Raw genomic sequence first — 92,148 nt, forward strand, 5'->3', positions numbered from 1 at the left:
CCATGTCTTCTGCTGGCTCAACATCGTGATCGCTCAGATCAACCCCTGTCCATGCTGCACCAGTACCTAACCAGATCGGTTTAATGCCTGCTTTGTACATTTCGCGATATCGGGCGACGCAGCTGGCGGCGCTGTTATTGGTTGTCTGCAGTATTAATCGAGGTCCGAAGTTGGCGGCAAGGTGCTGTTCTAGGCTGGCGGCGTTTCGATGTGACGTGCAAAGCACCAGGGTTCCGCCTTTGGCTTTCGCTGCTGCATCGGCAATGATCGCTGCAGCTTCTTCTGCCCATTGGTCAGAATCGTCAGGCGGTATTGCTGTTCTGCATTCATGCAGTCTTACCGGAGCTTTCACCCAATCTGGATGGACGGAGGGTAGGTATGCAGCCCGAGCAGGTGGTACGGAGAGCTTCCAACGGATCAGCTTCGAGTCGCTGCCGTCTGAGTAGAGCGTAGCGGAGATCAGGGCGGCACTGCGACACTGATCCCACATGAACTCCATGGATGCTTGGAGATTTGATCGGCCAACCATCAGACTCGGATGGTTTCTGACAGGGGATAGTTCCACCTGCAGACGCATCCCGACTTTCGAGGAGCTATTGCACGCTTTAATCGCAACATTGAGCACTGATCGACTGCCGGGGGAGAGCTTCTTTTGATTGATGGCCGAGAGCGCAATGCCTGTTTCCTTCAGCGCGGCAGCTAGCTCGGACTCTTCGGTGGCCAAGCCAGAAAAGCGCTTTCCTTCATTTCCTTGGATAAGGCGTTTGCAAATCTCCTCTAGCGCGGCAACGGCTAACAGCGCAGGTTTCTTGCCTAATGTCACTTCGCTTTTGATCAGGCGTTGCAGTGATCTGAGGTGGATTGCGTTGGTGTTGATGCCGACCATCGCATCTTCGAACAAATGCGCTTCATCAACCAACAGGGCACCAATCTTGACAGGGATGCATAGCGGTCCCAGGTGGTTGTCATCTGCCTCATTATCGCTTTGGGTTTGCAGCAATTGAAAATGGGATGCCAGAGAGTGATGAGAGCAGAGGACTATAGCTGCTTCTGTATTGCCCCTGCATAGCGCGAGGAACTGCTTTTCGGCCTCGCACTCTTCTATGTCATTATCTTCACGCAGAGCTACAGCGTTGATTGGTAAGTTCTCAGCCAGGTATATGGCATCTTCGAGCAGCCAGCATAACTGAGTACCTGTGATCTTACTCGCTGCGATAGCGTTGGGGGAGATCGGCTTGCCTCCGGTGTTGATCCAGTCGATGAGCTCATGAGCGTCATTGTCTTGGGCCCACCCAAGGGCAGCAGCAGGGGATATGAGAGCCTGACGCTCCAAGACTAGTCGAATGCCCGCCTCGTTTGCCTCTGGAATAGCAGATAGGTCCGCAATGAGTCGCCAGATCCGTGTCATTGGGGCGCTTATCACTATGCGCCCAGCACTTCTAGCGGCCTCTGCTGCGAGAGCAGAAATCAGTCGCCCTTTACCAGTGCCGGTTGCGGCTTCGACGAAGACCACCTTTCCTCCAGACATTTGCTGGTGAGCCCTTCGCATCAGAGGGCGCAGAATTTCGTGCACAAGGGATTCCCCGGCAAGCCGGGCTGGTTCTGGCTTTCTAATATCGTCTGTCGATCCAAATTTCTCGATATGGACCGCCTCGATCAGGCCGGCAGAGTAGTCCGCAGGGCTCAGTTTTGCCTGGTTTGCGCCTTGCTTAATTCTCTTGCCAAGTCCCGGAGGCATGCTGACGGTAAAGGAGGTCAGCTTATGGCTAGGTAGCAGCACTGGTGCAAGCTCTAGCTCTATGGCGAGGGTTAGGAGTTTTCTTGCCCAAGCACTGCGGTTGGTGTCAGGTGGGTTGAGTGCGCCAAGTCGAATGGTTATCAAGTTATACCTCTCATGTCTTCTAGCTTGCGCATGCAAATTAGTGTGTGTTTTTTCAAAAAAATGGCGGCGGCCGTACAGCTCTTTTTGGTCACCTTAGAGGGTTATACAACATTTCGATTTGGCCCGAAGTAAAGCTCAGCCGGTGAGCTACGTACTCGCCCCAGGCAAACCCTAGGCTGGAAATTCCCTTTCGAGGTGCTGGTTGAATACCTCCAGCTGCAGGCCACTAACCAGCTGGGTTCAATTCACTGATGTTGCACTTGGAACTTGAGGCGGCCCTTCCGATCTGCTTAGCAGGGTCACAATAGGTGTCCACTTAATAAATAGGTGGACACTATCGCCAGTGGTCAGCTGAAGCTCAAGATGGGTTCGCCGGACGATTACCTTACAGATCAGCATCTACAGGGTGGAGCCAACGCTGCGGGCAACACGTAATGTTATTGAGAGTATGCTCAATCACTCGAAACCACGATTAGAGGACACCTACAACAAGAACCGGCATCAGGAGGAGCAGAAACTTATCTGGCATGAGTGGGCCTATGTAGTTACTACAGCACTGCTTGGATCCAATAGTGAATCCCCTGAATCAATCGCGCCCCGCGCTGCAGAATTAGCGGGCCAAAAAATGACGTCTTATTCGGCTGCACATTCCATCGTAATGGCCACTTTGGTTAACGCGTTAGCCGCTTGGCTAAAGGAAAAAAACATAAGTAAAGCGGAAGCAGCTCGAGTGCTGGGCATTAGTGCCCAGCGCTTAGAGCAGATAGAGAAAGGGCTATCGAAAAGTTTCACGTTCGAGTCTCTTTCATACATGCTCGCTAAGGCAGGAAAGCAGGTAACAGTCAGCATTAGAGACATATAACCATCTTTTAGGTTTTTAGGCGCCAGTAATCTGATTCTCAGCCTATAGAATCTTCTTCATGTCGAAATCTCATTGTGTTCATAGTGCCGAATATGGCAAGCCGGGCACCGCTGCAGAGTGTTCGTGCTCAGGCTTTCCGCCAAAACCCGCACAGCCTGATAGTCGAGCACCTGCCCAGCATCCGCCAACGCCTACAGAGTCAGGCGGCTTTCATCTTCGGCAGCCCCATCAAGAGGCCTGTTAATTTGGCAGCAGCCAAGTTGATGACTGTCCGCCAATAAAAGCCATGAGCCAACTCCATTGCTGAGCCACTGGCTTCCGAGGCTAGTCACGCTGCCCCTCACCATCGTGATGGTCACCAAGAGTGTGCCGAACCAGTGGATGCCGGGCTAACCGGCGGGGGTGCATTCGGCAGGCAGGCTGACGGCGTGGGCAACCGCGCCTCTCTCGGCTCATACCTATTTGTCCCTAATTAGGGACAAATACCCCCCAAATCATACAGTCAACGCTCCTTATCCTAGAGGTAATTTGTCCATATATATGGACAAATGGGGGTACTCCCGTCTACGCGATGGAGCGCAGATGACATGGCGAGTCCGCCAACAACCGGCTGATTCGCCGATGGCTTTTTGTATAGACTCATACCCCATTTGTCCCTAATTAGGGACAAATACCCCTGCTGCAAACAGCAATCGATGCCGCCTGGCTCAGAGGTGATTTTCCATATATAGGGACAAATAGGGGGGTATTTGTCCCTAGAGGTGATAAACCGCCAATTTCGCGGCGATTTTACATAGGGACAAATACCCCCCTATTTTTCCATAGATAGAGAATGGCAAAATGGGTCCATACCTGAAGGCTTACGCGAATAGCCCTGCTGCAAAATACCCACTGAAAAATGGCGGCATCGCGCCCGCCCCAAACTCGCCCCAGATTCAATTTTTCCTGAGAAAACGCTCAAGGGTGCCAGAGGGCAGAAAAAATCACTCCACGGGCCTAATTTCGCTATTTTAGATAGCACCGTACCCCTGGCTCACAGACAAATATTCCCTGTTTTTCTTCGAGAGGCTGAAAACTAGCTGCCAGCCACTTGCTTGGAAAAATTCACAGACCATGCAAATCGGTCGAATTTACGTGCTGATGTAACCGCCGAGGAAAGGTCGAACCCTCTGGTTGCTTGAGAGCAGGCCCCAAGAAGCCTCGCAGAAAAACGGGTCATATTCTCACAGCGACATGCTGAGCTAGCGGCACCCTTGACGTCACCGCTATCAAAGTCCAACTGACAAGCGCTTTTTAATAAAGCGCCCTAAATGGAAAAAACTTTTCTTTTTCAACCACAGGTGACCAGCGCAGTAAAACTCTAGAAAAAACTCCCGCTGTCGCAAGACCCACTGAGGATTAACAACCCTAACGCGTGCCACCAAGCAGCACCTCGATAAAGAAAGACAAAAACTAATAACCCTCAAACTAGGATACGAATCACACCCACATGCAAAACAGAATGTACCGTAGGAAACATATACTTTCCCAAACCATCCGAACGCAAAACTGAAACCCAACATCACTTGCATCACAAAGCAACTCGCACCTCGCTCAACCCGCTATCTTTTCTGACCATTAAAATCGCCCGCCAATCCATAACCAAATTAATCTGAAACGCATTTTCTCTCAAGAGAGCGAGAGCCCAAAAGGCAACACCAACAAAGCGAAAGTTCAAAACACTCTCTCGCCTCTGCGCTCAAAACATTACACACTAGCGACGCCTTTTAAAAAGGAACAACCCAAGGCATTAGATAGCAAACTTTCCAAATCGTCATCCCCTGCACGATACACCATACTCTAACTACGATTACGCAATCACCATCAGCAGGGAGCCAAGCAAGCCTCCGGCACTAGTTACAGCATCTCGTCACACATCAGGAATGTAAGCGTATGCTCCACGTATTTTGATCAGCCTTTTCTGGCCTTCAACACACTTCGCCTCACGTTTATCATTTGCGGCATAAGCTCTGATGGACTTGCCCCCCTAGTTACAAGTTTAGGAAGGCAAGTTTTTTTTGTGAATCAGCGTGCGCGAAAAACTCTCAGTGTACTTTTCAGTTTACGAACCCAATCGTCCTCTTCACGCCGTCTCGCTTCAATCCGACCTCTTCCACCAGCGCGTCGGCAAAGCCAAGGCCATCGCTGAATGGCTTAAAACGCGCGCGCCGGGCCACGGCAGCAAAGTCGCCCGGGGCCAGATTGTTCAACCCGACAACCTTGTTCAGCCCTAACTGCTGCGGGTCCTTCAGTTTCAATTCAAGGATATGCGACTGGAACAACTCAACGATCTGCTCAGCACGCAAGGCTTTGAAGTTAACCTTGAGGTCGAAACGCCGCAGTGCTGCCTCATCCAGGTCATTCATCAGGTTGGTCGAAGCGATGAACAGGCCGTCGAAGGCTTCCATCTGCGTAAGCATTTCATTGACGCCGGTAACTTCCCAGGTGTGCTTAGCCTTGCTGCGATCCTGCAGAAAGCTGTCGACCTCGTCGAGCACCAGCACTGCACCGGTCTCTTGAGCCTGGCTGAAGGCCGCGGCTAAATTCTGCTCCGTTTGACCAACCAAAGGACCGATCAGGTCTGAGCAGCGCTTGACCAGCACCGGCTTGGAGAGGCTGTCAGCCAGCCAATGGGCGAAAGCTGTTTTGCCGGTGCCAGGCCGGCCGTAGAAACACAGGCGCGCCTGCGGGCAGCGCCTAAGCCCGGCAAGCAGGTCATCAAGGGCAATATCGGTATTAACCAGGGCAGGTGAATATAGCCCCGGTAGACGGGAGGATTTATCGCCGCTCCGCTCCAGGGGAGCATGGCCTTGAGCCTTGAGCGTGGCATCCAGAATGCGCTCAAGCACTTGGTTTTGCCGTCGCCCCGCACGCGGCTGACTCATGCGCGCCACTTCATAGGCCCGCTTGAACACTGCTGGTGACAGCGCATCGTGACTAGTCAGCTTGCCCAGCATGTCCTGCCCCAATCGCCCGGCGCCTAAATTGAGCAGAATCTGTTCGCGAGACTGCCGAGCCGGGTTGGTCGCCTCGATGATCAGGTCGAAACGACGGATATAGGCCGAGTCCAACTCACGGATGTCGTTGCTCAGCCAGAAACAGGGTTGATTGTTCTCCTCCAGAACGCGGTTGACCCAGCTCTTGTACAGTCGCCGGGAGCTGTTGCCGTGCTCATGAAAGATATCCTCAATCTCATCAAGCAGCACCAGCGCCTGACTACCGCGTAGCACGTGCATTGCCGAGCGTAGAGCGCATAGACGCTGATGCCCAGGAATTGGATCGCCATCGCGATCACTGACCGCGATCTCGTAGAGTTCGCTTCCCAGCTCGCTGGCAAGCAGGCGGCATAGCTCGGTCTTTCCTGTACCCGGTGGACCGTAGATCAACACGTTTACGCCAACCCTGCTCTGCGCCTGACTCTTGCGTAAAAAACGGAGCGCAATGTCAATTTCCTGCTCAAGATGGGGGTAACTGGCGGCGCTCAGTAGGCCAGGCTCGCTGATCCGAAACGAATGCCGAAACAAGTCTTCGGTAGCGCCGCGGTGATGACAGAGTTGATCAAGCAGATCGGGGCTACTGAAGGACAGGCGGTCACAGAGGTGGAAGTCGCCGACCGCGTAGTCGACCTCCAATAAGCCGCTGGCAAACAGCGGCGCCCCCTTGCCCATAGCTATTTGAATATCTCCAGGCGGCAGTTGCAGCAGCAGCGCAAGGGTGTGCACCAAGCGGCGATTATCAAAGCCGCCAAAAAGGGTAATACAGCGGTGCAGCAAGGAATCGCTGTGCATCAGTGCGCACAACCCAAGCACCTGACAAGCAGCACTGTTAAGCCCTAGCATCCGCGCCAGCGCCTGGAGGTTTATGCCGAGGGGCTCGGGATAAGCAAGCTTGTGCCCAGCTTCGGCAAAACAGCGAGCATTGCGGCGCAACTGCTGTTGCAAGTGCTGGCGGTCATAGGTGTCTACTTCGACAAATTCTCCCAGTCCAAGGCTGCGAGCTACCTCAACGTCAGCAATGCCACGATGCTGCAGCAACTGGCGGTGCCCCTGCATATAGATCATCAGACGAAATGCAAAATGCATCGACAGCGTCGAGACATCGGGTTGAGGTGTCATGGGCAGTTCGAGGTCAAGCGGAAGAAACTGGGAAAAAGCTTTCATAGCATTTACCGCATTAGCTCCTGGTAGCGACAACAGCCATCATGACACCAGAGCGCGACAACTGATGTCGCATAGCGTTGGTCGCTTATAGCGCCACTGATGAGCAGAGGTTCCGATGCCTAAACATAGGCATACAACACCTTGAGCGGCCTGCAGCAGCAAACCATCAGCGAATGGACGCACAAAGCGCTGGAGTATCCTAGTATCAGTAACGATAGGCGCCTGACATGCAAGAGCCGTAATACGCAACGGAAACCAGCTCACCGAAGGTCGATATAATCCGTGACCGATTCCAACCGCCCTGTTCGTCCTCCGACAGCACTAGAGCTCTGGCGCCCTCCAGGCTCATTGGCCCAGCTCAACGCGCAACCGCCGCCATCATTCCGTCATGTCCACACCTGCAGAATCGAAGGCCGATCTAGAGGGAATATCGGTATTGTAAAAATTTACCCGAACGCGACTTGCTCACTGACTGTGTAATTCGCGCCAGAGAATTCCAGGCCCGCTGAGGACGTTAAGTAGAGGCAATGTTTGGGCTACTTCCCCTAGGTCACCGGCACAGACAGCCAGATCAAGAGCCAGGCTCCCTGCGGTGTAAAGGCAAACAGGGATCCGTAGCGGCGGGCTCATTTCCGCCCGCAATTTCCCAACGAAGTAACAGCGATGGCTCCAGCGATTTCTGGCTCCCACACGTTATGCTAACGCTCGTCAGTCGCCGATGATCGTAGCTATGACCATGACAACAACCAACACGGATACAGAAGCATTTTGGAATATCGTGCTTGGACATCAGCAGCTAAGCGAAGGGGAGCGGATCCAGCGAATCGAGCGCGGGATCGACGCTACCCTCGTGGGCGCGATCAGTCGGTCACTTCAACTGACCAAGCAGGAAACTGCTGATATGGCGAACACGCGTCCGGCGACACTAGCTCGTTTAGAGCGCGACGGCGGGCGACTTAATAGCGGCGGCTCTGAGCGAATTGATCGACTCTTAGTGGTTGCCCAACACGCGTTTGAGGTGCTTGAGACCCAAGACGCGGCCATCAAATGGCTTTCATCAAGCAACTTCTCTCTGGGCGGCGAGTCTCCGGCAATGCATTGCTGCACTGGGCTAGGTGGTCGCCAGGTTAGGCGCCTGCTAAATGCAATAGAGTGGGGAGTTCAGGCGTAACTACTTAGTTCCGACAATAAAATTCGCCATCCATAGAAAATGGTCGGTTTTGCTGACCACTATTGAAAACTATCAACCAATTTAAAAACTTGAAATTCCAATACCGTCAAGATAATCTCTAAACCATGAGTTTTCAGGCTCATTCTAGTAGCTGGCTAGACCAGAAAACAGCAATTAAATTATTAGTAACCGAATAGAGTTGAAACGTGCAGTCTCCAACCGCTCGCGCGTTTAATCATTACGACCGGCAAAACTGCTGAGACCAACGCCGCAAAAAATATCGGCTCCTCAAATTGGGACCTGGCACCAGGCCACCCAGAACATAGCCGCACTCGCCACCACACCGATTGCGTGCCCCCAAGGGTGCGCTCGAATACCTGCGAGAACGCCGGACAGCTGGCTGGAAAAAACTGCAACCAACAACCAGCAGACAGACAAAGCCAGCGAAAAAACTGCAATGAACTGCACCACTAAAAATACAGATTGGTCCGGCTCCAGCTGTGCATCCAACCACAACACGAACAGTAATGCAGCTGCAAACGCAACCTGCATGAACGCATAGAAAAAACTACTAAATGAGCTGCGCAGATCATTAGGCATGAGGCTCAACACTCCGTTGAAAAACAAGCGTCAAAACTACCAGAACCCCGAAAAACTCAAAATATTTCCGTATCCTATTTATACGACTGGAGTTTCATATGCGTACAACCTATTACACACTGCAGCAGGTCATCGCCCGGACCTCACTGTCATCCAGCACGATATACCGGTGGGAAAAACTCGGCATTTTTCCGCAGCGTACAAAACTGGGACCTCGACGTGTTGCCTGGCGCAGCGATCAGATTGAGGACTGGATGACTGCCTCGATAGAGTAAGCCCCTCTCTCCCCTACCCTTAACATCGTAGGGTAGGGGTAATTCATTTTATGGGAGCCAGAGGACGGAGGGTTGACTATGGCAAAACGCCGTATACCACGCCCTAGCAGCCAGCGCCTCGGAAGAGATAGGCCGCTATGCGTTGTCAGGGATTTTTGGAGCTAAGCATACGCTCTCTCAGGCACCGGACAATTCATTTGTCTCCAAGACACAAGCCGCTTACCAACACTGTCTTTTCAAATGCCGACTAAACGGCAGTTGGAGCCTCCCCTACTGCAGTCAGCATACACGCTCCGGACCGCAGAGCAGCGGTCGAAACACTGTTGCGCTGGCCCCCGTTATAGCCGGAGCGTCCAACGGGAGCAGCTACTCAGGGCCTTACATCCAAGCTTCTTCGTTTACCTGGAGTCGAGCATAATAAATAATCGCTACAGCCGGAATAAGTGCTGAATAACCAGGTTTAATTGCCGTCTTCAAGTCGATCACCAGTCTACTCGCCTTTCTATGCGCTTCTATCAAAGTGCCGATCTTACTATTCGAGGCTAGCAAAAGCCTGACTCCAGGCAGTGCCAGCGATGACGATGGCTCTCGCGGCTGGAAACTAGAAGTCAACGTAAGGCGCTTGGAAAGGTCATCGACCGCTTCTAGGTAAGTAATTTGAGACACTCGTTTCATCTGAGAGGCAGTCGCGCTTGCCAGTGGATGCCCATTAGAAAAATAATTGCGAAAGAAATAGCTTACCAGCCTCTCCTCGTACTCAACAACTCTCGCACAACCGTACAAATTCGACGTCATACCGAAATGATCAGCGAGCATTTCTAGCACTTGTGAATAACGCAGCCCGTTACCTCTTACAAGATTTATTAGGCAATTCCCCGCGACCAACTGAAACTCTCGAGCAAACGCTAGCGCCTTATCAGGCTCACACTCATTAAACGATGCCCATGCACTGGTTTTAAGATACTTAACTGCAGCATCAAGCAAGCGTGATTCGGATTTTTTTAGCACTTGATAAAGTACACAATCGCTTTTTGAGAAATCTTCTTCTGGCGGAGGTACCAGTCCGCCTGCCGGCCAAGACAAGGCAGAAAATTTAGATGCCTCCATAACCTCCCGGAGCTTTGGCCAGTAATCAGAATGCCCAAAACCATGCATATGCACATTCTCGAAGAGGCCAACCTCATTACGTCCAATACAAGTTTCGCCAACATTCATTAAAAGTACACGATCACTTTTTGAGTATGCATTGATTAAGCGCCCACTCACACAGCAAAGCATCGCGGCAGCCTCGGAAGTAGAAACCTCAACCGCTGCAGCCATCAGCAATACATCTCCAATTTTAAAATATTGCCCAACTGCCCCTTCCTTCAAAGCAGTAGCGAGAACTCGGCCACCCAGCGAATGACCAATGAGGTTTACTTGTTCTACCTGAGGGTGATGCTTTAAAAGGTAACTTTCAAGTTGCTCCACAAAGACACGACCCATTTCCTCTGCCCTCAACCGGATTCGCAAAAAATGGGCTGCGCGATCTACACTTAATGCTGCCAAGCCCAATCTAGCGTCAAACCGAGCCGCTACTGCGAGGTACCTTTTACTTCGGCGATCTAGCCGGGAATAATGGCCTGAGGGCCAAAATGCAAGAATGTTGAGTTCCTCGTTAAGCTCTAGAGGGATGCTGCGGAGTAGTGCTTGACGATCCGTTAGGTCATGCCCGGCTGAATAGCCGTGAAGGAAGATGTTAGCTTCTGTTTTGTCTACCTTACGTAGCGGCGTAAATTGGAATGAGTTGGCAGAGGTTGAAGAGGTCTTGGCTCCCACTTTTTCTCCAGTCTTAATTTTTGATGCTGCTGCCTTTTGAGATGGACAAGTGCCAATACGTCACGCCCTCGACAGCGCGCGAAGCGCCCGGACAAGGGCTCATTCCGCCGGTTCGATTCCAGCGCTAAAAACCGTAACCAACTTAATCGGAAATCCAGCTACAAGCCGCGAAAACCCGAAGGGTTGAGTGACTACCGATCTAAACTGTAGGCGCGCCGGCGTTGACGTTCAGCGTGAGCTGATCACGAAAATCCATTTACACAACACTCCTTTTTCGCACCTGCACCGACAGTGTGGTTTCAGCTCTGCGACGCGGCCCAAAAGCACTGAGGCGCGAATACTAAGTGCTTTCTCCGAAAATGTATGGCAAATCGCCAACACTGCACAACTGCCCTATCATGGGAGAACCAAGGGATGTCATCAAGCCATTAGGACATTCCGTTGCAGATTGACAGAGCAAGCCCCAAAGGGAATATTCTGTCTCGGTTATGTCGAAAAGGATCTTCGCCGCAATGCCCGACGCACTCACCCCTGACCAAATTGAATTTGCCAACTTTCTAGCAACGCTTTGGGACTCCCCCAGTGAGGGCCTGGCACTGCCACCGTGCTTTCCGGGGTCCTCTGAGGGGCTCCTGCACGCCTACCCCATAAGCAGACATAGAAACTGGAAGTCATGGCGCCAAGCGCAGCCCCGAGGCACGAAGCATTGGTGGTGTCAGTCTTTGAGTGATGCCGCCAGGAGCTACGCCTGGTCGTCGAACGAGAATGAGCAAGACTTTCTTGCGCTGGCAGCGGCGCTGCAGCATGCGCTTGATTGCGGTGACGACAAGCTCGCGTTAGACGCCTGTCTGGCAATATTCCGCTGGGGTGGCGTAGCAAGAACGCCAAAGGACACTTCCAGAAGATGGGTTACCGAGCAAGCAAGCAATGGCATGCTGTGCTCTAGCATCCGATCAGCGGTGGATCTGCTGGATCCAGCCCAAGGCCAGGCGCTGTCTGCATTTGACGGCAAGCGCCTGCTGATGAATTCAGCGATGACCAAGGTTTATGCTGCTGCTGCGCCAAGTAAAGTCATTATTTACGACGGCCGCGTGGGCGCGGCGTTAGCCCTACTGGCACGATACTGGCTGGAGAAACAGGGAAGCACATCAGTGCCTGTATCCCTAGCGTTTCGGAGTGCAAACGGCCAAGGCGGGCTAATGAGAAATCCATCCAAAGGAAGCCTGAAGTTTTCGAGCCTCTACGGCGGAAAGAATGGCGCTAAGCGCTGGGCGGAACTATCCCGGTTGGCTGCGGCGACTTTCCTTAAGATGCAAACCCTTAACAAGTCGATACCCGACATCGGCGAGGTCGAAAAGGCCATGTTTATGATCGGTTATAGAACCGAATATTCCCCCCCAAACACAGAAAAAACCAGCCAACAAGGACGCCCCATGCCCGAGAATAGCCAATGCCCTGAGGCTCGCGCCCAAGCTCAAAAGATCCTCCAAGAGGTGTGGCCAAAAATCGCACAGGGCGAGTACAGAACACCTGCTCAAAAGCGACAATTCAAGCTCGTTACCCGAGACGCCAACAGCGTTGAAGCTAACTTTGAGAAATCGTCACTAACGATCAGGCGCGACAGCTTTGTAGCGGCCCTTGCGTACCTGTTGGAACACGGCCACGGTCCTGGCAACCGTTGTGTGATTGGGGCGAACAACGTGCCCGCCAAAGCGAGCGAGCTTTGCAGACAATCAAGACAAACAGCACAGGGAACCTACGGCCCCTGCAACATCCGTTACATACTCCCAGTCTTACAGGGCGTAGGGGTAGTCGAAACTTATGAAGGCCGGCCAGCGACTGTTTGGCTGGCACGCTAAGCCTTTTCGCTGAGGGCGGTGTTGTTGACTCGTAATGCGCGCAACGCTACGAGTCGACACTCCAGCGCCCCCCCTGCCACCCGGTGAAAGCTGAGCCAGTCGAGATTGGGCAGCAGCATCTACTTCTAGGGCTCATAATTAGAAAGGTCTTAGAGCTGCTTAATCGCTGGCGAGTAAACTACAGGACCGCAGAATTGCAGCCGCCAAGAAGTTGAGCCGCAGCGGAAAATGCTCATCAAGGTGGCTAACTAGATCGCACAGATCGAGTAACCCTGCATCTAGCTCATTTTAGCCCCACACCTGCTGCAGTCGCCGCCACAATAAAGCCAACCCCGGAAAACATCGCGATGGCTGGCATACAGGTTCGCTGCCAGTAAAGCACCAGAAACACCAGGCACACCGGGAAAAACAGCACACAACCAATCCCCCACAAAATGCTTTGGGCAAAAGCCAGCACATAGAACCATATAATACCAACTGCAAACAACGCGAAGCCGACGTAAACTAGGTAATCCATGAACTCCATGTAAATTCCTTTAAATCAAAAAGACAGCTCATCACTTGGTGCGGAGATACTCGGTCGCCCAGTAGCGCAGGGCTGGAGAGGTCGCAGGATGGGATGACAGAACCTGAATGAACCGGCGCACCTTCTCAATGGTTTTGGCATGTTTGGCACGCGCCAATACGTCCGCAGGCGTTGTAAAGTAGGGACAACTGTCAATCCGTGTTTGGATTTTATTGCCGGCAGCAGTCCAGATGATGCTAGCCGCGTACGCTGGGTTCCAGACGCTTCTGCGAGTTTCTGGCTCGATAGCATCGGCGTAGATATTCTCCAGGTAGCGCGCAGCCATGCGGATTTTGTTACCGCCGGTAATGCTGCTTTTGAACAACTCCGCCTCTACTAACACAGGCGGGCGCTCATGCGTATCCGGTACCGGGGCGCCCCCAGCTCCGCTGGCTTGCAACACGGCCCTGGCCTCAAACTGCAGTTCTGCCTCAAACAACACTTGCTCCGCAACCGGGAGGGCAGACTGCCAGTGCGCCTCAAACCAAGTTGTGACCTCCACAGCATCGACCAATACAGCAGCTTCGTGCCAACCAGCACCTGGTTCGGCGCCAATGCCCAAACCATTGGCCGAAAAATTGGCGGAGCCGACCAATGCCTGAGAAGCTCCGATAAAAACCTTAGCATGCAGGCCCGGCAAATAGCGTACCTCGACGTTAGGGCAAGTCAGTAACATCCTGATAACCGCAGGGTTGGTACCACCCTCAGTTAGGTTGCAAATGATCCGATAGCGTTTGGACGGATCGACCAGCTCGTCTGCCCCAGCCCCCCAGAAGGCAACCGCCACCCGCAAGGGGTCGCTCTCAGGCTGACTTTGCGTCAGGCGCCGAACCTCGGCCAGAATGGCAGGCTTTGCCCCCATAAACATTAGCTTCGCTCCAAAATTATTCTGCCCCAGCGGTTTTTAGCCCCGCCATCTCACGAGCCCGTATACCCAAATCCTGCCAGTTTTCCGGATGGCAACTGAACAACAAAATTTGATGCCGTTGAGCAGCATCAAATAGAACGCGCTTCATCTGAGCTAATCGCTGGGTATCGCTATGCACCAACGCGTCGTCAAGAATGATCAGCGTGGGTTTCCCCGCTTCCTGCAACATGTCGGCGTAGGCCAAACGGCTGATTAACCCCATTTGCTCCCTTGCCCCAAAGCTCAGAGCTCCCAGAGCCTCATGAAATGCATCACCGCGGGAGCCACGAGCTAGCTGAACAGGTTTCAAGTGCTCATCGACAACCAGCGAGGCCTGGGGAAACAGTAGCTGCAGATAGTGATTGAGGTGTTTCTGCAGCGGTGCCTGCAAGCGCTGAGTTAACTCTTGGCGCTTTTCCTGAAGCAAGCGTTGCAGCAATGAAAGCGCATCCGCTCTGCGCTCGAGTTCATCCAGTCGCCCCCGAGCGGCTTGCAGCGTGGTTTGGACTTCGGCGCTCTGCTCTTCAAGCCCCTCAGCCCCCATCACTTCAAGACGCACCCTGAGATCTTGAATTTCCCTATCGCGCTGACGGCTGGCGTGTTCCGCGGCGTCTGCACTCAACTCCAGCCGCTTGATGTCCTGCTCCAAAATATCCGGACGGGCTGCTTGAATTTCCTGGCTACGCTGTTCCAGCGACTGCTCCAGACGCCGCTGCTCAAGTTTCAACATACCCAATTGCTGAAGCAGTTGTTCTTCTCGGGCTCTGGTTGCGGGGTCATCCACCTCGCGTTGTAACCGCTCACACTCGCCGCTGAGGTGTTGTACCTGCTGCGCAAGGACTGCTACCTCACGGCGCTGATCAGCCAAGGCTACCTCAAGGCTGCTCAACCGCTCTGTCGCAACGCTAAGCTGCTCCTGCGCCAAGTCGACAGTGGTGACGCTGTCACTTGCAGAGGGCATCTGGTCAAGCTGGTTTTGCGCGTGCTCTGCACGCTCCCGCAGGGATTGCACTGTTTGCGCCAATGCGTCGGTGCCATCGGGTGCCAGCTGTGCAATAGCCTTCTGCAGACTACCGATTTCGCCCTCTAGCCTCTGCGCCAGCACCGCGTTGTCTTCAGCCTGCTGAAGATCGGCGGCTCCGAGCCGGTCCAGCAGGGCAAGGCGCTCCTGCTCGTATTGCCGCTGACGCTCAGCAGTAACCGCGAGGTCGGTGCCGCCCGGGTAAATTTCCAGCCGGCCAACGCCTTCAATTTCCAATATGCCCGGAACAGACAAAAGCTGCTCCGACGCGCCCTCGATAGCTACGCCGTTAAGTTTCGCAACCTGCCCTTCATGGAATTGATAGCGCAACCTAGTAGCCGCTGTTTGCTGCCGAATCTGTAATCGATCCAGTTCTTGCGCTACCACCTTTAACTGCTTCAGCGCGGCCGGTTCAACAACCAGGGCTGCCAGCTGCGCGCGTTGCTGCGCCAAGCTCGCGGCCTCGGACTTCGCCTGCTCCAGCTTTTGCTCGGCATCATGCAAGGCGCTCTTAAGCAGCTGCAGGGCAGATTGCCGTTCACACCGCTGTTCTTGCAGTCGGGCCAGTCTGAGCTGCTCCCCCGCGGCCTGGCTTTGACTTTGCGCTTGCTGCAAACGCTGCAACAGAGATGGCTCAAGAGCCTGCTTTTCTGCCAGCGACTGAGTGGCGCCACTCAACTCACGCTGGCGCTCGGCAAGCAGCGCCTGGCGCTGCGAACCCTGCTGCAGGCTTTCACTATATAGTCGCTGGCTCTCTTGATTCTGCTGCAACTCACGGTGTTCTCGATCCTGTTCGCTCTGCATAGCCTTGATTGCCTCAAGCTGCTGCATTGCCGCCTTGGCATCGGCCCTGAAGATCAACCAAGGTTTGCTGTCATCCTGCTTTTGAGCAATCAGGAGTTCCCCTAGACGATCAACCTGCAAGCGGTAGCTATCAACTTTATCTAGCAGCTCAGCATGATGGCTTTCCAGCTCCGCGACATGCTTGATCGCCTTGGCTAGCTCGCCGGTTGGCTTGTCGGTGGACGCGGTCCTGAGCTTGCTACGCTCCTCCCGCACTCGCTCAAATACGGCATCGCCGATGGAGCTGGTGAGTTCGCTTACATTCCTGCCAAGGGCCGACTGTAAATGCGCCTCGGCGCTATCTACCGCGTCGTTAATCTCCTGCCCCTGCCCCTGCTCTACCCACAAGAGGCCTGGAATTCCCCAATGCTTAGGCTTGCTGGCACCGCTGCCTGCGAATTCGTAGCCCAACAGAGTACTGAGCTGATCTTCTGCTTCCTCACCACTGCAAGATCGACCTCCGATCTGCAGGTCGCATCGCTTTTGCCGCAGAAAGCGTTTGTTGAGCTTCCAATGCTCGTCTTGCCATTCAAATTCGATCGCCACTTCAGGCGCTGCCGAGGAGTCACCCCAGGGTCTCAGATCCTCAACACTGCTGGACTTATATCGTTCGAAAAACGCGGCTCGAATTGCGCGTACCAAGGTGCTTTTGCCAGACTCATTAGGGCCGACGAACAGATTGATCCCCGGTCCAAGGTCACGGACTTCAAGCGGCTGGCGAAACTGCCGCAACTGCTCAACACGTATGGATTGAACCTTCATGCCTGCACCTCCGCGTCCTTGCTCAGCAAGCTGGCCAGCAGCACGAGGGCATCCTTGGCGACTGGGGAATCACCCTCGAGGTCGCGTAGCTCGGCAATAACGTCACCCAGGTAACCGTCTGCGCTCAACGCGGCTATATCTTCGTCTGTGGGCTCAAGACGCAAGTCTTTAACATCACAGTCGACGCTACGACAGCGAGCCTGCGCGACCGCGAGCGCACGCTGCAAACGAGCCTGACCGGCGAGATCGGTTTGCCCTGAAACTTTCAGACTGAGCACTGAATTGGGCTCCAGCTCTTGAAGGCGCTCGATCAGCACATCCAAGTCGCTGGCGACTTCGAGCTGAGCACTCCATTGGAGCCAGATAAACTGCCCTACCTGCCTTGTAGACAGCACCGAAGGCTCGCCCGAGGCCGGCAAGTCAACCAATACAACCTGACCAGCCCCATTGTCCTTGAAGCGATCGGGCTCCGGAGTGCCGCTGTAAACCGTGCGCTGGTCGACCTGCTTGAATCCGTGCCAGTCGCCCAAAGCCAAATAGTCAAGATGCGCGGTTGCCGCGCGGTCAGCAGCAATCGGGTTGTGGGAGTCGACATCCTCATGCAGCAAGCCCTGCACGCTGCCATGGGCCAACCCGACTCGTAGAAGCCCTGCTGGTGTCTGCGCGCTGTCAAACCAGGCAGTCAGATCATCGTATGTCTGACGCTGGGTCAATGGCGCGCCCAAAACAGCAATGCCTTGTTCTTCCAGTACCAGCACACCCGGTTCTTTGATTACATGAACATTGGCTGGGATGGCACCGATGCGCTCAGCACGATCCCAAACGCTTTCAGCCAGAGCTGCATCATGATTTCCGGGCAACATAATCCAAGGGCCGGTGAAGGCGGATGTAGCATTGAACAAACGCCGAATGGTCAGTTCGCTGACGCCCTGCGCATCAAAAACATCCCCAGCCACAAGCACCGCATCAACGTTTTCAACCGCCGCCAGCGCTGCAATTTTTTCAACCGTGGACGTCCGCGCTGCCGCCAATACCACAGCATCTTCCACCTCGAATCTGCTGTACTGCCGACCGATCTGCCAATCAGCGGTGTGTAAAATCCTCGCCATGGGTCCCTTGTTCTCCTACTTCGGGTGGGCGCCAGCCGGGCTAAACCCTACTGGCTATCTGGCCAAGCATGAACCCTATGCAACAACCGTCGGGACGTCCAGATTGGCTATTCGTACAGGTAAAGTTTTGGGACAGGAGCTGACGCATGACTACTGACCAAACAGAGCCTAGCCCAACGTCGAGCAGCAACTTCATTATGAGGGGGCATCTATCGCTTACGGCACTTGCAATTCGGATCTCATTGCCAAGCAACATTATTTGACTTTTCTTATCGATCGTATATGAAGGTAACTTGGTAGTAAGATCACAACACGCTGGCATGGCCTTTGACCCGAACGATTTCAGACATCTAAAGTCCGCCACTCCTGACGAAACCTAGGAGGACATTCCATGGGCAACATCCCAGATGGTTTTTTACCCAACGGTGCCGACCTTCGGTTGCCGATGGTTTTCGCAGCTAGGAATGCGGTCCGCGTTCGCGATTGGGCTGACGGTAGCCTCTGGACAGCGACAGTGAAGGCGTACCGCGAAGGTGAGCCATCTAGGATTTTCGACGACGTCGTCTTTTTCTCAAAAGGCTCGCTAGCTGGAATAATTGGCATCGAGTCTGAAAGCGGTTATCCGACTGTCCTGCCTCATGAGGTCGCCATCCGACAGCAGGAATTTATTGCTTATCTACGCAAAGAGCGGCAGCGAAAAGTTATCAGCTTGGGCCTGATGGCACGCTGCTTTGAGGGTTGGGAGTACAGCACCGAGGCGGCAGCTACAGCCAGTTTCATGGCACTGTGCACGGGACTAACTGATATAGCGATCGGCTTCCACGACGATCACGGCGAGTACAAAATTTTTCGCGTGGATGCCGGTGACACAGTTAACGATTGGCTGGATATAGCTCGCAGGGTCCCTCCTTTTGAGTTGCTGGACTGAACTGCTGCTCGTGAGCTTCTTTGCTATCCAGAGTTTTGCTTGCACGTCAAAGGCGGTGGACCGACCTCGGTGTTAGTGAAGCACAGCGTGATAAGCTGGCAGGACACCCATCCGTCACACTAGGAATGCTCTCGATGGACAAGCCGCCTCAAACTAATGGCGATATTCACTGCACAGTATGCGACAGCAACACGCGGGCACAGGGCTATGGCCAGCAGTACGGCACCTTGTAGGCTATTTGGGGATACGGCTCACAGCATGATGGCGAGCGGTACCTGGTACGCTTGTGTGAGGCCTGTTTTTTCGGTGTGCTGGCCTACCTACGTCAGGAACGATGTATCCACACCCTGTACGATGACGAACAGGCCGCGGACGACCAGCTATTGGGCCAGGTTTCCCGCGACGATTTTTTGTGGCAAGTCTTAACGTAATTTAAACGCCATAGATATGATGATGCGTATTCATCTGCTACCCGATCTCCACAACAACCCCTGCTAGGTGAATCGCCCCGGATTCCCTAGACACTTTCCAGGCTCAGTAAATGTCGCTTCTCAAACTCTACCGGCGATGGCTTATCGGCTAAACGATGTCCTCGCTTGGCTTTTTCCGGTGAAATGGTCAACGCACGAAACCTTCTGGCCATCCATTTATAAAGATCGTTCCATCAGTTCTCAGGCGAACTTCAAGCATACGTTCGACGTCACCATCACTTTCAATCCGTGCGTCGTAACGCTCTGTCAGGTAGTGAAATTGTTGATTTTTGGAGCCTACCCAACGGCGATTTTGCTCCGGAAAACTCTCCTCATACGGACCATCTACCAACACATCTGTGTAGCGAAGCAGTTGATCAACCCCTGGCAACTGCATCACATCAAGCTCGTTTTTTGTATATCCACTAAACACCATCACTGACAGCCCCAAAGACTGCGCTCCTTGCGCAATGACAGCCAAGCCTTTTGCTTGCAACATTGGCTCGCCACCGAGAAAGGTCACCCCGTCAAGATCATGCGCATGGTGTACGTTCTCCAGCCACTCGAGAACTGATGAAGCCGAGACAAGTTCACGCTCAACCAGTTGCAGATAAGAGGGGTTGCAACAGCCACGGCAACGCTTGTTGCAGCCTTGCACCCACAATGCAGCTCTTCGCCCCGGCCCTTCGGCTTCGGTGCAAGATAGGCGAGACGCTATATTCAGCCAATACACAAATTCACTCCAGCTCGAATAACAACTTGCCCCCGGCAATATGAACTTCAATTACCTTGCCCCGAATCTGATCAGGGACGGCCATATGTAAAAATAGAAAATCGGCCAATGGGTCAATCAGCTTATTGGTCAGTGCGTTGGGGACGCCGCGGCCACCCGTCCCGCGATCCACATCTCTAATCAGCAAGGCCAGTATCTCGGCTTCCTTAACCAGCCTCAAGTCCGCCCCCCCCCATTTATCCTTCAGCCCTTTGCGCAATGGTTCCAACTTGGCGCGGGCGATATCAATCAAGAAGCTATCGTCACGCATGAAGTTGAAAGGAATGATGTTGGCTTCGCCAATGCGCCCTAGCAATTCTGGGCGTTTTAATTCGTGCACAAAATGCTGTCGCACCTTTTGGATGAATTCATTTCGCACATCCTGGCTTTCATGGCTCACTTCGGCTGCGCCAATATTCGAGGTGAAGACGATGACGGTATCCGAAAACAACACCGTTTCGCCCTTGCCATCCGTCAAACGCCCGTCTTCCAGAATTTGCAAAAACTTATCAAGGATGCGCGGGTGCGCCTTCTCGATTTCATCAAATAGAAGCAGGGAAAATGGTTTTTGCTTCACCGCATTGGTCAGCTGCCCGCCAGCTTCGTAGCCCACATAACCTGGCGGTGCACCCACCAACCGCTGGTCAGCATGCTCGTGATTGAACTCGGACATATCGAAGCGAAGGCAGGCCTCTTCGTCGCCGAAGAGAAATTCGGCAATGGACTTCGCCAGTTCAGTTTTACCGACGCCCGTAGGGCCGACAAAAAACAACACGCCCTTAGGAGTGCGTTGCCTGTGTGAGTGTTGAAGTCCCGAAAGTCCTGTGAAGGCGCGCACAAGGATGCGCCGCACCGATTCAATGGCTTCCCCTTGACCTTTGACGCGCCGCCCCAGGGTTTCGACAATGGTCTGAAGCTTTTTGTGATCCAATTGCTCCCAAGGACTGTGCCTGCGGCCGTGGCGATATAGGTTGAGCAGAGACAAGGCACTTGAGACTTCAGTCTCCTGTCGTGAAAGTCGTGCGAGATTGTGAATGTCGCGGATACTCTGGCCTTCCAAACCATCCACGAAGTCAGCCAACTCTCGTCCGCCTTGCTGCAAAGGGGGCTGCAGCCGAAACACTTCTTTCAAACCCAGTACGGCAGACTCGCGAATCTGCCTTGTCGGTAAGGGAATTGATATTTCCCTGAACAAGGGGTTGTTCAGGTAGATGGATGGCGGCAACACATTCAAGCCCCCACACAGCAGCACCAGCAGCGATTGCGGTTGACCAATACTTTGAGCATTACGAACCACTGCGGCATCACGGGTGGCCTGTCCCAGCCGTAGCAGCCATCCGCGCTCGTTCTCACTCAACGAATTGACGCTGCCAAACAAATATTGAGTCCAGTCCAGCACAAAAGCGACAGGCTTTTCGGCGTGCGGTTGCCGCAGCCATTGCGCAGCAACAGTCAGTAAGTCATCCGCGCTGGCCGTGATGCCGTTGGATGCGGGGCTCGCCACAGGTATAGGCGATAAATCCCCCATGTCATAGGCATTCCCCTCAGATGTGCTTTCTCTTGCGGCAGGTGGTGTAACTGAGCTTTGCAACTCACCCCAAGTCCTCGCATCAACACCGCTGACACCGTTGACGCGGTTCCAACAAACTACATGCTGATACCCACGCTGGCGCAGCAGGTTCATCACCGCGGTAGGTAACGCTGTCCATTGCCCTGGTGCTTCGGGGTCGGATGTTAAATCACCCGTATTACCGTGCAATATCAATCCGCGTCGTATGCCGCATTCGCGGCGAAAGTCCTCCTGCCACGGCAACAAGGCTGAACTCATTTGCTTCTCTCCTGTGTTGCATCAGGGTACGGGCGAGCATCCTCATCTTGGTCGTCGGGATTGACCCAAATCACGCGTTTGTCACTCAGACTGATACCGTAAGCATCTTGTAGCGTTGCCATGACGGGGGCGACATCCTTCTCGCACGTTTTGCCTTTGTACTGATGAAACTTATAGCTGAGATGACCGCTCAAGTTGACTCTGAAATCTGCCTGCGCACCAGCAGGGCGGCGGGCGCGAATCAGCACTTGATCTTCCTTTTCCGATACAAGATGCTCTGGCCTATCCACAACAAAACCAGCTTGTTGTAATGACTGATACACCGCCCGCACAACCTCACGGCGCTGGCTTTCGTCTACGGCAGCTTCATCTTGCTCTTGCACCAGTTGGTTCAAGGCTTCAGCCTGCTCTGCAGGAGCCAGTCCTATTGCATGAGCCAACGCCTCGCGCAACTTGGCAGCGCGTTCGCCACCGTCCTTAATCGCTTCCTGCTCCAACTGCTCTCTTTGCAGCGTCAGTACGTCAGTCACGGCCTCGCGCTGTACACGATTTTTCATTTCTTGCAACTGTCGCTCAGCGTCCACTTCATACCGTTGCCGAACTTCGCGCAAGGCGGCTGAAATTTGCGCCGAGGTCACTTTGTCGGCTGCATTGCCAAGTAGTCGCTCCCGTAGTTGCTGCAACTCGGCAAACGCGGCGTTGAGTGCAACAGGTGTGCTCCAGCCGCTCAAGCCCTCACGCCACGCTGTCTCAAGCTCTGCCCTCAGCTGCAGCTGTCGTTCGACCTCAGCTTGCTGCGCTTTGCGAAATGCCTCAGCCGAGGCTAGCTCCGCCTCTTGACGGGAACGACGCTGCTCACGCGCAAAGCGTGGCAATCCATGGATCCGTGCTCCTAGGGAACGGCTCATATCCCTGGCAGCAAACGGGTCAGACTCCAGCAGCGCCTCCATGCGCCGAAGCTCAGAGCTCAGCTCACGAAACTCTGCTGGAATTACATCATCGAGCCGTTGGCTGGCGACATCATTCAATACGCTGCGGTAACGCTCAAGGAACGGACGCGTTGTCTCGCGCACACGCTGTCTATCAAGCTCTTGTTTACGTTGCCGATGAATTTGGTAGCGATATTCGTCTGCCCTACTCATGGTTTCATTTCCTTTGTTTTTTTCTTTTATCCCGGATTCGTGGCTGTGTGCTTGGCGTAGCAGCAGTGGGCACAATGCGCGAACGCGCAAATGAGCTTGAATCTTGCGTGTTCAGGCCAAGCGACTGCGCCTTGTTGCGTAAGTTGATGTCATTACTCACAAACACCACGTCATTTAGCCGAAAGAATAACGCCGTTGAGAGAATGCCATGGTCAGGCTGCCTGGCATCCCATTCAGGAGGCAGTAAGGCTGCGTGGTCTGTTTCATGGCGGAGACGGGACGAGTGTGCATCCAAGTGGCGAATGGCCGCGCGCGCCTTGACCGCACGAGTCTCATCTTCACTGCTCTTCAACCCATCCAACTCGCCCAGCACACGGCGCGGCACCACCAAAGTATCGCTGGTGCTCTGACCTTTCAAAAGTTCAGGATGCTCCATCAGAGCGCAGGTATCCAAGACGGCGATGCGTTGCCCAATCTCGATGGGGGCCAACTGCTCCTGCGCCATAACGTTCCAGCTTTCCACCATGTCATTCAACGCATCCCAGAGGGGCAGCGATACCTTTAGACTGTGAAAACTCAGGGCAGCTTTGCGCCAAGTGCGAACAGCATCCAACGCATGAGGGGTCAAGGTGCGCACATACATTTGGCCATTACCAGCCGCTTTCAATGCCTGTTCGCCAATACTCCGATAAACGTCCTGAACGGCTTTCTGAATATCTTGCATCGGCTGCTGTATTGCGTGCGGGCCATACAGCTTCAAATCTTTTCGCTCCAATGCGTGTTCCAGCCACACTCGCCGCAATTCGATGGAGAGCAATTCTTCTGGAATCGCAGTGGTGGAAGGCAAGGCAGATCGCAGTTTTGCCAATGACTCCAAGGCGCGAATGGGCGCCGCATGAAGCAGTAGCGCGGCTTGCAGAGGCGCAGCCTTGTCAGCAGGCAGCATCTGAGCCACCTGAGTCAAAAGAGAAGCGATTTCTTCAGGCTCAAGCTGATTGGGCGTATGCCTCAACGATTCATCAATGGCTCTTGCCAGAGATACTTCCCACGCAGGTTTCCAGTCTTTCCCCCCAGGCCGCCACAAACCAATTGCTTGTATAGCGGGCTCAATCAACGCTATCAGATCGCCCAGCGGCTGTTCAGCACGTCTGGATAGCCACGGCCACACTGTTTCGCCGATCGCATCGATATCCCGCCATGCTACGGGCATGAAGACAATGCGTGGGTCATCGGAGTGCTCGCAAGCTCCCTCTAAATCCATGCGCAGCTTGGCCCAAAGCGCGGTTGCAGCGTGGTCGCTCAAAGTAACCGCCAAGCCACACGAGCGCGGCTGCCCAGCCCAATAGAGGCGGAGGTTACCGGCCACTTCTGCTTGAGCGCTCGCTCCGCCGATCTGTGGCAGAGACAAGCTACGAAATCCCGTAATCATTCCTGCGGGAGGTGGCACAAGCAGTGTGAACAAAGTCGGTTGTTTGCCATTGGCAACCAGTTCCGGTGCGTTCACTTCAGACGATAAAACGATGGTGGGTGTTGCCGCATCCGCCGCAACGCCTTGCGTAACGATGCACAACCGCGCTCTGACTGCCCCCCTATTAGTTGCTGCAATGGGACGGGCAGTACGGGCATCGCGTAAAACAGAAGAGTCAATGACGGGCAGAGAAGCATTCGGTTCGCTTGTCAATGCGCCAGCAAGCAGAATTTCCCATGCCAGTTCGGATTGTGCTTGCTCCAGCCAGCGCTGCAATGCGGCATCACGCGGAGCGCTCGCGGACAGCACGCCATCCTCGCTGCACGAGATTTCGAGCCTACGCTCTCCCCATCCAGATAGCTGAACCACGGGCGCAATGCGGTCTATAACTGTCGCAGAGTTTTTCCAGTCATAAGTTTCCTGCGCTATAGCGCGTTCTACTTGCGGCAACGGATTTTGCGGCCTCAAAGCGTTGTCGACGGAGCTCATGTTGCCTTGGCTCTGCTGCCCACCATCCCTCTTGACCGGTTTGATCTCATCACCAATAGGGTCGTAGTGATGACTGACTTTAATCGTGCGCGAGCGCACAGGCAGGCTGTCGCTGCGCAAGAATTGCAAGCCATCGGCAGTCAATTCAAGCTCAGTTAGAGGCACCTCGAGCGTATCAAGAGCATAACGTTTGGGCAGAGCACCCAAAGCGGAAAGTTCAGATACGCAGCCCTCCAACAGTTCACGCACATCGCCTGCGCCCAATTGATCGCGGAAGACACCAAGCAAGGATAGGCTCTGTTTATCAGGTAAATGGAGCCCAGGATCACACAGTCGCAACACCATCCGCTCAAATACTGTGGGCTTGCGCTCGGTGTGATAGGTCACATCGGATTCAATGCGATACAAGGGCAAGGGAACGGAAATGTCTGCTAGCTTCATGCACGACCTCCCCGGCGACTATACTTGTCGTTTCTGGGCGTAGCCGTCCGGTTACTCGAAGCACTAGACCTGCCACGCTGTTGTTGCTGCTGGGGTAGCATGTCAGGCGACATCAATTGCCTTGCCGGCACCAACCGTGCATCACGATCTAGTTGATCCAAGATGTCTTTGTAAACCGTTCGCTTCACGCTGCCTGCGCTATCCATGCGCGGCAAGTCCACCTCATAAGATGCGTACATGCTTTTCGCACCAAAGACAATCAGCAGCTCCTGCGCACGTGAAAATGCCACATTAATAAATTCAAACCGAGCAACATTGGCTTTGCTGGAACGACGTCGGGGTTGATTGCCTGAACGCAAGGGGTCGTATCCATCATGGCGTACCATGCTAACCAGCACGATCGACTTTTCTTTGCCCTGATAGCGAATCACCGTATTGACTTCCACATCCAGACACTCAAATCGCCCGTTTGACTCTTTAGGCCTGCGGCGGCGGATGGCGGCGCGAATTTCTCGGCACTGGTTGGCATAGAAAGACACCACGCCGACTTTGCGTTTGTTTGTTCGTGAGTAGTCTTGCGCAGCAGATTGCCGTTCGATTTGTTCTAGCGTTTCGGCAATCAACTCTGCTTCCAGCTTATTGGTGCGCCGTGGCTGGTTGCCGTCCATGTCCTCACGATGAATCCCGTTGTGCAGGTTGTAGGTTGTATCCACCCACAACGCATGGTCACCCGGCGTGAGTAAAGCTGAGCCACCGGCAACATTCTTCAATGTCAGTCCGTGAGTACGGCGAAGCTTAGTGTCTGGATCATCGTCAGGCCGAAGGAGACCACATTCCAACTGCCCTTCGTAGAAGTGGTTCACCATCGCCATGATTTGCGGATGCATGCGAAACTGGACATTCAGTCGCGCACGATTGGAATCGTCCGCCCTCTCGAAATGCGACTTAAACAAGGAAGCGGTGACCATTTTCTCGAAGCGACGTATGTTGTCACGGGTCAGCAAGGTCTGCGCTTCGACAGAGTGACCTGTGCCATTTTCCCCAGTGTCGACCGCTTCGTTTTCTTCAATTTCATCCATGAAACTGCGGGCTTCATCGCCCTCCTGAAATAGCGGTGGCAGTTGGCGGTGGTCGCCCACAAGCACGGCGCGGCGCGCACGCATCAAGGGCATCAACAATTCCAGCGGGGTAGCCTTGCTCACTTCGTCAATGATGGCGACATCAAAACTAGTCTGCCCTGCATCGTCCAGCGTGCGCTCATTTTCGTTGCAAGTAATGGCCACCACATTGCAGCTAGCCAGAAAATCTGCGCTCAGATGCTGCCAATCTTCTGATGCGGCGTTGTTGCGACTTAAATCGCGCATCCAATCATCCAGCAACGGCCCCCATGTCATGCGCTCATGTTGCTGGCTTGCTTGGCGTTGCTGCAAGGCCTTAATGACGTGGGCGACGGTGTCGAAGCACTGTGACAAAGTCGCAGCAGATTCTGGCGGCAACCGGTCACCTTGGGTGATCGCCTCATCCTGCAAGAGGGCCTCAACCGTCTTCGCATGCTGCCTGCGCTGCTCATCCCAATCATCTAGGCTGCTTTGAGCGCTGCGCTCCTGGCTCTGTGCACCTCGCACAAGACCATCGCTCGGAACTTCAGGCGCGGACTCCGACAACTGTGCCTGCAAAGACTGCTTGAGGGTTTCGAGGGCCTGTTCGATGGCCAGCTGCGCCCTCTCCAACTCCATCAGGCTGTCAGATATTTCGTCAGCCAGTAGGGTCGCATTTTCAATGGGAACGCACCATTTAGCGGCTTGGTGAAACAAGCCGTCATAGCGGCTGCGCTCCAAGCCCGCACCGGCCCGCTCCAAATCTTTGAGCTCCTTGCGCGTAGCTCTCCAAGCGTCTACGAAAGCGTCGTCCTTTTCCATCTGCTCCTCCAAGGCTTTGACCTTGTTTCGGAGCGATTCAATGCGTAGCCGGGTACTGGCATCCTGAACCGGGCCGTTCGCCGCGTCACGCAGGCGGCGAATGTCCGCGGCAATGGCTTCTCGCACACTCGTGAAACGCCGCCATACGGACAGCATATGTGCCAGCATTGCACCCCGGCTGCTTGTATGAGCCAGCCAATCGTCCATCGAAAACTTCACGAGTAATCCTGCCTCCTCACAGGAAGCAACGCTTTGCATGAGTTTTCTGGCAAGCGGCTCTACATCACGTAAGTCGCCATGTAGCGTTTCGGCTTCGCCATACAGCAAAGCCTGAACGCTTTGCAGGCGTTGGCGTTTGGCAGTGTCCTCATCCAACACCTTGCAAGCGGCGTCATACGCTTTCTCCGCCTGCCTTGCCTGGCTGCGTGCCGATGCCAAGTCCAGCTCAAGCTGCCCGCGTCTAGTGCTTAACTCCTTCTCATCGTGCAACACAAAAGCCGCTCGCTCCTGCCACTCCTGCAGGAGACGCAAGTCCTTTTCACCGCGTTTCCACACGGCAAGACGATCTTCGGTTTGCCCTGCCAAGGCCTTGTAGTAGCGCTGCAAGGATGCTTGCCCCGCGAAGGCTGCGCCATCCTCCGTCACCTTGCGTTCATTCCGTGCCAACCGCACTACGCGCAAGGAGCCATCAAGGTCTAGCCTGTCGAGCGCGTTGTCCACGGCGGTATGTGCTTGCGATGACAGCAGCACCCGCTGCCCACGCCGCGCCAGCTGCACAATTGCCTCCGCAATAACTGTGGTTTTTCCCGTACCCGGTGGCCCCTGGACCAAGCACAAATCCGGTGCGGAAAGAATTTTGACGACGGCTTCTTTCTGGGCGGGGTTGAGTTTGTTGTTGGCCCACTGTGTCACCCGCTCCAGACGCTGCGGCACGGAGACCTGTGCAGCCTCAAACAGATAATCCGTTAGATACGGAGCATAACCAGCCTGTTCCTGCAGCTGCCGCAGCGCCTGTTGATGGCGCTTGATCAGGCTCATGTCGCCGGCTGTTGAGATGGACAAAAAACCAGACTCCGGAACCCGACTCAGGATGCGCTCGCGCAGTGCGTCTGGCTCCTCAGCATTGGCGAGATCATTTGCGTCATCTTCGGTCAGTGAAACAGCTAATTCGGCAAACACAGGCGCAGGCCAAGGACATTCCGGCAAGTTTTCGTCCTGGAAGAGTTTCCTATCTTGCGGCAACGAGTCAAGTTGGGAGAGTTTGCCGGCCTGCCCCATGCGGGGAAGGCGGCGCTCCTCCCTTTCAGGCAATTCGAATACCCAAGGATCTTTGGATTGCCCCACCTGAAACGCCACAAGATCATCCCGCCCCAATGCCTTGCGGTCTTTTTGCAAAGCCTGGGTACTCTGTGCGATCAAGAAAAAAACCAACTGCTCGTCACGCCATTCACGGCTGACGTAGCGCAAACCCCGCGCCTTGTAGCGAGTGAGGCGTTCTTTCCACCGAAGAAATTCAGTCCACTCCGTCAACTGTCTCTCGGTTTGCTGGGTGATTGGCGGCAAATCGGCCAGCAATTGCGGCGTGAGCAGATTATTTACCCGCTGAATGCGCTCCTGGCCCGGCATAGATTGCACACTGTCATGCACTGCAAATGCCGTCACTTCGCGCTCGAAAGATCGCGCAGGTAGGTCGGCAGTCTCTATGAAACCGTTGATCAGGAAGAGTGGCGAAGAGTGTTCGGTGGGCCAACTTCCCATGGCGATGAAGGCGCATCCTTCCCGAAACGGCCATTCCCGTCCAGCTCCGCTGATACGAATCGCCATCTGCGTGTATCGTGGATTCTGTTTGTCCCGCTGCCGATTAGAAACATAGCCTGTGATTGGCATATTGTTTGGAAATATCAGCTCGAATAGAACTTCTGCTCCATCGCGACCGTTGCAAAAATTTTTGAATGCCTGATGGCGGCGCTGAAGATCGGCGACAACCTGCTTCATCCTTCGGTGATTCAGGTCAAGCCCAACATAAAAATTCATCACAAGCACTGCCTCTTCCTTGTTGCAACGTTGATAAACACTTCAATGTTCCGGCTACAGCAACTCGTAGAATTGCCGTTTGCCGATACCCTCTTGATTGGCGAAGGTGGGGATGGATTCCCTGTGGACTACCCCCTATAAAACCGGACACGAGTACCTCGCTAAACTGCTGCCAACCTTCGAACTCCCGAGGTAATCGGTATCTCAGAGCACTATGCGAGTACTCTTCGTTGTCCTGCTCAAACGCGGTAGCCTGCTTAGATAAGGCAGTCCCCCTTTCTGGCCTGGACACATGAGTGGTGTCGTCTCGCTTGAAGGTCTTCGCGAAGCACTCTGCAATGCCGTTTCATGGGTGACTTTCCTCAGCTGCATCCACCACTCGATTCCTATCACAGGCCGGCAATGGCTAATCGCCAACACATCATAACTGTTCTATCATGGGGGGACCGAGGGATGTCATCAAGCCATCAGGACATTCCGTTACAGATTGACAGAGTAGGCCCCAAAGGGAATATTCTGTCTCGGTTATGTCGAAAAGGATCTTCACCGCAATGCCCAGCGCGCTCGCCCCGGACCAGATTGAATTTGCCAACTTTCTAGCAACGCTTTGGGATTCTCCCAGTGAGGGCTTGGCACTGCCACCCTGCTTTCCGGGATCCTCTGAAGGGCTCCTACACTCCTATCCCATAAGCAGACATAGAAACTGGAAGCCCTGGCGCCAAGCGCAGCCCCGAGGCACGAAGCATTGGTGGTGTCAGTCTTTGAGTGATGCCGCCAGGAGCTACGCCTGGTCGTCGAACGAGAATGAGCAAGACTTTCTTGCGCTGGCAGCGGCGCTGCAGCATGCGCTTGATTGCGGTGACGACAAGCTCGCGTTAGACGCCTGTCTGGCAATATTCCGCTGGGGTGGCGTAGCAAGAACGCCAAACGACACATCCAGAAGATGGGTTGCCGAGCAAGCAAGCAATGGCATGCTGTGCTCTAGCATACGATCAGCGGTGGATCTGCTGGATCCAGCCCAAGGCCAGGCGCTGTCTGCATTTGACGGCAAGCGACTGCTGATGAATTCAGCGATGACCAAGGTTTATGCTGCTGCAGCGCCAAGTAAAGTCATTATTTACGACGGCCGCGTGGGCGCGGCGTTAGCCCTACTGGCACGATACTGGCTGGAGCAACAGGGAAGCACATCAGTGCCTGCATCCCTAGCGTTTCGGAGCGCGAACGGTCAAGGCGGGCTACTGAGAAACCCGTCCAAAGGAAGCCTGAAGTTTTCGAGCTTATACGGCGGAAAGCATGCTGCTCAGCGCTGGGCGGAGCTATCCCGATTGGCTGCGGCGACTTTCCTGAAGATGCAAACCCTTAACAAATCGATACCCGACATCGGCGAGGTCGAAAAGGCCATGTTTATGATCGGTTATAGAACCGAATATTCCCCCCCAAAAGCAGAAAAAACCAGCCGACAAGGACGCCCCATGCCCGAAAATAGCCAATGCCCCGAGGCTCGCGCCCAAGCTCAAAAGATCATCCAAGAGGTGTGGCCAAAAATCGCACAGGGCGAGTACAGAACACCTGCTCAAAAGCGACAATTCAAGCTCGTTACTCGAGACGCCAACAGCGTTGAAGCTAACTTTGAGAAATCGTCATTACCGATCAGTCGCGACAGTTTTGTAGCGGCCCTTGCGTACCTGTTGGAACACAACCACAGTCCTGGCAACCGTTGTGTGATTGGAGCGAACAACGTGCCCGCCAAAGCGAGCGAGCTTTGCAGACAATCAAGACAAACAGCACAGGGAACCTACGGCCCCTGCAACATCCGTTACATACTCCCAGTCTTACAGGGCGTAGGGGTGGTCGAAACTGATGGAGGCCGGCCAGCGACTGTTTGGCTAACCAGAGATAGCCAATAGATTTGTAGGAAGGCCTATACTCAAAAGCAACGAATCACTTACGAGCAAATTACTCAATCGACCCGTGCATATTTACATGCATTAGACACCCGGGGAGGGAGCACCATCCCCAAAACAAAGGGCATGTTAAACATTCCACACGCCCATTCAGCCTGAGCACATGGAGACACTCATGCAAGACAAAAAGCCTACCATTGAGACCAATGCTGCTGACTCCGCAGTGGAGAAAAAACGCAAAAACTTACGCCTAAGCGATCTAGACGCAAACACAATGAGCGACCTGCAATCAATGTTCGGCATGTGGAAAGAAGCCGACCACTGCGACAAGAGCTACGACATAAATTAACTTGAAATAGAGCGTTCGCTTGCCCAGAAAAATTCGATTATTTTCCGGACTTCGAACGCCCTCTCACAGCGATGAATTGTTGAATTTTTTTTTGCAGCGAGAGGGCTGGAACACCGGAGACACAATAGGAACACTCGAGAATTTTGAATTCTCGAAAACAAGAGAAAAACAAAACTTCGTATTTGTATTACCAATATTTGGCGATAACGACCTACTCCTTGAGCACACTGCTGTGCTGGAGTCGATATCATCTCACTGCCTAATGGCGGGCAGCCGCGTTGTAATCGTGCTGAAGGGAGACAGGCATGTTAACGATGAGTTTGTGCTTGAGCAGCACACCGCAAAAGCAAAGCTAAAAAAAATATTTCATACCATTGAAGCCACAAGCATACTCAAAACAAAACTAGACCAAGATACCGCCGAGCGAATTGCAGACGAAATCTCGAGCATACTTAACACGGAAACATCAAATTTCCGAGAGCTAGACTTACTCACACAACTGCTTGGTGACCGCCCTTTCTGGGCTCCCCAAAAAAAGCAAATAAGTTTCTACAACGAAGCCAGAGGTATCAGTCTACTACAAGGAGTTTCCAGCGAAAAAATAGACACAACAGCTAGGATCCTAAAAACCCTGGCGCCCTTCGCACTTGAAATAAATAACAGTCACTTCAAAAACAAAGACATAGCACCACTTTCACAGCTATCCAGCTTAAAAGCAGTGCAGCTTGGGAGCAATAACCTTAGCATTGAATTTGCGCTATCCACCTTCAAATATTGCCGGTGGATTAGCATAGCCGCCAATGGGATTTCATCGTTAGACCTTTCATTAGCACATCCACCTCTCAGCAGCCTGCTTGCACAAAAAAACAATATTCGAGATATAAACATCGAATCCAATGCAAATTTCACACTAAAAAGGCTAAGCCTCTATAGAAACAAGATAGAAGAGCTACCTTGGCCAAAAACTCAAGAAAGAATTGAGACGATAAACATTGGAGCAAATCCAATAAAAAGGCTCCCCGAACAACTTGCCAACGCCAAAAACCTCAGATTCATCGGGTTAGCAAGAACGCACATCAAGACACTCCCAGAATGGATTTTTCACCTGCCATTACTAAAAGAAATTGACATAAGTCACATAGAGGACGCCCTACCCTCAAGCCAAATAAAAAAAGCATTAAAAAATGGCATAAAGTTAACAAAAAAACCCGCATAGGAAAACCGATGAGCAACGTATTTACATTCTTATTTGGGGAAATAGAAAAAGACATCTTCCTCGAAAATTTTTTCCAAAAAGAACCTCTTCTCATCAAGGGAGAAGCCAGCAAATTTCAAACAATATTTGACATAGAAACGCTTAACTCAATACTGAATACCCATGAACTAACCTACCCAAAAACACGAGTAACAGATCACAACAACACAATCCATAAATACAACTTAATCGACGATAAAGACCGATACGAAAACAACAAAAACGACATACTAAATAGAGAAAAAATCCTTCACGCTATCGCTCGGGGTGGAACCCTTGTTGTCGACAGAATCCAAGAGCACTGCCCAGAATTGGAAAACCTCGTAGACATGCTCTCTAACGAGATCCATACAAGAATCAGTGTTAACGGTTACTACACCGCAAAAAACAACAAAGGAGTTAACCCTCATTTCGATAGACACGATGTTCTGGCACTACAAGTGCACGGAAGTAAGCGCTGGTACTTTAAAAAAGATAAACACATACTAGGAAAAGCAATCCGACACCAACCGGCACCCGCTGTCAATGAAGAACTAACAGACTGGAGTTCGGTATTACTTGAGCAAGGAGACATATTTTACTGCCCACGCGGGCTGTGGCACTTTACCAAAACGGAAGATGAACACTCTGCACATCTTGCTTTTGGACTATACCCTCTTACCTTGGCAGAGTGGCTGCATCAACTGAAGAAAGATGATCAAATTTCCAGCCTCCTTGAAGAATACGTTCGCCATCCGTTTCAACCTGAAAACTCAAAAATTAGGCAGGAGGCAGTTCAAGCATTCGCCAGGCAGATGTTAGCTACGGCTGAGCAGCCGTTCGATCTAGGCTTGACATTTAGACCATACATGGAGCTTGAATAATGGAGCAAATATATTTCGTACTAACTGAACAATGTAATTTAACATGCAGTCACTGCATTAGGGATTCGTCTCCGTACAGAACTGAAACAGCCGAACAGAACCTAATCCAAAAAACCTTAGTTGAAATAAGCAGGTCTTACCCTCAAGCGATGGTTATGCTCACTGGTGGAGAACCCACCATACACCGCGATTTTGAAACGCTGTTAACACACAGCTTAAATCTAGGCCTAAACGTCACCATAAACAGCAACGGAACAACAGGTTTCTTTTCAGAGAGCAGCCTCAACAATTGGAAGGGCTACAACAATCTCAGCATTCAAATATCCTTAGATGGCCCGGATAGCGAGCACGATAAAATCCGCGGCGACGGCTCATACCGGCGTGCGCTAAAGACAATAAATACACTTCGCAATTTGGGATTCACCTGTAGCGTATCTTGCACCGTAACGAATATAAACACATTCGACCACATAGAGCCGTTCATACGCGACTTGGAAGATCTAGGGCTTGCCCATATATCTATAAAAAGAGCCACTTATGCAGGAAGGGCTTCCTCTGGAGTCGAGCTAACTACTGGAGATTGGAATAAAAAGATTCACGAGCTTCGTCAAGGTAAATGGAACACTAGAATCATAGCATTCCCAATGTATGACTTTACCTTGCTGGACGCCATTGACGAAGATTCACTTAAAAAATTAGACCTACCATCTTCGGTAAAGAACTGCGGAGCAGGAACTTCAAAGATCTATATATACCCAAACGGAGATGTTTGCTCGTGCACTTGCTTTAAATCCCTTCCCATGGGAAATATATATAAAACCACGCTACCGAATATCTTACTCAATCGCTTGAAAATCAGCGTCACCGATCCGACTTGTGTGCAGTGCCGCTACTTTCAGCTATGCCAGGGCGGCTGCTTGGGCAGTGGGTATCAACACACTGGCGTACTTGGTCATCCAGACCCTCGTTGCCCTCGACACCAAAAAGATCAATTGATTCCGAGCCAGAAAATCGAGGCGAAGTGCATATAGACTCTGCATACTATTCAACCGCTGCAAGCACCGATGAAGCACACTGCTAACGCTCAATACCTAGAGCCGTGTACACCAGACGATACACGACGACCCGCCAGTACTACACTTATCGTAAAAAGATGACCCTATCCATGTTATTTGATCAGTGTAAGTAGCGCCAAGACGAGTCCGGTTACTTCACCTATTTTCACCGCCTTAGAGCTGGGGACAGCCTCAGTTCTGCTATTTTTTTTTGATACTTCGTATACAGACGCCCGATTGATTAGATCATCAGTCCTACTCAAATCTGATGCCTTATCCAAATTTCGGGAAACTGGGGTAGCGTCTTCGCTTGCACATTCAAATAGGCTTTGGCTTTCTATTAGCCCGAAGGTTTCATCAATAGGACGTTCATTCTTTCTTTTACTGGAAAGCTCTCTTCTTGCCAGTCTCACCAGCTCCGCGGATCTAGCTTTTCGCACGGAAGAGCTCAGCCTTGATTTAACGATACGTACCTCAACGTCCGGTCGTTGGATAGAGGCATTGGCTAGCGTTTCTGGGAAATCCCGTCCTTCCGCTACAGAAGGGACATTCTCATCGTTGGACCGGTTCTTATAACGATACGCGGCCAGCCAAGCATCATATTCATCAAGTTTTTTAAAAATATTTTTAATTTCCCGATCAAACAAACCGAAATCGGGTTCATAACCTAACTCGTGCACTAGCTTGTTTCGCGAAGATATAATAAGTCTAGCACTACGTACAACCTCCAGTGGCAGCACACTCTCCAAGCTACCAACAATATCATGTAGAGATTCACCCTTTCCGCCTATCGATAATAGTCTAGTATGTAGAATCTTAATCGATGATAGAGTTCGACGAATATCAGAGTCGTATTTGGCAGCCTGAGCAGCGTCCAACCCAGCCGTGACGACTTCACAAAGAGAATTGAACGAATATAAATCTACGCTCTTCTCATCCAAAACTTCCGCCCTTACCACAGCCAGCTTACGAATATTAAATAGCAAATCATGACCAATCAAAGCTTCGACACTTTTAGCTTTTGAAACAAGCCCTCTCCCAGTTGCACCCAACAACTCTAGCTTTGACTCAATCAACTTTGTACCTTCTAAAACGACGCCAATCATCGGTCCTCCACACTCCAAGCCCCAACCATAACTATAATATAAAATTCAAAGTCGCATCAAATTCGATAGAAAACAAAAAACATTCAAAACCGTCTTAAAACCAAGAAAAAATTAAACACAACCATGCCAATTACGCACATCAATTAATTTACCCCACATCAAAACAGAAGCAAAAATTAATAAATAAATAAATTTACTATTCTCTGAAAACCCCTGAAAATCGGCAAACCCATAACCAACTCGAATCATGATTTCAAGCACACTGCCCTACGAAAAACTTAGAACCCCTTTTGAAGATGTGTCGTTTCCTTTCCGGCGCTATCCAGCTGCACCCGGACCCACTCAAACACCTGTTCAGCACCGATTACACCGCCTTGATGAAGTCTGATATCTGGATCAAAGGCCGTTTCGAGTAAATCAACGCCATGCAAACGCGAGCGAGCAGCACTCAGAAGAGCCTCCAGATCGGACGGTCGAACCAAGTCCACCTTGTTCAAGCACACTAGTACCGGACGCCCAAAGCTCTGCAAGGAGGACAGCATTTTCATATCCGCACCGGAAATACCACGATTCACATCAATAATCATTACAAACAAATCGGTATGATTAAGTTGATCCTTAGCCAAAGACTCCACTTCCGGGCGGTAATCATTAAATCCAGGAAAATTCACAAGCTGAATCGCCCCCGTCCCTCCTAAATCATATACTTGCATGTCACTTGTTGAGCCCGCCACCGGACTAACGTTGCCCGTATTCAAACCAAACACGCTTTTAAATAGCGAATCCTTACCAACGGATCCATCACCTACCACCCCGATGTTGATCCGCTTAACAACCATCTGACGAAGCATAGCAACATGCAGTACTGCAGGAACTGTTTTGCGATAAGCAGGCCCAGCCAAGTCAATTGCGAGCCAAGCTCCAGTCACGATCCAGCCAATCGGACCTATCGCCATTCCGATTGTACGACTTATAGCGGCATTAGCCGCAAAGGTTAGACCTCGCCCAAGAACCGCGCGCGAAACCATATTCGCCAAGATCAAGGATGATTTATAAACGGCGAACCCGCCATAATGGCGCGCCAATTGCTGTACCAAAATCGTACCGGCAGAACCAAATGGTACATCCATCTTTGTAATCCCTATCGACCCCATCAACTCCCGCTTTTCATCTTCTGACATTTGATCTAGAGCATCAGCAAACAGCTTTTCAATTATTGCCTTTTCGTTTTCCTCAATAGAATTTGATTCATTTACTTTCACCTTAAGCTTACGGCCCACATCAAAAACTATCTCGCTATAGCCAACGCCCTGCCCTCCCCTAAAAACAGTCGCGAAATCATTACTGCCCATCCTGCATAGATAAGAAGCTATCTTCTCAGCGTTCTCGAGCGTCCTATCCCTTGCATTTAATTCCAAATCAGATTTATCCATTTTTAGATAATCAGCGATAGGAGCCACATCCGAAGCGCCATATGCGAGCGCGCGCTGCAGAACCTCTACCAGGGTAAGACTCTTCTTTTGTACCGCTTGCATTTCAGCACCTGCCTTTTTCAAAAATAGGGGAATGCGTAACTAACTAGTTACGCATGAGTGATGTCACATTAACGAAGATCAAAGACATAACCACCTTCATCCTCCCTTCTTACAAAAGTCAAATCGAAATGGGCTACTGTCATTCCTGCAAGCCCTCCAATAGCGGCACCCGCTAATACACCATAGCCCCCCCCAATCGATAGCAGGCCTGCCAGACCGCCAGCTGTCGCGCCAACGCATACACAGAACTGCAATTTCGCAGCGTCTGGAGTAACTACAGTAACTCGGACCCTGTTCTCCGCAGCGAACTGCCTCAAAGCGTCATACACCCCCTCCATGAGCTCCTCATCGATCAAGAATTGACCTTTCGCTCGTGCGGCGATGAAAGCCAGAATCTTTTGTATGGCATCACTTGATTTGATTTCGATAGTCATATTCTTCACTCCGCATTTATCCATTCCACAAACCAGCACATGCCAGAACCATGCCAAAAATTTAAAATCTTTATAATCAATGACTTAAGAACAACCCCTTGAAAAATAGCAAAAAAAAGTGTAAAAAAATACACCTAATGATTCACTTTGTGGACTTTTATATATGGATGTCAGAATAATTAGCTTGGGATGTCTAAGCTCAACACTCCCTAAACCAGCCTATCAAGCGCTACGGCAGGGTAACGAGCTATCCATTGAAGGGATATCAGATGCACCCCAGCTGTATGGCATGCCTCCCTTACAACGACTGGTATTTCAAACACAACATGAAGAGTGGTCCAATTCCATTTGCAAGGTTTTCTCCCACGAACTTAATAAGTTTGCTGAATGCATTAAAGTAGAACACCTAATCAGGAGCGGCCCATGGCGCGTCCTATCACCAGAGGGTGAGTTTTTGTTTCCCTTCGACACTAATAAGGAGCTCGACAAATATGACGCATCCCTTCTTGAAAACAGTCTAAAACCCCTTGCCCTTAAGATAATCAAGCGAAAGACTCTCCTTGTAATCCCTAACGACCAAGAGAGTTCACAGCCATACCTTGAAAGCGATCTGCTTAACAAAATCGCAGACGAATTAATCCATAACTTAGGCAATGAATCGCCTTATAGAGACATAGCTTTAATTCCGCTACGCAGCAGATCGCAATCATCCACGCTCACAGCAGGACTTTTTGATGCAGTAATGAATGCGCTTTTCTGCAGAACAACCCAACTCAACTTCGCAAGCCGACTTCACCAGAAGGAGGGGCCGCTATTAATAGAGGGCGCCACCGGCACAGGAAAAAGCCAAGCCGCATCATTAATTGCCAATACGCTAAAAAAAGATCTGATAGAAATCAATCTAGCAGCTCTTTCTAACGAACTAATTGAATCAAGAATAAGAGGATATAAAAAGGGCGCGTTCACTGGAGCGGAAAAGGATACCCCGGGTTTTTTTGAAGAAGCTGACGGTAAAGTCCTGTTTTTAGATGAGCTTCAAAGTACAGCTCTAACCTCGCAAACTCAACTCCTTGACCTACTGAGCGCAGTCAGCAACCGTGTCAGAGTTGGCCGAATTGGCGGCGACAGCACAAGACGAGAATATACAGTTAAGGTGATTCTAGCCACGAACAGGCCTGCAAAGGATCTGCTATCAGAAGGTGTACTCCGTGAGGATCTATTCCATCGAATTAGAGATGTTGTCAGTTTTAAAAACTTAAACCAACTTCTAAAACAAGACGATTATCAGGAGCTCATCAAAAAGCTACTAACCTTGTACCGGTGGAAGTCTCTTGCGCCCCTTGACGCGGATATTCCAGAAGTACGCACAGAGTTGATCTTCCCTTCTATCGATCCAGGAATCTTCAGCCAGATTAGGCAAGCTAACTGGCCAGGAAACTTTCGCCAATTTGAACGTTTTTCCTACGATCTATACTGGGCGCTCGAGACCCAAAGTTCCCCTGAAATATCGAGAGATTTGGTTCGTGAACTTATTAAGCGCGAGGCCGAACGATTCTTTCTTCCTGATGAAGCTCCTGAGAAAAAGCCAACCACTGGACCAGCTCGCAAAGCTTCAGTAGTAGAAGATGTACTAACTCGCAATGGTATGGTTATATCTAAATCACTACCAGAGCTTGCCGATGAGAAACTTAAAAGCCGTAACACACTAAAAACATTTATACTCAGAAACAAGGAGTATTTCAGCGAGCATTTCCTAGAAGACTCTAAAATTCACGATTTCATTAATAGTAAAAACTCAAGGCAAAATAAAAACTCGCACAGCCGTTCACTCGATCAGGATGAAATCAAAAAAAATAACACTTAATCGTCGTCATGAGAAACTCTCACAAAGGTCACACTAAACTCCTTGCACTGCCTATGCTGTTGCAAACGATTAGCGAAGTTGAATGCGTCATTTAGCTCATAGCGCTGAAACACGTCCAGCCCCCGGCCAAGCACAATTTTCCAGCCAGTGTCAGTCGTGATGTCGCGATCGTGCTTGGTACCGCTGGTGTCATACGCCCAGCTGAATTGAATACCAACGCCTTCGCAGGCGTCCGCGATTTTCTGCAGGCTTTCTGACTGGCGATCTCCGTTTGTGTCATCCTCGACGGTGACCACATGCACTGCGACCTCTTCGCCCGGGCTGATTTGCTTGCTCACAGTTTCCATCAGCTCCATGAGGTTGCGTAGCTGATGAAACATACGCAAGTAGGGGTCAGTGATAACAATACGCTTTGCCCCACTCAGGTACGGGCCAAAAAGCTTGTCGAACGATACGCCACGCTGGTTTTCTTGGATCACAATGTGCTGAGATATCAGCTCCGCCGACTCCGCTGCTTTTGCTGCAGATGGGGCTACTACTTCTGCAACCTCGTTTCTTTCAGTGGTAGCTGTCGGGTTAGCTTCTGCCAAAATATCTTCGGTAGGGGCGTCACAGGCTATTCGGCGATGGTACTGATTCGGATATTCACCCTCCTCCAGCGTACCGACAAGCTTCTCTTGCCCGCTCTTATCAAAGTACGCGAAACGCACCTCGGGATAGGTACTGTCAATTCGTAGCAGTTGATCCTTAACGCGTTTTCGGCCTTCGATGGCGCTCCGCAGCACCTCTTCCACTTCGGTCTCGGTCGCCTCACCATGTGGAAAGAGGATCTTCATCAGGCCTGAGAAGGTTTTGTTTATTCCATCACGGTCGCGTGTCGAAATTTCATCGGATAACGAGAACAAGCCCTTGTAACGGTCCGAAAAATCATGACTACGAAGCGAGCGCAGAATTTCTGCCAAGTAGTCCACGACAAAGCCATAGCCACTGGAAAACATCTCACCGCGGATCACATCCACTTCCCACCCTGGGATGTAGCTATGCAAGCGGTCCAAGAACGCCGAATCATGGAATTTCTCGGGGAGCGGGTCGAACAAGTCGCTGTGCTTGAGCATGTAGGGGACGGTGTGATCAGTATTACCCACAAACACCATACTCGCCTCTGCCCCGAGGGTTTCCACCCCTCGAGAAAAAGACTTGTTGGCCATGTAGTTTTTCATGATGTCGACTAGCGCCTTGTCCACCCGCTTCTGCTTGCCTGCAAACTCATCGAATGCAACCACATCCCAATACCCAACCAGGCCGAGCTTGCCCGTGCCGTTGTGAACAAAGAGTTTAGGAACAGTCACCTCCCCCCCGGAGATCAAAATGCCGTGAGGAGAAAACTCCGAGTAGACGTGAGATTTGCCGGTACCTTTTGGGCCCAGCTCGATGAGGTTGTAGTTTCGCTCGCAAAAAGGAATCAACCGGATCAACTGCAGGAGCTTGTTCCGCTTGCCAAACATCTGAGGATTAAACCCCACGCTTTGAATCAGCAGGTCGATCCATTCGTCCGTGCTGAACTGCTTACGGGCCTCAAGGTACCCATCAAAATCGAATCGCGATATCTGGATTGGTTTAAGGGAAGCCAGCACCCAAGGTGATGCAGACTTGTCCTCTGTGTACTCATACTCCAAATCGGCAATACACCACACGCCCCCGACCAGAAGCTTCTGGTGCGCCTTCACGGTGCTGGAGTCAATCAGCACTTTTTTTACACCAAGGTTCGCGAACTCAGCTTCGTAGACGTCCTCCTTGTCATTCAGAGAAACACTAACCCGGTCGATAACCTTGTGTCGGCCCTTCTCCTTGATGGTGGAGCGAACCAGCCCCGCCTCGTTACGATGCACATAGTGCTTTCGCAGGATCTCCTTGACCGTATCTATGCCACTCTGGATTGTCGACTCATCGTTCGTTGCGCAGTACTGGCCCAGCAGGTATTCAAGAACGTAGGACGGAACGATAGCGTTGCCCTTTACAGCCTTGACCAGGTCTTTGCGAACCACCAGTCCACCAAAGTGCTCATTAATTTTATCGTCAAGCTGACTCATGCTAGCTCCGGTTAAAAATCAAACTCACTGGAGAATGAACGACGAATCGTATAGCGAGTGGCTTTGTACTGAGTGAAATGAGAGGTACCTTCCACTTGCTCCTCAAGCCGCAGCTCAACCTGCTGATTGTTTACATCGTCAGCCTTGCGGCTGAGCAGTAACCGTATCGACTGCTCGCGCTCGCGTGGACTTTCAGAGACAAAATCAAAAGTCAGATCGTGCGAGTCAGATATCAGATCGTTATCCAATGTGTACAGCCCAAGCCGTAACCGCCTGGCCTGTGTCTTCTCAGTGACTGGTTCTGTCTGATAAAGCACCACCGCCACTTGTCCTGTTGTAATGGTTCTGCCGCCACCGCCAATGAACTCAACATCGACCTTTCCAACGTCGCTTTGACGTTTTTTATTAATTCGCACAACCGGGATCACGACCTCCTGCAGTGTCGCACCGCCATGCACAAATCGACTACCCGAGCCTTTTAACCGCAAGCGATTGATCGATTTTGGAATCTGCACCCCTAACGTTCCGCCAAGGCCTAGCTGTTCCGGGGTAAATGACCTGAATCCTGGCTGTTCACGCAGGCCATGTCCCAGCACAAATCGACGATCACGGTAGAGCACCTCATCTCCGTCAGGCGCACTGCTCAGAAAATCACTTTCTGAGAGAGGACGATGCTGGTAGATAAACCCGTGGTCCGCCGTAACTAGCAGATTACTCGCGTTAGCATTGGTGAGTTTCTTGATAAGACGGACCAGCTCAGCCAATGTTTCTTCGGCTGCTGCAAATACCCGCTCTTCGGTGTCCCGAGTATCTCCGGTCTTGTCGATCAGATTGTGATAGACGTATACCACATCGTTTTCCCTGAGCAACGCACGCGACTCATTCTGATTCATGGTCATCAGATCTTTGGCAAGAATCACGGTCGAGCTTGGCACCGCGCTAGCCAGGATCTTGGCGCGATTTGCTGAGCCTTGGGCACTAAGCCCATCAACCAAGGCGTCTCCACTATCATTTTCGGCTAGCTGCAACACCTGATTAGGTAGCAAAGCCGCCATGCCTAGCTGTGTATAACTAGGAAGCATTGACAGCGCTGGCTCCAGGCCGGCCTCAAAGCGATCCTCTTGCCGAATCAGACTCTGCAGTTCTTCAGCAACCTCGTAGCGGAACGCATCCGAGATCAGGACGCAGACTTTAGTCTTGCGCTCCATAAAGGGCTTTACATAACGGCTGAAGAAATTCCGTTGTAGCATCACCGGCGCAGCTGACCAGGTAGAAGCTGAGTCAACAAACTGCTGCCAACGATCGTTGAGGCGAGTCAGATAGTTGTTGGTGTACTGGTTCTCAACCTGGTTATTAAGCTCTTCCAGCAAGGATGCTTGGCCAGATTGACGCGAATGGAAAGTAAATTTCCGATACAGCTGGTCCAGCCTAAACCAGGTTTTGGCGTACTTATCCACGCCATCGGCCAACGAAGACATTTCCAGCTTCGCCATGTCCAGCGTCTGCAAAAACTGGGAGGCATGACCTAAGGCAAGATACACATCTTCGAAATTAGAGAACCAATGGCTCTGACGTCTTTGGCGAACAATCTGCGCCACTTCCGCCGAGCTGATGGCCCCCGTCACAATGTCGCGCACCAGCTCGCTCAGAATTTTGCGGTCAATCAGCTCAAAATAATCAAGCTCTAACAACGCCCGGTAGCCGAGCTTGTGTAAATGATCATCAATCCTGAGTACTTTAGCGCACTCATGCGACAAACGTTCAAAGCTACTCTCGTGGGAGCGGCTATCCTTCCAGCGTCTAAGCAATACCTGCGCCTCAGCTGACAGGCGAGCTTGGTAGCCGGGATCTGTTCCCATCATAAAGCACGCCTTGAAGAGCTCAATCACGAAGTCGTGCATACCCGGTTGCTCCGAGACATAGCCGTAGGCACGCTTCATGTGCTCCCAGAGAGTGGCGCCCAAACCGCTTGCGTCGATCAGTTTGATGCAGCCGCTCTCGGAGTTCGCCAGTTCAGCTAGCAACTCCTCGACAATCACGTCCAGCCGAGGTTCACAGCCCGCACACACTGCAAGCATTTTGAATCGCAGCTTGTTGTGCGAGTCATCGGGCTCAAGCAGTTTCTGTAACTGCTCACGCCGCTTTGCGGCGGCAAAAAATGCGGAATGTTCCTCGAGGACCGGGTAGCAATCTGGCCCTAACGCCAGCTCAGCCAACCACAGCGCAACCTGATCGGTACGGAAGGTACTACCGCTGGCCAACTGCACATCAAGCAACCAATTATCCAGATATGCAGGCTCCCCCCCCTCTCGGTAAAGCAGAAACTTTTGCTCTGGTTGCTCCCGCAATATGCGGTACTTCACACCGAACTCGTTGTTAACCAGCTCGATTTTTTCAACGCCAGGCAGATTCAGAGACTCGAACTCTTCACGAAACTCCAGGCGGTGGTCATACCAAAACACCAGCCGCTGCTTTTCGAATAGATTCGCCAGCGCCTGAGAGACTCTTGAACTGCTCATGTCTCAACCTCAGCTTCTTCCTCATCATCTAACAACGCCTCCTCAGGTGTTGCCAGTGCATCACTCACAACCACATTGTGACGCAGACGCTGCAGAAGAGCCTCACGACGGGCTCCATAAAATCTAAAAAAGTCTTTGAAATCTAAGCTGGCGCTATCATCCAGCAGCAAGTCAGCCTGCGTCACGCCTGTGCCTTTGTTTGAGATCCACTCATCCAGGGCCATGTCGTTCTTCGAGCGGTTCTGGGATGCATTTAGCAGATGTAAGTTAGCAATCGAATTCCAGTTGAGCGGATTTCGGTAGAACGCCATCAAGTCCGCGTCCTCTTTGAGAAAAGCGTGGCCAGAAAGTGAGACCTTGGTAAAAGCGCTTTTGGGGTGCAGATGATCGATATCCAGCTGCAGATTCTCATTAATTTCCGGGAACAAAAGGCTCAAAACAGAGCGACAGCGAGGATCTCCATACTGGATATCCAGCAACCCCCTAAGATACGCCTCATCAAAGCGCATATCCTTGTTGGTTCCTGTGAACGCCTCAATAATCTCCTCAAGAGGGAACGTTTTTTTCTCAAGGTGCCTTGTGAGCAAGCGCTGCATTCGTGACAGCACACCGTCTGCCTGGCCGCCGAATATACCTCGCAGCAAAACCATGTGCAGCCAACGCGATAGGGCCAGTCGCTCATCGCGCAGATGGTTCAGATTCGTGATGCTCAAGTAAAGCGGCTGGTCTTTGAAAGACTGTTTATACAGATAGAAGGCCAGCGGAATCACTGCGTTCTTTGCTCTCAGCGAGTGGTCGTTAAACCCAAGCCTGCGCAACAAAGTGAACGTTGCAACGATGCAGGAGCGGATTTGCTTCCATTGAGACTGGATGATACTGACCCGGTCAGCATCAAAGTTCTTGACCTTAAACCGGACGTCCGCGTCTGTCAGCATCAAGCACGTCTTCAGAACCCAATCGCGGCCAATCGAAAACTGCATTTCAGAGCTCTGCCTCACCTCGGCAATCAGCTCGTCTATGTCTTTGCGCGCATCGCCCTCCCAGTTCGCGATGGCGATGGACATCAGCAGGTCCGAAAAAGCCAGAGGTGTACCACCACTGTTGGTGCGGATGAAAACATCAAGGACGTAATCTATGTCCTGGCTTTCTTCGTTGTAAAAGTGAATAACCTCCGCGCGCCGCACCAGGTAGTACAAACGGTTCAGCGCTTTGATGGCAAAACTGTCGCCAGCAAGGCCCTCCTGCTCCAGGTACGGAAGCACAACCTCCAGCAGAATTTGATCATCTGATTTCACTTCAGGGAGAGATAAAACCTTGCCCACCTCAAACCAGTAGGATGTTGCATCACTCTGATACGCAGCAACCTGCTTCTCTGTCAGGAAGCGGAAGTCGTAGTGAACCATTGCCTCGTTATCATCGCCGTCCACACCTTTACGCAAGTTCAAATAGAGCCGGCGCGGTGGAAGCGCCTGGTCGTTACGCGTGTTGGGCCACCAGACTCGGGGCTGCTTGTAGGCATAAGTGCCCTTCAGACCGATATAAATTGAAGTGAGACGCTGCTGCCCATCAATGACCGCCTTGAAGTCCTTGAAGTCCCCCTTGGTCGCCACATAGTCGTTCGATTCCTTAAATCGTTGGCAATAGTCGGTGAGGAAACTGTAAAAACGGTACTTGTCCTTGATCTCGGGGCTCGTTACGTCCCAAAACATAAAAGTGTTGATAGGATAATCGCGCATCAGCGAGTCAAACAGCGTACAAATTTGTTGGGTAGACCAGACAAAATTGCGCTGGATCGCGGGCAACAAAAACGTTCGGTCATCAATATTGCGTATAGCTTGACGAATAGTGATTGCCCGCTCAAAACGGCCTGCCATATCAGCTTTCCTTGCTCGCTAGCCCGGGGATTTTTTTCAGTGCATCCCCCAGCTTGAGATAATTGACTTTAACACCATCATCCAGATCCAACTCGAGCTGCTGCGTAGCTAACGGATAGAGCGTGTCACGCTCGTAGTCGTCCAATTCCAGCAGTTGCTTTTTGATGGTCTCGGATTCCTTGCCCGCTTTGGTTTTTTCTGCCTGACCCGCTGAAGGGTTGATAGCCACCTGTTTCAAGTAGTCTAAGCGTGAGGCAAGCTTTTTACGGAAGTCACGCAGGTAGCTGAGCACTACGCTGACGGTGTCCGGACGGTAACGGTGTAGGTAGACCAATGCGCTGAAGGTGCCCTTGGGGCTGCTGAACAGCCAGTAGATGGGACGCTTCTTGTAGCGCTTCACATGGTCGGCATAGAACTCGCCCAGGAAGTAGTCGCGTAGGCTGTAGTTGCGCTTGCCCTTGACGTTGAGCGCCTGCTCGATGAAGGCCAGGTTGTCTTCGTAATGCGCATCGCCAAAGGCCACACGCAAGAACTGGCGGAAACGCAAGGTGATGTCGTCCGGGAACCAGTCGCCATCCAACAGCGGGATCACATTGTCGTCATCGGCCGGGAAGCTGGGCTGTGGCACTTGGCTCAGATAGTCCACCAGCGTTTCACCCTGGTTGGCCAGGATCAGCCCCGGTTTGTCGAGGCTGTAGCGGCCGAACATGCAGCCCACGGCGTAGCTCACCAGCTCGCGCATGGTGTCGGCCAACAGCATCGTCTCCAACTCCTCCTCGCTCTTGTCACCGCCGTAGCGGTAGTGCGGATTGCAGGTGAGCGTGACCTCACTAAGGTCAACCTTCTCATCAAGCTCATCCTGCAGGCCGTAGGCGTCAATAAAGATGCGATTGTTCTCCTGCTCCAGGAGCTGCATCTTCAGCGTCATCTCGCGCCAGTAAGCGCGGAGCTTCTGGTAGCTGGCCTGGAGCATGGGCTGGCGGTGGTCGGGGTGCAGCAGAGCGAGTCCGATGAAGTCCCATGAGACCTCGTAAGAATCCCAATCTCGGCGCGAAAGATCAGTTATCGATTCGATGATCTTGGTGACGTCAACTGATGCATTGGGAAGTGGAATTTTCCCAATATCACCGGGGTTGGCGTTCAGAGTTGGGTTAATTGCCTTACCCAGAACGACGTGCGCCTTCGAGTTCAAAAGCCCAGCATATAGGCTTGAATCCCCGTCGCAGAACATCGCATTCGACGCGGAACTAAAGAGGAATCCTTTGGGCAGCATTCTTATAGAAAATGCACCGCTGGTGATTGACGTCCAAGAAAGGCCAGGCTTGAAGATAAAGTCTAGGTTTAAGTTGACGGCACGGATGCGTCCGCTCTCGTGCTCCTCAGTCTGTAAACGGTGACCATCATTTTCCCAGTTTACAACGTCATCAAAATTCCCATACCACTTCCTGTATTCACCTCCATTGGCATACGGAAACCATCGAAGGCACGACTTAGCCGCCTCAGACCTTGATTGACTGAATCCAATGCACTGTATAGAAACCTCATGCCATGACCGCACAAAAACTGCGTTGAGCCCAGTTGCCATTCCCTTACGTGTGGAGCAGTCGTTAGAAATGAGGTGTCCTTTTTCAAACGAACCGATAACGGCATCCGACAGCCAATAGGCAACAGGACTCCCTGGAATCTTCTTGAAGTCCGCTGCCGAAGCCCGAAAAAAGTACTTCTCCATGCCCTGCTCGCGGCCGCTGTTTTGGTGATCACTCATTCTTTCTCTCCCGCCGGCAATACCTTGCGGCCAAAATCAATTTCAAATCCATCCGGCACCGGTTTGAACGGTTTGGCCGGGGAGCGATAGCTGCTCTGGAACTGGCGCAGCGACCGCACGTCAATCTCGCCGATCACGCAATAGTCGGTCACACCGCCCTTAACTCGCAGCACATCACGCTCCCAACTGTCTTTTGCGGGGGCGCGGATGCGGCTATCACCGTATTGGCGGTCATTGCACTGGATGATGTAGGCGTGCATATCCAGCGCAGCGGACTCCACCAAGGCATTGAAGGTCTCGGTGTCCTGGTTCCACTCAGGCACAAACAACGCGTCCACCTTGCCGCGAAGGCCGGCACGATAGCTGATGTTGGTCAGTTCGCTGCAGATCAGCAGGGCAAAACGCAAGTCACCATGCTGCAGAATGGGCGGTGTTCGCCACGCCTTGTCAGCTCTCAACTCCAAGCCAGCCAGACGCTGCAGCTCCCGTTCCTCATGCAGGGCTGGGCGCTGTTTGTCCTGCCGATAGATCATCAACGAAGGGAAGCCCAGGCCATCGTGCGACAGCGCAACCCAAACCTGGTTGCGCACGCGCCCTTTACTGGCGTGCAGGTATTCAATGCCAGTGATCAGCGAAATGCCGCGCCCCTGAAGCTTGCGCGCAATACGGATGAACCAGTGCGCGGGCAAGGCCAACTCGGGCAGAACTAAATAACGGCTTTCCCTTGGCTGAGCAATCACGCCATCCAACAGACGGCAAAGGCGTGCGTAACGCTCAGCATCGGGATCGGACATGCGCATGACCGAGGCCGTCCAGCTCGCCATCTGCGTTTTCCAGCTGGAGACGGCGATCCCGTACTTGGGCTGGGGCTGGCCATCCGGGATCTGTAGCACGCCGTGCTTGTCGAAAGCGGGCGCTGCATCACCAAGCTCGAAGCCGCGTACAGCGAGGACGACAGCTTGCATGGCCCCGTGCGCCGCAGCATCGTAGGCCGCCTTGTTCAGGATAAACAGCTCCGGCAGGTTGTAAGGCCGGGTGGCAAACAGCAGCCCGTGCGGCAAACCTTTGAAGCGGATCCACTTGGCAAGCACTTGGCTGCCGTCGAGCACGGTCTCTGGCAGCAAATCAGCCGCATGGGTGCAGGATGCTGCGGCCTTCTTCGCAGGGATGCCACGCTGGGCCACCATTTCCTCGGGCAAGCCAAGGAAGCGGAACGGCATATGCGCCAGATCGAATGAGAACAGCCTTGCTTGCTGAGTTTGGAAGCCCTTGATTGGGAACAAATACCAATTCAGGAAAGCATCGATATTCGCCGGTGCGTAGCCCTCCATATGTGCCAGCCAGGCCGCCTTACCGTCTTTCGATAGCCGGGGCGGGAAGGCTGCGCTGATGCTCTCGCGTACCGTGCTGAAGAGCTGCTTTTGCCAGCGATCGAGCATTTCGCTGTGGCTTGGTTTGTCTTCTGCGGGGCACGCCTTAATGCTGAGCTCGCAACCTTGTGACACTTGCGTACACAGTTGCTCCAGCCCCCGCAAGATCTGTCGAAGGGCTGAGAAGTCTTCGCATGCCGTAGCGAGGCGAATAACCCGAGGCAGGTAGAGCGACAGATCAAAAAACTGTGGCAGCACCAGCACGTGCTGAACAAAGGCACGGAAGAATGCCTGCCGATGCTCGCGCCACGCGTCTGGCTGCAGGTCACGTTCGTAGGCTTCAAAGTCGCGCAGCTTGATGGCAAAGCCCGCGCGGCGCATGGTCAGGGCATCCGCCTTGCGCAGGTTGTCGGCGGCCTCACCGTCGCTTTGCGTGGCGGCTAGCAGATCGGTAGCCACGTGGCTGGCTGCGCGCGGCAAACGGGGCATGGCGCGCCATTCGCTGGCGCGTTGGTGGATCTGGTGGGCGATGGCATCCACCAGGGTTTTACCCGGCTCGCCCGCCAACATGAACACCTTGTTCTTGGCGTTGGCAAAGCGGATCTGGCTGTCGCTCAAGTAGCTGGGCTGAAAACCGATCTGCTTATGCTCCTCGCTCGGCACCCACGCCAGCATGCCGCTGGAGCGGGCGAACAGCCACTCCCACAGCTCAGCCGTGGAACGGAAGCTGGCACCGTTCTCCATGACCAGGAGGATGTCATCTACATAGCGGCCGTAGTACAGCGGCGCAATCTGCTGCTCGACGACGCGATCCAGCTCAATCAGCGCAACGTTCGCCACCACGGCTGAAGCTGGCAGACCTACGGGCAGGCCCCTCTTCAGCGGCGTGGCTGCCGCCCATGCCTGCAGCGCCTGAATGAAGAGGCGATGCAGCTTAGATTGAGCGGGAGACAGTTCCAGCCCCAGCACATCCGTAACGAAGGCTGGATTGAGCATGAAGCCAGGATTCAGCTCGTGATAGAAAGAGCTGACATCCGCCGTGAGCGCTACGATCTTCTTGTCTGCGTCCAACGCAGTACGCATGGCCTCGATACCCTGGTCACGCCAGTCGCGGAAAGGCTTCAGGTACGGCTGAAAAGAGCCCAGCGAGAACGCATTGATGCCTTTCCCATCTTGCGTGCGACGCAATCGGTTGCCATAGGCACAGTCGGTCAACTGGGCATCGAACAGATGGCCAACCTCCAACATCCAGAGGGTGGACAGCACATGAAAGTCCAGGCTGCACTGGGCCATCACTCGAAATTCGGCTTTGGGCTTTTGGGGATGTTCGCCTTCAGCCAGAAGGCCACAGGCATGGGCCCACTCCTCGGCCGGAGATGAAAAGATCAGGCCATTGCCATTCTGCTTGCGATACTCATCCCAGCAAGACATGTCCACCGACTTGGTGGCCAGAGTCCAGCCGCCGATAAACTCGGGTTGAATGACCCAGGACTCATCATCGCTAAGCAGCTTCGCGAGCAAAGCAGTCAGGTTGGCATGGAGTGCGTCCTCGTAGTTCGCAATCGCGTCCAGCGATGCATGAGACGAGTAGTACAGGTCCACCTTGGCTTTGCGGTAAGCCAGGCCTAAGGCTTGGAGGGAAGTCATGCGCCCCTCCGGTTTGGTGTCACAATCCGTGCTGAATTCTGACGTCTCATCATTTCAATGATGTTCCCCACCCGGCGCAATAAGTCGTCATAAGTCATGATGTCGAGCATGTTGGCGTATTTACGCCGGATGATTTCAAAGTCAAAACGCTGCTGCCCCACAAAATCGTTATCACGCCCGAGCAGGATCATTGCCTTGGGATTGGTGATCTTGAGCTCAATCCAAGTTGGCAACTCACTTTTCCGCTTGTTGTAGATTTCCTTCTCACCCGCGTGCCCCCATTTACTCAGGTGGAATAGATATTTTTCCGCCTGCATGACAGATCCGGCCAACTCTTTCTTCGGTGTGTGGCTGTCACGGTATGTGCTGCGGGACACCATTGCATTCGGAAAGGGCTTTTTGACTTCGATGATGTCGATGTTGCCATTCGCATCGACCAGCATCAGGTCGATGTAACGGTCGGTGGTTTTGGAAGCATTGGTGTAGAAGTCCTTGATATGGACATTCTCAAGTACCGCAACATACTTGGGGAAAACAAACAACAGCAAGCCCAATATCTTGGCCTGCCAGTCCTTCTCAGAGTACGCATCCACCTGCTTCAGCATGGACTCCAATTCTGCATGAACATACTCAAACTTTTGCAGCTCAAAGTTGGAAACAATGCTTTCACGGGACGCAGCAGGGAGCTTCTTCTTGCGCTTCAGGTACTGATTCAGCTGGCCTTCGGCATCCGAGATCGTTCCAAAATAGTCTTTGAGAACCCGCACAATACGGGCTCGGGCGTAATGGGTGAGCTCGGTGCTGGTCGGAAAGGTTTTTAGAAGCTGCTCAAAATCCGCCAACGGGATGGCGCTTTCGTTGTCACCGCCAACGACGATAGGTTCATCAATCAATTCATCGATTCTTCGGAACACCGAAATATCGCGCTGCGCAATGAATGTGCTCGGTACCAGCGTCATCCCTCTGTCGAGCAGAAGGTCGTGCTTAAGGCCAAGCACGTCACCATTGATCTTGTAGTAGCCGTCCTCCAATAGGCCGAGCAAAAAGATGCGTTCGCTGTCGTCCCTCTCTTCAGAGGATGCAGACTGGGTCAGCAGATCTGCACCAGTGAAGGTGAACGTGCGGCGCAGAGTCACTTCGCCGTCTTGCCGCAGCTTCTCATCGAGCCAACGCGCATCGTTGAAGCGATCAGGCTGATACGTCAGTAGCAGTTGGTTCTCTTCGGCGAAAATACTGATCACTAATCAACCTCACGCGTGTCCTTTGGCCCGCCCTGAATCAGAAAGGCCTTGAACAGCTGGATCTTGCTGGCGCCGTTCTCGCTGATGACGATGTTGATGCCCGGCGTGAAGTCGATGGCCAGATCGGTGAAGGCAATGAAGTTCTTGAGCTGCAGGTTGGTGATCATGCAACCCTGCCTTGAACGATGGCCTTGGCCATCATTTCCATCTTTTCCGCTTCCGAATTGCCATCCACCAGGCGCATGTAAGCGCCCCGGTAATCGGGCTTGTGGGCGTTTTCCAGCACAAAGGCTGTGGTCGAAACAACTTCACCACCGATACTGTCGAAGGCCCGTGCACCCAAGTGCGCCATGGATAGGATGGTGTGCTGATTCAGGATGCGGCTACGCAAAGACTCGAAGGAGGAAAGGAACATCCAGCTCTGCATGGTGATCATGGCAACAGCTCCTCCCTTCACCGTCAGATCCAAGTTGCGCTCGATGAACATCGCAAACAGGTCGGATTTGCTGCTCGGGAACTTCTCCTTGGCCCAAGTGCTCAAGCGAGGGTTCATGCCCTTACTGCCCATGTAAGGAGGGTTAGCCACGACTACTGCGTAGCGCGGGCTCAAGGCATCAGCCATGCGCAGAACAGTCAGGACTTTCTTGTGCGTCTCGGCCAGGAACAGGTTGCTGCTCATGTCCTTGCTCTCCAGCGTGGCCAGGACATCTGCCACGTTGGCGACCTTGGGCACAATCAGCGAGCCGAAGTTGTCGGCTTCACTGAACTGCTCCAGCGTTTCGCGAAGGCCGTAGGTGAACAAGTCACGGCCGACAAAGCTCATATACTCGTCCAGCTCTTCGCTGCTGAAGCTCACCTTTTCCAGCACGCAGATGTTCGGCCTGACGCCTTTATTGAAGAAGCGCCGTTGACGGGTACGGGCTTTCATGGTGAGCGCGAACGCAGCCAACTCACCAGCACGCTCATCCAGCTCGATGCCGAAGAGGTTGTGGGTGAGGATCTTTTCCGGGATCTCAGCCGAGTCATAGCCCTCTTCTTCGTACATCGCATACAGCAGGTCGAAGGCGTAGGTGAGCATGTGACCGGAGCCGCACGCCGGATCGCAGACTTTTATGTCCTCTGGTCCGGTGATCTTGAGGAAATCACTCTCTGGCTTCTCTGGCGGGATGTAGTACTCCATTTGCTCTTCTAGCCGTGAGTTGGGCCGGTTGAGCAGCCAGAGTCGGCCCAGCGAGTTGTCCACCAGATAGCGCACAATCCAGTGCGGGGTGAACAGCTGAGTGGCCGCTGGGATATTCTCTGGAGTGATCTTCTGATTCTTCTTCAACCCCTCGAACACAGCGTCCTTCTTCTCGGAGATGTAGAACTGGTAGAGCCAGCCGATCACCTCGACATCTTCGCAAGCGTCGGGCGTCATGGCCTCGCGCGTGTAGGCCAAGATGGAATTACCCGAAAGCAAATCGTCGGGCATCAGAAGTTCGGTGTAGTCGTCGATGCGCTCGAACAGAAAGGGCATCGATTGGTGCCAAGCGTTGCACGCAGCAACTACCAACAGGCGGTAGGCTTCGCCTTGCGAGTCGTTGCTTGGTGCGCGGCCCGCTAGCAGATCCAGGACCTTCTGACGAATCTGGCTCGGGACCATCTCTTCGTCGATATGCCCCATCTTGGCTTCAGCCAGGATCTCAGGTTGAAACTGCCCCTCAGCTGGAGACACTACGCCGATGCGGGTGTAGCGATTTACGTCCATGAAGCGCAGGGCACAGAAGCGGTTAAACCAGGTGTAGGCAACACGCTCTTCCACATACTCGCGACCGGAGTTGCTGATCAGCTTTTCCAACTCAGCCACTACCTGGGCTCTCTCACGACGAGCAGCACTCTGCGGAGCCAACACCACATCCAACTTGCCACTCACCTGATCAAGCAAGGTGCGACGCGCGTATTGGGCAAATTTCTTGAGTTTGCTGGTATCCATCAATCCCCCACTCAGCCATTCAACTGAACGGCCCTAGACTTGGCCTCGCACCTGACGGGCCAGTTGTATTTATTCCGTGTCAGATCTGCACTCGGTTGCCGGCCTGGATTTCCTTCAGCCAGGCTTCACGTTGCTTATCCAAGTACTCGTCAAGCTCCGTTTCACTGGTCAGCCAGGGCTTTGCGTAGCCGACTTTGATGTGACGAGACTGCACAATGCGCGTCTCCGCCACATCCCTCACGGGCACATGTAGTGGTCCGTCGGTGCTTTCAGGCTGATCGGATGGTTTCGGTGGCTCCACCTGAGGCGATTTCGGACGAGCCAGTTGCTCCAGCTTGATTAGCAGTTGGGGATACTGCTGTTCCTCGAAACGATTACGCTGGTCGCGAATAACCGCAATCAGCTTCTGACCTTTCAATTGTTGCTTAGCTTGTAAGAAGGGGGCCGAGAGCAGCTCTTTGTGGTCTTCAGCCAGCGCTGGGTATCCTTCAGCTCCTTGGAGACGCTGTTCCAGCTCATCAAGTAATTGTTCACTGGCGCTCTGTTCGTTTGCCAGCTGACTGGCAATCGCCTGTTGAAGCGCTTCAAGCTGCTGCCTGACCTGCTGCAGCTGATTACCCTGCCAAGGCTTGGCATCTGCCAGCACATCCAGAATTACGCTAACTTCAGCGGAGTCGACGTAAGCAAAATTGTCCTGTTGCTCCTGAACAAGCAGGCGGGCTTGATCGTATATCCCTTTCTGTGGGCTTTTCATAAAGCGCCGCACAGGGTCGATGATCTGCTCCTTAGCGTCCAACAGCTGGTCTTCTGCCCGGGAAAGGTCTGTCAGGAACCACGCAGGACTCTGGGCGGCGACTTCCTTGAGTGTGGCCAACACGCCGTCCAGGACGCCGAGGAAGGGGTACTGCACCTTCTGCCCATGAAGCTCAGCCAGGTCAATCTCCATCTCCTTAATTGCGTCGATGGTTTCCCGGGCTAGCGCGCGGGCCTCATTGCTGCTTGCCGGCTCGCCGACGAAATCAGCATAAAAGTCCTTGAGTGCCCGTACTTGGGACGCACTGAACTCAATCTGCGGCTCAAGTACCAAGGTCGCATGGGCATTGGTATTGCGCAGGCTGCGCTCCAGTAAATCCCCTTCCAGCGGATTGCTATCCTGACGCACCTCTACTTTCCCACGCGCAAAAAGAAGTGCAAGGTTGCAGAGGATAGCCGCGTAGTACCAGCCGTAACTTTTGCGCTCAAAACGCTCCAGTAGGCTTTTCACCGTTGTCCGAACACCGCTACGGGCGTTGGTCTGGATAAACGCCAATAGCTCCTGCTCCGGCTCACTCAGGCTGGTGGCATCATTACCAAGCAGCCCTTCCTGCCCCTGGCGCAGGTACTTACCAATATCGGCCTCGCTGAACGGGACATCCCGCAACATACGCAAGTTCGGATAGGTGGTTTCGATCAGCTGGAAAAAACCTTTCAAAACACGAGTTTGGCCATCGGTATTAGGAACATCGATATCGGCGGCATTGATAATCAGTTGCGCACCGGCCAACAGCTGCTTCGCACGCTCCTGAAGATCCGCCGAGCGCTCGGTATTCTGAAAGCTTTTGGCATCGAGGATGCGCTTGACCGACTCCTGCGGCGTGCTGCTGTTCTGACGGATGTAGGTCTCAGTGCGCTTGTACATCGTGAGGTCTTGCATAAATCGCGCATCAGCCGGCAAAACAACACGAAGCTCATCACGTCCCATGCTTTGCATACGCTGCACGGTGAGGTTATCGAAGTTGTCACTCAGCGGTGTTACAACGTGGATGGCAAGCTCTTGCTCACGACTTAGTACCTTATCGTCCATCTTGCGTGTATAAGCGTAATCCTGACCGTTTTCATAGCGGATTTTGCGCTGCTTGATGACACCGTCAAACAGTAACTTCTCCAGCTCATCAAGGATGTCACCGGTCTCAGCCTCGGTGTTTTTGATTTCTTCCTCGATATCTTTTTCTTCGTCCGTCAGGTACTCATACAGCTCGCCATTACGCTGGATGTACGTCTGCTGCTCCAGCAGGTTGAGCGCCGCTTCGAGCTTCTTGCGCTGGGCAGGTACATCTTCACCAAAGCCCTCCAGCATCAGCACACCAAGATTGCGTAAGGTGGCTTTAAATTCTTTCACGTATTTGACCAAGAAAAGCGTCTTGAGCACGCGAACCGCATACTCATCACCCAAGTGGTGCTCCGCTGTACTGATTGCGCTTTGGATGGCGCTTTTCAATGCGCCGCGAATACCCTCGAACATCCGATCGAAGGTGGCCAGTTGACCAACTGGTTCGTTTTCAATGGCGATCGCGACTTCGCGAAAAACACCCAGCATTGATCGCTCACCGACTGAATTGGCCTTGCCTTCAAACCCGTTATGCGCAGAGATTCCGCGGATAGCAGCCTGGAACAACGGAAACTGGTAAGGAACAAATGGATAGCAGTAGGTAAAGTGCGCAACATCCCGAAAGTTCTGATAGGTCTGGGCACCATCCGAGAACTCGAAAAGGGTTTTGAAATTGTTCACCTGCTGTTCGTATACAGCCCCCAGAATGTCTGCACCAGTCTGGTTTTTGGTCAGTAGCCTGCGCTGAATCACCTCGGCCACATCCGCACTGGTTAACTTCAGGCGATTGGAGAATCGAGCCTGGATCTTGGTGAAGTCATTGCTCTGCTGCTTGCTAAGGTCACCAAGCACAGAGTTCATATCCTCTTGAGCTGTGACGATGATCCACGCCCGCCCGTTGCACTTGGTCGCGAGGCTTTCAGCAACCGTCTGCAGGTTGGTCATCAGTTTGGTGTTTTCTGCAATGTACTGCCCAACTTCGTCGACAAAGAAATTCAGACGGAAATTGGCTGGCTGCTTGTCCAACCACGCCTTCACCTGGTTACCGAAATCCTCAATCGAGACGCTGTATTGCGTGCGATATTTATCAAGGATGCCTTTGGCTATGGCGGGATCTTCACCCGTGATCTGCGCATAAGCCTTGGCAATGCTGCCGGACTCCAACAACGCCTGCTCGCGCCCCCGCTCCCAAGGCTTGTTGGCGATAGCCTGATAAGCCTCCTTGAAAGTCTGAAACTGTTCGCGGCTGTCCAGATCACGCTCAAACTGGGCGATGTAGCCTTGCTTGCCGAAATAGCCACACATTTCGTTGAAGACTTTTACGAACACCGAGAGCAAGGCATCGATCTGCGTTTTGCTGATGATGTCGGCCTTCTGATCGATATTGAAGAGAATGCTTTTCGACGGAATGGCAACGGCCTTCTTCAGCTTGCTGCGTAGCAGCTCGTCATCCTCATCGATCTTGGGTAGGAAAATACCCAGTGCCGAAGAACCATCAATGGTGCGATTTTCCAGAAGCAAGGCCAGCATCTTCAGAAGGTGCGACTTACCCGACCCAAAAAAACCAGAAACCCAGACACCGTTTGCACCGTGATAGTTGGTGTATGCATCAAGGAAAGCCTCAAGCCGCTTGGCGACCTCGTCGGTGAGCACATACTCACTGAGCTCGTTATACAGACTCGCTTCATCATCAGCCTTGATCACCCCCTCAATGGGGCGACTGACCGGGTTCAGGAAAATACCGTTGAGTTCCATCTACTGCTTCCTCAAGCCTGAGTCTCAAAAATGTTGAATGCACGGTAGTATTTGTCGTCGTGCAACAAGCCAAATAGTTCCAACGAAGCCCCCTGCTCCAGCGAATACCGGTACTCACCGGGGAAGAACATGACCGTCGGTTTTGACTTGGCAGTGCTCTGCAGGTTGTTCAGCACATTGTGCGAGCGAATGTAAGGGAAGACCTCTCCGATGCCGGAGAGAAACAAAACATCGTAATCTGCTGCGGCGATACGCTCGCCAATGGCGGGGATCAGATACTCCTCAATGCCCAGGACATTTTGCAACGTTTCCAGCAACTGATCTTTCTCTGCCTCGGGTTCAACAGCTAGAAGGTCGTCCCAGAGGCTGGTCTCGTCGCTACCACCCTCTCGGGCCTTGAGCAGCTCGATGGATAGGTCGTACAGGTTAACTTCAAGCACCTGAACACCTCGCCCATGCAGGCAAGGAACACTCATATTCGCCAGGCGGGTCACCAGTTGACGACGGACACGATCCATCTCAAAGGCTTCTGCTGCCTTAAATTCGCATATGTAGAATGGCAGATCATTATTCAGCCCTCTCATCTCAAGAAAGCGCTGACCACTGATTACGCCGAGCAAGTGATCGAAGCGAACCGCCATTGGCTGTTCGCTGATTTTCCGGTTTATTGAAGCCAACGTACGATCTCCTGATCTGTTGCTGGATAGATCAGCAACTCTTCCTTGCCCTTCTCTGCCAATAGCTGGGCCAACGCCGGCGACAGTAGCGCTGGCTGAATTTGCATCGATTCACTGAGCAAGTCAGCCTCTCGCAACATCCGAAAGAGGTTTTGCTTCAGTTTTTTCTGCGTCGATTCAGCAATCTGATCAAGCTCAGCGTGCCAAAGCGCTTTTCTACTCCAGAATGAGTCGAAGTCAACCGGTGATAGGGTGCGCCGCCTTACCAACAGATGCTCGCGCACTACTTCAGTCGCGAACTCACGGATAAAAGCATATCGCCGCGCGCAGGCAGCCCACAGAAGGTAGCCTAGATCTTTCCTGTTTCCCTCAACCAACGCCTCAAGCTCTCCGACATCCAAGAGTTCAAGACGAGCAACAATCTCCTTACTTATCCGCATTGCTGCAGCGGCTGTGCGCACCTGGAGCAAATTCTGCTCACGTACTTGATCGCGCGTACTCTGCCAATCACGGCTCAAGAGGAAAAGCTCCGCAACCATCGGCGACTCCTGAATAAACAGCCCGCCGGTAGTGAATGACAAACGGTACAACTCAGACATCCGTGGCCTCCGGCGTATCATCGCTGGCACCACCGGCCTTAACCCAAGCGTCGACCTCTGACCTCTGAAACTTCCATAAACGTCCCACCTTGTGCGCTGGCATGCGCCGCTTCGCGATCCATGCATAGACGGTATCCTTGCTCACACCCAAGTGCTCGCCGATGTCCTCCACACTCAACCACCGATCAGTCATTTTCCTCCGCCCAACAGGCCGCGCAAAACCATGACTTTATCAGATCAAAGAGGGTTAGACCGGATTAAACAGGAATAGCCACTACCGCTAGCAGTAACAATCATTAGGAAAGGTCATCCATGACCAAGGGATCCTTCCCTGCCCACTCCCAGCGGGCACAGTTGGATGATATGTCGCGTTAGCTGACAGACCAATAATGGTCATGCATACAGGTCAAGTTTTCAGGCGGATGCTGGAACCTGCGCATCGCTTCTTGAAGGCTCGCTACTTGGTCGCTTACTTAGTCGGTTACATAGTCGCGACTTGCTGTGGGGCAGCGATTTTGCGGCTCCTAAGCCGTCGACCACCGTCGAGGGAACATCAGCAAAGCAGCCGACCTTGCATCAACCCGAATCAACGTGCCATCTTGATTGACACGTCTTCATACACGACGCTTATGTGTCAGCTTTTCAAGCAGGTAAGGACACCATGAAACGCAGTACCACCCCCGAATCCGTTCGCTGGGATCTTGCCCTTCGTTACCGCTTGATCGAGACGGCCGCCTGGTGGGAAGGCCGGTTGACCCAGTACCTGATGCAGAGCTTCGGTATCAGCCGCTAGCAGGCCTCCAAGGACATCAACACCTCCATCACCAACCATGCCCCGAAGAACCCGGAGCGGTTCAGGTCGCATTGAAGGACTCACACCCTCGGCATCAAGTCGATAGACCAAGCCTCCAACTGTCCCTGCGATACTTGGGAGCTATCGAGCAGATCAAGCAGTTCTTCCTGTCGCGGCTGACCAAAGACCACCCGGTAAGCAGCCAACTGGCGTTTCAACCTGGCGAAGGCCTCAACCTCGCTGGTGTAAGGCAATGCCGGCACATGGCGCTCGATCCGAGCCTCTCCCGGTGCGACCCAATAAGGCACTAGTTCGCTGCGGCCCTGCGCACGCGCTTCCCGATCAGCGCGCACAAAGATTTCTTGCCAGAGGTTTTGACCGGGGCGCCAGTTACACAGTGACTCGGAGGAAAAGCGGGCGGCAACATTCTTACGTACTGCGTGCCCCTTATACCGATGCACCCGTCCCTCCCGCTGCTCCATATCCACCGGATTACCGGGCAGGTTCCAGTGAACAATCCGATGACACCACGGATGGAAGTCAAGCCCCTCTTGTCCCACTGATGTACTCGAGAGCAGGAATGGGCGGAATGGGCTGTTGAAGGCCTTTCGTACTGCGTCCTGAGTCAAACCGCCCTCCTCTGACTGCAAATGCCCAAAGCGCAGAGCAAACATCATCCGCAGATGCAGCTCCTCCGTCTCAACCTGTTTACCCTTAACCCGATAGCAGCGAGCCAGCACTCGTGAAGGCCGTGGCTCTACCATTTCCACCACATCGGCTACGCAGTCACGGCAGACGGAGTTGATTTCCTGGCCTGCCGCCCAACCATGCTGCTCGAACACTAGATGCCAGGTTTCGTCGAGCACTGCTTGCAAGTTCCCGTCACGGCAATAGCGCAAGACACGATGCCAGTAGGCATCTTCATCGCTGGAATCAGAACCGGTGGAGTCCAGCTGACGGATAAGGCGAATCGATGCCGGGCGGTTGAACAAACGCCAGAATGAATAGGCGGTCCTAGCAGCTAGCTCCCGACGTACCAGCGGTGACAATCCAGGCACATCAAGCATGCGCGCAGCAAGCACAGCCGGCGAGCCAAGCGCTACATCAGTTAGGGTTTCAAGCAAGTGATCAGGACGGCGCCCCAGGGTGCTGATATCCAGGGAGAGCAGGTCATCTACGTAGCCAGGCAAATACTCAGGATTGGGTCGATACTCCGGTGCTGCAGAGTCATGCGGCCAGTCAGACAAAAACTCACGCATGTCAGGATCCAGCAGCAACGGCGCCGCCCATTCCCAACGATTATCTACCGCAACATCCTCAGGATCAGGCAAGGTTTGGAGCAGCTCTGCCACCTGACCACGTACCCATTCGCGCCGGTCAACACCTACTGGAGCAGCAAGAGGATGAGCCTTATCTGCCAGTGTCAGACAGGGCATAAGCAGCAGCAACAGGCGATGCCGGGCTCGAGATCCACTTGTTTCAGTCAGGCGCAACAGGGCGCTCTGGCGACGATCCGGTTCGTGGTAACTCTCAAAATCAGGCCCCAGCATTCGCCGCTCGGCTTCATAGCTGAGCAGACCACTGACTACATCGGGAACCATGTTCCAGGCAGAGAACAACAGCGCCTTGCTCTGCCCATGCTGTCCCTCATAGGCTCCAGCCAACGGCCAGTATGGTACGGTCGGTGGCATCCAAAGCAGCTTCCACAATCCACTGTCGATCAAGCGTTCTCGCAAGTCACGCAGTTTTGCATGTGCATCCGGCACAGGCTCGAGCTTTGAAACAGCATCGATGGACAGCATGCTGTCTTGGTGCTCGGTGATGACCTTGGCCAGCTTTTCAGGGAAGCGCTGCTGCGTATCCTGTATCCGCTTGTCCACGTTGTAGCGATGCATGAAGTTGGCGAGATAGGGGGCGGACTTCCAGTAAACCATTGGATCTCGCTCACCTACCGCACGAAATACCGCATCTGCCGACAGATACTGGCGTACATCCTCAGGCTGCAGTTTTACGGTATTGCCAGGCTCGACCAGCATACCGTCATGTTCTTCTGTGGCTGCCACGCGCTCGGTGCGAGCCATCACCTCTCGCAGGCAGAGCTCAAGCTCCTGCTTGGCTGGCAAGATCTGATCCGTTTCTCCCCTAGCTGCAAGACGTAACCCGCGACCAAATTCGGTAATCGCAGACTTCAGACGAGCGCCCCGCTTCTCGTCATGCCCAAGCAGAAAGGCGGTAGTAGCAATGAAATCCTTATAGTGGTCCTCCTGCTCAATCTCTGCGTCCGTGGTGAACAGCTTGTACGGAGTTGCGGAGAGCAGCAGCACCCTCGCAGGGACCCCCTCCGATGATTTAGCGCTAAACAGTGCCTGAGCAATCTCTGCCGAAGGATCAGATTCGGCCTGCTCTGGATCCAGAAGTGTTTTGAAGCGCTGGAACTCATCCACCACTATCAAGTCCGGCTCCAGCGCTTCGACGCAAACCTCAGCCAGCAACTGACGTAGTTCGCCGATCAAGCGTCGACGCAAATGACCAGCATCCGGCGGGTAGGACTCCCGATAACGAGCGAAGTAGCCGGTTGCAGCGTCAATTACATCCTGTTGCAGACGCCCACTATCCCGGAATCGCTCCCGGAAACGTGCAGCAATGCCCTCTTCCAGCGGCAGTGGCCAGTCATTGAGCTGCTGACGCCAGCGCTCACGGCTCTGGACCGCTCCCTGGAGTAAGTTCATCAACCCCACTCGTGGCATAACTACACCGTCGAGGAGGTGAAACAGTAACCGGCGTTCATCCCGCATCCCGGTCGAACGCCCCATGTCAAAGGAGGTACCTGGGGTAAAGCTGACAAAGTTCAGCTTGCTACCAGCCAATCCCAGCTGCCCCTCACGGGGGGCAAGCTCAGTAGCGAGCATGGTCAAGCGAGAAGCAAGGGAAAAACTGACCTGGTTGTCACCGGTGATCCGCAGTTTCGGTAGATTGGAGCGGGCAATACTCTGGTTGCTGCAGATATAAATCACGTCGATCCGATCGACATCCTGCCAGAGTTTGTCTACTGCGCGAGCGATCACACCTCGGGCGACCAGCGTCTTACCAAGGCCTACTTCATCAGCAACAAGGAAACGGCCCGTACTGTCATCAGCATGGAATAGGCGATAGAAAGCATGCTCCACTGTGCGCCGCTGGAAAGTCTTCAGTGGGGCCAGAACACTGTCGATATCTGGTCGTTTCATTGAGCTTCCATGTCATTCAGTACTGAATCAACTACTTGCCATACGACATAAAGATCATCGGGCACGATCTTTCGCCCCTCTTCCGACTGGCGCAAATCAGCAATCAGCCGTCTTACCGGGAGCAGCCGCTGCGGGTCCCTTGAGGCGGCGCGCAGCATGTCTTCCAGCAACGGCTCACCTCGGAGTCCCTGGCCTCCGGCAAAATTCCAAGTTTGCCCGGAACTGTCCCCGATGAGCCCGGCAATCTCCTCTAGCCCGCCAAGTAAGGCCCGCAGGAACTGCATGAAACGCTCAGGGCTATCGATCAGGGTGCGTAACACATGATGGATCCGCTCCTCCGGCATCCCTTCTACAGGCAGCTTGATGGCAAGATCGAGTCTCTCATCATGCCCATCCACGGCGATGCTGAAAGCGATAAATGCCGTCAGCCGGGCAATCGGTAGATACCAGCTGACACCGTCCTGCCACTCCTTAGCCTGATGCCCTTCAAGCGATAAGGGCCAAGCGGTTAGTGTGACGCCTTGAGGTAGGGCAATCCCACCCTGCACGGCCATTTGCCAATCGTCTTCTGCTGGTCGACAGCTGACACGCAACTCCGCGCCCAGCAATGCCTCTCGAGCCTGTTTGAGCTTGGTTGCGGCCTCTTGAGCTGATTCTTCCTCAGGCGCGTACTCAGCAGGCTGATAGTCTTCACACAGACTCTGAAAACCCGACTCCATAAAAAGATTGATGCCAATTCCTTTGCCCCCCGGACGTCCTTTAGGGCCTGAGGCCGACGCCATCAGCTCAACATTTCTCCCGGTAAAAGCGGCATCGGTCAGGTTGGCTGAGCCGATAAACCAGGTGGCTCGATGCCCCCACTCAAATACCATCAGCTTGGCATGCAGGCCAGATGGCCGTAGCCGAGATTCATCCTCTGCTTCTACATCGGCCGTCGGACTCAGCACTTGTACGACGCTCCAATCGTTGGCCAAGTCCGTTTCAAGTTGCGAGAGCTGGTCTGCACGACTAACCAACAGCGACTCATTCGATGCCAGCCTGGCGATTTTTTGCAGTGCCTTGTCAGATAGAAAGGGAGCTATGGCCAGTATGCGGGTTGCCTGCTCGACTGGACTCCAGTGCGCCCTCTGCTTACCAAGACCCAACACATAAAACCCAAGACCGCTATCGAATCCCTCCGGCGCCGGAAACGCGGTCCGCTGCACTTCATCCGCCAGGTGCTGAATGTCTGCAATGACAGCGTCTTCCAGTGTTTCATCTCCTAGCCCTGGCAATCGACGCAGCAAGTCAGACAGCGGCTTGCTTGCTGCAATTGTTTTTTTCCCAGGAGTCGCCTCCGACGTCAGGGCAATATCCCAAGACCTATCAAAGGTTAAATTGCGAGAAGCTACAGATACACGAATCAGCGGTGGTTCATTATCATGAACAAAACGGGCCACCCAAACCTTGGGATGGAATACCCCACCGTTAGGCGCTTTTACCGGATGGACGCTGGATTCCAACGCCCCATATAGAGCCCGGCCGTTGGCGGGTACGGCAATGCCGGCCTCGTCGACAAAAATCTGTATACGCTCACCTGCCTCGCGAATCGCCTCGAGCAGCATCAGCGGATCCAGCAAGAGCTGCTCTACTCCAGCATCTGTCTGAGCCAATACTGCCAGCGGCAGAGCCAACAGAACCTCCAGATCCAAGCTGTATGTCGTCAGTACAGTGCGATCAATTCGGTAACCTGGTGGAGGCTTGAGCAAATCCATCGCCACAGCACGGGAATCGGGAGACAACATCAGTGCGACAGCCCCTCATGTAGATCCATCAACATCCGGCGCACCTGACTCCAGCGAAACTCCATACGACCAACACCTACACGGCCACTCCAATCTGCCAACCGGCCGGCATTTGCAAGTCGCGCCCGCTTGGGACCTTTAAGCTGCCACTCTCGCATTTCAATCAGGGACCGTAATCCCTGATCATTAAGCGCTCGTTCAACATCTCCATGACTGACACACTGCAACCAACGCTCTACAAAACGGCGTTGAGGCTCCGGACTACGCGCCTGCTGACGCACCACGAAAGCCCACAAGACCTCTGGCTGGAAGGTCTGCAGGTCTGCCTTGGCCAGAACCAGCCATTCGGAAAACTCCTGACGGTAGTAGTCAGCTGCTGCCATATCAGCTTCCGACTGATTGGTCTTACCACGCTTCTCCGCCAACATCAGGTTGTAAAGGAGCGGCGCACCTTCAATAACCAATGAAAACTGGCGAGCCAACTCGAGTGTGGAAGCTATCTGGGAGGGAGCGTCAGGTGGCAGGTGAACGTCCCAAAGCTTATGAGCCTGCTCGGCAAGATTATGATCAGCCAGCCAACCCAGCAAAGAGCCATTACAGTTGGCACGGATCTGAGCCTGAACGAACTCTGACTCTTCACGACTAAGAGAAAAGTCTGCTCCTACAGGGAATCCAGCCGGTGCTGGCGGCAACCTCGGGTGCCAAGTATGCCGACCAGTCAAGAGCAAACCAGGATCGTCTGCCGATATCTCAGGGCGTCGAACCTGGCGGCGCATCTCATCAAAATGGGTGTGATACCAGCTCAGGCTATGTCGGGGCTCGAAAATCTCCCAACGCGACAGTGCGGCCCAATACACACTGCTTGGCAGACGAGCCAGGGATTCCCGCGCCTGGATGCCGATCACGCCATCATTGCCTTGATCCGCAAGATGGGAGATCAACTCCACCTCTTTAGAGCGCGCAGTTCTGGCGACATCCCCTCCACTCCCCGTTTGTTCGAGACGCTTGTAAATCCATGGGATAAACAGCACATAGCGCAAACGTGTATGCAGCACAGAAGTCCCTGGGAACAGTGCATCAGACAGGGCATCGCGGAGACTACCGAGGCCAAGTTCGTCAACAGTGCCCTGCTCCCTGAACAGATCAAGGATTTGGCGAACCTTATCGCGATCCGCTGAAGTCAGGTCCAGCCAGGTTAAAGATGCAGCCAAATTGCACGCCACCCTTCAAAAATAGCTCCCAGTTTTAGAAGCAATACCATGCGGTTGATGACAGAGAGGATCCCCAGACTTGAGCAATCCTCCAGCCCGATTTGGCCTGCCGAGCAAGCCCAGATCAGTGGCTAGGGAGTCCACAAACCCTTGGGACAACGATCGATCAGCGCGCGCATTTCTGCAGAGACCGATACTCATCCTCGCTGTCCTCCAGAAACCGAACTATCACACCCGCAACGTCGTCAGAAGCGCGGAGACGAATGAGCTCTTGGGCGTAGTACTTTGCATGATAAGCATTAAACACGGCTCAAGTTCCTTCTACAGCCTGTCGAGTAAGCGAATTTCGATTGGCAACCAGAATACACACCTGGTTTGTACATACACACTCCCCAACACTAACGGTTTTACCCTATGTTCGAGTGCGACATACGGGCACAGCGCTCAGAAATCTTCTACGGGCATTCTTTGCATACTTTCGCGTGCACTTTCGCGAGAAAGTGTCGGCAGAGCAAACTTGACCAGTAGCGTTGACTCATACTCGTCCTCATATACAACCAGCTCAGCCAGCCGAGCTGTTTCGGGAGCAGCAAACGCAGCAGCACTAGCTGTGCTGAACCGACGCACGACGTCACCGGATTGCTCGATAAACGTGTAAGTCAGCTGGCCCTGGCTAAGCCCCAGGGTTTCGTAATCGTTCAGTCGGCTCTGAAACTGTTGCGAGTTTCGACTCACTTGAAGGGCTTCAAGCAGGTCCAGCTGATCGTTGGCGCCACGCATCGAAATGAGAGTAAACCCACCTGCCAAGGCTCCCATGAGCTTGACGTACAGGTCATAGTCAAACTCGGCAACAAGCATGACCTCCGCCAAGGAGCCTTCCGTCGGGCTCAGCACCGCACCGAAGGGGTGCCCCAGAAACTCGACATCATCTATGCAAACAGCCTTGGCACCAAAATCTGCCGCACAGTCGTAGAAGCCTAGCTCTTGGCTAAATGAGGCCATCGGGGTTTTGTAAGCCCAATCTTTAAACAGCTTGGGTTGCTCGGCAAAAGCCGCTTGAGAGGCCATCAATAGGCCGGAGAGTGCCGCAATGAGTATGCGCATATAAAGTCCCTTTTAACAGGCCGTTGAAAAAAGCCAGAGCCCGCGTGGCTCTGGCAAAATGGCGGCCATCCTCTTCTGCCGAAGCCAGCCCAAGCCGATGCGTGGACTCGACCTCAAACAAAACGAGCTGTTCAGTTATACGACGCTGGAGCAGCGCATCCCGAACGATCACCCGCTGCGTCCCCTGCGAGGCCTGGTCGATACCGTTCTGGCTTCGATGGATCGGGACTTCGACGGGCTGCACTCCACCCTGGGACGGGCCTCGATTGCGCCGGAGCGGCTGCTGCGCGCCTCGTTGCTGCAGGTGATTTACACCATTCGCTCCGAGCGGCAGTTGGTCGAGCAGATTGATTTCAACCTGCTGTTCCGCTGGTTCGTCGGCTTGTCGATGGACGAGCGCATGTGGGATCACTCGACCTTCAGCCAGAACCGTGACCGCTTGTTCAACCAGGATGTAGCGCGGCTGTTCTTCCAGCGCATCAAGTCGCTGGCCGCATGGTCCGAGTACGCCAGCAACGAGCATTTCAGCGTCGATGGCACGCTGATCGACGCCTGGGCCTCGCACAAGTCCTTTATCAAGAAGGATGGCGGCGACCCACCGGAGGATGGCACGCGCAACCCCGATGCCGACTTCAAGGGCGAGAAGCGCAGCAACGCGACCCACCAATCGACCAGCGATCCCGAGGCCCGGCTGGCGCGCAAGAGCAATGGCGATGCCAGTCGTCTGGCGCACATGGCCCACACGATGATGGAGCACCGTAACGGTCTGATCGTGGATGTGGAATGCACCGAGTTCAATGGACGTGCCGAGGTAGAGGCGGCGCTGGAGATGCTGGAGCGCACGGCCAAGCCGGGCAGCACGGTAGGTGCAGATAAGAATTACGACCAGAAGCGTTTCGTGCAGAGGGCGCGCGAGCTGAAAGTGACACCGCATGTGGCGCAGAAGCGCAAGGGCAGCGCCATCGATGGGCGCACCACGCGGCATCCGGGGTATGCCGCCAGCCAGAAGATCCGCAAGCGGATCGAAGAAGGTTTTGGCTGGCTGAAGACGGTTGGCGGCCTGCGCAAGACCAAGCTGATCGGTCGCGCCAAGCTGAGTGCTCAGTTATTGCTGGGTTTCTCGGTCTACAACCTGATCCGACTGGGTAGCCTGTCGGGTTGGTGGCGAGGATCGCATGTATAGGGCGAGTTACGCCCAAAAAACGCCGAAAGGCGTGAACGTGGTGCTGAAACCTGTCAAAAAGGCCTGAAGTCAGGCCTTGTGTGGACTCCGTTAGGCCAAAGCGCTTGAAAAAGCGCCAAACCGGACGGGTTGGGGCAGTTGAAGCCGAGTTTTTCAACGGCCTGTTAAGTTTCGATGCGTACGAGCAGCGCCGTAACCTGACGCCACTATGACTGCTGCTAGCAAATTTGAGGAAGATCACTTTATCTACTGCAAGGCCACGGGTAAAGCAGTTGACGCTGGCAGTAGCTGCATGCTCATCCCGTTTGTTAAATGAGGTCATCCCTGACCGAGGATCCATCCCTGCCCACTCCCGCGGGCACAGTTGGATGATATGTCGCGTTAGCTGACAGACCAATAATGGTCATGCATACAGGTCAAGTTTTCAGGCGGATGCTCGAACGTACCCTTCTCTCCATTGGCGCGCACTACTCGGTCCCTCACGTAGCCGGTTACTTGGTCGCGGCCTGCCGTGGGGCAGCGATTTTGCGGATGCCAGACCATCGGCCACCGCTGAGAGGCCTTCGGCAACGCACTCGCCCTTGCATCAATCCGAATCAACATGCCATCTTGATTGACACGTCTTCACAAACGACGCTTATGTGTCAGCTTTTCAAGCAGGTAAGGACACCATGAAACGCAGCAACACTCCCGAATCCGTCCGCTGGGATCTTGCCCTTCGCTACCGCCTAATCGAAACGGTTGCCTGGTGGGAAGGTCGGTTGACCACTCAGCACCTGATGCAGAGTTTTGGTATCAGCCGTCAGCAGGCCTCCAAGGACATCAACACCTACATCACCGAGCATGCGCCGAAGAATCTGGAATATGACAAGCACCTGAAGGGTTATGTACCGAGTAAGCGGTTCCAGCCGCGCTTTATCGACGACAGCGCCAGCGCTTACCTGCACCTGCTGAACCAGAGCCACGACCGCGCGCCGCATATCGAGGGGCTGGCATTGGCCTATGCCCATACCGAGGTGCTGGATGTGCCGGACAGGTCGGTGCGTCCTGAGGTGCTGCGGCCGCTGCTGAAGGCCTGTCGCGAAGGTCAGCGACTTGAATGTGAGTATGTGTCGTTTACCACGCCCGATGGCGAGACGCGATTGATCGCACCGCATACGCTGGTATTTACCGGTATGCGCTGGCATGTGCGTGCCTACTGCGAGAAGAACGGCGACTACCGCGACTTTGTGCTCAGCCGATTCCGTGGTGTGCCTGAGTTGATGGATGACCTGTCGGACAATACGCGCGAGGCGGATACAGGCTGGAATACCCGAGTCGCCGTCATCATTGAGCCAGACTCACGTTTGAAGGCTGAACAGCGGGCCATCGTGGAGGCGGATTACGGCATGATCGGCGGGCAGCTGGAGATCCAGACCCGCGGCGCATTGGTGCAGTACGTATTACAGCGCTACCAGATCGACCCAACCAAAGTGCACGCCAAGCCCACAGCCCAGCAGATTGTGGTCGGTAACCTCGAGCAACTGCAGCCGTGGTTTTACAAGTAACCCAAGGATCCCCGATGGCAACCAAACCCACGCTGTACACATTGTTTATCCAACTGGAGCCGCTGCAAATCGAACCGCCCGTATGGCGTCTAATCCGGGTAAACAGCGACTGCACGCTACGCAAGCTCCATCACTTTATCCAGGCGGCGTTCGGCTGGCACAGCTGCCACCTGCATGAGTTTCAGGACGGACTCAATCACTATACGCCGCTGGATCCGGAGTCTACCGACCTGCAGGGCGATGCGCAGGATGACCGACGCATCAAGCTGACAAAAGCGTTCAAGCATGTGGATCGCGTGCGCTACACCTATGACTTTGGCGATAGCTGGCAACACGTGATTGCGCTGAAAGCACAGGAGCCGAGCGATGTATCCGGCACTTGGTGCGAGGTACTCGATGGTGCCGGTGCCTGTCCGCCAGAGGATGTGGGCGGCGTGCCAGGGTATCTGGACTTTCTGCAGGCGATTGCTCGGCCAGACAGTGACCAAGGCCAAGAGGCGCCGGCCTGGGCCGATGGTCACTTTGATCCGACGTTATTTGACTGCAGAGCCGCCAATGCAGCCGTCCAGCGTATCTGCAACAACCTTTGGGGTTAAGTCTGAAGAAGCTGCTGGTTACTCCTCCGGCAGCGTCTTGTAGACCGTCATGAAGAAACGCCCCGGCTGGCCGTCAACCATCTCGACGTAGCCTTCGCGCCGCTCCTTGCACCAGCCTGCATCCCAATCAGCCGCAAACCGTCTGAACTCGAGCTCCTCTTCGCACTGCGCGAGAAATTCACACCAGGCAGTGTTGAGGTGTCCGAATGGCAGATCGGGCACCGCACCAAGCGGATCTGAAACCCGCTCTCGGGCTTCGATTTCGGCCACGGTGAGTGACTCGAGCAGATGATCCCCGGTTACAGCGAACTCAGGTATGGGCGCTGCTGCTTCAAACGGCCGCTCCAGCAGAGGAAGCAGAAGCAGCACCGGCCAAATCAGACTACTGATCAGAATCAGAGGCAACCAGCGCCGCTTGGATGGCTGCCAGTCCGGGTCAAGGGCCTGCGCTGCCATCTCGGTTCTTGGTGGGGCCTTAGCGTAGGCTCGCGCGCCATTGATACTGAAGCCGATGCCGACCAGCAGGCCAATGCCAAGATACAGGTAAAGATAGATCACTCCCCTGCCCCCTCTTGCGCGCCCGGCCTCGGGAAAACGGTAAACGCCCCCACGCCATACCCCTCAGGTGCATCGGGGGTGTCGGAGACGCCGTTGTGTTTCTCCATGGAAGCGACAAGCACACCGCGCTCAAAATCCAGCAGCAGATCACGCTCATAGATACTCGCGTAGCCAGCATGAACGTACTTCAGCAGCTTACCGCGTGGAACCCTGATGCGGCCGGAGTACCAATGGGCGAAAACCCGCTCCGGATATCCCGGAAAAACCGACTCCAGTGACGCATCCTCCCCATTACTAAGCCAACCCTGTATCGCAACCAAGTACAGCCGGTCGTCCAGCAGCTGCCAGGTGGCAACATAACCACGTATGAGCGCAGTGGAACTAGGTTCAAACTCAGGATAGGCACCGCCCAAACGAAAGTAAGTGCCGAGCGGAGCGTCGCAGATGGTCATCCGCTGCCCCTGGTAGAAAAGCAGGTCGCCAATCTGAGCAGTCATCAGGCCTCCGATGGCGGGTCAGGTAATTCAGGCACGGAGAACGCCGCGGCGCCGAGCAGCAACGCAACGCCAAACATGAACAACCCCATACCCCAGGACTGGAGGTGTACGGAAACTCGGATCAGGTAGAACCGATGCCATGACGGGCGGTTGATTCACATGCTGCGTCCAGCTGGCTTGTCGCCTTGGTTTCATCAGCTCCTCTATAGCACTATTATAGAACCAGCTTTTGTGAAAAGAGGGCAGGCACATCAGCTGAAGTCGTTGACGCCTAGGGCAGGCTCAGACTCACAATACCGATCCAGCTTCGCTGCACTCTAACTGTGTCCAAATGAGAGTGGTACATCTGTCCGGAGCAGCGCGGGCGGAGTATCCGAATGGCATTGAATGTGCGCACTGCATCGGCGTGAATACATACACCCCTAAAATCGAGGAAGCGGAATGAAACATGGAGCCGACCATGGTCTGGATGACAACCAAATCGACCGACGAAACCAACTGCTCGACGCCATTCGGACTGGCTTGCGGAACTTCAATGAAAGCTATGCACTTAATCTTCCACTATCTCGATTCGAAGGTCCTCTTGATCCGGGGCTTCCTTCTAGCCTGACAATCATTGGCAAACAGCCTGTCTATGATGAAGCTTGGGCTTATAAAGCCCGGGATATAACTAGAAACAAGCTGATCGACCACCTCAGCACACAAATCTTACAAAGGGTCAGCACGCTTGACCGCCACGACTATTGCTTGAGGGGAAGCTCCCATGCCATCGCTCTTAAGCTTTGCACCACTCACCCACTCAAGCATCGAATAGGTTTTGCTGATGAGCGCAGTGATTTCAGACTCGACTGCGACACAGGTGAGCTTGCCCTGACATTTAGCGACATCGTCGACCGTGTTTCCGAGGGATATGAGCGCGACTACATGACCTACCGACTGTGGAGCGAGAAATCTCTGAAACTACTGGCTCAATTTCTATTCTCTGGAGAGTGGGATAGCACAGTCTTCCCGAGCGGAGCTTTGTGGGACGAACTGAATAGCGAGGGAGAACCGGTTAGCCTTGAGTCCTTTATCGAATCAGTCAACCAGACCATACTTGACTTACCAATGGAACGTCTGACTGAGACCTGTTTTCCAGACTATTCGGGCATTCTTTTCTCTGAGTACGTTCCAGCAGAGAACATGACACCAGCACAAAAGGAGCAACTCTATCGACAGTACGTCAACATCCTTACGAGCTGACATACATCGATGATGAGAGGAAAAGGGGTCAGGTACGAATGGCACTTACTGAGGCAAACTTCTCCATGCCTATTTAAGTTCAGTTCCGGGAGGAACCTCCCGGAACTGAACGCAATCATAAGCTAGGTAGAACGAAGATTACCCAGCGCCCAGTTGAGAGTCTGAGTATGTGTTGCGATAAATGACCGAACAAACTCGAGAAACATTGGCAAACTCTCAATCACCATAACTCTCAATTCTCTCGAGCTATCTGCGACACATATCGGTTCACTTACATTATCGCTTATCTTCTTAGTGTAGGGGAAGTAATTAGGTCCGTAGAATACATTACCCCAAGCATCGCGCTCATAATCATATTCAGAATTCACCTTCCTGATTACTAACCTGCTCGAGATATAACCTAGTTTATAGGTGGTCACAGTGAAGGGCTGAAGGGGTATATGCTGGGACAGCACGTTAGGCGGAGCAGAGGGTGCTCCAGGAAGTCTTGGGGAAAGGGGGTATGGGTACCAGCAATCAAGATTAATCTGACTGAGACCCTTTTCAGTATCTGAGAAGATCTTGTTTGCTTCATCGAATGTAGCGTTGTGGTTCGTAGCAGCTTCTTCAAGCTGGGCTATGGCATTGTAAATGTCGTAGCGATGGACTTCGTTACTCATATTTCAATCTCCGTCAGGAGGCATTACTACCAGTCAGATAGTAGTGTGTATGTATGAATGGCCCCGAAACTGTTTCACGTCAATGAGTAAAGAATCGGGATGCATGTGCATTAGGGAAACGCTGCACAAATCAGCCATCTGCCTGAGTACCCAGCCCCGAGTATAATCATCAGACAGTGCCACTACCTCAGCCAGGCCGCCCGATGAAGCAGATCACCTTCGCCCAAGCCGAGCATCAGAACAAGAAAAAGGTTACCCGCCGGGAACGCTTCCTGGCCGAGATGAATGTGCTGGTGCCCTGGCAGCGCCTGCTGGATGCCCTATCGCCCTCGTATTACCCCGATGCTGCCGGCAAGCGTGGCCGTCCACCGACTCCGCTGGAGCGAATGCTGCGAATCTACTTCTTGCAGCAGTGGTACGGTCTGGCTGATGAAGCCCTTGAGGATGCGATCTACGACAGTCAGGCGATGCGTGATTTCGTCGGTATTGATTTGTCCATCGAAAGCGTACCGGATGCCACAACACTGCTGCGTTTCCGCCACCTGCTGGAAAGGCATTCGCTGACGCAGCGGATCTTCGAAGAGATCAACGCCAGTCTGGCAGAACGTGGTTTGTTCATGCGCGAAGGGACCATTGTCGATGCCACCATCATTGCCGCTGCACCTTCTACCAAGAACAAGGCCAAGCAGCGTGATCCAGCGATGAAGCAGACACGCAAAGGCAACCAGTGGTATTTCGGCATGAAAGCCCATATCGGTGTCGATGCAGCCATCGGTCTGACGCACAGCCTGGTGGCGACCTCGGCCAACCAGGCGGACATCACGGTAGCCGAGCAGCTATTGCGTGACGACAAGGAACCGATCTATGCCGATGCCGGTTACACGGGTCTGGGCAAGCGCCTTTGTGGGGATGATGACACGCTCCCTCCGCTGCGGATTGCTGCACGGCGCAGCACCATCAAGAAAATGGAAGATGGCCCGGAGAAGCAGATCAAGCAACGCATTGAGCACTGCAAGGCGAGCATCCGTGCCAAGGTGGAACACCCGTTCCATGTGGTCAAGAATCTGTTTGGCCACCGCAAGGTACGCTACCGGGGCATGGAGAAGAATCAGGCCCAGCTGTTCAGCCTGTTTGCACTGGCCAACCTGGTATTGGCCAAGCGGTGTTATGCAACGACTGATGGGGTTATTGCGTCTTGAACCCCTGTAATGGGGTAAAACAGGCCAAAATGGCCGGAATTGAAGGCGATTTTTGGGGCATTGTCGCCAAGAACAGGCTGGTTGCATCAAAAACTCAGTTGATCGGCGCGGGTGATGCGCAAATCTGATTTGATCAGCGTTTCCCTTAGTCTTTGCCGTCCAGTACTCATCAAAGGGGGCGGGCAGAAACACGCCGGAGTACTCATCCTCATCCAGATTGAATTTATCAATCCGCAGCCCCTGCAAAATGCGCATATATTCTTGTTTCAATGCATCCATTCGTTATGTCCCTTCTACTTCCAGTAGATCGTCGTTCGATAGCCATTCAACCACAAGGCTGCCTCGACCGATGCGTACGACACCGTTTTTTTGCTTCGCCTGACCGATCTGCGCGCGGTACTGAATAAAGCAGTCAATCAGCTCCATAAGGTATTGCTTGAAGCCGGTCTCGCTCGCCCTTTCAAACAGATCCCCTTCAGTACGCCAGGAGGCGTGGCTCAGCCGGGCTTCATCATCCTCTGCAGCAAAAACAACCTGACCACAGCCCTGAACAATGCCCGAAAACTGCCTCGCCAACATGTCCAGGCGCAATAACTCGAACTCGCTACCAGTGCTGCTGGCTTTGCCTTTCATAACTCGCCGAGCTCCTCGATTCTTGCTTGCTGAAACCAGCATGCCATAAAGAGCGACAAGGCCTGTCGCAGTCCGCAACTGATAGCCTTGAGCGTCACCCTCCGGCGGTTTAAATACCGCCAGTCTGAACCCGGCACCAACGCACTTACCTATGCGCAATTCTGCGCCCTACGAACAACCGCCCCGCCGCGACCCATTCTGTCGCACCACACCGTCATACTGGCTTCTGATCCAGTAAACACGAGGGCAAGCGGTATGGATCGATTGGTTAAAGATGAGCTGGAAAGCCTGCTACGCGAGACACACAGCATCAAGCGCCTGGGACGACGGATCATCAATCTGGCGGGATTTCTGGGCTCGGACACAGCACCTGACTCCATCAGTCAGCAACTGACGGCGCTGTCTGGTTTGCTGATTCAGCAGGAGGCCTTTGACGCCCTGCTGGAGCCAGTGCTGGCAACCGCACGCGCACGTGGCACAAGCCATCTACACAACGCCGAGCTGACCAACGTGCTCTCCAGCCTTGAAGAAACCCGCAAAGCGCTGCAGCCGGACTCACCCATCAACTATTCGGAACTGATGGCCTGGCTCGTATCGGCTGCCAGCGAGCGCGGCATTCTCAAGGTCAAGCGACGTGCTCCAACACCTGACCCCGCCAATAACCGGAGCGCCTGATGCCCACGGTCTCAACACGCACCTCACTCGCTCGCCAGTGGGAGATCCTGCAGCAGTTGCCGACCAAGCCGCCCGGCATAACCACCGCGGCGCTGCGCCAGAGGCTGGAGGACGCAGGCCATAAATGCACCAAGCGCACCATTGAGCGAGACCTGTTGCTACTGGAGCAGCTGTTCCCCCTGCACTGCAACAGCAAGGGTACGCCGTACGGCTGGCATTGGATGGAGGGCAAGTCCCTGAATGTCCCAGGGCTCAGTCTGGGTGAAGCATTGTCGCTGAGCCTGCTGGAAGGCAGCCTGGAAGCGCTGCTGCCGCGGGCGATACTTAATGAGCTGACGCCGCGCTTTAGTCAGGCGCGCGACAAGCTCAGCGCATTGGCGGTGCAAACACCGGCAGCGCGACTGCCGCAACGAGTCGCGCACCTGAGCGCCAGCACCGTGCTCCAACCACCGCAGATTGACCCCGATATCGCCGCTACCGTGCTACAGGCCTTAGTCGAAGGCCAGCAACTGCAGTGCATCTATCGCTCCGCATCCAAGCGCAGCCAGCAAGACCTCGTTCTCAACCCGCTGGCGATGGTGCAACGGGGGCAGACGCGCTACCTGCTGGCGACCGGGGCCGAGTTTGTCGATGTGCGCATGTATGCCTTGCACCGTTTGCAAAGCGCCGAGGCTCTGCCAACAGCTGTGTCCAGCGACACTCCATTTGACCTGGCGACCTACCTGGCGGAGGAACAAATGCAGTTTGGTGTACGCGGAAAAATAGCGCTGCGCGCTTGGGTCAAAGACCAGCTGGCGCATCTACTACTCGAGACACCAATTTCTGATGACATGCAGCTGACCCCATTGCCACAAGGTGGCGGCTTCCAGCTAAGCGCTACGGTCAGCGACAGCTGGGAGCTGAAATGGTGGTTGCTGGCCCGCGCCGGCCAAGTAGTAGTCACTGCTCCCGCATCACTACGTGAGGAGTTGGCCCAACGCCTGAACCTGGCTTGTGAGCAATATCGAGATAATCTCCCGGCCCTGGAGGATGTATGAGTGAGGATCAATGCAGCCTCACCGTGCGCATTGTTGATCTACTGAACGGTCACGAAAGAGGCAGCCCATTCGGCCCGAAAGAGAAACAACTAACGACAGCGCAACCAGAAAATAACGATGACTGCGACTTCTGCTTCGTGCTTCGGGCTCCAGAGGACTACAGCGTGCGAGGCAATCATTATATGACCCTGTTTCTAGACCCAGCAGACAGCCAGCGCACCCTTGAAGCGGGATGCTTTCAGATACGCTGTGAGCGCCCGTGTAACGCCCAGGAACTCGTTATCTGGGCAGACCAGATCATGGCTGCGCTGTGCGGCGTTTTCCTGGACGTACCCAAAATCCCGTGCATCGACTTGGCGGACCTGCGCGTCGTGCTGCATAACGCCAAGGGCCGCAGCATGATCGCACGCGCCTACCAGTTCGGGACATTCAATACCGAAGCAAAGCGGGTGCTTGCCGGGCAAAGGTTTCAATCTGCCTTTGCGGTACTCAGCCTCAAGAAGCAAGACTTCTCGCCTGAACTTTTCAGCCAGATTGGCAGTGCGCTAGAACAGAACCTGGACGATGAAGCCCTGCTCGCAGTCGGAGTCAACAACCACCAGCACCCGAGCACTCGCCTGCTGGTACTGAGCGACGACTAACCACGACAACCAACCACGCCATCAACGCATAAACCTCACACGGGATACCAACCTATGAGCAGAGCAAGAACACGCAGTGAACGTCGAGCTATTCTAGTTCTGGAGTCACCTTGGGCATTGGACGATAGCGACAGCAACCGCAGTAGCGTGCGTCCCTTCGTCGAGGGCATGGCCAAGATAGAACCAGACGTGGATGTATTCAGCGCCAATTTTTACGATAAAAGCAGCTTCAGACTTGCCCTCGAGAGCCTGTGCAAGGTGAGGTTTGATAACGCGATCGTCTATGTTGCTGCGCACGGTCATCCCGGCACGATCGGCGGCGTGAAGATCACCGATGCCATGTTCATGATCGGTGAGGCCGCCAAGAAGCACGGTATTACCGGATTGATGCTAGGGTCCTGCTTTGTGGGCGGAGACACCGTCAAGCTGGAAGTGTTTATCGAAGGTACCGGGCTACGCTGGGCGGCAGGATACTCCTCCAGCTGCAACTGGCTGGAAGGTACTCTGGTCGACTGCAACATCATGGCCAAGATGCTACACCTCGACAGCGAGCTGTTGTCGGAGAAAGACGAAATGATCGAGCAGCTTGCCAGCGCTACCGCACTCTTTGCCGAGGACTACGAGATCGGCGCAGACTTGAATGAGGAAACTGTGCTTCTGCGTGACTCACTGGAGTTTGTGATCCAACCAAGTGGCAGCGGCAAACGCGCCAAGCGAGTGACCGATGAAGTCTTTGCACTGAACGCGCCGGAGGAGGAAGAGCAGGAGTGAGGCGCTGACTTCGGCAACGCCTAACCGCAAGTGAGCGGCTCGCGCACTTGCGGTGTCTTGCCAAGGACAGCTCTCAACAACGCACTCCTCTCAGTCCTAACTCGCAAGGCGGCCCTACCAGCCCGGATAACGCGCCCTGATTTGCTGCTGCTCCGGCTCATCATTTAATGGCTCATAACGCGCTGGAATGTCGGTCAGATCAACAGCAATGCGCGTAATCACCTCTCTCAGCTCCAGATCATCCAGCCAGACGCGCGGAATGGCTTGTGGGCCGTGAATCAGCCCCAAGATATTGCCGGCGATCATGCCGGTGCTGTCACTATCGCCACTATGGTTAACTGCCAGCACTATCCCCTCCTCTAGGCTGTCTGCCGCCAACGCACACCAGACACCAATCGCCAACGCCTCCTCTGCTACCCAGCCGCCACCCAGCCGCGCGATGGCTGCTGGGTCGGGACGCAGCTGGCGATGGTGTAACCAGAGCACCCGCTCAAGAATATCGCGGGTTTCCTGCATGCCATCCTTGCCACCGTGCTCCTGCAAAGCATCGACCACTGCCCTCTCCAGTGGTTGTTGCTGTTTCCACAGGCGGTGAAGAACATCGGCGAACAACCCTGCCGCCAGATAGCCCGTGGGATGACCATGGGTCAGCCGTGCAGATTCGGCGGCCACCTCGAAGGCGTCAAACAGGAAGGCGCACGGAGCGACTCTCATCACTCCACCGCACCCCTTGCTATCGTTGGTGGCCCAGGTACCAAAGTCCTTGCTGGCGGTCAGTGCCGACAGGCAGGTATTACCAGGCGCACGCTGTGACCAGAGCGCTTGCTCGCCCATCAGCCAGCCATCACGACTGGGGCTCAGCCTCGGCTCAACGCCCTGGGTAATCAGCCAGCGCTGTAAAGCATGATGCAGCACCGCCGGAATATGACAGCTACCGTTGTCACGCATACGCACCAACGCGCGCAGCAGCCCCTCCGCGGTAAACAACATCATCTGCGTGTCGTCGGTTATCGCGCCACGCCGGCCATAAGCCGGTGCCATCGACCGGATACCCCGCTCGCCAAAACCCCGGCGGATCTCCTCCCACGACATAAACTCCACTCGTGCACCCAATGCGTCACCCACAGCACCACCCAACAGGCAACCAACTGCGCGACGGGCATCCGAAGAAAGTTTCGTCAGATCCGGCGCCGACGGCGTCACGTCCGCACTGGTTGACGCCCCGTCGCCCTGACCTGATCGAGCATCCGCCAAATCGTCAACGAGGTTGCCATCGCGCTCGGCCCATTGCATAAAGTCAGTCATACTGCTCTCCCTTGCGGTTAACGGATGACAGTCTAGGCACCGCATGCGACGATTCATGTCGCACCTGACAGACAAAAGGAATTGTAATGAGCAAGCACGATACTCTGTTGCGCACGCTGGCGCTGCTGCGCCTGATCCCCCGAGCACCCGCCAAACGCGACACCAGCACCCTGCACGAGTTGCTCAGGGAAGAAGGCTTCACTGTTGACAAACGTACGCTGCAGCGTGACCTGCAAAACCTGAGCGCGAAGTTTCCGCTCACCTGCGAGGTGACCGAAAAGAATGCTCCGCATCGCTGGCAGTACACCGCCGGCTTTGCCAGCGACCTCCCCGCCATGGACACAGCAGAAGCGCTGTTTTTGGCGATGGCCGAGCAGAGCCTGACGAGCAAACTACCGCCCTCTGCCCTTGGTCATATCAGGTTGCGCCTGGCACGCGCGCGACAGCATCTCGACAGCCTGGAAACTAACGACCTGGCCCACTGGGATAAACGTGTAGCCAGCATCCCCGAAGGCAAAGAGCTGATCGCGCCGACAGTTAAACCCGGTATCTGGGAGTCGATAGCCGACTCTCTGCTAAACCAGCATGCAATTGATGTCACCTATCGCAGCCGCTTCAAGAAGGCACTTAAACAGTACACGGTCCACCCGCAAGGGCTAGTGGTACGCGGCGCCATCAGCTACGTGCTGGCTACCATAGATGAGCACGAAGATATCCGGCAACTCGCGCTGCATCGCTTTCAAACCGTAACGCCCAGCGCCGAGACCTTTCGCCCCTGCCCGGACTTCAGCATCGAAACCTACGTGCAGCAGGGCAACTTCGATTACCCAGTCGATAGCCAGCCCGTCGAACTGGTAGCAGACATCTATCAAGACCTGGCCTGGAAACTGGAAGAAACGCCCCTAAGCAACGACCAGCAACTATCTGCGCCCAACGGCCAAGGCCGCGTAGAACTGCGCGCGACCGTGCCGAACGACAAGCAAACCCTATGGTGGATACGAGGTATGGGGCCAGCCTTTCTGGTCAGGCAGCCGGCCGAATGGCGTGACGCCCTCGCGGCTGATGCCGCTCAGGTGCTAGCCCATGCAAAAACCTGCGGCTACCAACCTGCCGCGGAGAATGCCTCATCATGACCTACGCCGAATTGAAGGAGCGCCAACGAGCAGAGCGCGACACCCACCCCACCAATCTGGCAGTGCGCGTGCATCGCGCACTCAGCTGGTTAAACCGCGCCGAGCAAAGCGACGACCTGGACGGACGCTTTGTCTTCCTGTGGATCGCCTTCAACGCCGCCTACGCCACCGAGATCGACGACCAGTTAAGGCTAAGCGAACAGAAAACCTTTCAGTCGTTCCTGCAAAAACTCTGCGATCTCGACCAAGAGCGCGCGCTGGAGAAACTGGTTTGGCAGGCCTTTCCCGGCAGCATTCGCGTGCTGCTGGACAACAAATACGTGTTCAAAAGTTTCTGGGACTTCCAGAATGGCAGGATCAGCCATGAAGACTGGCAGGCACGCTTCAAGGCGGGCAAACAACGTGCTCACGCGGCGCTTGGCGCAGGCGATACGGTGCAGGTGTTGAGTGTGGTCTTCAGCCGCCTCTACACACTCCGCAACCAACTGATACACGGCGGCTCAACCTGCAATAGCAGCATAAACCGCGAGCAGGTTCGTGACGGCGTGGCCATCCTCGCCCAACTGGTCCCCCTGATCGTCAAACTCATGTTGGACAACCCCAACACCCTTTGGGGCGATGTCAGCTATCCGGTGGTAGACAGCTGAGGTGCCAGCACCTTGGACAGCATCTACATACGCGTTTGCTAACAACGCCAAGGTCACGCCAACGAAACAGGTTCATTCGACCTACTCGCGCAGCGACAGGCCTGCGACGCGCCTTGTCGCGCTGAGCTGCGATGATGCTACAAATATCACTATGTAGGAGTGTCCCATGGAAATGCAACGCTTCACCATTGGGTGTCATGACCACCTGAAAGGGGAAGCTTTTCTGATGTACTCGGACCACATCAATGAAAGCGGAAAGGTGGAAATCTGTGGGCCAACTGCCGAGTATGGTGGCCCCTACGATTTGGCATTTATCATCAACGCGCCCCTAGACTATTTGCCGATAGAGATGGATGAGAGCGCCCTCGCCATCTTCGTGGACCGGATCAATCCGCACCGCGACCTTCCGGATAGATGCCTTCAACTGATAGCACCCATCGATAGTTCGCCAGAAGATTTCAGTTCATGGGCCGAAAGGACCATGACTTCAGTGGTCGATATTTTTCGCTATCCTGGGCTGGCGTGCATGACGTTTGCCGATTTAGTCTTCCTCTACGAGGAGAGCAAGGGCCGGCCAGTTACGTCCGCCTGGGTCAATTGTGACTGCAGTGATAATGAGCTGCTCATGCAACTTCGACAGTTGCAATTTAGCGCCTTAATTTGCCACTTCACCGATGGGCCTGAGTTCATTGAGTGCTCCAGATATACTCGCGTCATTGACATTTTGGACGCCAGCTTCCCTGACATCGAAAGCGCGCCTTTTGGTTATGGTGTCCATCCAAATAATCGAGAGACGTTATTCTTCCTTGGCGCCCCGAAATAAAGCGTTTTTTAGTGCCGGCTCTCTTATAAGCTGCGAATGCAGCGATGCACATATGCTGAAACCTGACACCGCAAAGGACTGTACCCGTGGACTTAGAACCTTTTCGTGAGCTGCTACGTACAGCTATTAATTTTTACCAGCCTCGTCGCGAGCAGAGTGTTTTTGCATTAGGCGGCCGCGGTTACTACGAGAACCCCACTACTGATCTCCTTGCCTTCTTTCTAGATCCAGAAGAGAGTCACGACTTGGGTGACTGCTTCTTGGCCTCCCTATTAGAGTGCCTACCCGGGACCGCTGAACTAAACCCTTTTTTGCGCGAAAGCCCCAAACGCGAAGTGCTCACCCATGCCAACAATCGCATCGACCTGGTGTTAGCCGGCGAAGGCTGGGACCTTGTACTCGAAAATAAAATATTTCACGGACAGGTTAATCCCTTTGATGACTACGAGGCATTTGCGACTCAAGTGATCAACGGCGATGATCGCACTCTGCTTTACACTGTGCTTTCACCCTCAGGCCAAAGCAGCAGACCGGCATGGCATGGCTTAAGCTATGGCCAGCTTATTGGAGCGACGCGCCAGCGCCTGGCACACCAGATGCTGACTAACCCGATTAATAAATGGCAGGTAATTGCGCGCGATTTTTTGCTACACCTTGAAAACCTTACAATGGAAAAAGCCATGGATGCTAATGCCATCAACTTCGTCATTGAGAACCTTAGTCAAATTAACAACCTGGTGCGTCTGAAAGACAAAGTAATTGACGCTCTGGATGGCAAGGTCGTCGAGGCACTCGAGCGGGAGGTGCCAAACTACGAGCGTTACACCAGGCGGCATAATTGGAAGAATGGACCCGCTCTGCGCTTTGCCTCTGACAATTGGAAAACATGGTCGGACGTCGTCCTATATTTGCGCTCGTCGAGCAGTACAGTGCAACCATCGATACGAGTGTACCTTTGCGAGATGGATGACTCGCTGCGCCAACAGGGACTGGATCTTTTCGTCGGCGGCGAAACCGAAGTCTGGCATGAAGGCAAAGGAAACAGCATTCTCTGCTTGCGTTGGGAGCTGGAACACTTTGATGAAGAGGAAATTATTTCTCTGATTGTCGAAAAAATGAAATTACTTATGCACTTTGAGCATGAGCTACGCCGTTAGACTTTGCGCCATGCGTTACTACTAGGCGCATTAGCGCGCACAATGATTCTATGGGAGCCGGAATGTAACGGGATTACCGGCCTCCCACAGCTCACCCCAGACATTGATAGAGCTAGGGCCTTCAGCTTCCACCCGCCAGACCTTAGGTCATAGCAAGGAAAATTTCTGGCATCGACGCCATCGAACGCAGGGCATTATTGCCGTGAAGTCCTAGGCATGGCCGTGTTATTTGACCTCCGAGCTATCCGCGCCACGCAGCAAAAAGAGGCAGAAGTAGCGACTGGCGCTAAGCTCCAGCCTCTCAAAACACTGCGGCAGCTCGGCAAACCTTTCAAATGAGCCAACTACGAACGACGACGTGATGGGATTGGAAAGCTGCCCTGCTTGTCCCTCACCAAGCCCTGAATCAACGGAGTTAGCAGCAAAGCCCAAAAAACGGACTTGCGTCTGCTGGCTGCCTGCTTACCACCGAAGATGTTTCCGAACTGCGCAAAAAAGAATACGCCCAGCGGAATTTTCACATAGAGCGCTAGCAGCATTTTCAGCACGTTCCGGTTATCAAGCCAAGTACGCACGACGATAAACAAGAGCAGCAAAGCATCGAGCACCACGGCAAGGGAAAACAGCGCCATACGAAGCTCGAAGACTGCCTCATCATTGGTGCCTGACCCTCCGCCTCCGGCTATTAACACCGCCAGCGCAGCGATACTCGCCGGGATCAGGTAAAGCCCGCCGACAACCATCACGTCCAGATGATTTCGATACACCACGATGTGCCGCTTCAAGCCTAAGCCGAGCCCAAAAGCAAATGGCAAGATCAACAAGAGCCCGACGCCCACTACCCACCAGCTCAGCGGCAATGCACCCAATGTCGATTCAGCACCTGCGTTAGACATGCTGAACCTCCTGGCTGCGAGCAGCCGAGCGGTTCAACCACTCGCGCGCGTCAACACGCCAGATCGCCTTGAAGACAACAGTCAGGCAATACAGAAACAACAAGGGCAGGATGAGCGTCCGCAACACAAACAGCGCCATGACTTCCATGATGGTTTCACTGGCATTGGAGAGCTTCTCCTGTAACGCATCCAATGCCAGCGGGTTGACTAGCGTGGCTACGGTGCCGCCCACAGAATCCATGATGCCGGAAGCACCATCCGGATTCTGCGCTGCTTCACGCTCGCGCTGGATCAATAGCAGGCCGTTTTGAGTTTTGTTGCGCTCATCCTCCAACAGATCAAGCTGATCCTCGTAAAGACCAACCTGCGCGATAGCCTTGGCGTGCTCGGGCGAACGCGACAAGAAGTTAAGGCGCTCGACGGTATCCATGCCTGCCTCCAGCTCATCAAGCTTGGACTCTGCCTGACGTTGCTGCTCTATTAGCTGCTCACGCTGGGCGGCGAGTTCCTCAAGTCGCGCAGTGAGCACAGCTTCCCGTTCTGCGCGCTGCTCCTCAGCTTGCGACGCCAACGCACTGAGGGCTTGCGCATCTGCGCCTTTTACATCGACATTCTCGACCTCTCCCGGCAACGCTTCCAAGGCAGCAATCCCACCGCGGGACTGTTCAGCCAAAAAATACTCGCTGACCACACCGTTCAGGGCGACCACCATAACCAGTGCAAAGCGAAGGAAAACCAGAAAGGCAAAAAGGCGAACACTTTGATTAAACCCGGCGAGCGATGGCCGCAACAGACTGAGAATGACCACAGCACCAGACAGCGTCAGCAAGATTTTGAAGAACAAGTCAGAGACGACGCCAAGAAGCAGCTTTTGAATCAGCAGAGAACCGATCGATAGCTTCATGAGCGAGGAGTAATCCTCGATCAGATCATTGAACGGATCTAGCACCTCTCCCAGACCCAAGCTGCCAGAAAAGACCACCATGCTGACTTCTACCTCGACACTTTGCAGTAGGGAAATCAGCGCATTGAGCAGCTTGGCCACACCAAAAGCTACTGAGGCCTGCACGAGAGAGCTGTCGATGTAATCGGTCGAGGCACGGTCGATCGCCCCTAACCAACTCACCGCCATCAGTATAAGGACTGCAGCTACCACTAACGATCGGACACGTCCCTTTAAAAGGCCTGACGATTGCGACGTCGACTCCATGTTCACTCCTTGGTTATCTTATTGATCAGACGGGGCAACTGGCTGAACAAACCGGCTTCCTTGCCCCCTGAGGAAGGTACAAGCGCTGAACGATGGAAACAACTGTCACCGCCGTGCTTTGCCCCCGCAATTATTCAGCACCATCACGACAAACCTTGTCGCAATGACGGCGTAAAACAGAATTTTGCTAACCCGCTTGATAACTACGAGCTCGCATGAGTTGATGTAAAACGGCACCTTCATCACATGCAGGGGAGCCCCGTCGCATGCGAGCAGCGACGCTACTTAAATCACCTCAAGACATGGACGCCACAGTGAGCGACACAAAAGACACTCTGCACCGAATCAAGCTAATGATCGCCCTCGTTCCTAAAGAGCCCGGCGATATCTCCACCAGAGAGTTGCTCTGCGCACTGGAAAATGAAGGGTTTAACGTTAGTAAACGCACTGTCCAGCGTGATCTGGAAAAGTCATCCAACACCTTCCCCATTTACCAATCCGTTGGGGGCCATCACCCGCGCTGGAGTCGAAAAAAAAATGCACCGCTGGATACGGACATCATGCTCCCCGCCACTGCGTTAGCCCTGCATTTGGCAGAAAGCCACCTCAGCAGACTGCTGCCGAGCACTGTGCTGCAGAGGCTAACGGCGCAATTTGAGCTGGCCCGGCACCAGCTCCTGAGCAATACCAGCAACACGTTTCACAACTGGGCTAGAACCGTACGTGCCCTGCCAAATGGCAAAGCTTTGCTACCTGCCGATATATCTTCAAACGTGTGGGAAGCTGTATCCGATGCCCTGCTGCGAGAGAGGCAATTACGGGTTGTTTACCAAGCTCGCGAGCAGTCGACACCTCGCGAGCACGTACTGCATCCGGCAGGCCTGGTGTCACGACATGCGATTAGCTATCTGGTCGCCCGGACCCAAAGCTACGAGCAGCCAGTGCAGTTTGCATTGCACCGTATAACTGACGCAGAAGTACTTACAGCCCCTGCCATGGAACTGGAAGGTTTCAGTATTGACCAGTTCATCAGCCGCCAACTCAACAGCGAAGAAGACATCGCCACTGTGACGCTTGAAGCCGACGTGTCCCCAAGCATCGCCTGGCTCCTCAACGAAACCCCACTGAGTATGGAGCAAAGTCTCACCCCTCTTGAGGACAGCCATTGGCAACGCTTGCGTGCCGTTGTCCCGAATGACAAGGAAACACGATGGTGGGTCTACTCGCTGGGAGAAAACATACGAGTAAGGGCGCCAGCCGACTGGATTGAGGAGATCAAAACCCGAGCGCAACAGACACTCGCTCAGTACCAAGAAAACGCTGAATAACCTCAAAGCCGACTGGGGTCAAAGCAGGGCGCATTCAACGAGCGGTCTCTGAGGCCTAACGGAGCCCGTAGCAAAGGCAAAACGCCAAGAACAAAAGCGCCGGAGCATGCGCAAGGCGAGTGGAGCTTCTCGCTGCGCACTGCGCACTGCGCAAACAGCCTTTGCCTTGCTCCAGCAAGGGCGACGGCAGTGCAATCGCCTTTTGCCAGCCACAACGGCAATGCCCTCGCCAGCAGGCTTTCGGCACATTCCCACTCTCAAGAAAAAACTGGCCTTCATGCGACACAGCCTGTCGCGGTGCTGCTGCACAGTCCCCTGTAACAGTACAACGGAGGACTGACATGCCCTTTCCACCCAGCCCCACTACCTACCTATGCCGTCAATGCAGCTGGCGAAAAAGAGTTCGCCCCACAAGCGATGCCCTCGCGTGGGGGGTGGACTGTTTTGCCTCCTGTCCGCAATGCGGTAGCGACAATCTACAGATAACTCATCACCCCAAATCGCGCGGCCCACTGGCCTGGATCTTCGGGCGTTGACTCTTAGCGCGAACGACAAATCAGCAGACAAGGAAGGACCTATCATGACCAACGTAACGTCAATGCACACGCCCAGCTCTATTGACGAGGCTATCGAAGGCGCTCTCAAGGGATCTGGCAAGATTAATATCATCATCGCAGGCAAAACCGGCGTGGGCAAAAGCACGCTCATCAACACGGTTTTCCGCGGCGAACTGGCGCAGACAGGTTCTGGTCGCCCGGTCACCCAACATACCGAGGAAATCTCCAGGCAAGGGCACCCGATCACCATCATCGACACCAAAGGTCTGGAGCTGAAAGATTACGACACCATCGCCGCCGAACTGACTGATGTCATCGACACCCGATCTGCGTCGCACGATGAAAATCAGCATATCCACGTTGCCTGGCTATGCATTCATGAGGACGGTCGGCGCGTCGAAGAAGCCGAGGTGGAGCTTTGCCGCCTGTTCACCGAAAAGAACATTCCGGTCGTGGTGGTCATTACCAAATCCCGCTCGGACGATGGGTTCAGCGAGCAGGTGAAACAGACGTTGCCGAGCGCCGCCGCCATTGTGTCTGTTCGCGCACTAGCAGAAGAGCTAGGAGAAGACGAGGATCGCGTCACGCTCAAGCCCAAAGGTGTCGATAAATTGATTGAGGCAACCGCAAAGCTACTCCCTGACGCAAAACAGCGTGCCTACGCCAACGCATTAAACTCCCGTCATGCGGCAGCAATGAAGCTGAAGGTTGAGCAAGCCGAAACGGAAGTGGTAGTAGCTGCAGCAGCTGCAGGCGCGCTGGCTGCGGTACCTATCCCCTTTTCAGATGCGGTAGGCCTGGTGCCGATTCAGGTCGGTATGCTGGCAAAGATCGGCATTACCTTCGGCATGGAAATCAGCACCACCGCCCTCACCACCCTGGTGACATCCACTCTGGGTGCAGGTGCGGCAACGCTGATCGGGCGAACCCTGGTGACCGGCCTGTTGAAGATGGTCCCCGGTGCAGGCAGCGTCGCAGGAGGAGCCATTGCGGCCGCCACTGCATCGGCTCTTACCAAGGCCCTCGGCAGCGCTTACATTTCCGTACTCACCCGCTTCGTCAAAGAGAATCCCGGCAAGGAGCTGGATATGACACTTATAGCTATGGAGCTAAGGAAACGAATTTCATTGTAATTGGATCCATTGAAGCCACACCTCCGGGTGTGGCTTCTGCACTTCTCTTGCCTTTGCGGCAAAATTGGTCGTACACCTAGCATAAACTGTGGGCTGTCACTGAAGGAGTATGAGAATGAATCAGCAGGCAAGTGTCGTATCACTGATCAGCCAGCTCATCCCGGCTCAGGCCGCCCTGTCCCCAGACTTTCAGGCCGGACTCCCGGGCGCGATAGCGCCCTATGGTACCTGTTCAATTCGCGACAAGGGCGCGCAGTGGCCCGGCAGCCTGCAAACACTTACAGCCAAGCTGCCCATCCATCAGGTAGCGAGCGAGTCAGACGTCCATGACCTGTACCAACACCTGCGCCAGGCTGCGCTTGGCTACGATGCGGAAGCGCTGAACGATCTGGGCTGGATGTGGATTACCGGCACGCACCTGAAAAGGAACAGCGCGCTAGGACTCCAAGTGCTGCAGCTTGCCGTAGAGCAAAACTCCGCCGAGGCTGTGTTCAACCAAGCCGAGCACCTTAGCCACCGATCCAGAGATACGGAGGATTTGAGCAATGTGATATCTGCTTACGTCGAGGCCTTTCGATGCGCACGAAACAACGCACTTAGAGGGCTGATCGCCAACACCCTCGCAGAACTACATGAGCACTGTATCGTCGGCGGCAAGCCAGACCACGATGAGGCGATTGCTTGGTACCGAGTCGCAAATGAGTGCGGCGACCCTTGGGCAGTTGTTAACATCTGCATACTCATGCTCAATAGCGACTCGCCTGCTTTCAACTACGAGCGTGCGTTCCACGAGCTACAGTGCGCTGCCCTTCATGGCAACCGCGCCGCCACAGACTACCTGATTGAGCTGTACGACGGTGACTGGTGGGGCCCACTGCCGCCAGACGATGCCTATGGACGGATGAAAGCGTTCTGGATCAATCTGGCACAGGAGCAAAAACTGGCAGACCTAAAAGCATGCGAGAGCAAAACATGACACTGCTCTTGCTTTGCCAACAAGCAACTGCCAGGTTCACTCAGCGCGCAGCAATTTGACCTCCCTGCTCCCCTGCGCCAAAAAAACACAGCCAAGACAAGCTGCATCCAACAAAATGCGGACTCAGCAAAACCAGAATTTCTGGCTCTGCACCATTCGGCGCATATAGCGCAGACCGCACCTTCTCAAGCGACCTGATGCGCCAGCCTACGGGTGCTTCCACCACTACGATGTTTCGTTGAATGTTTCGCCAGCAAGACTCGTCAATGCGTTCGTGTAAGGTTGTCAGCGCACCCTTGGTCGACACCGACCAAGCATGTTCGCCTACACCTACCAGGCCATCAGCGATCCAGCTAAGCTCATCACTGCAATTAACCGCAAGGCTTGCATGCTCTGCAGACAGATAAAAACGAGCCCAGAAGCTGGCCGCCTCCTCTACCGAGCGCCAAGCATAGCTGCGTACCCCAGACGGCACGGGAGGCGCATTCCGCCCAACAAAGTGAGCATGCACAATCCCTGCGCACGGCAAGAAAAGGTCTAGCTCAGCCGCACTATCCGATGCATCAATCAGCACATGCAGCTCATCGTAGCCAGCGGCCTGGAGCTTACCACCCGCTGATTTCGCAAGCTCAAAGCGAAACCGCCCCCCGACCCTCTGCATCGCGGTTTTCAACACATGGCGATGCCACTGGACTCTGCGCAAAAAAATTTCCGCCAGCTTTTCATTGCAAGCAAAGATCCCAATCCTGCAACCCAGTTGCGCCGCAGGTCTGTGCTCGACGCATTCATCTGCGGGGCTCACCCTACTCGAACCGGGCTATTGATGCAGCGATACCCAGGGTATTGCGCTTCAGCCGTGACCTTGGCCATCTGGGCGTTCTGCGCCTGCACCTGAAAACTGAAGTTGGCCGACGGTCCAGCCTTGGGGTCAACTCTTTGCAAAAAGACCTTGTACGTAACCATTTCCACCTCGCTGCAATACAGTAGCTGAACAGAATAGCCGCCAGCTGCGACAGATTTCGTCGCAGCTACGCAATACAATTCAGTCCACCACCGCGACTTGCATGGAGAGCCAGGCCGATGAATTACACCATCGTTCTAAACCAGGTCATCAGTATCGTTAACAGGGCGGGCAACCGCTTGATAGCCGAGTGGCAACGACCTGACGGCCCCCGCGGCTTCTATGACAAGGCCGACGTGGACACTGAGATCGAATGCGAGTTGCGTCCGGCACTGCTAGACCTTCTAGCGTGTGACTTTTGGGGCGAGGAAACCGGCTCTAAGCTCACCGGCAACCAACACTGCTGGGTGGTCGACCCTAACGACGGAACGGCAGACTTTCTGAAAGGTTTAAAAGGGTCGGCCATTTCAGTTGGCCTGCTCAGTCAAGGCTGTCCGGTCCTTGGCGTAGTCTATGCGCCGGTAAGAGCCGCCGGTGGGCCCGACTGTATAGCCTGGGCAGAAGGTATGAAGACGATCTACCGCAACGGCGCACAGCTTGCCTCGTCGCTCGCCACCGCCAGCCTGACGCCAGAGTCGCGGGTAATGGTCAGCAGCGCCGCGAGCAGGAAACCGGCCATTAACGCGGAGCTTTGCGCACCAGCAACCCCCGCCCCCACAACCAGTATCGCGTACCGACTGGCAGCAGTTGCCGCCGGAGATGCCGTAGCCGGGGTGTCGCTGGTCACCACTGCAGCTCATGACGTATTGGCTGGGCACGCCATCTTGCGCGGCGCCGGCGGCGTGCTACTAGACCAGGATGGACAGGAAATCACCTACGGTAGCCGATCCTCCCTGGCGGTCACGTCTAGACGTTGCTTTGGTGGCGCCCTAGACGCCTGCAGGGAACTCGCCAACCGAGACTGGGACCGTGTTTTTCAGAAAAACGTTTGAGCACTCGTTTTTCCATTGAAAGCCTTGCCGGTACGCTGTGGCCGCAACCTTGGAGCAAGATAAAGGTTCGCCGCTATGCGACTAGGAACAAGAGCCAGGCAGAAGCGCGACAAACGGTGCCCACGGCAGAAAGCACGGCTTGGAAGGAGGCTAGTCCCTATCGGCAGGGCTGACGATATCCATGGCCCACGGTGGCCTGCTTAGGCTATCGTTATCGGGAAGAGGTCTAATCGAAACACCTTCTCTGGAAATCCACATGCCGCAAAACAACGACCTGGATAAACGCCGTGCGAATGTACTCCACGTTCAGGCGAGCAACAGACTCTCCGGAGTCCGAGTAAGCCAATACATGGCAGCGAGAATGGAGGAGTATGCTAACGGCCGTCTTTCTTCGGCAGAGCTAGTGGCCGAAGCAAAAATAAGGCACGGAGTCCAAAAGCGCTCACCTCCGGGCGAGGAATGACACGCTAGTCCACACCATCGCAACGCTCGTTTCCGACGCCCTTATTGCATGATGCACGAACCTGGGTGGGCGAACCTCTCGGAGACACTTATTCAGCTAGTCCGATACTGCAGTCCTATCACCGAAGCTTTCGTCGAGCTGTCAGTACCAAGAGCCCCCCCGCCC

At 53.8% G+C, this 92,148-nt stretch carries 69 protein-coding genes and 3 pseudogenes; 31 read left to right on the forward strand and 41 right to left on the reverse strand.

The genetic code is table 11. The features are described 5' to 3' along the window. A partial coding sequence (locus C1949_RS14310) for a P-loop NTPase family protein (RefSeq protein ID WP_146040325.1) occupies window positions 1-1,882 on the reverse strand: 1,882 nt, incomplete at its 3' end. Window positions 1,883-2,029: 147 nt separating this feature from the next. On the opposite strand from C1949_RS14310, the pseudogene C1949_RS14315 reads away from it, so the two are divergent. Continuing rightward, window positions 2,030-2,134, forward strand: a pseudogene (locus C1949_RS14315) (IS30 family transposase); the annotation flags it as partial. A 406-nt stretch (window positions 2,135-2,540) separates the two neighbouring features. Beyond that, complete coding sequence (locus C1949_RS19840) at window positions 2,541-2,744, forward strand: XRE family transcriptional regulator (RefSeq protein ID WP_425319881.1); 204 nt, start codon at window positions 2,541-2,543, stop codon at window positions 2,742-2,744. Window positions 2,745-4,840: 2,096 nt separating this feature from the next. On the opposite strand, the gene C1949_RS14325 is transcribed toward C1949_RS19840, so the two are convergent. Beyond that, window positions 4,841-6,943, reverse strand: a complete 2,103-nt coding sequence (locus C1949_RS14325; RefSeq protein WP_104739164.1) for an AAA family ATPase — start codon at window positions 6,941-6,943, stop codon at window positions 4,841-4,843. Between the two features lie 730 nt (window positions 6,944-7,673). Between C1949_RS14325 and C1949_RS14330 the strand changes: the two genes are divergently transcribed. After that, window positions 7,674-8,114, forward strand: a complete 441-nt coding sequence (locus C1949_RS14330) for an antitoxin Xre/MbcA/ParS toxin-binding domain-containing protein (RefSeq protein WP_170063084.1) — start codon at window positions 7,674-7,676, stop codon at window positions 8,112-8,114. 288 nt (window positions 8,115-8,402) lie between these two features. Here C1949_RS14330 and C1949_RS14335 read toward each other — a convergent pair whose 3' ends face one another. Then, entirely contained in the window at window positions 8,403-8,714 is a 312-nt protein-coding gene (locus C1949_RS14335; RefSeq protein WP_104739166.1) for a hypothetical protein, read from the reverse strand. Window positions 8,715-8,812: 98 nt separating this feature from the next. Here C1949_RS14335 and C1949_RS19845 point away from each other — a divergent pair, with 98 nt between their 5' ends. Further along, entirely contained in the window at window positions 8,813-8,989 is a 177-nt protein-coding gene (locus C1949_RS19845) for a helix-turn-helix transcriptional regulator (RefSeq protein WP_104739167.1), read from the forward strand. Between the two features lie 378 nt (window positions 8,990-9,367). Here C1949_RS19845 and C1949_RS14345 read toward each other — a convergent pair whose 3' ends face one another. After that, window positions 9,368-10,807 (reverse strand): DUF726 domain-containing protein, encoded by a 1,440-nt coding sequence (locus tag C1949_RS14345; RefSeq protein WP_268236229.1) that lies wholly within the window; start codon window positions 10,805-10,807, stop codon window positions 9,368-9,370. A 722-nt stretch (window positions 10,808-11,529) separates the two neighbouring features. Between C1949_RS14345 and C1949_RS14350 the strand changes: the two genes are divergently transcribed. Then, a complete protein-coding gene (locus tag C1949_RS14350; RefSeq protein WP_146040327.1) occupies window positions 11,530-12,666 on the forward strand; it encodes a hypothetical protein in 1,137 nt (378 codons plus the stop codon). Between the two features lie 283 nt (window positions 12,667-12,949). Here the strand turns inward: C1949_RS14350 and C1949_RS14355 are convergent, their stop codons facing one another. From C1949_RS14355 to C1949_RS19870, 5 genes and pseudogenes are all read right to left on the reverse strand, one after another. Next, entirely contained in the window at window positions 12,950-13,192 is a 243-nt protein-coding gene (locus tag C1949_RS14355; protein ID WP_104739170.1) for a hypothetical protein, read from the reverse strand. Window positions 13,193-13,223: 31 nt separating this feature from the next. Further along, on the reverse strand, window positions 13,224-14,099 hold the full coding sequence (locus C1949_RS14360; RefSeq protein WP_104739171.1) for a phospholipase D family protein: 876 nt from the start codon (window positions 14,097-14,099) through the stop codon (window positions 13,224-13,226). 16 nt (window positions 14,100-14,115) lie between these two features. Then, window positions 14,116-16,764 (reverse strand): AAA family ATPase, encoded by a 2,649-nt coding sequence (locus tag C1949_RS14365; RefSeq protein WP_104739172.1) that lies wholly within the window; start codon window positions 16,762-16,764, stop codon window positions 14,116-14,118. After that, window positions 16,761-17,522 (reverse strand): metallophosphoesterase family protein, encoded by a 762-nt coding sequence (locus C1949_RS14370; protein WP_483401372.1) that lies wholly within the window; start codon window positions 17,520-17,522, stop codon window positions 16,761-16,763. Before C1949_RS14370 ends, C1949_RS14365 begins: the two co-directional genes overlap by 4 nt. Before the next feature lie 78 nt (window positions 17,523-17,600). Next, window positions 17,601-17,873, reverse strand: a pseudogene (locus C1949_RS19870) (metallophosphoesterase family protein); the annotation flags it as partial. Window positions 17,874-18,264: 391 nt separating this feature from the next. On the opposite strand from C1949_RS19870, the gene C1949_RS14375 reads away from it, so the two are divergent. Then, window positions 18,265-18,801, forward strand: a complete 537-nt coding sequence (locus tag C1949_RS14375) for a hypothetical protein (RefSeq protein ID WP_104739174.1) — start codon at window positions 18,265-18,267, stop codon at window positions 18,799-18,801. Window positions 18,802-19,419: 618 nt separating this feature from the next. On the opposite strand, the gene C1949_RS14385 is transcribed toward C1949_RS14375, so the two are convergent. The 5 genes from C1949_RS14385 to C1949_RS14405 are packed head-to-tail and all read right to left on the reverse strand — an operon-like array spanning window position 19,420 to window position 29,364. Further along, window positions 19,420-20,004 (reverse strand): 4Fe-4S single cluster domain-containing protein, encoded by a 585-nt coding sequence (locus tag C1949_RS14385; protein WP_104739175.1) that lies wholly within the window; start codon window positions 20,002-20,004, stop codon window positions 19,420-19,422. Window positions 20,005-20,008: 4 nt separating this feature from the next. Continuing rightward, entirely contained in the window at window positions 20,009-21,871 is a 1,863-nt protein-coding gene (locus C1949_RS14390; RefSeq protein WP_104739176.1) for an AAA family ATPase, read from the reverse strand. Further along, a complete protein-coding gene (locus tag C1949_RS14395) occupies window positions 21,868-23,013 on the reverse strand; it encodes a coiled-coil domain-containing protein (RefSeq protein WP_104739177.1) in 1,146 nt (381 codons plus the stop codon). Before C1949_RS14395 ends, C1949_RS14390 begins: the two co-directional genes overlap by 4 nt. 4 nt (window positions 23,014-23,017) lie before the next feature. Beyond that, on the reverse strand, window positions 23,018-25,411 hold the full coding sequence (locus C1949_RS14400) for a PIN domain-containing protein (RefSeq protein ID WP_104739178.1): 2,394 nt from the start codon (window positions 25,409-25,411) through the stop codon (window positions 23,018-23,020). Beyond that, window positions 25,408-29,364: a DEAD/DEAH box helicase gene (locus tag C1949_RS14405; RefSeq protein WP_104739223.1), complete on the reverse strand. Its 3,957-nt coding sequence runs from the start codon at window positions 29,362-29,364 to the stop codon at window positions 25,408-25,410. Before C1949_RS14405 ends, C1949_RS14400 begins: the two co-directional genes overlap by 4 nt. 761 nt (window positions 29,365-30,125) lie before the next feature. Here C1949_RS14405 and C1949_RS14410 point away from each other — a divergent pair. The 5 genes from C1949_RS14410 to C1949_RS19850 all read left to right on the forward strand — a co-directional run bounded on the left by C1949_RS14410 (window position 30,126) and on the right by C1949_RS19850 (window position 34,766). Beyond that, a complete protein-coding gene (locus C1949_RS14410) occupies window positions 30,126-31,271 on the forward strand; it encodes a hypothetical protein (protein ID WP_146040328.1) in 1,146 nt (381 codons plus the stop codon). A 172-nt stretch (window positions 31,272-31,443) separates the two neighbouring features. Next, window positions 31,444-31,617 (forward strand): hypothetical protein, encoded by a 174-nt coding sequence (locus C1949_RS19445; RefSeq protein ID WP_170063085.1) that lies wholly within the window; start codon window positions 31,444-31,446, stop codon window positions 31,615-31,617. Between the two features lie 19 nt (window positions 31,618-31,636). After that, window positions 31,637-32,833 (forward strand): leucine-rich repeat domain-containing protein, encoded by a 1,197-nt coding sequence (locus tag C1949_RS14415; protein WP_146040329.1) that lies wholly within the window; start codon window positions 31,637-31,639, stop codon window positions 32,831-32,833. An 8-nt stretch (window positions 32,834-32,841) separates the two neighbouring features. Beyond that, window positions 32,842-33,735 (forward strand): cupin domain-containing protein, encoded by an 894-nt coding sequence (locus tag C1949_RS14420; protein WP_104739181.1) that lies wholly within the window; start codon window positions 32,842-32,844, stop codon window positions 33,733-33,735. Further along, window positions 33,735-34,766: a radical SAM/SPASM domain-containing protein gene (locus C1949_RS19850; RefSeq protein ID WP_104739182.1), complete on the forward strand. Its 1,032-nt coding sequence runs from the start codon at window positions 33,735-33,737 to the stop codon at window positions 34,764-34,766. Before C1949_RS14420 ends, C1949_RS19850 begins: the two co-directional genes overlap by 1 nt. A 137-nt stretch (window positions 34,767-34,903) precedes the next feature. On the opposite strand, the gene C1949_RS14430 is transcribed toward C1949_RS19850, so the two are convergent. From C1949_RS14430 to C1949_RS14440, 3 genes are all read right to left on the reverse strand, one after another. Then, a complete protein-coding gene (locus C1949_RS14430; protein ID WP_104739183.1) occupies window positions 34,904-35,896 on the reverse strand; it encodes a hypothetical protein in 993 nt (330 codons plus the stop codon). Window positions 35,897-36,174: 278 nt separating this feature from the next. Beyond that, complete coding sequence (locus C1949_RS14435) at window positions 36,175-37,431, reverse strand: GTPase (RefSeq protein WP_104739184.1); 1,257 nt, start codon at window positions 37,429-37,431, stop codon at window positions 36,175-36,177. A 68-nt stretch (window positions 37,432-37,499) separates the two neighbouring features. Further along, window positions 37,500-37,865: a hypothetical protein gene (locus C1949_RS14440; RefSeq protein ID WP_104739185.1), complete on the reverse strand. Its 366-nt coding sequence runs from the start codon at window positions 37,863-37,865 to the stop codon at window positions 37,500-37,502. A 163-nt stretch (window positions 37,866-38,028) separates the two neighbouring features. Here C1949_RS14440 and C1949_RS14445 point away from each other — a divergent pair, with 163 nt between their 5' ends. After that, window positions 38,029-39,729, forward strand: a complete 1,701-nt coding sequence (locus C1949_RS14445) for a sigma 54-interacting transcriptional regulator (RefSeq protein WP_104739186.1) — start codon at window positions 38,029-38,031, stop codon at window positions 39,727-39,729. On the opposite strand, the gene brxL is transcribed toward C1949_RS14445, so the two are convergent. The 12 genes from brxL to mads1 form a co-directional block, all read right to left on the reverse strand. Beyond that, the gene (gene brxL, locus C1949_RS14450) at window positions 39,726-41,819 is read right to left on the reverse strand and encodes a BREX system Lon protease-like protein BrxL (protein ID WP_104739187.1); all 2,094 of its coding nucleotides are present in this window, start codon (window positions 41,817-41,819) and stop codon (window positions 39,726-39,728) included. The genes C1949_RS14445 and brxL overlap by 4 nt on opposite strands. Before the next feature lie 11 nt (window positions 41,820-41,830). Continuing rightward, window positions 41,831-44,338 carry a BREX-1 system phosphatase PglZ type A gene (gene pglZ, locus C1949_RS14455; protein WP_104739188.1) on the reverse strand — a complete coding sequence of 836 codons (2,508 nt, stop codon included), beginning with the start codon at window positions 44,336-44,338 and terminating at the stop codon, window positions 41,831-41,833. After that, on the reverse strand, window positions 44,335-46,212 hold the full coding sequence (locus C1949_RS14460) for a DUF262 domain-containing protein (protein WP_104739189.1): 1,878 nt from the start codon (window positions 46,210-46,212) through the stop codon (window positions 44,335-44,337). Before C1949_RS14460 ends, pglZ begins: the two co-directional genes overlap by 4 nt. Before the next feature lies 1 nt (window position 46,213). After that, window positions 46,214-47,977 (reverse strand): BREX-1 system adenine-specific DNA-methyltransferase PglX, encoded by a 1,764-nt coding sequence (pglX, locus tag C1949_RS14465; protein WP_104739190.1) that lies wholly within the window; start codon window positions 47,975-47,977, stop codon window positions 46,214-46,216. Then, window positions 47,974-50,994, reverse strand: coding sequence for a reverse transcriptase domain-containing protein (locus C1949_RS14470; RefSeq protein WP_170063086.1), 3,021 nt, complete (start codon window positions 50,992-50,994; stop codon window positions 47,974-47,976). The genes pglX (C1949_RS14465) and C1949_RS14470 overlap by 4 nt, the downstream gene beginning before the upstream one ends. Then, window positions 50,991-52,235, reverse strand: a complete 1,245-nt coding sequence (locus C1949_RS14475) for a Shedu immune nuclease family protein (RefSeq protein ID WP_104739191.1) — start codon at window positions 52,233-52,235, stop codon at window positions 50,991-50,993. The genes C1949_RS14470 and C1949_RS14475 overlap by 4 nt, the downstream gene beginning before the upstream one ends. Further along, complete coding sequence (locus C1949_RS19450; RefSeq protein ID WP_170063087.1) at window positions 52,235-52,402, reverse strand: hypothetical protein; 168 nt, start codon at window positions 52,400-52,402, stop codon at window positions 52,235-52,237. Before C1949_RS19450 ends, C1949_RS14475 begins: the two co-directional genes overlap by 1 nt. Beyond that, complete coding sequence (gene pglX / locus C1949_RS14480) at window positions 52,399-54,207, reverse strand: BREX-1 system adenine-specific DNA-methyltransferase PglX (RefSeq protein WP_104739192.1); 1,809 nt, start codon at window positions 54,205-54,207, stop codon at window positions 52,399-52,401. The genes C1949_RS19450 and pglX (C1949_RS14480) overlap by 4 nt, the downstream gene beginning before the upstream one ends. Window positions 54,208-54,286: 79 nt before the next feature. Then, window positions 54,287-57,829, reverse strand: coding sequence for a BREX system P-loop protein BrxC (brxC, locus tag C1949_RS14485; RefSeq protein ID WP_104739193.1), 3,543 nt, complete (start codon window positions 57,827-57,829; stop codon window positions 54,287-54,289). Between the two features lie 11 nt (window positions 57,830-57,840). Continuing rightward, on the reverse strand, window positions 57,841-58,470 hold the full coding sequence (locus tag C1949_RS14490; RefSeq protein ID WP_170063088.1) for a DUF1788 domain-containing protein: 630 nt from the start codon (window positions 58,468-58,470) through the stop codon (window positions 57,841-57,843). Between the two features lie 23 nt (window positions 58,471-58,493). After that, a complete protein-coding gene (locus C1949_RS14495; RefSeq protein WP_104739194.1) occupies window positions 58,494-59,105 on the reverse strand; it encodes a DUF1819 family protein in 612 nt (203 codons plus the stop codon). Next, a complete protein-coding gene (gene mads1 / locus C1949_RS14500; RefSeq protein WP_104739195.1) occupies window positions 59,098-59,298 on the reverse strand; it encodes a methylation-associated defense system helix-turn-helix domain-containing protein MAD1 in 201 nt (66 codons plus the stop codon). Before mads1 ends, C1949_RS14495 begins: the two co-directional genes overlap by 8 nt. A gap of 468 nt (window positions 59,299-59,766) precedes the next feature. On the opposite strand from mads1, the pseudogene C1949_RS14505 reads away from it, so the two are divergent. Continuing rightward, window positions 59,767-59,895: pseudogene (locus C1949_RS14505) on the forward strand (BrxR family helix-turn-helix transcriptional regulator); the annotation flags it as partial. An 83-nt stretch (window positions 59,896-59,978) separates the two neighbouring features. Here the strand turns inward: C1949_RS14505 and C1949_RS14510 are convergent. From C1949_RS14510 to C1949_RS14525, 4 genes are all read right to left on the reverse strand, one after another. Further along, window positions 59,979-63,125 (reverse strand): DEAD/DEAH box helicase, encoded by a 3,147-nt coding sequence (locus C1949_RS14510; protein WP_104739196.1) that lies wholly within the window; start codon window positions 63,123-63,125, stop codon window positions 59,979-59,981. Further along, window positions 63,122-64,909, reverse strand: a complete 1,788-nt coding sequence (locus C1949_RS14515) for a phospholipase D family protein (protein WP_104739197.1) — start codon at window positions 64,907-64,909, stop codon at window positions 63,122-63,124. Before C1949_RS14515 ends, C1949_RS14510 begins: the two co-directional genes overlap by 4 nt. Beyond that, window positions 64,909-66,120, reverse strand: coding sequence for a DUF6361 family protein (locus C1949_RS14520; protein ID WP_104739198.1), 1,212 nt, complete (start codon window positions 66,118-66,120; stop codon window positions 64,909-64,911). The genes C1949_RS14515 and C1949_RS14520 overlap by 1 nt, the downstream gene beginning before the upstream one ends. 444 nt (window positions 66,121-66,564) lie before the next feature. Next, entirely contained in the window at window positions 66,565-67,224 is a 660-nt protein-coding gene (locus tag C1949_RS14525) for a hypothetical protein (RefSeq protein WP_104739199.1), read from the reverse strand. A 97-nt stretch (window positions 67,225-67,321) separates the two neighbouring features. Here C1949_RS14525 and C1949_RS14530 point away from each other — a divergent pair, with 97 nt between their 5' ends. The 3 genes from C1949_RS14530 (at window position 67,322) to C1949_RS14540 (ending at window position 70,550) form a co-directional block, all read left to right on the forward strand. Next, complete coding sequence (locus C1949_RS14530) at window positions 67,322-68,407, forward strand: IS5-like element ISPst12 family transposase (protein WP_104739226.1); 1,086 nt, start codon at window positions 67,322-67,324, stop codon at window positions 68,405-68,407. Window positions 68,408-69,078: 671 nt separating this feature from the next. Then, window positions 69,079-69,954: a WYL domain-containing transcriptional regulator gene (locus C1949_RS14535; RefSeq protein ID WP_104739200.1), complete on the forward strand. Its 876-nt coding sequence runs from the start codon at window positions 69,079-69,081 to the stop codon at window positions 69,952-69,954. A 14-nt stretch (window positions 69,955-69,968) separates the two neighbouring features. Then, window positions 69,969-70,550, forward strand: coding sequence for a plasmid pRiA4b ORF-3 family protein (locus tag C1949_RS14540; protein ID WP_104739201.1), 582 nt, complete (start codon window positions 69,969-69,971; stop codon window positions 70,548-70,550). 18 nt (window positions 70,551-70,568) lie between these two features. Here the strand turns inward: C1949_RS14540 and C1949_RS14545 are convergent, their stop codons facing one another. Continuing rightward, window positions 70,569-71,108: a hypothetical protein gene (locus C1949_RS14545; protein ID WP_104739202.1), complete on the reverse strand. Its 540-nt coding sequence runs from the start codon at window positions 71,106-71,108 to the stop codon at window positions 70,569-70,571. Next, complete coding sequence (locus C1949_RS14550; protein ID WP_104739203.1) at window positions 71,105-71,605, reverse strand: hypothetical protein; 501 nt, start codon at window positions 71,603-71,605, stop codon at window positions 71,105-71,107. Before C1949_RS14550 ends, C1949_RS14545 begins: the two co-directional genes overlap by 4 nt. Before the next feature lie 441 nt (window positions 71,606-72,046). On the opposite strand from C1949_RS14550, the gene C1949_RS14555 reads away from it, so the two are divergent. Continuing rightward, on the forward strand, window positions 72,047-72,847 hold the full coding sequence (locus C1949_RS14555) for a hypothetical protein (RefSeq protein WP_104739204.1): 801 nt from the start codon (window positions 72,047-72,049) through the stop codon (window positions 72,845-72,847). Window positions 72,848-72,969: 122 nt separating this feature from the next. On the opposite strand, the gene C1949_RS14560 is transcribed toward C1949_RS14555, so the two are convergent. Then, window positions 72,970-73,506: a hypothetical protein gene (locus C1949_RS14560; protein ID WP_104739205.1), complete on the reverse strand. Its 537-nt coding sequence runs from the start codon at window positions 73,504-73,506 to the stop codon at window positions 72,970-72,972. Window positions 73,507-73,709: 203 nt separating this feature from the next. Between C1949_RS14560 and C1949_RS14565 the strand changes: the two genes are divergently transcribed. Further along, complete coding sequence (locus C1949_RS14565) at window positions 73,710-74,705, forward strand: IS5 family transposase (protein WP_104739206.1); 996 nt, start codon at window positions 73,710-73,712, stop codon at window positions 74,703-74,705. Between the two features lie 282 nt (window positions 74,706-74,987). On the opposite strand, the gene C1949_RS14570 is transcribed toward C1949_RS14565, so the two are convergent. Next, a complete protein-coding gene (locus C1949_RS14570; RefSeq protein WP_104739207.1) occupies window positions 74,988-75,338 on the reverse strand; it encodes a hypothetical protein in 351 nt (116 codons plus the stop codon). A 255-nt stretch (window positions 75,339-75,593) separates the two neighbouring features. Between C1949_RS14570 and C1949_RS14575 the strand changes: the two genes are divergently transcribed. From C1949_RS14575 to C1949_RS14590, 4 genes are all read left to right on the forward strand, one after another. Beyond that, on the forward strand, window positions 75,594-76,013 hold the full coding sequence (locus tag C1949_RS14575; RefSeq protein WP_104739208.1) for a hypothetical protein: 420 nt from the start codon (window positions 75,594-75,596) through the stop codon (window positions 76,011-76,013). After that, complete coding sequence (locus C1949_RS14580; protein WP_104739209.1) at window positions 76,013-77,050, forward strand: helix-turn-helix transcriptional regulator; 1,038 nt, start codon at window positions 76,013-76,015, stop codon at window positions 77,048-77,050. Before C1949_RS14575 ends, C1949_RS14580 begins: the two co-directional genes overlap by 1 nt. Window positions 77,051-77,232: 182 nt before the next feature. Continuing rightward, window positions 77,233-77,691 carry a hypothetical protein gene (locus C1949_RS14585; protein WP_146040330.1) on the forward strand — a complete coding sequence of 153 codons (459 nt, stop codon included), beginning with the start codon at window positions 77,233-77,235 and terminating at the stop codon, window positions 77,689-77,691. 54 nt (window positions 77,692-77,745) lie between these two features. Further along, window positions 77,746-78,462 (forward strand): hypothetical protein, encoded by a 717-nt coding sequence (locus tag C1949_RS14590; protein WP_104739211.1) that lies wholly within the window; start codon window positions 77,746-77,748, stop codon window positions 78,460-78,462. Window positions 78,463-78,576: 114 nt separating this feature from the next. On the opposite strand, the gene C1949_RS14595 is transcribed toward C1949_RS14590, so the two are convergent. After that, window positions 78,577-79,767, reverse strand: coding sequence for an ADP-ribosylglycohydrolase family protein (locus C1949_RS14595; RefSeq protein WP_229744364.1), 1,191 nt, complete (start codon window positions 79,765-79,767; stop codon window positions 78,577-78,579). Window positions 79,768-79,853: 86 nt separating this feature from the next. Between C1949_RS14595 and C1949_RS14600 the strand changes: the two genes are divergently transcribed. The 4 genes from C1949_RS14600 (at window position 79,854) to C1949_RS14615 (ending at window position 83,527) form a co-directional block, all read left to right on the forward strand. Further along, a complete protein-coding gene (locus tag C1949_RS14600) occupies window positions 79,854-80,900 on the forward strand; it encodes a helix-turn-helix transcriptional regulator (RefSeq protein ID WP_104739212.1) in 1,047 nt (348 codons plus the stop codon). Continuing rightward, entirely contained in the window at window positions 80,897-81,547 is a 651-nt protein-coding gene (locus C1949_RS14605) for a HEPN domain-containing protein (RefSeq protein ID WP_104739213.1), read from the forward strand. Before C1949_RS14600 ends, C1949_RS14605 begins: the two co-directional genes overlap by 4 nt. Before the next feature lie 166 nt (window positions 81,548-81,713). Then, the gene (locus C1949_RS14610) at window positions 81,714-82,370 is read left to right on the forward strand and encodes a hypothetical protein (protein WP_104739214.1); all 657 of its coding nucleotides are present in this window, start codon (window positions 81,714-81,716) and stop codon (window positions 82,368-82,370) included. A gap of 86 nt (window positions 82,371-82,456) precedes the next feature. Then, window positions 82,457-83,527, forward strand: coding sequence for a PD-(D/E)XK nuclease family protein (locus C1949_RS14615; protein ID WP_104739215.1), 1,071 nt, complete (start codon window positions 82,457-82,459; stop codon window positions 83,525-83,527). 344 nt (window positions 83,528-83,871) lie between these two features. On the opposite strand, the gene C1949_RS14620 is transcribed toward C1949_RS14615, so the two are convergent. Together C1949_RS14620 and C1949_RS14625 are read right to left on the reverse strand one after the other, a co-directional pair. After that, window positions 83,872-84,423 carry a hypothetical protein gene (locus C1949_RS14620; protein ID WP_104739216.1) on the reverse strand — a complete coding sequence of 184 codons (552 nt, stop codon included), beginning with the start codon at window positions 84,421-84,423 and terminating at the stop codon, window positions 83,872-83,874. Next, window positions 84,416-85,633 (reverse strand): hypothetical protein, encoded by a 1,218-nt coding sequence (locus C1949_RS14625; RefSeq protein WP_146040331.1) that lies wholly within the window; start codon window positions 85,631-85,633, stop codon window positions 84,416-84,418. Before C1949_RS14625 ends, C1949_RS14620 begins: the two co-directional genes overlap by 8 nt. A 266-nt stretch (window positions 85,634-85,899) precedes the next feature. Here C1949_RS14625 and C1949_RS14630 point away from each other — a divergent pair, with 266 nt between their 5' ends. The 3 genes from C1949_RS14630 to C1949_RS14645 all read left to right on the forward strand — a co-directional run bounded on the left by C1949_RS14630 (window position 85,900) and on the right by C1949_RS14645 (window position 89,627). Next, window positions 85,900-86,961: a helix-turn-helix transcriptional regulator gene (locus C1949_RS14630; RefSeq protein WP_229744363.1), complete on the forward strand. Its 1,062-nt coding sequence runs from the start codon at window positions 85,900-85,902 to the stop codon at window positions 86,959-86,961. Window positions 86,962-87,541: 580 nt separating this feature from the next. Next, window positions 87,542-88,651 (forward strand): GTPase family protein, encoded by a 1,110-nt coding sequence (locus tag C1949_RS14640; RefSeq protein ID WP_229744362.1) that lies wholly within the window; start codon window positions 87,542-87,544, stop codon window positions 88,649-88,651. A 115-nt stretch (window positions 88,652-88,766) separates the two neighbouring features. Beyond that, a complete protein-coding gene (locus tag C1949_RS14645; RefSeq protein WP_104739219.1) occupies window positions 88,767-89,627 on the forward strand; it encodes a sel1 repeat family protein in 861 nt (286 codons plus the stop codon). Window positions 89,628-89,667: 40 nt separating this feature from the next. On the opposite strand, the gene C1949_RS14650 is transcribed toward C1949_RS14645, so the two are convergent. Continuing rightward, window positions 89,668-90,429 (reverse strand): hypothetical protein, encoded by a 762-nt coding sequence (locus C1949_RS14650; RefSeq protein ID WP_104739220.1) that lies wholly within the window; start codon window positions 90,427-90,429, stop codon window positions 89,668-89,670. A 278-nt stretch (window positions 90,430-90,707) separates the two neighbouring features. On the opposite strand from C1949_RS14650, the gene C1949_RS14655 reads away from it, so the two are divergent. Both C1949_RS14655 and C1949_RS19855 read left to right on the forward strand, forming a co-directional pair. After that, complete coding sequence (locus C1949_RS14655; RefSeq protein ID WP_104739221.1) at window positions 90,708-91,520, forward strand: inositol monophosphatase family protein; 813 nt, start codon at window positions 90,708-90,710, stop codon at window positions 91,518-91,520. A gap of 256 nt (window positions 91,521-91,776) precedes the next feature. Further along, a complete protein-coding gene (locus tag C1949_RS19855) occupies window positions 91,777-91,983 on the forward strand; it encodes an antitoxin VbhA family protein (protein WP_104739222.1) in 207 nt (68 codons plus the stop codon). Window positions 91,984-92,148: the final 165 nt, after the last annotated feature.

The organism is Halopseudomonas oceani (genome assembly GCF_002903165.1).
Taxonomy (GTDB): domain Bacteria; phylum Pseudomonadota; class Gammaproteobacteria; order Pseudomonadales; family Pseudomonadaceae; genus Halopseudomonas; species Halopseudomonas oceani.

Bases quoted from the DNA above. Each gene is read 5' to 3' on its own strand.
- C1949_RS19840 (WP_425319881.1), top strand. From the start codon at position 2,541: ATGGCCACTTTGGTTAACGCGTTAGCCGCTTGGCTAAAGGAAAAAAAC.
- C1949_RS14325 (WP_104739164.1), bottom strand. From the start codon at position 6,943: ATGAAAGCTTTTTCCCAGTTTCTTCCGCTTGACCTCGAACTGCCCATG.
- C1949_RS14330 (WP_170063084.1), top strand. From the start codon at position 7,674: ATGACCATGACAACAACCAACACGGATACAGAAGCATTTTGGAATATC.
- C1949_RS14335 (WP_104739166.1), bottom strand. From the start codon at position 8,714: ATGCCTAATGATCTGCGCAGCTCATTTAGTAGTTTTTTCTATGCGTTC.
- C1949_RS19845 (WP_104739167.1), top strand. From the start codon at position 8,813: ATGCGTACAACCTATTACACACTGCAGCAGGTCATCGCCCGGACCTCA.
- C1949_RS14355 (WP_104739170.1), bottom strand. From the start codon at position 13,192: ATGGAGTTCATGGATTACCTAGTTTACGTCGGCTTCGCGTTGTTTGCA.
- C1949_RS14360 (WP_104739171.1), bottom strand. From the start codon at position 14,099: ATGTTTATGGGGGCAAAGCCTGCCATTCTGGCCGAGGTTCGGCGCCTG.
- C1949_RS14365 (WP_104739172.1), bottom strand. From the start codon at position 16,764: ATGAAGGTTCAATCCATACGTGTTGAGCAGTTGCGGCAGTTTCGCCAG.
- C1949_RS14375 (WP_104739174.1), top strand. From the start codon at position 18,265: ATGGGCAACATCCCAGATGGTTTTTTACCCAACGGTGCCGACCTTCGG.
- C1949_RS14390 (WP_104739176.1), bottom strand. From the start codon at position 21,871: ATGAGTTCAGCCTTGTTGCCGTGGCAGGAGGACTTTCGCCGCGAATGC.
- C1949_RS14395 (WP_104739177.1), bottom strand. From the start codon at position 23,013: ATGAGTAGGGCAGACGAATATCGCTACCAAATTCATCGGCAACGTAAA.
- C1949_RS14400 (WP_104739178.1), bottom strand. From the start codon at position 25,411: ATGAAGCTAGCAGACATTTCCGTTCCCTTGCCCTTGTATCGCATTGAA.
- C1949_RS14405 (WP_104739223.1), bottom strand. From the start codon at position 29,364: ATGAATTTTTATGTTGGGCTTGACCTGAATCACCGAAGGATGAAGCAG.
- C1949_RS19445 (WP_170063085.1), top strand. From the start codon at position 31,444: ATGCAAGACAAAAAGCCTACCATTGAGACCAATGCTGCTGACTCCGCA.
- C1949_RS14420 (WP_104739181.1), top strand. From the start codon at position 32,842: ATGAGCAACGTATTTACATTCTTATTTGGGGAAATAGAAAAAGACATC.
- C1949_RS19850 (WP_104739182.1), top strand. From the start codon at position 33,735: ATGGAGCAAATATATTTCGTACTAACTGAACAATGTAATTTAACATGC.
- C1949_RS14430 (WP_104739183.1), bottom strand. From the start codon at position 35,896: ATGATTGGCGTCGTTTTAGAAGGTACAAAGTTGATTGAGTCAAAGCTA.
- C1949_RS14435 (WP_104739184.1), bottom strand. From the start codon at position 37,431: ATGCAAGCGGTACAAAAGAAGAGTCTTACCCTGGTAGAGGTTCTGCAG.
- C1949_RS14440 (WP_104739185.1), bottom strand. From the start codon at position 37,865: ATGACTATCGAAATCAAATCAAGTGATGCCATACAAAAGATTCTGGCT.
- C1949_RS14445 (WP_104739186.1), top strand. From the start codon at position 38,029: ATGGATGTCAGAATAATTAGCTTGGGATGTCTAAGCTCAACACTCCCT.
- brxL (WP_104739187.1), bottom strand. From the start codon at position 41,819: ATGAGTCAGCTTGACGATAAAATTAATGAGCACTTTGGTGGACTGGTG.
- pglZ (WP_104739188.1), bottom strand. From the start codon at position 44,338: ATGAGCAGTTCAAGAGTCTCTCAGGCGCTGGCGAATCTATTCGAAAAG.
- C1949_RS14460 (WP_104739189.1), bottom strand. From the start codon at position 46,212: ATGGCAGGCCGTTTTGAGCGGGCAATCACTATTCGTCAAGCTATACGC.
- pglX (WP_104739190.1), bottom strand. From the start codon at position 47,977: ATGAGTGATCACCAAAACAGCGGCCGCGAGCAGGGCATGGAGAAGTAC.
- C1949_RS14470 (WP_170063086.1), bottom strand. From the start codon at position 50,994: ATGACTTCCCTCCAAGCCTTAGGCCTGGCTTACCGCAAAGCCAAGGTG.
- C1949_RS19450 (WP_170063087.1), bottom strand. From the start codon at position 52,402: ATGATCACCAACCTGCAGCTCAAGAACTTCATTGCCTTCACCGATCTG.
- pglX (WP_104739192.1), bottom strand. From the start codon at position 54,207: ATGGATACCAGCAAACTCAAGAAATTTGCCCAATACGCGCGTCGCACC.
- brxC (WP_104739193.1), bottom strand. From the start codon at position 57,829: ATGGAACTCAACGGTATTTTCCTGAACCCGGTCAGTCGCCCCATTGAG.
- C1949_RS14490 (WP_170063088.1), bottom strand. From the start codon at position 58,470: ATGGCGGTTCGCTTCGATCACTTGCTCGGCGTAATCAGTGGTCAGCGC.
- C1949_RS14495 (WP_104739194.1), bottom strand. From the start codon at position 59,105: ATGTCTGAGTTGTACCGTTTGTCATTCACTACCGGCGGGCTGTTTATT.
- mads1 (WP_104739195.1), bottom strand. From the start codon at position 59,298: ATGACTGATCGGTGGTTGAGTGTGGAGGACATCGGCGAGCACTTGGGT.
- C1949_RS14510 (WP_104739196.1), bottom strand. From the start codon at position 63,125: ATGAAACGACCAGATATCGACAGTGTTCTGGCCCCACTGAAGACTTTC.
- C1949_RS14515 (WP_104739197.1), bottom strand. From the start codon at position 64,909: ATGTTGTCTCCCGATTCCCGTGCTGTGGCGATGGATTTGCTCAAGCCT.
- C1949_RS14525 (WP_104739199.1), bottom strand. From the start codon at position 67,224: ATGCGCATACTCATTGCGGCACTCTCCGGCCTATTGATGGCCTCTCAA.
- C1949_RS14530 (WP_104739226.1), top strand. From the start codon at position 67,322: ATGCGTGGACTCGACCTCAAACAAAACGAGCTGTTCAGTTATACGACG.
- C1949_RS14535 (WP_104739200.1), top strand. From the start codon at position 69,079: ATGAAACGCAGCAACACTCCCGAATCCGTCCGCTGGGATCTTGCCCTT.
- C1949_RS14540 (WP_104739201.1), top strand. From the start codon at position 69,969: ATGGCAACCAAACCCACGCTGTACACATTGTTTATCCAACTGGAGCCG.
- C1949_RS14550 (WP_104739203.1), bottom strand. From the start codon at position 71,605: ATGACTGCTCAGATTGGCGACCTGCTTTTCTACCAGGGGCAGCGGATG.
- C1949_RS14555 (WP_104739204.1), top strand. From the start codon at position 72,047: ATGAAACATGGAGCCGACCATGGTCTGGATGACAACCAAATCGACCGA.
- C1949_RS14560 (WP_104739205.1), bottom strand. From the start codon at position 73,506: ATGAGTAACGAAGTCCATCGCTACGACATTTACAATGCCATAGCCCAG.
- C1949_RS14565 (WP_104739206.1), top strand. From the start codon at position 73,710: ATGAAGCAGATCACCTTCGCCCAAGCCGAGCATCAGAACAAGAAAAAG.
- C1949_RS14570 (WP_104739207.1), bottom strand. From the start codon at position 75,338: ATGAAAGGCAAAGCCAGCAGCACTGGTAGCGAGTTCGAGTTATTGCGC.
- C1949_RS14575 (WP_104739208.1), top strand. From the start codon at position 75,594: ATGGATCGATTGGTTAAAGATGAGCTGGAAAGCCTGCTACGCGAGACA.
- C1949_RS14580 (WP_104739209.1), top strand. From the start codon at position 76,013: ATGCCCACGGTCTCAACACGCACCTCACTCGCTCGCCAGTGGGAGATC.
- C1949_RS14585 (WP_146040330.1), top strand. From the start codon at position 77,233: ATGACCCTGTTTCTAGACCCAGCAGACAGCCAGCGCACCCTTGAAGCG.
- C1949_RS14590 (WP_104739211.1), top strand. From the start codon at position 77,746: ATGAGCAGAGCAAGAACACGCAGTGAACGTCGAGCTATTCTAGTTCTG.
- C1949_RS14595 (WP_229744364.1), bottom strand. From the start codon at position 79,767: ATGACTGACTTTATGCAATGGGCCGAGCGCGATGGCAACCTCGTTGAC.
- C1949_RS14600 (WP_104739212.1), top strand. From the start codon at position 79,854: ATGAGCAAGCACGATACTCTGTTGCGCACGCTGGCGCTGCTGCGCCTG.
- C1949_RS14605 (WP_104739213.1), top strand. From the start codon at position 80,897: ATGACCTACGCCGAATTGAAGGAGCGCCAACGAGCAGAGCGCGACACC.
- C1949_RS14610 (WP_104739214.1), top strand. From the start codon at position 81,714: ATGGAAATGCAACGCTTCACCATTGGGTGTCATGACCACCTGAAAGGG.
- C1949_RS14620 (WP_104739216.1), bottom strand. From the start codon at position 84,423: ATGTCTAACGCAGGTGCTGAATCGACATTGGGTGCATTGCCGCTGAGC.
- C1949_RS14625 (WP_146040331.1), bottom strand. From the start codon at position 85,633: ATGGAGTCGACGTCGCAATCGTCAGGCCTTTTAAAGGGACGTGTCCGA.
- C1949_RS14630 (WP_229744363.1), top strand. From the start codon at position 85,900: ATGCGAGCAGCGACGCTACTTAAATCACCTCAAGACATGGACGCCACA.
- C1949_RS14640 (WP_229744362.1), top strand. From the start codon at position 87,542: ATGACCAACGTAACGTCAATGCACACGCCCAGCTCTATTGACGAGGCT.
- C1949_RS14645 (WP_104739219.1), top strand. From the start codon at position 88,767: ATGAATCAGCAGGCAAGTGTCGTATCACTGATCAGCCAGCTCATCCCG.
- C1949_RS14655 (WP_104739221.1), top strand. From the start codon at position 90,708: ATGAATTACACCATCGTTCTAAACCAGGTCATCAGTATCGTTAACAGG.
- C1949_RS19855 (WP_104739222.1), top strand. From the start codon at position 91,777: ATGCCGCAAAACAACGACCTGGATAAACGCCGTGCGAATGTACTCCAC.